This window comes from Arthrobacter sp. NPDC058130 (assembly GCF_042884475.1).
Taxonomy (GTDB): Bacteria; Actinomycetota; Actinomycetes; order Actinomycetales; family Micrococcaceae; genus Arthrobacter.
The window spans coordinates 404,954-519,102 of sequence record NZ_JBHVTV010000001.1; the positions used below are offsets into that span (position 1 = coordinate 404,954).

The 114,149-nt window shown below is 68.0% G+C and carries 105 protein-coding genes and 1 tRNA gene (1 of these 106 cut by a window edge); 65 read left to right on the forward strand and 41 right to left on the reverse strand.

From position 1 onward, the window contains the following. Nucleotides 1–119: 119 nt before the first annotated feature. Both ACFVTM_RS01920 and ACFVTM_RS01925 read left to right on the forward strand, forming a co-directional pair. Nucleotides 120–1,055: an SDR family oxidoreductase gene (locus ACFVTM_RS01920; RefSeq protein ID WP_390201646.1), complete on the forward strand. Its 936-nt coding sequence runs from the start codon at nt 120–122 to the stop codon at nt 1,053–1,055. Nucleotides 1,056–1,114: 59 nt separating this feature from the next. Then, nucleotides 1,115–1,675: a hypothetical protein gene (locus tag ACFVTM_RS01925; RefSeq protein WP_390201647.1), complete on the forward strand. Its 561-nt coding sequence runs from the start codon at nt 1,115–1,117 to the stop codon at nt 1,673–1,675. A 154-nt stretch (nt 1,676–1,829) separates the two neighbouring features. Here ACFVTM_RS01925 and ACFVTM_RS01930 read toward each other — a convergent pair whose 3' ends face one another. Further along, a complete protein-coding gene (locus ACFVTM_RS01930; RefSeq protein ID WP_390201648.1) occupies nt 1,830–3,185 on the reverse strand; it encodes a uracil-xanthine permease family protein in 1,356 nt (451 codons plus the stop codon). Nucleotides 3,186–3,467: 282 nt separating this feature from the next. Between ACFVTM_RS01930 and ACFVTM_RS01935 the strand changes: the two genes are divergently transcribed. From ACFVTM_RS01935 to ACFVTM_RS01945, 3 genes are all read left to right on the forward strand, one after another. Beyond that, on the forward strand, nt 3,468–4,073 hold the full coding sequence (locus tag ACFVTM_RS01935) for a malonic semialdehyde reductase (protein ID WP_390201649.1): 606 nt from the start codon (nt 3,468–3,470) through the stop codon (nt 4,071–4,073). Nucleotides 4,074–4,305: 232 nt separating this feature from the next. Beyond that, a complete protein-coding gene (locus tag ACFVTM_RS01940) occupies nt 4,306–4,902 on the forward strand; it encodes a hypothetical protein (RefSeq protein WP_390201650.1) in 597 nt (198 codons plus the stop codon). 145 nt (nt 4,903–5,047) lie between these two features. Further along, nucleotides 5,048–6,208, forward strand: coding sequence for a GGDEF domain-containing protein (locus tag ACFVTM_RS01945; protein WP_390201651.1), 1,161 nt, complete (start codon nt 5,048–5,050; stop codon nt 6,206–6,208). Here the strand turns inward: ACFVTM_RS01945 and pgm are convergent. Continuing rightward, nucleotides 6,198–7,859 carry a phosphoglucomutase (alpha-D-glucose-1,6-bisphosphate-dependent) gene (gene pgm, locus ACFVTM_RS01950; protein WP_390201652.1) on the reverse strand — a complete coding sequence of 554 codons (1,662 nt, stop codon included), beginning with the start codon at nt 7,857–7,859 and terminating at the stop codon, nt 6,198–6,200. The genes ACFVTM_RS01945 and pgm overlap by 11 nt on opposite strands. A 148-nt stretch (nt 7,860–8,007) precedes the next feature. Between pgm and ACFVTM_RS01955 the strand changes: the two genes are divergently transcribed. Then, nucleotides 8,008–8,796, forward strand: a complete 789-nt coding sequence (locus tag ACFVTM_RS01955) for a DUF4190 domain-containing protein (protein WP_390201653.1) — start codon at nt 8,008–8,010, stop codon at nt 8,794–8,796. Nucleotides 8,797–8,893: 97 nt separating this feature from the next. Here ACFVTM_RS01955 and ACFVTM_RS01960 read toward each other — a convergent pair whose 3' ends face one another. The 3 genes from ACFVTM_RS01960 to ACFVTM_RS01970 all read right to left on the reverse strand — a co-directional run bounded on the left by ACFVTM_RS01960 (nt 8,894) and on the right by ACFVTM_RS01970 (nt 12,544). Continuing rightward, on the reverse strand, nt 8,894–9,748 hold the full coding sequence (locus ACFVTM_RS01960) for a phosphotransferase (protein WP_390201654.1): 855 nt from the start codon (nt 9,746–9,748) through the stop codon (nt 8,894–8,896). A 4-nt stretch (nt 9,749–9,752) separates the two neighbouring features. Continuing rightward, entirely contained in the window at nt 9,753–11,150 is a 1,398-nt protein-coding gene (locus ACFVTM_RS01965; RefSeq protein WP_390201656.1) for a peptide MFS transporter, read from the reverse strand. A gap of 272 nt (nt 11,151–11,422) precedes the next feature. After that, nucleotides 11,423–12,544 (reverse strand): alcohol dehydrogenase catalytic domain-containing protein, encoded by a 1,122-nt coding sequence (locus ACFVTM_RS01970; RefSeq protein ID WP_390201657.1) that lies wholly within the window; start codon nt 12,542–12,544, stop codon nt 11,423–11,425. Between the two features lie 263 nt (nt 12,545–12,807). Between ACFVTM_RS01970 and ACFVTM_RS01975 the strand changes: the two genes are divergently transcribed. Further along, nucleotides 12,808–14,886, forward strand: coding sequence for a sialate O-acetylesterase (locus ACFVTM_RS01975; RefSeq protein WP_390201658.1), 2,079 nt, complete (start codon nt 12,808–12,810; stop codon nt 14,884–14,886). 410 nt (nt 14,887–15,296) lie between these two features. Here ACFVTM_RS01975 and ACFVTM_RS01980 read toward each other — a convergent pair whose 3' ends face one another. Then, nucleotides 15,297–16,745 (reverse strand): amidase, encoded by a 1,449-nt coding sequence (locus ACFVTM_RS01980; protein ID WP_390201659.1) that lies wholly within the window; start codon nt 16,743–16,745, stop codon nt 15,297–15,299. 287 nt (nt 16,746–17,032) lie between these two features. On the opposite strand from ACFVTM_RS01980, the gene ACFVTM_RS01985 reads away from it, so the two are divergent. From ACFVTM_RS01985 to ACFVTM_RS01995, 3 genes are all read left to right on the forward strand, one after another. Further along, nucleotides 17,033–17,359 (forward strand): rhodanese-like domain-containing protein, encoded by a 327-nt coding sequence (locus ACFVTM_RS01985; protein WP_390201660.1) that lies wholly within the window; start codon nt 17,033–17,035, stop codon nt 17,357–17,359. 18 nt (nt 17,360–17,377) lie between these two features. Continuing rightward, nucleotides 17,378–18,361: a prephenate dehydratase gene (gene pheA, locus ACFVTM_RS01990; RefSeq protein WP_390201661.1), complete on the forward strand. Its 984-nt coding sequence runs from the start codon at nt 17,378–17,380 to the stop codon at nt 18,359–18,361. 94 nt (nt 18,362–18,455) lie between these two features. Continuing rightward, nucleotides 18,456–18,677 (forward strand): hypothetical protein, encoded by a 222-nt coding sequence (locus tag ACFVTM_RS01995; RefSeq protein WP_390201662.1) that lies wholly within the window; start codon nt 18,456–18,458, stop codon nt 18,675–18,677. Between the two features lie 23 nt (nt 18,678–18,700). On the opposite strand, the gene ACFVTM_RS02000 is transcribed toward ACFVTM_RS01995, so the two are convergent. Further along, nucleotides 18,701–19,765 (reverse strand): diacylglycerol/lipid kinase family protein, encoded by a 1,065-nt coding sequence (locus ACFVTM_RS02000; RefSeq protein WP_390201663.1) that lies wholly within the window; start codon nt 19,763–19,765, stop codon nt 18,701–18,703. A 78-nt stretch (nt 19,766–19,843) separates the two neighbouring features. On the opposite strand from ACFVTM_RS02000, the gene serS reads away from it, so the two are divergent. Continuing rightward, nucleotides 19,844–21,124: a serine--tRNA ligase gene (serS, locus tag ACFVTM_RS02005; protein ID WP_390201664.1), complete on the forward strand. Its 1,281-nt coding sequence runs from the start codon at nt 19,844–19,846 to the stop codon at nt 21,122–21,124. A 146-nt stretch (nt 21,125–21,270) separates the two neighbouring features. Then, nucleotides 21,271–22,191: an HAD family hydrolase gene (locus ACFVTM_RS02010; RefSeq protein ID WP_390201665.1), complete on the forward strand. Its 921-nt coding sequence runs from the start codon at nt 21,271–21,273 to the stop codon at nt 22,189–22,191. Between the two features lie 42 nt (nt 22,192–22,233). Here the strand turns inward: ACFVTM_RS02010 and ACFVTM_RS02015 are convergent, their stop codons facing one another. Continuing rightward, nucleotides 22,234–22,833 (reverse strand): hypothetical protein, encoded by a 600-nt coding sequence (locus ACFVTM_RS02015; RefSeq protein ID WP_390201666.1) that lies wholly within the window; start codon nt 22,831–22,833, stop codon nt 22,234–22,236. Between the two features lie 176 nt (nt 22,834–23,009). Between ACFVTM_RS02015 and ACFVTM_RS02020 the strand changes: the two genes are divergently transcribed. Continuing rightward, nucleotides 23,010–25,466, forward strand: a complete 2,457-nt coding sequence (locus ACFVTM_RS02020) for a phosphoketolase (RefSeq protein WP_390202091.1) — start codon at nt 23,010–23,012, stop codon at nt 25,464–25,466. 12 nt (nt 25,467–25,478) lie between these two features. On the opposite strand, the gene ACFVTM_RS02025 is transcribed toward ACFVTM_RS02020, so the two are convergent. Both ACFVTM_RS02025 and ACFVTM_RS02030 read right to left on the reverse strand, forming a co-directional pair. Beyond that, nucleotides 25,479–26,231 (reverse strand): DUF429 domain-containing protein, encoded by a 753-nt coding sequence (locus ACFVTM_RS02025; protein ID WP_390202092.1) that lies wholly within the window; start codon nt 26,229–26,231, stop codon nt 25,479–25,481. 155 nt (nt 26,232–26,386) lie between these two features. Continuing rightward, nucleotides 26,387–26,878 (reverse strand): inorganic diphosphatase, encoded by a 492-nt coding sequence (locus ACFVTM_RS02030; RefSeq protein WP_390201667.1) that lies wholly within the window; start codon nt 26,876–26,878, stop codon nt 26,387–26,389. 141 nt (nt 26,879–27,019) lie between these two features. On the opposite strand from ACFVTM_RS02030, the gene dacB reads away from it, so the two are divergent. From dacB to ACFVTM_RS02105, 15 genes are all read left to right on the forward strand, one after another. Further along, nucleotides 27,020–28,549 (forward strand): D-alanyl-D-alanine carboxypeptidase/D-alanyl-D-alanine-endopeptidase, encoded by a 1,530-nt coding sequence (gene dacB, locus ACFVTM_RS02035; RefSeq protein WP_390201668.1) that lies wholly within the window; start codon nt 27,020–27,022, stop codon nt 28,547–28,549. Nucleotides 28,550–28,691: 142 nt separating this feature from the next. After that, nucleotides 28,692–29,831 carry a zinc-dependent metalloprotease gene (locus tag ACFVTM_RS02040; RefSeq protein WP_390201669.1) on the forward strand — a complete coding sequence of 380 codons (1,140 nt, stop codon included), beginning with the start codon at nt 28,692–28,694 and terminating at the stop codon, nt 29,829–29,831. 98 nt (nt 29,832–29,929) lie between these two features. After that, complete coding sequence (gene tilS / locus ACFVTM_RS02045) at nt 29,930–30,967, forward strand: tRNA lysidine(34) synthetase TilS (protein ID WP_390202093.1); 1,038 nt, start codon at nt 29,930–29,932, stop codon at nt 30,965–30,967. A gap of 30 nt (nt 30,968–30,997) precedes the next feature. Further along, nucleotides 30,998–31,549, forward strand: a complete 552-nt coding sequence (gene hpt / locus ACFVTM_RS02050) for a hypoxanthine phosphoribosyltransferase (protein WP_390201670.1) — start codon at nt 30,998–31,000, stop codon at nt 31,547–31,549. A gap of 198 nt (nt 31,550–31,747) precedes the next feature. Next, the gene (gene ftsH / locus ACFVTM_RS02055; protein WP_390201671.1) at nt 31,748–33,814 is read left to right on the forward strand and encodes an ATP-dependent zinc metalloprotease FtsH; all 2,067 of its coding nucleotides are present in this window, start codon (nt 31,748–31,750) and stop codon (nt 33,812–33,814) included. Between the two features lie 9 nt (nt 33,815–33,823). Next, nucleotides 33,824–34,468: a GTP cyclohydrolase I FolE gene (folE, locus tag ACFVTM_RS02060; RefSeq protein ID WP_390201672.1), complete on the forward strand. Its 645-nt coding sequence runs from the start codon at nt 33,824–33,826 to the stop codon at nt 34,466–34,468. Between the two features lie 11 nt (nt 34,469–34,479). Beyond that, nucleotides 34,480–35,430, forward strand: coding sequence for a dihydropteroate synthase (folP, locus tag ACFVTM_RS02065; RefSeq protein ID WP_390201673.1), 951 nt, complete (start codon nt 34,480–34,482; stop codon nt 35,428–35,430). Nucleotides 35,431–35,443: 13 nt separating this feature from the next. Next, nucleotides 35,444–35,803, forward strand: a complete 360-nt coding sequence (gene folB, locus ACFVTM_RS02070; RefSeq protein ID WP_390201674.1) for a dihydroneopterin aldolase — start codon at nt 35,444–35,446, stop codon at nt 35,801–35,803. Further along, the gene (gene folK / locus ACFVTM_RS02075; RefSeq protein ID WP_390201675.1) at nt 35,800–36,369 is read left to right on the forward strand and encodes a 2-amino-4-hydroxy-6-hydroxymethyldihydropteridine diphosphokinase; all 570 of its coding nucleotides are present in this window, start codon (nt 35,800–35,802) and stop codon (nt 36,367–36,369) included. Before folB ends, folK begins: the two co-directional genes overlap by 4 nt. Then, nucleotides 36,366–36,890, forward strand: a complete 525-nt coding sequence (locus tag ACFVTM_RS02080) for a DUF3180 domain-containing protein (RefSeq protein ID WP_390201676.1) — start codon at nt 36,366–36,368, stop codon at nt 36,888–36,890. Before folK ends, ACFVTM_RS02080 begins: the two co-directional genes overlap by 4 nt. Next, complete coding sequence (locus ACFVTM_RS02085; RefSeq protein WP_390201677.1) at nt 36,871–37,383, forward strand: PH domain-containing protein; 513 nt, start codon at nt 36,871–36,873, stop codon at nt 37,381–37,383. Before ACFVTM_RS02080 ends, ACFVTM_RS02085 begins: the two co-directional genes overlap by 20 nt. Before the next feature lie 18 nt (nt 37,384–37,401). Further along, nucleotides 37,402–39,015 (forward strand): PH domain-containing protein, encoded by a 1,614-nt coding sequence (locus ACFVTM_RS02090; protein WP_390201678.1) that lies wholly within the window; start codon nt 37,402–37,404, stop codon nt 39,013–39,015. Continuing rightward, complete coding sequence (locus ACFVTM_RS02095) at nt 39,008–39,928, forward strand: Rossmann-like and DUF2520 domain-containing protein (RefSeq protein ID WP_390201679.1); 921 nt, start codon at nt 39,008–39,010, stop codon at nt 39,926–39,928. Before ACFVTM_RS02090 ends, ACFVTM_RS02095 begins: the two co-directional genes overlap by 8 nt. Before the next feature lies 1 nt (nt 39,929). Next, nucleotides 39,930–40,832 carry a pantoate--beta-alanine ligase gene (gene panC, locus ACFVTM_RS02100; RefSeq protein WP_390201680.1) on the forward strand — a complete coding sequence of 301 codons (903 nt, stop codon included), beginning with the start codon at nt 39,930–39,932 and terminating at the stop codon, nt 40,830–40,832. 180 nt (nt 40,833–41,012) lie between these two features. Beyond that, on the forward strand, nt 41,013–42,500 hold the full coding sequence (locus ACFVTM_RS02105) for a DHA2 family efflux MFS transporter permease subunit (protein WP_390201681.1): 1,488 nt from the start codon (nt 41,013–41,015) through the stop codon (nt 42,498–42,500). A 125-nt stretch (nt 42,501–42,625) separates the two neighbouring features. Here the strand turns inward: ACFVTM_RS02105 and ACFVTM_RS02110 are convergent, their stop codons facing one another. From ACFVTM_RS02110 to ACFVTM_RS02120, 3 genes are all read right to left on the reverse strand, one after another. Continuing rightward, nucleotides 42,626–43,459, reverse strand: coding sequence for an alpha/beta fold hydrolase (locus ACFVTM_RS02110; protein WP_390201682.1), 834 nt, complete (start codon nt 43,457–43,459; stop codon nt 42,626–42,628). Nucleotides 43,460–43,612: 153 nt separating this feature from the next. Further along, nucleotides 43,613–44,239 (reverse strand): thymidine kinase, encoded by a 627-nt coding sequence (locus tag ACFVTM_RS02115; protein WP_390201683.1) that lies wholly within the window; start codon nt 44,237–44,239, stop codon nt 43,613–43,615. 31 nt (nt 44,240–44,270) lie between these two features. After that, a complete protein-coding gene (locus ACFVTM_RS02120; protein ID WP_390201684.1) occupies nt 44,271–45,170 on the reverse strand; it encodes an alpha/beta fold hydrolase in 900 nt (299 codons plus the stop codon). A gap of 110 nt (nt 45,171–45,280) precedes the next feature. Here ACFVTM_RS02120 and lysS point away from each other — a divergent pair, with 110 nt between their 5' ends. From lysS to dhaM, 10 genes are all read left to right on the forward strand, one after another. After that, the gene (lysS, locus tag ACFVTM_RS02125; protein WP_390201685.1) at nt 45,281–46,813 is read left to right on the forward strand and encodes a lysine--tRNA ligase; all 1,533 of its coding nucleotides are present in this window, start codon (nt 45,281–45,283) and stop codon (nt 46,811–46,813) included. 2 nt (nt 46,814–46,815) lie between these two features. Continuing rightward, nucleotides 46,816–46,998 (forward strand): hypothetical protein, encoded by a 183-nt coding sequence (locus tag ACFVTM_RS02130; RefSeq protein WP_390201686.1) that lies wholly within the window; start codon nt 46,816–46,818, stop codon nt 46,996–46,998. A gap of 154 nt (nt 46,999–47,152) precedes the next feature. Further along, nucleotides 47,153–47,479 (forward strand): Lsr2 family protein, encoded by a 327-nt coding sequence (locus ACFVTM_RS02135; protein WP_390201687.1) that lies wholly within the window; start codon nt 47,153–47,155, stop codon nt 47,477–47,479. 414 nt (nt 47,480–47,893) lie between these two features. Continuing rightward, nucleotides 47,894–50,386, forward strand: coding sequence for an ATP-dependent Clp protease ATP-binding subunit (locus tag ACFVTM_RS02140; RefSeq protein ID WP_390201688.1), 2,493 nt, complete (start codon nt 47,894–47,896; stop codon nt 50,384–50,386). 191 nt (nt 50,387–50,577) lie between these two features. Next, nucleotides 50,578–52,701, forward strand: coding sequence for a prolyl oligopeptidase family serine peptidase (locus ACFVTM_RS02145; protein ID WP_390201689.1), 2,124 nt, complete (start codon nt 50,578–50,580; stop codon nt 52,699–52,701). A gap of 116 nt (nt 52,702–52,817) precedes the next feature. Further along, the gene (locus ACFVTM_RS02150; protein ID WP_390201690.1) at nt 52,818–53,351 is read left to right on the forward strand and encodes an amino-acid N-acetyltransferase; all 534 of its coding nucleotides are present in this window, start codon (nt 52,818–52,820) and stop codon (nt 53,349–53,351) included. Between the two features lie 115 nt (nt 53,352–53,466). Continuing rightward, complete coding sequence (locus ACFVTM_RS02155; RefSeq protein ID WP_390201691.1) at nt 53,467–53,754, forward strand: hypothetical protein; 288 nt, start codon at nt 53,467–53,469, stop codon at nt 53,752–53,754. A gap of 160 nt (nt 53,755–53,914) precedes the next feature. Beyond that, nucleotides 53,915–54,916, forward strand: coding sequence for a dihydroxyacetone kinase subunit DhaK (gene dhaK, locus ACFVTM_RS02160; protein ID WP_390201692.1), 1,002 nt, complete (start codon nt 53,915–53,917; stop codon nt 54,914–54,916). Between the two features lie 2 nt (nt 54,917–54,918). Further along, on the forward strand, nt 54,919–55,545 hold the full coding sequence (gene dhaL / locus ACFVTM_RS02165) for a dihydroxyacetone kinase subunit DhaL (protein WP_390201693.1): 627 nt from the start codon (nt 54,919–54,921) through the stop codon (nt 55,543–55,545). Continuing rightward, nucleotides 55,542–56,213 (forward strand): dihydroxyacetone kinase phosphoryl donor subunit DhaM, encoded by a 672-nt coding sequence (gene dhaM / locus ACFVTM_RS02170; RefSeq protein WP_390201694.1) that lies wholly within the window; start codon nt 55,542–55,544, stop codon nt 56,211–56,213. The genes dhaL and dhaM overlap by 4 nt, the downstream gene beginning before the upstream one ends. Before the next feature lie 63 nt (nt 56,214–56,276). On the opposite strand, the gene ACFVTM_RS02175 is transcribed toward dhaM, so the two are convergent. Both ACFVTM_RS02175 and ACFVTM_RS02180 read right to left on the reverse strand, forming a co-directional pair. Further along, on the reverse strand, nt 56,277–56,774 hold the full coding sequence (locus ACFVTM_RS02175; protein WP_390201695.1) for a hypothetical protein: 498 nt from the start codon (nt 56,772–56,774) through the stop codon (nt 56,277–56,279). A gap of 16 nt (nt 56,775–56,790) precedes the next feature. After that, complete coding sequence (locus tag ACFVTM_RS02180; protein ID WP_390201696.1) at nt 56,791–57,627, reverse strand: A/G-specific adenine glycosylase; 837 nt, start codon at nt 57,625–57,627, stop codon at nt 56,791–56,793. Between the two features lie 275 nt (nt 57,628–57,902). On the opposite strand from ACFVTM_RS02180, the gene ACFVTM_RS02185 reads away from it, so the two are divergent. Further along, nucleotides 57,903–58,652, forward strand: a complete 750-nt coding sequence (locus tag ACFVTM_RS02185) for a hypothetical protein (RefSeq protein ID WP_390201697.1) — start codon at nt 57,903–57,905, stop codon at nt 58,650–58,652. Between the two features lie 169 nt (nt 58,653–58,821). Here the strand turns inward: ACFVTM_RS02185 and disA are convergent, their stop codons facing one another. Then, entirely contained in the window at nt 58,822–59,898 is a 1,077-nt protein-coding gene (gene disA, locus ACFVTM_RS02190) for a DNA integrity scanning diadenylate cyclase DisA (protein WP_390201698.1), read from the reverse strand. A gap of 363 nt (nt 59,899–60,261) precedes the next feature. Here disA and ACFVTM_RS02195 point away from each other — a divergent pair, with 363 nt between their 5' ends. Then, the gene (locus tag ACFVTM_RS02195; RefSeq protein WP_390201700.1) at nt 60,262–61,875 is read left to right on the forward strand and encodes a peptide chain release factor 3; all 1,614 of its coding nucleotides are present in this window, start codon (nt 60,262–60,264) and stop codon (nt 61,873–61,875) included. A 39-nt stretch (nt 61,876–61,914) separates the two neighbouring features. Here the strand turns inward: ACFVTM_RS02195 and ACFVTM_RS02200 are convergent, their stop codons facing one another. Continuing rightward, a complete protein-coding gene (locus tag ACFVTM_RS02200) occupies nt 61,915–63,123 on the reverse strand; it encodes a helix-turn-helix domain-containing protein (RefSeq protein WP_390201701.1) in 1,209 nt (402 codons plus the stop codon). 97 nt (nt 63,124–63,220) lie between these two features. Here ACFVTM_RS02200 and ACFVTM_RS02205 point away from each other — a divergent pair, with 97 nt between their 5' ends. Continuing rightward, nucleotides 63,221–64,303 (forward strand): ferredoxin reductase, encoded by a 1,083-nt coding sequence (locus ACFVTM_RS02205; RefSeq protein ID WP_390201702.1) that lies wholly within the window; start codon nt 63,221–63,223, stop codon nt 64,301–64,303. A 13-nt stretch (nt 64,304–64,316) separates the two neighbouring features. Next, nucleotides 64,317–65,513 carry a fatty acid desaturase family protein gene (locus tag ACFVTM_RS02210; RefSeq protein WP_390201703.1) on the forward strand — a complete coding sequence of 399 codons (1,197 nt, stop codon included), beginning with the start codon at nt 64,317–64,319 and terminating at the stop codon, nt 65,511–65,513. A 129-nt stretch (nt 65,514–65,642) separates the two neighbouring features. Here ACFVTM_RS02210 and ACFVTM_RS02215 read toward each other — a convergent pair whose 3' ends face one another. From ACFVTM_RS02215 to ACFVTM_RS02230, 4 genes are all read right to left on the reverse strand, one after another. Then, entirely contained in the window at nt 65,643–66,278 is a 636-nt protein-coding gene (locus tag ACFVTM_RS02215) for a class I SAM-dependent methyltransferase (protein WP_390201704.1), read from the reverse strand. A 15-nt stretch (nt 66,279–66,293) separates the two neighbouring features. Then, on the reverse strand, nt 66,294–68,507 hold the full coding sequence (locus tag ACFVTM_RS02220) for a heavy metal translocating P-type ATPase (protein WP_390201705.1): 2,214 nt from the start codon (nt 68,505–68,507) through the stop codon (nt 66,294–66,296). Between the two features lie 116 nt (nt 68,508–68,623). Continuing rightward, a complete protein-coding gene (gene radA / locus ACFVTM_RS02225) occupies nt 68,624–69,997 on the reverse strand; it encodes a DNA repair protein RadA (RefSeq protein ID WP_390201706.1) in 1,374 nt (457 codons plus the stop codon). 79 nt (nt 69,998–70,076) lie between these two features. Next, nucleotides 70,077–71,204 (reverse strand): aromatic acid exporter family protein, encoded by a 1,128-nt coding sequence (locus ACFVTM_RS02230; protein ID WP_390201707.1) that lies wholly within the window; start codon nt 71,202–71,204, stop codon nt 70,077–70,079. 253 nt (nt 71,205–71,457) lie between these two features. Here ACFVTM_RS02230 and pstS point away from each other — a divergent pair, with 253 nt between their 5' ends. The 4 genes from pstS (at nt 71,458) to pstB (ending at nt 75,647) form a co-directional block, all read left to right on the forward strand. After that, nucleotides 71,458–72,579 (forward strand): phosphate ABC transporter substrate-binding protein PstS, encoded by a 1,122-nt coding sequence (gene pstS, locus ACFVTM_RS02235; RefSeq protein WP_390201708.1) that lies wholly within the window; start codon nt 71,458–71,460, stop codon nt 72,577–72,579. Nucleotides 72,580–72,776: 197 nt separating this feature from the next. After that, nucleotides 72,777–73,709 carry a phosphate ABC transporter permease subunit PstC gene (gene pstC / locus ACFVTM_RS02240; protein ID WP_390201709.1) on the forward strand — a complete coding sequence of 311 codons (933 nt, stop codon included), beginning with the start codon at nt 72,777–72,779 and terminating at the stop codon, nt 73,707–73,709. Next, nucleotides 73,710–74,819, forward strand: a complete 1,110-nt coding sequence (pstA, locus tag ACFVTM_RS02245; RefSeq protein ID WP_390201710.1) for a phosphate ABC transporter permease PstA — start codon at nt 73,710–73,712, stop codon at nt 74,817–74,819. A 48-nt stretch (nt 74,820–74,867) separates the two neighbouring features. Next, complete coding sequence (pstB, locus tag ACFVTM_RS02250; RefSeq protein WP_390201711.1) at nt 74,868–75,647, forward strand: phosphate ABC transporter ATP-binding protein PstB; 780 nt, start codon at nt 74,868–74,870, stop codon at nt 75,645–75,647. An 11-nt stretch (nt 75,648–75,658) separates the two neighbouring features. Here the strand turns inward: pstB and ACFVTM_RS02255 are convergent, their stop codons facing one another. From ACFVTM_RS02255 to ACFVTM_RS02265, 3 genes are all read right to left on the reverse strand, one after another. Continuing rightward, nucleotides 75,659–76,675, reverse strand: coding sequence for an anion permease (locus ACFVTM_RS02255; protein ID WP_390201712.1), 1,017 nt, complete (start codon nt 76,673–76,675; stop codon nt 75,659–75,661). A gap of 1 nt (nt 76,676) precedes the next feature. Continuing rightward, nucleotides 76,677–77,294, reverse strand: a complete 618-nt coding sequence (locus ACFVTM_RS02260; protein ID WP_390201713.1) for a DUF47 domain-containing protein — start codon at nt 77,292–77,294, stop codon at nt 76,677–76,679. Nucleotides 77,295–77,632: 338 nt separating this feature from the next. Further along, nucleotides 77,633–78,286 carry a hypothetical protein gene (locus ACFVTM_RS02265; protein WP_390201715.1) on the reverse strand — a complete coding sequence of 218 codons (654 nt, stop codon included), beginning with the start codon at nt 78,284–78,286 and terminating at the stop codon, nt 77,633–77,635. A 203-nt stretch (nt 78,287–78,489) separates the two neighbouring features. Here ACFVTM_RS02265 and ACFVTM_RS02270 point away from each other — a divergent pair. The 3 genes from ACFVTM_RS02270 to ACFVTM_RS02280 all read left to right on the forward strand — a co-directional run bounded on the left by ACFVTM_RS02270 (nt 78,490) and on the right by ACFVTM_RS02280 (nt 79,624). Beyond that, a tRNA-Lys gene (locus tag ACFVTM_RS02270) sits at nt 78,490–78,562 on the forward strand. 134 nt (nt 78,563–78,696) lie between these two features. After that, nucleotides 78,697–79,230 (forward strand): MarR family winged helix-turn-helix transcriptional regulator, encoded by a 534-nt coding sequence (locus ACFVTM_RS02275; protein ID WP_390201716.1) that lies wholly within the window; start codon nt 78,697–78,699, stop codon nt 79,228–79,230. A gap of 61 nt (nt 79,231–79,291) precedes the next feature. Beyond that, the gene (locus tag ACFVTM_RS02280) at nt 79,292–79,624 is read left to right on the forward strand and encodes a hypothetical protein (RefSeq protein WP_390201717.1); all 333 of its coding nucleotides are present in this window, start codon (nt 79,292–79,294) and stop codon (nt 79,622–79,624) included. 17 nt (nt 79,625–79,641) lie between these two features. Here ACFVTM_RS02280 and ACFVTM_RS02285 read toward each other — a convergent pair whose 3' ends face one another. Next, complete coding sequence (locus ACFVTM_RS02285; RefSeq protein ID WP_390201718.1) at nt 79,642–80,739, reverse strand: lactonase family protein; 1,098 nt, start codon at nt 80,737–80,739, stop codon at nt 79,642–79,644. Nucleotides 80,740–80,969: 230 nt separating this feature from the next. Here ACFVTM_RS02285 and ACFVTM_RS02290 point away from each other — a divergent pair, with 230 nt between their 5' ends. After that, on the forward strand, nt 80,970–81,812 hold the full coding sequence (locus ACFVTM_RS02290) for a putative protein N(5)-glutamine methyltransferase (protein ID WP_390201720.1): 843 nt from the start codon (nt 80,970–80,972) through the stop codon (nt 81,810–81,812). A gap of 61 nt (nt 81,813–81,873) precedes the next feature. Here the strand turns inward: ACFVTM_RS02290 and ACFVTM_RS02295 are convergent, their stop codons facing one another. From ACFVTM_RS02295 to ACFVTM_RS02315, 5 genes are all read right to left on the reverse strand, one after another. Continuing rightward, complete coding sequence (locus tag ACFVTM_RS02295; RefSeq protein ID WP_390201722.1) at nt 81,874–82,332, reverse strand: hypothetical protein; 459 nt, start codon at nt 82,330–82,332, stop codon at nt 81,874–81,876. A gap of 92 nt (nt 82,333–82,424) precedes the next feature. After that, complete coding sequence (locus ACFVTM_RS02300) at nt 82,425–82,688, reverse strand: GlsB/YeaQ/YmgE family stress response membrane protein (RefSeq protein ID WP_390201723.1); 264 nt, start codon at nt 82,686–82,688, stop codon at nt 82,425–82,427. 154 nt (nt 82,689–82,842) lie between these two features. Beyond that, complete coding sequence (locus tag ACFVTM_RS02305) at nt 82,843–83,814, reverse strand: aldo/keto reductase (RefSeq protein WP_390201725.1); 972 nt, start codon at nt 83,812–83,814, stop codon at nt 82,843–82,845. Nucleotides 83,815–83,914: 100 nt separating this feature from the next. Beyond that, the gene (locus tag ACFVTM_RS02310) at nt 83,915–84,124 is read right to left on the reverse strand and encodes a dodecin (protein ID WP_011690139.1); all 210 of its coding nucleotides are present in this window, start codon (nt 84,122–84,124) and stop codon (nt 83,915–83,917) included. A gap of 52 nt (nt 84,125–84,176) precedes the next feature. Beyond that, a complete protein-coding gene (locus ACFVTM_RS02315; protein ID WP_390201726.1) occupies nt 84,177–85,112 on the reverse strand; it encodes an SGNH/GDSL hydrolase family protein in 936 nt (311 codons plus the stop codon). 163 nt (nt 85,113–85,275) lie between these two features. Here ACFVTM_RS02315 and ACFVTM_RS02320 point away from each other — a divergent pair, with 163 nt between their 5' ends. Further along, on the forward strand, nt 85,276–85,533 hold the full coding sequence (locus ACFVTM_RS02320) for a metal-sensitive transcriptional regulator (RefSeq protein ID WP_390202094.1): 258 nt from the start codon (nt 85,276–85,278) through the stop codon (nt 85,531–85,533). Between the two features lie 51 nt (nt 85,534–85,584). On the opposite strand, the gene ACFVTM_RS02325 is transcribed toward ACFVTM_RS02320, so the two are convergent. After that, nucleotides 85,585–86,295 carry a FadR/GntR family transcriptional regulator gene (locus tag ACFVTM_RS02325; RefSeq protein ID WP_390201728.1) on the reverse strand — a complete coding sequence of 237 codons (711 nt, stop codon included), beginning with the start codon at nt 86,293–86,295 and terminating at the stop codon, nt 85,585–85,587. 188 nt (nt 86,296–86,483) lie between these two features. Between ACFVTM_RS02325 and ACFVTM_RS02330 the strand changes: the two genes are divergently transcribed. The 8 genes from ACFVTM_RS02330 to ACFVTM_RS02365 all read left to right on the forward strand — a co-directional run bounded on the left by ACFVTM_RS02330 (nt 86,484) and on the right by ACFVTM_RS02365 (nt 94,855). Further along, a complete protein-coding gene (locus ACFVTM_RS02330) occupies nt 86,484–87,971 on the forward strand; it encodes a four-carbon acid sugar kinase family protein (protein WP_390201731.1) in 1,488 nt (495 codons plus the stop codon). A 32-nt stretch (nt 87,972–88,003) separates the two neighbouring features. Further along, nucleotides 88,004–88,903 (forward strand): NAD(P)-dependent oxidoreductase, encoded by a 900-nt coding sequence (locus tag ACFVTM_RS02335; RefSeq protein WP_390201733.1) that lies wholly within the window; start codon nt 88,004–88,006, stop codon nt 88,901–88,903. 134 nt (nt 88,904–89,037) lie between these two features. Continuing rightward, nucleotides 89,038–90,504 (forward strand): GntP family transporter, encoded by a 1,467-nt coding sequence (locus ACFVTM_RS02340; protein WP_390201735.1) that lies wholly within the window; start codon nt 89,038–89,040, stop codon nt 90,502–90,504. Then, entirely contained in the window at nt 90,504–91,364 is an 861-nt protein-coding gene (locus ACFVTM_RS02345; protein WP_390201736.1) for a class II fructose-bisphosphate aldolase, read from the forward strand. Before ACFVTM_RS02340 ends, ACFVTM_RS02345 begins: the two co-directional genes overlap by 1 nt. 187 nt (nt 91,365–91,551) lie before the next feature. Beyond that, the gene (locus ACFVTM_RS02350; protein ID WP_390201737.1) at nt 91,552–92,892 is read left to right on the forward strand and encodes an acyltransferase; all 1,341 of its coding nucleotides are present in this window, start codon (nt 91,552–91,554) and stop codon (nt 92,890–92,892) included. Then, entirely contained in the window at nt 92,889–93,233 is a 345-nt protein-coding gene (locus tag ACFVTM_RS02355; protein WP_277525386.1) for a GNAT family N-acetyltransferase, read from the forward strand. Before ACFVTM_RS02350 ends, ACFVTM_RS02355 begins: the two co-directional genes overlap by 4 nt. Before the next feature lie 127 nt (nt 93,234–93,360). Then, nucleotides 93,361–94,047 (forward strand): hypothetical protein, encoded by a 687-nt coding sequence (locus ACFVTM_RS02360; protein WP_390201740.1) that lies wholly within the window; start codon nt 93,361–93,363, stop codon nt 94,045–94,047. A 25-nt stretch (nt 94,048–94,072) separates the two neighbouring features. Next, nucleotides 94,073–94,855, forward strand: coding sequence for an SDR family NAD(P)-dependent oxidoreductase (locus tag ACFVTM_RS02365; RefSeq protein WP_390201741.1), 783 nt, complete (start codon nt 94,073–94,075; stop codon nt 94,853–94,855). Between the two features lie 21 nt (nt 94,856–94,876). On the opposite strand, the gene ACFVTM_RS02370 is transcribed toward ACFVTM_RS02365, so the two are convergent. Both ACFVTM_RS02370 and ACFVTM_RS02375 read right to left on the reverse strand, forming a co-directional pair. Further along, a complete protein-coding gene (locus ACFVTM_RS02370; protein WP_390201742.1) occupies nt 94,877–95,983 on the reverse strand; it encodes an FUSC family protein in 1,107 nt (368 codons plus the stop codon). 200 nt (nt 95,984–96,183) lie between these two features. Then, a complete protein-coding gene (locus ACFVTM_RS02375) occupies nt 96,184–97,785 on the reverse strand; it encodes an MFS transporter (protein WP_390201743.1) in 1,602 nt (533 codons plus the stop codon). Between the two features lie 371 nt (nt 97,786–98,156). Here ACFVTM_RS02375 and ACFVTM_RS02380 point away from each other — a divergent pair, with 371 nt between their 5' ends. After that, a complete protein-coding gene (locus tag ACFVTM_RS02380) occupies nt 98,157–98,414 on the forward strand; it encodes a hypothetical protein (protein WP_390201745.1) in 258 nt (85 codons plus the stop codon). Nucleotides 98,415–98,452: 38 nt separating this feature from the next. Here ACFVTM_RS02380 and ACFVTM_RS02385 read toward each other — a convergent pair whose 3' ends face one another. Further along, nucleotides 98,453–101,035, reverse strand: coding sequence for an ATP-dependent DNA ligase (locus tag ACFVTM_RS02385; RefSeq protein WP_390201747.1), 2,583 nt, complete (start codon nt 101,033–101,035; stop codon nt 98,453–98,455). A 67-nt stretch (nt 101,036–101,102) separates the two neighbouring features. Here ACFVTM_RS02385 and ACFVTM_RS02390 point away from each other — a divergent pair, with 67 nt between their 5' ends. After that, nucleotides 101,103–102,098: a Ku protein gene (locus ACFVTM_RS02390; protein ID WP_390201748.1), complete on the forward strand. Its 996-nt coding sequence runs from the start codon at nt 101,103–101,105 to the stop codon at nt 102,096–102,098. Between the two features lie 32 nt (nt 102,099–102,130). Here ACFVTM_RS02390 and ACFVTM_RS02395 read toward each other — a convergent pair whose 3' ends face one another. The 6 genes from ACFVTM_RS02395 to ACFVTM_RS02420 form a co-directional block, all read right to left on the reverse strand. Then, nucleotides 102,131–102,418, reverse strand: coding sequence for a Rho termination factor N-terminal domain-containing protein (locus ACFVTM_RS02395; protein ID WP_390201750.1), 288 nt, complete (start codon nt 102,416–102,418; stop codon nt 102,131–102,133). Between the two features lie 238 nt (nt 102,419–102,656). Then, nucleotides 102,657–102,938 (reverse strand): HPr family phosphocarrier protein, encoded by a 282-nt coding sequence (locus tag ACFVTM_RS02400; protein ID WP_090578960.1) that lies wholly within the window; start codon nt 102,936–102,938, stop codon nt 102,657–102,659. A 73-nt stretch (nt 102,939–103,011) separates the two neighbouring features. Then, entirely contained in the window at nt 103,012–105,096 is a 2,085-nt protein-coding gene (locus ACFVTM_RS02405; protein WP_390201752.1) for a fructose-specific PTS transporter subunit EIIC, read from the reverse strand. A 2-nt stretch (nt 105,097–105,098) separates the two neighbouring features. Then, the gene (locus ACFVTM_RS02410; protein WP_390201754.1) at nt 105,099–106,085 is read right to left on the reverse strand and encodes a 1-phosphofructokinase family hexose kinase; all 987 of its coding nucleotides are present in this window, start codon (nt 106,083–106,085) and stop codon (nt 105,099–105,101) included. Beyond that, nucleotides 106,082–106,900, reverse strand: a complete 819-nt coding sequence (locus ACFVTM_RS02415) for a DeoR/GlpR family DNA-binding transcription regulator (protein WP_390201756.1) — start codon at nt 106,898–106,900, stop codon at nt 106,082–106,084. Before ACFVTM_RS02415 ends, ACFVTM_RS02410 begins: the two co-directional genes overlap by 4 nt. A gap of 500 nt (nt 106,901–107,400) precedes the next feature. Next, the gene (locus ACFVTM_RS02420; protein ID WP_390201757.1) at nt 107,401–107,664 is read right to left on the reverse strand and encodes a DUF6458 family protein; all 264 of its coding nucleotides are present in this window, start codon (nt 107,662–107,664) and stop codon (nt 107,401–107,403) included. 284 nt (nt 107,665–107,948) lie between these two features. Between ACFVTM_RS02420 and ACFVTM_RS02425 the strand changes: the two genes are divergently transcribed. From ACFVTM_RS02425 to ACFVTM_RS02440, 4 genes are all read left to right on the forward strand, one after another. Beyond that, on the forward strand, nt 107,949–108,566 hold the full coding sequence (locus ACFVTM_RS02425; protein WP_390201758.1) for an alpha/beta hydrolase: 618 nt from the start codon (nt 107,949–107,951) through the stop codon (nt 108,564–108,566). Nucleotides 108,567–108,737: 171 nt separating this feature from the next. Next, entirely contained in the window at nt 108,738–109,784 is a 1,047-nt protein-coding gene (locus ACFVTM_RS02430) for a LacI family DNA-binding transcriptional regulator (protein ID WP_390201759.1), read from the forward strand. Nucleotides 109,785–109,941: 157 nt separating this feature from the next. Next, complete coding sequence (locus tag ACFVTM_RS02435) at nt 109,942–110,685, forward strand: HAD family hydrolase (protein WP_390201761.1); 744 nt, start codon at nt 109,942–109,944, stop codon at nt 110,683–110,685. 89 nt (nt 110,686–110,774) lie between these two features. Further along, a complete protein-coding gene (locus tag ACFVTM_RS02440) occupies nt 110,775–113,105 on the forward strand; it encodes a glycoside hydrolase family 65 protein (RefSeq protein ID WP_390201763.1) in 2,331 nt (776 codons plus the stop codon). Between the two features lie 62 nt (nt 113,106–113,167). On the opposite strand, the gene ACFVTM_RS02445 is transcribed toward ACFVTM_RS02440, so the two are convergent. Next, nucleotides 113,168–114,149, reverse strand: partial view of an MFS transporter gene (locus ACFVTM_RS02445; RefSeq protein ID WP_390201764.1) — the 3' portion only. It continues 449 nt past the right edge of the window; the window shows 982 of its 1,431 coding nt (coding positions 450–1,431); the start codon falls outside the window, past its right edge; its stop codon occupies nt 113,168–113,170.

Sequence of the window (114,149 nt, forward strand, 5' to 3'; positions counted from 1 at the left end):
TTTTGCGGCTAGGGTAGAAACTGTTTACTTCGCTGGGATGTTTCGGAGGGATGGTTTCGGGGCACGCCCACTCCGGCCCGATGAGCATCCCTGGAAACCGACACGTGGTGAGGCGGACTATGAGCGACTCAAGCGAGCAGCAAGACCAGCCCAGGCAGAAAGACCAGCCTAAAGAAACAGACCAGCCGCGCGATCCCCGCGCCGGTTATCACTCCGGTCCATTCCCCGAACAGATCCAAAAACAGCCCGGCCTCACCTCACCCATGGAGCCCAAGCCGGACCACGGCGAGGAAAGCTACCGCGGCAGCGGCGCACTGAGCGGCAAAGCCGCCCTCATCACGGGCGGCGATTCCGGAATCGGCAAAGCGGTGGCAATCGCCTTCGCCAGGGAAGGGGCCGACGTCGCGATCTCCTACCTGCCGGAGGAGGACGAAGACGCGCAGGACACCGCCGAATGGATCCGGAAGGCCGGCCGCAAGGCCCTGCTGCTCCCCGGCGACGGGCGCAGTGAGGACTTCGCCGCCAACATTGTGGAGGCGACGCTGGCCGAATTCGGAGGCCTCGATGTCCTGGTGCTGAATGCGGCCTACCAGAAGAACCGTGACAGCCTGGAATCGCTGCCCACCGAAGAATTCGACCGCGTCTTCAAGACGAATCTGTACTCCCTGCTCTGGACTGCCCGTGCCGCCGTCCCGCACCTGAAGGCGGGCGCCTCCATCATCACCACCGCATCGATCCAGGCCTTCAACCCGTCCCCGCAACTCATCGACTACGCCATGACCAAGGCGGCCCAGGTGGCGTTCACCAAGGCGCTGGCCCAGGAACTCGGACCTCAGGGGATCAGGGTCAACGCCGTGGCCCCCGGCCCCATCTGGACGCCGCTGATTCCGGCCACCGAGTGGCCGGACAAGCTCCCGACCTTCGGCCAGGACACGCCACTGCAACGGGCGGGCCAGCCGGCGGAGCTCGCGGCCGCCTACGTGCTTCTCGCCTCGGACCACGGCTCCTACATTTCCGGGGCCGTCCTTCCGGTCACCGGAGGCAAAGGCCTCTAAGTCCGCGGCGACCCCCCAAATTCCAGCTAGTCCCACTTCCAACAACCGGAGGAAATGACATGACTGACCACCAGCAGGATCCCCAGGCCGTTACCGAAGAAGCGGGCGGCTACGGCACACCGACCGCCGAGCAGGAGATGCCCGGCGGGCAGGCGAAAAACGGCCAGGCGTCAAACGGCGATGCGTCAAACGGCGATGACAAGAACTTTGCCCAGCCCCGCGAGGAGGAAGCCTTCGACGCCGCGGCGCTGAGCCAGGACAGCCCCGACGGCGAGACGTATCCGGCCGGCGCGCCGGACCTGAGCCAGTTCGGCGGCGAAGACCAAGACAGCGCAGGAGAACCCGGGGCAGGACGCTTCGGAGGAACGGAGGAACAAATGAGTTCAGAAAACGCCAGCGCAGCCCCCGGCTTCGATGCCGACAGCCAGGACGCCCAGGTGCCCTCGACCGACGCCGAGTTGGATGCATCCAACACTGAAGAGTCCGACGCCGGACGGCCCTTCTCCTCCGAGTCCGGGCAGGACGCCGCGGGGCTGCCGGACGGTTCCGGGACGGACCTGCCGGATAGCAAATCGCCGAAGGACCGCGAGGACGACAAGGACACCTTCGACGCCGGCTGATCCCGCCGCCGTCGGCTCCCTCCGCCGGTCATCACCGCCGCTGCGGATTCAACGGTCCTGCCAGCGAAGGAGGCCGGTCTCCTTCCCTGCGGGCGGGAGGCCGGCCTCCTTCGTGCGGGTCATGCCCGCTGACGGCTTTTCCTGACGGCTTTACCTAGCGGCGCTTCTTGGGGGTGCGCTTGGCGGCTGCCTTGACCGCGGCCGTCGAGGCCGCAGCCGGGGCCAAATCTTCGGTTTCCGGCTCCGCCACCGTGCCGCGAGCCTTCGCGATCGCCTTCATGCCGTGGTAGATCACCAGGGCCGCTGCCGAGCCCAGCGCGATCCCGGTGAACTTCAGGTCGCCGATGGTCCAGGTGTAGTCGGCGATCCCGACGATCAGGGCGACGGCGGCCGTGGTCAGGTTGATCGAGTTGGAGAAGTTCACCTTGTTCTGGACCCAGATCTTCACGCCCAGCACGCCGATCATGCCGTAGAGCATCGTGGCCGCGCCGCCCAGGACACCGGCCGGGACGGTGGCGATCAGCTCGCCAAACTTCGGCGAGAAGCTCAGGATCACTGCAAAGATGCCGGCCACCCAGTACGCCGCCGTCGAATACACCTTGGTGGCAGCCATGACGCCGATGTTCTCGGCGTACGTGGTGGTCCCGGACCCGCCGCCAAGCCCGGCAAGGACAGTGGCGGCGCCGTCGGCCAGCAGCGCCCGGCCGGACACGCCGTCGAGATTCTGCCCTGTCATGGCGGACACGGACTTCACGTGGCCGATGTTCTCTGCCACCAGCACCAGCACCACCGGCACGAAAAGGCCCACGACGCCGATGTGGAACTCGGGGGTTTGGAAGTGCGGCAGGCCCACCCACGCGGCACTCTCCATCTTGGAGAAGTCCACCTCGCCCCGGAGCATCGCAACAAGGTAGCCCACCAGAACGCCCACCAGGATGCTCAGGCGGCCCAGCATGCCGCGGAACAGCACACTGACCACGATGATGACGGCCAAGGTGATGAAGGCGGTGACGGGGGCCAAATCGAAGTTGGCCTTCGCCGCGGGCGCCAGGTTCAATCCGATCAGCGCCACGATCGCGCCGGTCACGATCGGCGGCATGACCCGGTTGATCCAGTCTGCGCCGAACTTCTGCACGACGGCGCCCACGACGGCGAGCGTCGCCCCCGCCAGCACCACCCCGCCAAGTGCCCCGGGGATGCCGAACTGCTGCTGCGAAGCCATGATCGGCGCGATGAACGCGAAGCTGGAGCCGAGGTAGCTCGGCACGCGACCCTGGGTGATGACCAGGAACAGCAGGGTGCCGATGCCGGAGAAGAACAACGTGGTGGCCGGCGGCATGCCCGTGATGATCGGGACCAGGAAGGTGGCGCCGAACATGGCCACAACGTGCTGCATTCCGACCCCCACCGTCAGGGGCCACGTGAGCCGCTCATCCGGCCGGACGACCTCACCGGGGCGGACGGATTTGCCGTTGCCGTGGAGCTTCCATTTGGTGCCGAGCATGCTCATTGCCGGGAGCCTTTCAGAGAATGTGGGGCGGGCGCGGAAGGAATCTTCCCGAGCAACTTTACCGCGCAGGGGTTTGCCGGCGGTCCGCTTCGGGACGGGCCGGACCGGCCGTTCCTGGATCGGGCGGGCGGTGTGTGTGTGCTTGCACGGTGTGTGCCGGACTTCACAGGGCTCCGCGGGAAGCAGACGCCGGAAGTTGAAGTTGCAACTAGGGACCACAACTATGGACAGCAGGAGAAGCCGGCCACCTAAGGGCGCGCCGGCACAGCGAAAGGGATGCCAATGACAATCGCCCACGATGAAGCAGTAATCGAGGCAGCCGCCGTCGACGCCATCTTTGCCGAAGCCCGCACCGCGAACGCCTTCACCGGCGACGTCACGGAGCAGCAGGCCCGCGCCATCTATGAACTGACGAAGTTCGGACCCACCGCTTTCAACTCACAGCCGCTGCGCGTCACCTACGTGCGCTCCGACGACGCCCGGGCCACACTCGTGGACGCTCTCTCCGCCGGAAACCGTGCCAAGACGGCCTCCGCGCCGCTCGTCGCCGTCCTGAGCTACGACACTGCCTGGCAGGAGCAGTGGGACGCCTTCCTTCCCGGCTACAACGCACCCAAGGCCATGTACGACGCCGCTCCGGACCTCGCTGCGTCCACCGGCAACAACAACGCCCACCTGCAGGCCGGCTACTTCATCCTCGCGGTCCGCTCCCTGGGCCTTGCCGCAGGTCCCATGACAGGTGCCGACTTCGCCAAGATCGACGCCGCGTTCTTCCCCGACGGGAGCCAGAAGAGCTTCCTGGTGGTCAACATCGGCCAGCCCGGGGCCGACGCCTGGGGCGCCGCCAAGCCGAAGTTCGCCTACGAGGACGTCGTCCGCACCGTCTAAAGGCCTCCGGAGCACCCGTCTCGCGGTGGTGCCTCCGGCGCTGTTCTCTCGCGGAGGTGCCTCCGGCACCATGGGGGACAGGCCGGAGGCACACGGGATGCGATTCTGCGGTTCAGCGCAAGGCCCACATCCAAGGCCACTTTTAATCTTAGTCCGCGCTTTTGTCTCCGGCACTGTGTGTTTTCGCAAAGCTCCGCGGTCTCTGGCGGCCGTGGCATGGCACACTTTTCCCATGCGGAACCTGATTGCGGTGGCCTTCGTGGAACCGGTGTCTGAGGGGCTCGAGTTTCCCCGTGACGACTGGCCGCTGCACATCACCCTGGTCAAGTTTGATGTGGCTAAATTTGATGTGGCGAAGTTTGACGTGAATGGGTTCGACGTCGTCGACCCCCGCCCTGAACAGCACCAGGAGGCCGGCGCGGAAGCTGAACCAGGCACATTGCCGGACCAGGACGATCCGCTCGCCGAACAGATCGCTGCCCTCATGGCGGATCCGGTGGCCGCGGTCCTGGGCTGCACAGTGGGTGTGGCCGGCGAGGCCGGGTTTGGCCGCGCAGGCTCAATCCCGGTCAGCCTGATAGAGCCCAGCGACGAGCTGCAGTTCCTCCATAGCGAGCTGGTCCGGATCGTGGAGCAGCTGCACGGCAGGATCTCCACGCCTGCGTACACCCTGGAAGGGTACAGGCCGCACGTCTCCCACCACGGCGACAAACGGCTCCAGCAGGGCGACACCGTAGCGCTTGACCGGATAGCCCTGGTGGACATGGCCCCCGACGGCAGGCACGCAACCCGCCGGGTGCTGAAGCTGTGGACCGAAGCCCCGGCGTGAGCGCCGGCGCGGCCCGGCCGGGGAGGGACCGGCGTCATGTCCGGGACGCCGGCGGTGGTTTCCGGCATGCCGGGTGCCATACTTGGGGGCGACTTCGACGATGGATCGATAGCGCTGACTGACATGCGGACTCGGGGGCAACTTCATGATGCTTGATACCGCAACACTGCGCGTGGTGCTTGCCCTTGTGACTCTGACGCTGCTCGTTCTTTTCTACTTCATCACCTACCGCCGGACCAGGGCCGCGTACAGCGGCTGGTGGTGCATGGCCTTGTTGCTCTTCCTGGTCGGAACGTCGGCCTATCTGCTGAACGGGACAGTCCACCAGGTCTGGGCCAACCCCAGCGGCAACGTCCTGCTCGTGGCCGGTGCGGCCAGCATCTGGGCAGGCTCCCGGTCGCTGCGGGACGTCAGCACGTCCCGCTGGCTGCTCGCTGCCGGTCCCGCCATTGTGGCCGTTTTCTCCGCCCTCGACCGGCCCTCAACCAACATCTGGGCGGGCGGGGCCATCTACCTCGCATTCATGTGCGCGCTGGTCGGTTTGGCGTGCCGGGAACTGTTCCTGCTCGACCGCGACTACTCCCGTGTGCACCGCCCGCTGGCCCTCGGCGCCGGCATCCTTGCCCTGTTTTACCTGGGCCGCCTGGTTGCCTTCATGGCGGTCGGCCCCAGCGGGCAAGTCTTTACCTCCGTCTTCGGCTCCGCGCCGACGACGGCGTTTTCGACCGTCACGCTTGTGGTCGCGTCCTTCACGATGGCAGAGCTGAGCTATGAGCAGTTGACCCAGGATCTGAGGGCCCGGGCCACCGTGGACGGGCTGACCGGCCTGCTCAACCGCGCGGCCTTCATAGACCTGGCGGAGGACGAGCTGCGCCGCCTGCGCCGGAGCAGGACCACGGCAACACTGATCCTCGCGGACCTCGACCATTTCAAGGCGATCAACGACCAGTTCGGCCACTCTGCCGGGGACACCGCCCTGCAGGCCTTTGCCAGGGCCTGCGCCGGAACCGTCCGGTCCACCGATCTCGTGGGCCGCTACGGCGGCGAGGAATTCATCGTCCTGCTGCCAGGCGTCACCCCGGAGCGGGCGCAGGAGATCGCCGGCGACATCAGCCGCCGGCTCCAGCGGTCCGGAACGGAAGCCATTCCCCGGTTGCCTACCGTGAGTTACGGCATCGCGTCCACGGATGCCGTACTGGGAGGCCTCGACGCCGTTGTGGCCTCGGCGGACGCGGCCCTCTACCAGGCAAAGACGCTTGGCAGGGACCGCGCCGTATTGGCCAGCGACGGCGTAGCTAGGAAATAACGCCGTCCACCAGCGCCTTCGCCTCGGCCTGGACCTGCTTGAGGTGCTCGGCGCCCTTGAAGGATTCGGCGTAGATCTTGTAGACGTCCTCCGTGCCGGAGGGCCGGGCCGCGAACCAGGCGTTTTCGGTGACCACCTTGAGGCCACCGATCGCCGCGCCGTTGCCCGGCGCCTCGGTCAGTTTGGCGGAAATCGTTTCGCCGGCCAGTTCGGTGGCGGTGACGTCCGACGGCGAGAGCTTGCCTAGCGCGGCCTTCTGCTCGCGCGTGGCGGCGGCGTCGATCCGGGCGTAGACGGGGTCGCCGAACTGGTCCGTGAGCCCCTTGTAGAGCTGCGACGGCGACTTGCCGGTCACGGCCGTGATCTCCGAGGCCAGCAGGGCCAGCAGGATGCCGTCCTTGTCGGTGGTCCAGACGCTGCCGTCCATCTTGTTGAAGGATGCGCCCGCGGATTCCTCGCCGCCAAACGCCCCTTCGCCGGACAACAGGCCCGGAACGAACCACTTGAAGCCGACCGGAACCTCTACGAGCTTCCGGCCCAGGCTCTGCGCCACGCGGTCGATGATCGAGGAGGACACGAGCGTCTTGCCGATCACGGACTGCGGGTTCCAGCCGGTACGGTGCCGGTACAGGTAATCGATGGCGACGGCGAGGTAGTGGTTCGGGTTCATCAGCCCGCCCTGTCCATCAACAAAAGGCGTCACGATGCCGTGCCGGTCGGCATCGGCGTCGTTGCCGGTGGCGATGTCGAACTTCGCGCCTTCGGACATCCTTGTGATCAGGGAGGCCATCGCCGACGGTGAGGAGCAGTCCATCCGGATCTTCTCGTCCCAGTCCAGGGTCATGAAGGCCCACTGCGGGTCAACGGTCGGGTTCACGACCGTGAGGTTCAGGTGGTGGCGCTCGCCGATCTCGCCCCAGTAGTCCACGGACGCGCCGCCCATGGGGTCCGCGCCGATCCGGACACCCGCCTCGCGGATGGCGTTCAGGTCCAGCACCGAGGGGAGGTCGTCGACGTAGCTGCTAAGGAAATCGAACTTGCCGGTGGTTTCTGCCGCGAGGGCGTCGGCCACGGGGATCCGCTTGACCCCGCGCAGGCCGTTTTCGAGGAGCTCGTTGGCGCGGTTGGCGATCCAGCCGGTGGCGTCGGTGTCCGCGGGGCCGCCGTGCGGCGGGTTGTACTTGAACCCGCCGTCGCCCGGGGGGTTGTGGCTGGGGGTCACCACGATGCCGTCGGCCTGCGGCGCGCCGGGGGCGGCGTTCCGGTTGTGGGTGAGGATGGCGTGGCTCAGGGCAGGGGTGGGCGTGTAGCCGTGGCGGGCGTCGATGAGGACATTCACACCGTTGGCCGCCAGCACTTCAAGGGCGGAGTTTTGCGCCGGCTCGCTCAGGCCATGGGTGTCCTTCGCCATGTAGAGCGGGCCGGTGATGCCCTGGCCCGCGCGGTATTCCACGATCGCCTGCGTGATGGCGAGGATGTGGGGTTCGTTGAAGGAGGCCTTCAGGCTCGATCCCCGGTGCCCGGAGGTGCCGAAGGCCACCCGCTGGCCCGGGTCCGAGAGGTCCGGCGAAACGTCGTAGTACGCATCCAAAAGCGCAGTGAGGTCAACAAGGTCCTGGGGTTGGGCAACTGTGCCCGCGCGGCTAGCCATGGCACCAGCATGCCAGACGACACCGGCGCGCAACACGGTTTCGCGTCAATGCCGTTCCTATGACGAAAGAAAACCCGCCGAACGGCCTGGTCCCAAGCCAACCCCGCGGCGGTACGCTGGACGCAGGGACTTCTTGAGGGGACATGCCATGACTGACCAGCCAAAACAAGGCAAAGACGAGACCCCGGAGGGCTATCAGCCAACGCTGCGCCTCCCGGACCAGCAGCCGGACGGTGCGCCGCAGCAGGCCGGGCCGGGTGGCCAGGACCAAGGCCAATCGGCGACGCAGCAGTTCTCGCAGCCCGAGCCCCTGCTGCAACCTGAGTCCCAGCAGCAGCCTGAGTCCGCGCAGCAGCACTGGCAGGAGCAGCCCTACGGGGGCCAGCCGCAACCCGGCCAGCCGCAGCCGGGCCAGCAATCCGGGCAGCCGGGCCAGCCGCAACCCGGCCAGCAAGCCGGCCAGCCGCAGCCGGGCCAAGCGGCGCCGGACCAGGGCCCGTACTCCAGCCCGTACCCGCCGATCTACGGGGAGTCCGGCCGGACGCCATATGCCGCGGGATCGGCAGGCTACGGACAGCCGGCCTCGCCGTATGGCCAGCCGTCGCCGTACGCCCAGCCATCGCCGTACGCCCAGCCGGGCAGCCCCAACGCCTACGGCCAGCCCGCGTACTACGGCGTGCCGGCGGCGCCCAAGAGCTTGAGCATCGCCAGCATGTGCTGCGGCATCGCCGCCCTGGTGGGCTTCGGATTCTTCCTGCTGCCGCAACTGGCCGCCGTCATCCTGGGACACCTGGCCCTGCGGCGCGAGCCGGCCGGCCGGGGCATGGCGATCGCCGGCCTTGTAATGGGATACGTGGGCATCGCCGTCACTGTTCTGGTGCTGGTCATCTTTGGACTGGTCGTCGGCACGGCGCGCAACAGCGGATACGGCGCCTAAGGCGCCCCCGCGGCCGAAACCTGCCCTTTGGTTGGCGCCGCCGGCCTGAAGCAGGCCCGCGGCGGCAGCCTGCGGCGGCAGTCGTGGATGCGAGGGCTCAGCGCAGCAGTGCGGCCACCAGCGGTTCGGCATTGGCCTTAAGCCACGCGCGCCGGCGGTTGATGAGGCCGCCCACGCCGTCCTGCCACATCCGCGCCCAGCCGCCGCCCAAGGAGGCCGCGTTGTGCCGCATCCGCTCGTAGCTCAGCGCGGCGGCGTCGATCCCGGCGCCGGGCACCCGGCGTCGTTCATTCTCCGTCCAGCCGTAGGCGTCGGCGAAGATGCGCAGCCGGCGGAACGGGTCCTGGCCTTCCCAACCCGGCCACGCGTCTGACGGGTCGCGGAGCGGAACCCAGTGCATGGCGGTGTTGAGCGAATCGTGGAGTGCCGTGGCGGGCCCTGCGAGGTCGAAATCCACCAGTCCCGCGGCCTGGCCGCCCCGGACCACCACGTTCTGGGGTGTGATGTCCAGATGGCAGATGAGCGCGGCGGCGTCGGAGGGGTTCGGCCGGACCGGCCGCGGCGGGAACGTGTGGGCCCGCGGCGCAAAGCCCTCCGACGCCGTGTGCAGGCGCCGCACCAGGCGGCCCACGGAGGCCAACAGGTGCTCGGACTGCACCCACGTTTCCGGCTGCGCCCCGGCGCACTTTCCCGGCACGAACGTCAGGACGTCCCGGCTCTGTGTGTCGCGGCCAAGGAAGCGCGGGGAGCCCTCAAAGCCGGCGTCCTCCAGCCAGTCGAGGTACTCGGCCACGGCGAGGGATTGCGGTTGGTGCGGGCGGCGGATGGTTCCGCCAACCCGCACCACACCGTCGGTCACGTCGCCCGCCGGCATGATTTCGACGTCGGACGCCTCGCCGGGGGCGGGAGTGTAGACGCGCGAAGCAACCGGGACGCGATGTGCGGGGTTCATCGGGTCAGCGTACGCCGCCCATGAGCTTCTTGATCGCCGGCGAGGCGATCGCCAGGCCCACGGCGAGCAGCATCGCGGTTCCACCGATGCCGATGAAGTACGGCAGTTCGTCCTGCGGGTTGTACAGGCCCGACAGGATGCCGGCCAGTGTGGTGCCCAGGGAAACGGAGAGGAAGAACAGGGCCACCATCTGGGTGTGGAAGGCCTTCGGCGCCAGCTTGGTGGTGACGGACAGGCCGATGGGGGAGAGGAACAGCTCTGCGAGAGTGAACAGAAGCAGGATTCCAACCAGAGCCAAAAGAGGCGTCTTGCCGCCGCCGGCCAGCGGGATGAAGGCCAGGAAAGCAAGGCCCATGACGAAGAGGCCAATCGAGAACTTCAGCGCCGAACCGGGCTGCTTCCGGCCGAGCCTGGTCCACAGGGCGGCCATGATGCCGGCAAAGATGATGATGAACACCGGGTTGATGGACTGGACCCAGGCGGCAGGCATTTCCCAGCCGAAGAGGTTCCGGTCCAGCTTCTCTTCCGAGTAGACGGCAATGAAGGTGAACTGCTGCTGGAAAAGCGCCCAGAACGCGGCGGAAGCGATGTACAGCGGAATAAACGCCGTCACCCGGCCGCGCTCGATGGCGGTGACCTTCTTGCTGCTGAAGATCAGGGCGAAGTACAGCACCGACGCGCCGATTGCGGCGTAGGCCATGGTCATGGCAAGGTTCCCGGCGTTCACGGTGCCGGTCACGAGCAGCGCAGCAACGATCACGGCGATGCCGGCGAAGACCAGGCCGTAGCGGGTGCGCTGGGTAGCGGGAAGGGGATTCGGGACCCGCTGTGCTGCTTCGGGCAGCTTCTTGCGGCCCAGCGAGTAGATGACAAGGCCAATGGCCATGCCGACCGCGGCGGCACCGAAGCCCCAGTGGAAGCCCTGGCTTTCCTGCAGCCAGCCGGTGACCAGCGGGCCGATCAGCGCGCCGGCGTTGATGCCCATGTAGAAGATGGAGAATCCTGCGTCGCGGCGTTCGTCCTTCTCGCCGTACAGGCTGCCGACGAGGGCGGTGGCGTTGGCCTTCAGCCCGCCGGAGCCCACGCCCACCAGCACCAGTCCGGCGAGCAGGCCGGGTATGCCGGGAACGAGTGCCAGCCCGATGTGGCCGGCCATGATCAGGATGGCCGCACCGAACAGCACCTTCTCAGAGCCGAAGATCCGGTCTGCAAGCCACGCGCCGAGGATCGTGGAGAGGTAGACGCCGCCACCGTAGGCGCCGACGAGGCCGGCGGCCAGTGCCTGAGGGATCTCAAGGCCACCCTGGGCGGCGGTGAAGTACATGTAGTAGAGGAGGATCCCCTGCATTCCGTAGAAGGAGAAGCGCTCCCACATCTCTACGGAGAAAAGGCTGGCCAGCATCTTTGGGTGGCCGAAAAACGACGTGTCGCCCGGCGTCTTAACGGGGGGACTGAACGAGGGATCGCCCGGCGTTGTAGCGGGGGGATTGGATAAATGAGTTGTGCTCATTTACTTAATGGTGACATTGTGACGCGCGATTGTCACATTCGAGCAGGCCGGAGGCAAGCAACCCGGATAGTGTTTTGCCTCTCTTTCGACGGATTTCCCGGGGCCGGCCGGGCCGTGGGGGCCGCCCCGGCGGCCGTGTCCTAGGCGGCGTCCTACACCGGCTCCTAGGCGGGCTCGCCGCCGTCGAACATGATGACCTGCCGGATGGCACGGCCGTCGGCCAACTGGTCCATGGCCTGGTTGATGTCCGCCAGGGCGATGCGGTCCGAAATCAGCTCCTCGACCGGCAGTTTCCCCTCCCGCCACAGCTGGGCGTATTGGGGGATGTCCCGTGACGGGACGGCGGAGCCCAGGTAGCTGCCCACGATTGTCCTGGCTTCGGCGGTGACGGTCAGCGGTGCCAGCTGGGCCCGGGCTTCGGGGGAGGGCAGCCCGGCCGTGACGGTGGTACCGCCGGGGGAGGTGGCGGCGAACGCGGTTTCAAAGGCGCGGGGGTTTCCGGCGCACTCGATCACGTACCTGGCTTTGACGGCCTCCTCGAGGACCTGCTGCGGCGTGTACGTTTCGTGGGCGCCCAGGCGGCGGGCGTGATCGAGTTTCTCCTCCAGCGTGTCCACTGCGATGATCCGCGAGATGCCCTGGGAGATGGCCGTGATGAGCGCCGCCATGCCCACCCCTCCGAGGCCGACGATCATGATGCTGTCCTGCGGGCGGGGCCGGGCCGCGTTCAGCACGGCGCCGCCGCCGGTCAGCACGGCGCAGCCCAGGACCGCGGCTATGTCCGCCGGGATGTCGTCGTCCACCGGCACGGCGGACGCGCGGTCCACCACGGCATGGGTGGCGAAACCCGAGACGCCCAGGTGGTGGTGGACGGGCAGGCTGTTGCGGCTCAGGTGCCGGGATCCGTGCAGCAGGGTTCCGTCGTTGTTGCTTTGCGACCCGGCTGTGCAGGGCAGCCGGCCGTCCTCGGCGCAGTTCGCGCAGCTCTCGCATCGAGGCAGGAAGGACATGACCACGCGCTGCCCGGGCCGCAGGTCAGCGACGGCGGATCCGACCGTCACGATGCGGCCCGCGGCCTCGTGGCCCAGGAGCATGGGGACCGGCCGGACCCGGTTGCCGTCGACAACGCTCAGGTCCGAGTGGCAGATCCCGGCCGCCTCCATCCGGACGAGGATCTCGGTTGGCCCGGGAGCCGCCAGCTCCAGCTCGGAGATGCTGATGGGCCTGGATTCCGCGAAGGGGCGCGGGCGTCCGATTTCCTCAAGTACTGCACCGGTGATCTTCATCGATCCTCTTTCGCGGCCTGGGTCGGGTTTGTGTGAACGATAGCCGCAGGCCGCAGCCAGCGTCCATTTGGGCGTCCATTTGGGCATCCCGACGGCGGCCTGACGGCTGCCGAGTGGGGGAGGGCGGCAGTCGCCTTGGCAGCCCCTTTGGCCGCATGCCGCAGGCAAGAAAACCTCAAGGTGGCTCGGCGACAGTGTGAACTATGGCTGGTTGGGGAATGCGTTATCGTCCCCCGAACCCGGCACTGCCGGCTGTGGGGGTAATGCCTTCCTCAACAACGGCCTGCGTGCGGCGGCCGTCCCGCCGGCGTTGGGCCCCGGACCCTGCCAGACGGTCCCCGACTTCGGCCCGGGGCCTGTGGCTTCACGGCTTCCTGATCGGCCTGACGGTTTTTGCCCTGATGGTTCCGGGCATTGTGCCGGCGCAGGCCGCCAAGGCCATCACAACCCTTCACGTCTTTGTCGCGGCCGGGCAGTCCAACATGTCCGGGCGGGGCCTGCCCCTCAAGGGAACGGACGACGTGGCGGACCCGCGCATCTTCCAGTACGGAGCGAAAACCCCCACGTTCCGGCCTGCTTCGGTACCCCTGGACATGCACGACACTCCCAACGGCCTTTCGCCCGCCACGACGATGGCCCGGGAGTATCTGAAGACCCAGCCCGCCGACGTCGGAGTCCTCATCATCCCGGCGGCGCACGGCGACACCGCCTTCGGCGGCGGGACGGCGGCTTTGACGTGGTCCGTGGGCGCGGCCTCCGCCCCGGAGTACGACCTGGCGGCGCTCGCCGTCAAGCAGACGTTGAGCGGTATCGCGGCGGCCAAAGCGGCCGGTTACGCCGTGGTTCTCAAGGGGATCCTCTGGCACCAGGGCGAGAGCAGCTCCGGCACAAGCACAGCGAGCTACAGCGCGAAGCTGGACCAGCTCATTGCCTACTTCCGCGACCAGCTGTCCGCGCCCAAGCTGCCCTTCGTGGTGGGACGCATGTCGCCGGAAGGCATCGCGGCCACTCCGGGCCGGCCCAATGTGGACAAGAGCCACTACGAAACCCCAGGCCGCGTCGCCTATACCGGTTTCGCGCCCTCCCTCGCCTGCGCCCTGAACCCGGGCGACTCAACCCACTTCTCCCGGGCCGGCGTCGAATACCTGGGCAAGTCATACCTTGCCGCGTACCGGCGGGCGATCGCGAACACCCAAGCTTCCGGCGCTGCCACGCCTGAATCCGCCGCGCCGAACTGCGCGGGCCGGGCCATTGCCATGGACCCGACGCGGTTCCTGGACACCAGGATTTGGCCGGGCCGGGTGGCCGCGGGCAAGTCAGTGTCGTTCCGGGTAGCCGGCGTCAGGGGCGTGCCGGCCGACGCGTCCGCCGTCGTGGTGAACCTGACGGTGATCTCGCCGACGTCGTACGGCGTCATCACCGCCCACGCCTCCGGGACCAACAAGCCGGGGACTTCGAATCTGAACTATGTAGCCGGGCAGACCGTTTCCAACCTCGCCATGGTGCCCCTTGGCACGGACGGCCGGCTGACCCTCACCAACACGTCGTCCGGGTCCGCGCAGCTGACCGCCGAAGTGTCCGCGTATTTCCATGAAGGCACACCGTCCGAACCCGGGACGTTCAGTTCCGTGGCACCCGCCAGGCTGCTGGACACGCGGCTGTCCTCCGGACCGGTCTCCGGCGGAAAATCGGTGACCTTCACGGCCGGCGGCAAGCTGGGGATCCCGACGAACGCCTCGGCGGTGGTCCTGAACCTCACGGCGACCCAGACGAAGAGCTTTGGTTTCCTGACCGCTTACCCCGCGGGGTCCGTGAAGCCGGCGGCTTCCAGCCTGAACTACACGGCGGGACAGACGGTGCCCAACCTCGTGGTGGTGCCCGTCGGGACTGACGGGAAGGTGACGGTGGCGAACACTTCGGCCGGCACGGCGGAGGTCATCGCAGACGTCGCGGGGTATTTCCTGCCGGGCAAACCGGCCCAGGCCGGCGCCCTCCGCGCCCTGAGCCCCACACGGTTCCTGGACACACGGTTGTCCAGAGGCCCGGTGGCGGCGGGAGGATCGCTGACGTTCCACGTGCGCGGCGTCAAGGGAATCCCGACCACCGTGGCCGCCGTGGTGGTCAACCTGACCACCACCGAGTCCAAGTCCAGCGGGTTCCTCACGGCGTTCGGGTCGGGGCCGTCCACCCCGAACGCGTCCAACCTGTTCTACGTGCGCGGACAGACGGTCGCCAACCTCGCTGTGGTCCCGGTGGGGCCGGACGGCAACGTCAAGATTACGAATACCTCGAGCGGATCGGTCCAGATCATCGCCGACGTCGCGGGCTACTTCCGCGGGTAGGCCCCGGTCACCGCGGGACGGGGAGCGGTGGGCGGCCTCAGAGGGCGGCGCTACTCCCTTGGCCCGCTCCCACGGGACATGCCCATTCTTGGAGCCCGTGCGTGGACATGATGGCATTATGTCCAGTCCTCGCGGCCAGGCGTGGGCATGTCCGCGGTGAGCGCTGGACATGTCCCCTGCGCTGCGTGGGGAGTGAGCATGTCCGCAACGGTGGGTGCCGGACATGCCCCGTGCTCGGTCCGGGGCGTGGAAACGTGCCATGTTCGGTGTGAGTGGAGGGCATGTCCCCTGAAGAGCGCCGCAGAGCCCGGCCTGTGCAGGGCTACGCGTTCCAGGTCCGGGCGTCCCGACGCGCGCAGTCTGTCCTGCCTGCGGCCGAAATGGACCCACGGCCGGGGCAGGATCGAAGGCTAGAACCCCAGCTGGGCGGCCACCTGCACCAGCAGCCCCTCGGAGCCCATCGGCCCGATCAGCTGGATGCCCATCGGCAGGCCTGAACCCGGGGCGCCCCCGGTCCAGTGCACCGGAATACTGATGGCAGGCAGCCCGCAGACGTTCACCATGGAGGACCACGGCGCGTATTCGCATTGCTTCCGGTAGTCGCCGTCGGCGTCGCCAGCCCATTCCGCAGCCGGCCAGTAGTCCCCGCCGTGCGTCGCGGCGGTGAACCAGCCCACCGGGCGGGGCGTCTGTGCCAGGGCCGGGGTGAGGATGAGGTCCCACTGGGTGTACTGGGCGATCGTGTCGCGCTGGAACTGCCGGAGGAACCCGACGGATTCGTTGAGTTTCGCCGGACTCCGCTGCTGCGCCCGGCGCCGGAACGTCCTGGTGAGCGGGGTCAGGAGCGCCTCGCGGTGGGGCGGGATTCGCGCGCTGCCGATCCCGGCAGTCCAGGCCGTGGTGAAAGCGGCCGCGTAGCGGTTGTCATAGCGAATCGCGGCCTCCGAGGTCTCGTGGCCCGCCGCCTCCAGCCGCGCGACGCCGTCGGACAGGGCGTTGAGCGCCTCAGGATCCGAAGTGAAGGGGAAAGCCGTCTGCCACGGGCTGTCCAGGCTGATTCCGATCCGCAGCCGGCGCGGCTCCCTGGCGGTCAGGTCGAGGTAACTGGCGCCTTGCGGGCCTGCCGGGGCCGGAACCGGCGCCGCGCCAGGCACCATGGCATCCAAGAGCAGCGCGGCATCGGCGGCCGACCGCGCGAGCGGCCCGGCAACCACGAGCTGGGCCGGATCGCCGGAGCTTTCCCCGGCCGGCACGAGCCCTCGCCCGGGTTTCAGCCCGACCAGTCCGCACGCCGCAGCAGGAATCCGCACGGAGCCGCCGCCGTCGGACCCGGGGGCGAACGGCAGCAGCCCCGCCGCCACGGCGGCAGCGCTGCCGCCTGAGGATCCGCCCGAACTGCGGCTGAGCGCATGCGGATTGCGCGACGGCGGGGCGATCCGGTTCTCGCTGTACGCAGTCAGGCCGAACTCCGGAACCTGCGTCTTGCCCAGCGATACCACCCCCGCGGCCTTGAGCGCGGCGGCAAGGGCTCCGTCGGCCAGCGCCGGCTTGCGCTCCAGCGCGGCGCTTCCATGCGTGGTGGCAACCCCCGCCACATCCGTCAGGTCCTTGAAGGCGACCGGCATCCCATGCAGCGGTGCCAGGGCTTCGCCGGTCCGGCCCCGAAGGGCACGGACATGGTCCGCTGCCGCGGCATCCTTCTGCGCCTGGTCCGCCGTGACGGTGATGAAGGCCCCCAGGTGCGGGTTCCGGGCTTCGATGCGGGCCAGGAAATGATCGGTGGCCTCCCTGGCCGAGAGCTCCCCGGCACGAAGCGCATCGCGGAGCTGGACGGCGGAGAGCTCGTGGATTTCAGCCAAGGAAGCGGGACTCCAGCCGTTCGCGGGGCCGTGCGGGTTCCTTGCCCGGGGGACATGCCCATTTTTGGGACCTGCGGGAGGACACCTTGGCATCATGTCCAGCGCCCGCAGCGAGGCGAGGGCATGTCCCGGGGCGGGGGCCGCGGACGGGCCGCTCCGCGGGGTGTTCGGCAGCCATGAGTCTCCTTTGCGGTCCCCAGAAGCGTAACGTGCCGCCAGCGGGGGCGCGCGGCCAGCGGCGGGGGATACGCTGGGATCGGAGCTTGAATTCTGCGGAAAGGCTGAACATGAGCGATTTCCAGAGCGTAAGCGTGTCTGGCATCCCCGATGGTGCCAAGATCGTGGACGTCCGCGAGGACTATGAATGGGCCGCGGGACACGCCGAGGGCGCCCTGCACATTCCCATGGACCAGCTGCCGGCCCGGATCGAGGAGCTTGATCCGGACGAGGACGTCTATGTCATTTGCCGCACCGGCGGCCGCTCCTACCGGGCCACCCAGTGGCTGGTCGGAATGGGGTATTCCGCCGTGAATGTGGCCGGCGGCATGGACCAGTGGGTCGAGACCGGCATGCCGCTGGTCTCCGACAACGGCCTCAAACCGGTCGTCCTGTAACTGAAGAAGGAAGAACTGATGCCCGCACGTGCCCTCACCTACACATTCCTCGGACCCGAGGGCACCTTCACCGAGGCGGCCCTGATGCAAGTCCCGGACGCGGCGGACGCCATCCGCATCCCGTCATCGAATGTGAACACGGCGCTGGACAAGGTGCGGGACGGCTCGGCCGATGCGGCCATGGTGCCGATTGAAAACTCCGTCGAAGGCGGCGTGACGGCCACCTTGGACGCCATCGCCACCGGCCAGGAACTCAGGATCCTCCGGGAGGCCCTGGTGCCCATCAGCTTCGTCCTTGTGGCCAGGCCGGGCGTGGCGATCGGGGACATCCGGCGCGTCTCCACCCACGGCCACGCCTGGGCCCAGTGCAGGCTCTGGGTCGAGGCTAATATTCCCCACGCGGAATACATTCCGGGGTCGTCCACCGCCGCGGCCGCCATGGGCCTGCTGGACGGCGACGGCGCGCACTACGACGCCGCGATCTGCGCCCCGATCGTGGCCGACGAGCAGCCGGGGCTGGCCGTGCTGGCTGAAAATATCGGCGATAACCCCGGCGCGGTGACCCGGTTCGTGCTTGTGGGCCGCCCGGGGCAACTGCCGGACCGCACCGGCGCGGACAAGACCACCGTGGTGGTGCCGCTGCCCGAGGACCGGCCGGGTGCCTTGATGGAGATCCTGGACCAGTTCGCCACCCGCGGCGTGAACCTGAGCCGGATCGAATCCCGGCCGACCGGGCAGTATCTGGGCCACTACTTCTTCAGCATCGATGCCGACGGCCATGTGGCTGACGCCCGGGTGGCCGACGCGCTTGCCGGCCTCCACCGGATCAGCCCGGCCACGCGCTTCCTCGGGTCCTACCAGCGTGCCGACGGCACCCGGACCAGCGTTGCGCCGCATACCTCGGACCAGGCATTCCGCTCCGCGCATGCGTGGGTGAAAGACATACTGGGTGGAGCATCTGCCGAGGCGGAATATACACCGGGGGCTTCGCCCAGAGCGTAGGCAAATGCCATCCGGCGCCCTTCCACCCCCTCCCAACTGTGCGTATGCTTGCCTGATCCATATTGGGGAAGTCCCCTAACGGAGGGAGCGGGTCATGTCAGGCACCAGCACAGACAACGACGGCCAGGGAATGATCGTCAATCCCAAGCCGACAGCTGACAACCAGGACTGGGACGGCGACGACGCCGACCGCGCGGACCGCCTGCGCTTCGAAGAAGAACAGGCGATGATCCGGGAGCAGTCCGAAGCCCGGGCCGCCAAGGCTGCCGCGGAAGCGAAGAAGGCCGAAGAGGCAAAGAAGGCCGCCAGCGCCTAGTTGCCGCTCCGGCCTGCGTCGGCCTAGTCGACTTCGGTGCCGTCCTTGACCCGGACCAGTAGGGATCCCGGGGCCACCTGGACGGTGACCTTCGTGGCCTCACCGGAAGGATCGCCGTCGACCTGGGTGGGCATAGGTTCGGGGCACCGGATGGTGATCTTGCCAGACCGGTAGTACGTCATGACCGGCAGTTCCTTCTTGTGCTTCAGAACAATCTTTGTGTACATGGCCAGCCAGCCGATTGCACTGCGCGGGCTCATCACCACGATGTCGAGCATCCCGTCATCGATCATCGCCTGCGGGATGAAGTCGATTCCCCCCGGGATCAGGCCGCAATTCGCGAACAGGACGCTGCGGATATTCCGGGACTGCTCAGGCTGGTCATCCAGGGCTATGGACACCTTCTTGCGCCGCCCCAGCAGATGCCGGGCGCCGGCTTCGGTGTACGCGAGCCAGCCCACCGCCTTCTTCAGGTCGTCGTTCGTATCATTGACCACTTCGGCGTCCATGCCGATGCCCGCGATCACCAGGAACGTGTGTTGCGCCGATTCTCCGGTGCGTGAATTCTCCAGGGTGAGCCGTGCCGTGTCGATGAACCGCTGGTGCCCGAACAAGGCGGCCTGCACGTTGCCGGGGAGGTCGCCCACCTCCAGATGCACATTGCGGGCCAGGAGGTTGCCCGTGCCCAGCGGGATCAGGCCCATGGCGGTGTCCGTCCCGGCGAGGACCTCGGCCACCACGCGCACGGTACCGTCGCCGCCGCAGGCCAGGACGACGTCGGCTCCGTAGTCCACCGCCGCCCGCGCCTGCGAGAAGCCGGGGTCCTCAGCGGTGGTTTCAAAGATGCGGGGCGGCTGCCAGCCTGCCTTGGCGCACGCGGCTTCAATCAGGCCCCGGGCCTCGGCCGACCTGGCCTTGATGGGATTCAGGACCACGGCAACCCTCTGATGGCCCAGGCCCGGGCTGTGGGTTTCCTCCCACACGGCCCGGCGGGTGTGCTTGGCCTTCAACCGGCGCACTCCCCACCAGCTGGAGACGGCAATCGCCAGGACCCCAGCGATGACGAGGTATAGCAGCCAGTCGCGCATTGTGATCCAACAGTATCCCGCCAGCGCCCCCGCTTCAGGTTGCCCGGGAACGGTGACCGGATTGGATACTCTTGTCTGGTGATCGACGTAAAAGACCTCAGCGAAAATCCGGACAAGTTCCGTGCCAGCCAGCGCGCCCGCGGCGCCGACGAATCCGCGGTGGACGCGATCATCACTGCGGACTCGGCCAGGCGCGCGGCGCTGATCCGGTTCGAGAACCTCCGGGCCGAACAGAACCTCTTCGGAAAGAAGGTAGCGCAGGCCAAGGGCGAGGAAAAGCAGGCCCTCCTCGCAGAGGTGAAGGTACTCGCTGCCTCCGTCAAGGCCGCATCTGCCGAGGCGGATCTTGCCCAGAGCGCCCACGAAGAACTGCTCCGGAGCATCCCCAACCTGATCGAGGACGGCGTCCCGGCCGGCGGCGAGGACGACTACATCGTCGTCAAGACGGTGGGCGCACCGCGCGAATTTCCCGACTTCGAGCCCAAGGACCACCTGGAAATCGGTGAGCTGATCGGGGCTATCGATATGGAACGCGGGGCCAAGGTTTCCGGCTCCCGCTTCTACTTCCTGCGCGGCGTCGGCGCCCGCCTGGAAATGGCGCTCCTCCAGATGGCGATGGAACAGGCGATCGACGCCGGGTTCGTCCCCATGATCACGCCCACCCTGGTCCGCCCGGAAACCATGCAGGGCACCGGCTTTGACGTCAAGCACGACGCCGAGATCTACCGTCTCGCCGAAGACGACCTCTACCTTGTGGGCACCTCCGAGGTGCCCCTTGCCGGCTACCACGCCGACGAGATCCTGGACCTTTCGGGCGGTCCGGTCCGCTACGCCGGCCAGAGCTCCTGTTACCGCCGCGAGGCCGGATCGCACGGCAAGGACACCCGCGGCATCATCCGGGTCCACCAGTTCAACAAGGTGGAGATGTTCATCTACACCACGGTTGAGGAGGCGGCCGCCGAGCACGCCCGCCTCTTGGCGTGGGAAGAGGAGATGCTGGCCAAGTGCGAGCTGCCGTACCGGGTCATAGACACCGCGGCCGGGGACCTGGGCAATTCAGCGGCCCGGAAGTTCGACTGCGAGGCCTGGGTCCCCACCCAGGGCGCCTACCGGGAGCTGACCTCCACGTCCAACTGCACCACGTTCCAGGCGCGGCGCCTGAACATCCGCGAACGGGTTTTCAACGAGGACGGTGCGCCCAAGGGCACCCGGGCCGTGGCCACGCTCAACGGCACACTGGCCACCACCCGCTGGATCGTTGCCATCCTGGAGCACCACCAGAACCCCGATGGGTCCGTCAACGTCCCCGCCGCGCTGCAGAAGTACCTCGGCGGCATGACGGTCCTCCCCGTCCTGTAACCGCCCACCAGAACCACCAGCCAGGCCCCCGGTGGCCGCCGGTAAATACTCACACTGTGGACAGGCTGTGGGTGTTTACCGCAAGTTCACACGCTGCTGTGGCGTGTGTCCTAGCGGCCGTCGGGGGTGTCTGCTCTACTTGTGAGATGACAACCATGACTGAATCCTCAGTCGCCGGCAACGATGACCGGCGCACCACACACCAGAACATGACAACCCAGAACACGGCAGCCGAGACCAGGACCGTCCGGGACAAAAGCACCCGGAACGGCGCCGGTGGCAAGCTGCTGATCGCCCTGGACGTCGATGGCACCCTTGTGGACCACGACGGGCACATGTCGGTTCCTGTCCGCGAGGCCGCCCAGGCCGTAGTGGCCGCAGGCCACCACGTAATGATCGCCACCGGCCGCTCCCTCAATGCCACGTTGCCCGTCATCGAGCACATCGGGATCGACACCGGTTACGCCGTGTGCTCCAACGGCGGCGTGATCCTCCGCATCGACTCAGGGCTGCCGGACGGTTACGAAGTCCTCCACAAGACAACGTTTGACCCGGGACCCGTGCTTCGGGCCCTGCGCAAACGGCTGCCCACTGCCAAGTACGCCCTCGAGGACGCAGACGGCAATTTCCTGTCCACGGAGCGCTTCCAGGACGCCAGCTTCGGCGTCGAAGCGGTGGGTGTCGACTTCCACACCATGCTGGAGGCAACCGCCGTTCGCGTGGTGGTCTTCAGCTCGGAGAACACGCCCGAAGAGTTCAACGCCGCGATCCGCCACATCGGTCTGGCCGGCGTGACGTATTCGGTGGGCTGGACGGCGTGGCTGGACATTGCCGCGGCCGGCGTCACGAAGGCCAGCGCGCTGGAGCACCTCCGCGACCGGCTCAGCATCGACACCCAGCGCACTATCGCCGTCGGCGACGGCCGCAACGACATCGAGATGCTGACCTGGGCACGCCGCGGCGTGGCCATGGGCCAGGCCCCCGTGGAAGTGATTGCCGCCGCGGACGAAGTGACGAAGTCGGTCTACGACGACGGCGCCGCGCACGTGCTCCGCAGCCTGCTCTAGCCGCCGGGGACGGACGGGCGGTTCCCGTGAGGGACCGTCCGGCTAGCGGACGTCGAGGATGAGGCTCAGGAGCCGCGCCGCAGCGGGGCGGGCCGCGTGCTCTTCGTTCCACTGGGACCGGGCCACGGCTTTGCTCACGGCCTGCGTGGTGATCCCGAGCTCTTCGGCCACCGCTTTCTGCTGACCGCGCACGCCCGGGGTGAGCAGGTCCAGCACCCGCCATTCCGCCTGGCTCCGGTCGTGCACAATGTGGCCCAGGAGGCGCAGGACGGCCTCGGCCTCTGCCGCGAGATCGGCCAGCGGGCCCTCCACGGCCACGCGGACCCGGTCCTTGCCGTTGCGGAGGCGATCCACGGCGCGCCGGGCGTAGATCAGCCCGTGCCCGGAGGCGTCCTTGATCTGGTTCGGCAGGGGTTCGTTGACCGGTCCCACGCCAATGCCCACGTACCAGGCGCCGCTGCGCAGGGCGATCATGGCCGCCTCCACCGCCTGGTGCGGACAGTCAAGGATGCCTTGGACTTCGTCCTCCACGGAACGGTCGAAGTCGAGGCGCGCCGGAATGTGCCGCAGGTCCTTGAGGAGCTGCGGCACGCGGTCGCCGTCGCGCCGGCTGTCGGTTTGATTGATGGTCAGCGTGAACATTCTGGATGACACACTACCCGGTGGCCCTTGGGGGGCAAGTTGCCGGCGGGCGTCCGCGGGCCGAGGTTGTGCCCCGCCCGCCGGACGTGTTGCGATGGACCAGATGTGCCGAGGCAGCACCAAGCGAAGCGAGGACTACCGTGAGCCGTGACGTGAAGCGAACCACCCGGACCGATATGCGGCCCGGCAGCCGGGACCTGGGCAGCCGGGACCTGGACAGCCCGGTCCTGGACAGAGAGGCACTGGACCACGTGGACCGCTGGTGGCGTGCGGCGAACTACGTCTCAGTGGGGCAAATCTATCTCCGCTCCAACCCGTTGCTGCGCGAGCCCCTCCGCGCTGAACACACCAAATCCCGGCTCCTGGGCCACTGGGGAACCACGCCCGGACTGAATTTTGTCTATGCCCACCTGAACCGGGCGATCCGCCGGGACGGCCAGCAGATGCTATTCATCGCCGGACCCGGCCATGGCGGCCCCGCAGTCGTGGCCAACGCCTGGCTCGAAGGCACCTATTCCGAGATTTACCGCCACGTCGGAGATGATGAGGCCGGCCTGGCAGAGCTGTTCCGGCAGTTCTCCTACCCTGGCGGCATTCCGAGCCACGCCGCCCCGGAGACACCCGGCTCCATCAGCGAGGGCGGTGAGCTCGGCTATTCCCTCGCGCACGCCTACGGGTCCGTCTTTGATAACCCGGAGCTGATCACCGCCGTCGTCATCGGTGACGGCGAGGCCGAGACCGGCCCATTGGCCGCGAGTTGGCATTCGCACAACTTCGTGGACCCGGCGGCCGACGGCGCGGTGCTGCCCATCCTGCACCTGAACGGCTACAAGATCGCGAACCCCACGATTCTGGCCCGGATGCCCGAGGCCCAGCTGGAACAGCTGCTGCGTGGCTACGGCCATGTGCCGCATTTCGTCACGGTGGCCGATCCGGCGGACACAGCCGCGGCCCACCGGGATTTCGCGGCCGCGCTGGACGCCTGCCTGGCCGAAATCCGGACCATCCAGCAGCAGCACCGCGGCGGCGATACCGCACAGGACGGCACCGCACAGGACGGCACCGCTCAGGAAGGCGGCACGCAGGGCGCCCCGCGGTGGCCGATGATCGTGCTGCGTTCACCCAAGGGCTGGACCGGCCCGAAGAAGGTGGACGGGGAGCAGGTGGAGGGCACCTGGCGCAGCCACCAGGTCCCGCTCGGCGAGGTCCGCACCAACCCGGACCACCTGAACCAGCTGCAGCAGTGGCTCGAGTCCTACCGGCCGGAGGAACTCTTCGACCGCCAAGGCCGCCTGTTGCCGGAGACGGCGGGAAACGCCCCAGCCGGTCACCTGCGGATGAGTGCCACTCCCCATGCCAACGGCGGGCTCCTACTGCGTCCGCTGACGCTGCCGGACTACCGCCGGCACGCCGTCGACGTCGGCGAACCCGGCGTCGAACGGATCAGCCCCATGATCACGCTGGGCGCCTGGATGCGGGACGTTATTGCCGCCAACCCGGACACGTTCAGGCTCTTCGGCCCGGATGAGACGGCATCGAACCGGCTGCAGGACGTCTACGAGGCAACCGACAAGGTCTGGCAGTACCGGATTGATCCGCTGGATGAGCACATTGCCCGCGCCGGCCGGGTGATGGAGGTCCTCAGCGAACACCTCTGCCAGGGCTGGCTGGAGGGGTACCTGCTGACCGGCCGGCACGGGGTGTTCAACTGCTATGAGGCGTTCATCCACATTGTCGATTCGATGTTCAACCAGCACGCCAAATGGCTCAAGGTGCACCGGCAACTGGCCTGGCGCCAGCCCGTGGCCTCCCTGAACTACCTGTTGTCCTCCCACGTGTGGCAGCAGGACCACAACGGCTTTTCGCACCAGGACCCGGGCTTCATCGACCACGCCGTGAACAAGAAGGCCGAGATCATCCGGGTCTACCTGCCGCCGGACGCCAACACCCTGCTGGCCGTGATGGAGCATTGCCTGGAGTCCCGCGACTACGTCAACATCGTGGTCAGCGGCAAACAGCCTTCGCCAACCTGGCTGGCTCCGGCGGAGGCATCGCACCACTGCCGCCGGGGCCTGGGCATCTGGGAGTTCGCGGGCTCCGAGGTCAACGGCGAGGAGCCCGACGTCGTCCTTGCCTGCGCCGGAGATGTCCCCACGGTGGAAACCGTTGCCGCCGCGGAACTCCTGAAGCAGGGCGCACCCGGCCTGCGGGTGCGGGTGGTCAACGTGGTGGACCTCATGCGGCTCCAGGACGCCAGCGAGCATCCGCACGGGCTCACGTCCCGGGACTTTGATGGAATCTTCACGGCAGACAAGCCGGTGATCTTCGCCTACCACGGCTATCCCGCGCTGATCCACCGGCTGACGCACCGCCGCACCAACCAGGAGGGCCTGCATGTGCGCGGCTACAAGGAGGAAGGCACCACCACCACGCCGTTCGACATGGCCATGCTCAACGGGATCGACCGCTTCCAGCTGGCAATCGACGCGATCGACCGCGTCCCCGGGCTGGCTGAGAAGCACTCGTTGCTGCGCCAGTCCCTGCAGGACAGCCGCATGCGCGCCCGGGACCATACCCGGGAGTACGGCGAGGACCCGGCGGAGATCAGGGACTGGCCGCTGCGGGGCAAGTAACCGCGGCCATGGCTAGCCGGCGAGCTCCTCCAGCCCGCACCGGGGCAGGTGGATCCAACCCTCGCTCAGCGCAGCCCGGGCGTGCCGGCCATCGGGGCGCAACGTCCAGCCCAGGGCGACCGCCCGCGCGGTCAGCGAAGCGATGAGGGCGTCGAACATGTCGTCGGAGGCGGCCAGCTGGCCCTGGTGTCCGGCCAAATCCAGCCACGGTGCGGCGGCGGACAGCGTGCCCAGGGCCGCTCCCAGCCGCTCCGATTCAGCTGCGCCGCGCCCCTTGTAGCCGCGGGTACTAAGACCCCACAGTTTCAGCGACGCCGCCGGGTAGACCTCGGCGAGCCGGCCGCTGCCGTCCCTGGCCTGCGGCCCGTACTCCCGGGCGATCTTCGCTTGGATGACGGCGCACCGCATGGCCGGGTGGGCCAGCCGGTCAGCGGAGACGCTGAGGGGGATCAGGCCGGTCTGGCCGGTGACGAAACGGTCCGTGTCCCGGTAGGCCAGCAGCCGGCGGCCCTCGATCCCGTCATGGTCCAGCACGGGATGGGCCTCGAAGTTCAAGTGCCCGGCGATGAAAGGAAGAAACGCGTCCGGCCAGCCCACGGGGCAGTCGACGCCGGTCATGCCGCTGGAGCCGAACAGGTCCACGATTTCCTGGTCTTCCACGCCGAGCGCCAGGTGCTCCAGCCGGGCCGACCCGCCGGCCCACTCCAGGACCGCCACTGCCGTCTTGGCGGCCGCGGCGGCAAGATCGACGCCGAGCGTCCTCATCGGAATCCGCGGATCAACGGCAGTTTCGGCGTTCATGAGCCCACGATTACACAGATCCCGGACGCTTCACCGGTTAAACGACGACGACGGGTGCGGGTTCTTCCGAAACCCGCACCCGCCGTCGAAGCACCTTCCCGCCGGTGACGGTGGGTGGGTTAGTGTCCTGCCGAGGGCACGTAGCGCTTGATGGACGCTTCCAGCTCGGCCTCGGCGGCGGCGCGGTCGCCCCAGCCCTCGGCCTTGACCCACTTGCCCGGCTCCAGGTCCTTGTAGCGGGTAAAGAAGTGCTCGATTTCCTTGATCAGGAATTCGCTGACATCGCTGATCTCTTTGATGTGGTCGAACCGGGCGTCGGTCGGGACGCAGAGGACCTTGGCGTCGCCGCCGCCGTCGTCGGTCATGTTGAAGACGCCGATCGGGCGGGACTCGACGATCACGCCGGGGTAGAGGTCGAAGTCCTGCAGGAGCACCAGCGCGTCCAGCGGGTCTCCGTCTTCACCCAGGGTGTTCTCGAAGAAACCGTAGTGGGTGGGGTACTGCATCGACGTGAACAGGACGCGGTCCAGGCGGACGCGGCCGGTCTCGTGGTCGACTTCGTACTTGACGCGCGATCCCTTGGGGATCTCGATGGTCACGTCATGCTTCATGGAATGCTCCTCGACGAATTCAGGGGTGCGCGGCACGCGCTAAAGGGCTGTCGGTGCCGCCGACTACTATTGAGGATATAGCGAGAGGCGCTGGTTTCAGGAACTAGTGGGGACATTTCAGGACTAAGGACCAGCAGCAGCATGACACCGACAACCAGCCGCCCGGGCACCGACACGGCGCCGGGCAGGCTTCGCGGGATCCTCGTGCCGCTGCTCCAGACCGTCCTGGTGGTGGCGGTGGCCCTGCCTGCCGGGATCGCCATCGCCCCGGCATTCCTCGGCCCGGACAAGCCTCCGGGCGCCTCTGCATCAACGCCGGCCTGGCAGCAGATCCCCGCCACGCTGAGCGAACCCGGAAGCGATGCGGACGGAATCCGGCCCCTCAGCGACGCCGCGCCCGTCCCTGCCGGCGCCGCCCTCGCGGCGCGGCTCAACGAGACCCTTAAGCCCGACGGCGCCGGCACCTTCACGGGGATCGTCCAGGACGCCGCCACGGGACAAGTACTCTTTGAGCGCTCCGCCGACGAGGCCCGCATTCCGGCGTCGAACATGAAGCTCCTCACAGCCGGCGCGGCCCTGCGCGTCCTGGGCCCGGACCGCCGCTTCAGCACCCGGGTGGTGGCAGGGCCCACGCCAGGCTCGGTGGTCCTGACCGGCGGGGGCGACGTCCTCCTGGGCGCCGGCGAATCCGCCCCCGGGGCCGTTCTGGGCCGCGCGGGGCTCGCCACGCTCGCCGAGGCCACGGTCGATGCCCTCCAGGCCGACGGCGCTACCGGCACCGTGAGCGTCCTGCTGGATGACTCCCTGTTCAGTGGCCCGTCGCTCAACCAGGCGTGGAGCCCCGAGGACGTCGCCGCCGGGGAGATGGCCCCGCTGTTCCCGCTGGCACTGAACTCGGCCAGGTTTGATCCCGCCAAGACCACCGGACCCCGCCCCCAGGACGCCGCCATGACTGCCGCCGAGGCCTTCGCCGCCCGGCTCACGACGGCTGCGGCAGCCGCGGGGCTGTCCGTGGCCCCCGGGGTCGCCCGGATCCAGCCCGGCGACGCTGCGGACAGTGACCCCGGAAAAGGCAGTGACCCCGGGAAAGGCAGCGCGCCTGCCAAGGTCCTGGCCGAGGTCCAGTCCGCCACGGTGGGCCAGCAGGTGGACCTCATGCTGCAGACCTCGGACAACTACCTCGCCGAAGTCCTGGGGCGAATGACAGCCCTCGGCGACGGCCGGGCCGGCAGCGGCGAAGACGCCATTGCCGCCGTGCTGCAGCAGGTCCAGGGCATGGGCATTCCCACGGATGCCCTCCGGGCCGCGGACGTCTCCGGACTGGCCCTGGCCAACCGGGTCTCGGCCCGGCAGCTCACGGATGTTGTCCGGGCCATGACCTCGGGGACTGACACCCGGCTGCGCGCCGCCCTCTCCGGATTCCCGGTCGCCGGGCTCACCGGCACCCTGGGGGGCCGGTACACGGATGAGGCCTCGGCCGCGGGCGCCGGGCTGGTCCGCGCCAAGACGGGCACACTGAATACGGTCATTGCGCTCAGCGGTTCCGTCGTCGACGCCGACGGCCGCCTGCTGGTCTTCTCCTTCGTCGGGAACGGATTGACCCCCGGCGCCGCGAATAAGGCCGCGCTGGACCGCTCAGCCGCCGTCCTCGCCGGCTGCGGCTGCCGCTGACGGGCCGCGGGCCCGCTTGGGGCCGGGCCCGCGCCTGGCCACACCCGGCCCGCGCACGCCCGCGAACGAGCGGGGTCCCGCCGGTTCGCCGCTCAGCGAAAATTAAGGCGGATTGTCCGGCCCCTGTGATCTGATGGATCCCATGGAGTCCTCTGCACGCGAGACATCACACGATCCGTCAACAGAAAAAACGGTCCAGGCCCAGGGGCTCATCAACTGGGAGCTTGCCGCGGCAACGGCGGCCCGCCTGACGCCCGCCGGCCCCGTCCTGGGCGCCGCCGAGATCGGCGCCGCGGTCGAAAACCTGCGGCTCATGGCGGACCTTTCGGTGCCGCACGTGCATGACATCACCGGCCTTGACGCCGCCCGGGACCTGCGCGACTCCGAGGTCCTCGTGGTGGACAGGGCCTCATGGGCCAAGGCCAATACCCAGAGCTTCGCCGTAATGCTCAAGCCAGCCATGGAAAAGCTGCTGGAGGGCCGCGGGGCCCTGAGCCCCGGCGCCACCAGCGTCAGCGCTGCCATCACCGGCAGCCAGCTCGGCGCCATCCTGGCCTTCCTTTCCAGCAAAGTCCTGGGCCAATACGATCCCTTCTCCGCGCTGGCCGAAAACTCCACCGCACCCGCCTCCGGCCGCCTGCTGCTCGTCGCGCCGAACATCATCGCCGTGGAACGGGAACTGAAGGTCGATCCCGAGGACTTCCGGCTCTGGGTCTGCCTCCACGAACAGACCCACCGGGTGCAGTTCGCCGCCGCCCCCTGGCTGCGGCACCACATGCTGCAGGAGATCGAAAACCTCAGCGGGCTGCTGCTGGGCAACGTCGATTCCCTGATGGAACGGGCCTCCGCGGCGGCGAAGTCGCTGAAGGACCGGGCGGCGCCAGGCGCCGCGCCGGGACGGGGCGCAATCCTGGACCTGCTCCAGAACCCGGAGGAAAAGGCGGCCCTGTCCCGCCTCACCGCCCTCATGAGCCTGCTCGAGGGCCACGCCAATGTGGTCATGGACGCCGTGGACGCCAGCATCGTCCCCTCCGTGAAGACCATCCGGCAGCGGTTCAACGCCCGCGGCCAGGACCGCGGCATGATCGAGAAATTCATCCGCAACCTGCTCGGCCTCGACGCCAAGATGCGCCAGTACAGTGACGGCGCCAAGTTCGTCCGCGAAGCGGTGGACGCCGCCGGCATGTCAGGCTTCAACAAAGTCTGGGAGTCCGCCGGCCACCTCCCCAGCGAAGCCGAGATCCACGACTCGAAGCTCTGGCTCGACCGGATGGGCCTCTAGCCGCCATGACCACCCGCAACGGTGTTGGTTCGACGTCGCTTTCCAGCGGACGACGCCGGCCCGGCCGCCTCGCACCGGTGGTCGGCACGGCCCGGAAAATGCTGCAGGACATCCTTGCCGCGGCCGGCTACCCGGAACGCGTCCTGGTCGCCTGCAGCGGCGGCCCGGACTCGCTGGCCCTCGCCGCCGTCGCCGCCTATTTCGCCCGCCGCGGCCATGTGGACGGCCACCCCGTATCCGTTGGTGCCGTCGTCGTGGACCATCAGCTGCAGCCTGGCTCGGCCGGGGTCGCCGCACTCACCGCCCGGGCCCTCGAAGACCTCGGACTCTCGCCCGTGCAGATCAGGACTGTCGATGTCGCCTCCACCGGCATCGGCCCCGAGGCTGCCGCCCGGGACGCCCGCCACGCGGCCCTGGAGGCCGCCGCCGACGAGGCCGGTGCGGAAGCGATCCTGCTCGGCCACACGCTCGATGACCAGGCAGAGCAGGTGCTCCTTGGCCTTGCGCGCGGCTCGGGCACCCGGTCCCTGGCCGGGATGCGGCCCTCCCGGGGGCGGCTGCTGCGCCCGTTCCTGGGCCTGCGGCGGGCGGACACCCTGGAGATCTGCCGCGTCGAGGGGCTGGAACCCTGGCACGACCCGTCCAACACGGATCCCGCGTTCGCGCGCTCCCGGACGAGGGTTGAAGTGCTGCCCCTGCTGGAGGACAAACTCGGCCCCGGCGTCGCCGAATCCCTGGCCCGCACGGCCGCGATCCTGCAGCTCGACGCCGACTATCTGGAGGACGTGGCGAACGGCACCTTCGAGACGCTGCGGGAGCAGACCGGTGAGGAGCTCAGTCTTCCGGAGGCCGCGCTGCGGGACCTGGCCCCGGCCGTGAGGTTCCGGGTGATCGCCAAGGCAGCCGCCGCCGTCGGAGGTCAACAGCCCAGCTACCAGCGCCTGCTCGCCGCCGAAGCGCTGCTGCGCCGGCAGGGATCGGCCGGCCCGGTGGAGCTCCCCGGCGGGGTCAGCGTCTACCGGCTCTCGCTCGCGCAGCTCCTTGCTGCGGGGCCGTCCGCCGCCGCCGGTGTTCCCCGCGAAGCCGCCCGCTGTGGGAAGCTTGTATTCCGGCCTCAACGGCCGCCCCGAAATTAGTCGCACCCCGCATCTACACAGGAGCCATTGGTGGATTCAACCGACGTCCAGGCAGACCTCAAACACGTTCTCTACACCAAGGAACAGATCCAGCAACGGATCACCGAACTCGCGGCGCAGATCGACAAGGACTACGAGGGCCGCGACCTCCTGATCGTCGGCGTCCTCAAGGGCGCCGTCATGGTCATGGCAGACCTGGCCCGTGCACTGCACAGCCACGTTTCCATGGACTGGATGGCCGTCTCCTCGTACGGCTCCGGCACCCAGTCCTCCGGCGTGGTCCGCATCCTGAAGGACCTCGACACCGACCTCATGGGCAAGGACGTCCTGATCGTCGAGGACATCATCGACTCCGGCCTCACGCTCTCCTGGCTCAAGACGAACCTGGAATCCCGCGGCACCGCTTCAGTGGAAATCTGCACCGCTTTCCGCAAGCCGACGGCCGCCAAGGTCAAGATCGACGTCAAGTATGTCGGCTACGACATCCCCAACGAGTTCGTCGTGGGCTACGGTCTGGACTATGCCGAGAAGTACCGCAACCTGGACTTCGTCGGCACCCTTGCCCCGCACGTCTACGAGTAGATCGTTCACGCAGAGGCACCCGCGCCCGGGACCCGGGCGGCGGAAGGCCTGGCTCCGCTACGCCCACAGGGAACTTTTGCCCTGCACCGTGCGTGAGTTAGTGCGACGGTGTATAGCTAGAACCTGACGCAGCACCACACGCGCGCAGAACGGTCGCCGTGCAGCACTACCAGGAGGGACGGGGCCAGCCCCGAACAGATGAAAGCTAAGAGTTTCTTCAAGGGCCCCGGCATCTGGATTGTCGTCGTGGTGGCCATGCTCCTGCTGGCGTTCGCCACACTGGCGCCGGGCGGCGCGAGCCGGATCGACACCGACAAGGGCCTTGAACTGCTGAACGCCGGCGGCAAAGTTGAACAGGCCAAGATTTTCGACGCCGAGAACCGTGTGGACCTGGTCCTGAAGGACAACCTGCAGGTCGACGGGCAGGACAAGGGCAAGAACGTCCAGTTCTACTTCGTCAACGCCCGCGCCCAGGATGTGGTCAAGGCAGTCACGGACGCCAAACCGTCCGGCGGCTTCACCGACCAGCCCCTGGAAAACAACTGGTTCTCCGGGCTGTTCTCCCTGCTGGTGCCGGTGCTGCTGCTCGGCGTCCTGTTCTGGTTCCTGCTCTCACGGATGCAGGGCGGCGGCTCCAAGGTCATGCAGTTCGGCAAGTCCAAGGCGAAACTCGTCAACAAGGACATGCCCCAGGTGACCTTCAGCGACGTCGCCGGCGCCGATGAGGCCGTCGAGGAACTCGAGGAGATCAAGGAATTCCTGCAGGAGCCGGCCAAGTTCCAGGCCGTCGGCGCCAAGATCCCCAAGGGCGTGCTGCTCTATGGCCCTCCGGGCACCGGCAAGACCCTGCTGGCCCGCGCTGTTGCCGGCGAGGCCGGCGTCCCCTTCTTCTCGATCTCGGGTTCCGACTTCGTCGAAATGTTCGTCGGCGTCGGCGCCTCCCGCGTCCGCGACCTCTTCGAACAGGCAAAGTCCAACGCCCCGGCCATCATCTTCGTCGATGAGATCGACGCCGTCGGCCGGCACCGCGGCGCCGGAATCGGCGGCGGCAACGACGAACGCGAACAGACCCTGAACCAGCTGCTGGTCGAAATGGACGGCTTCGACGTCAAGACCAACGTCATCCTGATCGCCGCCACCAACCGCCCCGACGTCCTGGACCCCGCACTGCTGCGTCCGGGCCGCTTCGACCGGCAGATCTCGGTCGAGGCCCCCGACCTGATCGGCCGCGACCAGATCCTGCAGGTGCACGCCAAGGGCAAGCCGATGGCCAACGGCGTCGACCTCAAGGCTGTTGCCAAGAAGACCCCCGGCTACACCGGCGCGGACCTGGCCAACGTCCTGAACGAGGCGGCACTGCTGACCGCCCGCTCCAACGCGAACCTGATCGATGACCGTGCCCTGGACGAGGCGATCGACCGCGTCATGGCCGGCCCCCAGAAGCGCAGCCGGGTCATGAAGGAACACGAACGCAAGGTCACCGCCTACCACGAGGGCGGCCACGCGCTCGTCGCCGCGGCCCTGCGGAACTCCGCCCCGGTCACCAAGATCACCATCCTGCCCCGCGGCCGTGCCCTGGGCTACACCATGGTGGTCCCGGAAAACGACAAATACTCCGTCACCCGCAACGAGCTGCTCGACCAGATGGCCTACGCCATGGGCGGGCGCGTCGCCGAGGAACTCGTCTTCCACGATCCGTCCACGGGCGCGTCCAATGACATCGAGAAGGCCACCGGGATCGCCCGGAAAATGGTCACCGAGTTCGGCATGAGCGAACGGGTCGGGTCCGTGCGGCTCGGCCAGGGCGGCGGCGAGCCGTTCCTTGGCCGCGACGCCGGCCACGAGCGCAACTACTCGGACCAGATCGCCTACATCGTCGACGAGGAAGTGCGCCGCCTGATCGACGGTGCGCATGACGAGGCCTACGCCATCCTGACCGAGAACCGGGACGTCCTGGACGAACTGGCGCTGGAACTGCTGGAGCGCGAGACGCTGAACCAGGCCGAAATCGCCCACGTCTTCGCGAACATCCGCAAGCGCGACTTCCGCGACGTCTGGCTGTCCAAGGAGACCCGCCCGGTCCAGGACGCCGGCCCGGTGGAGTCGCGCCGCGAGAAGGCGGAACGTGAAGCGCAGGAGGAAGCCACCCATGCCCGGCTCGAAGAGCCCCTGGACGCCCAGCCGCCGCATGCCCAGGGCGTCGGCGGACAGGAGTCCTTCCAGGGCGGTGCAACAGATATCGGGACTGACGGTCATCCCCGCTAGGCTTCTTCTGTGACTTCTAACTTCGACGACGACGTTCCCGCCCCCGCTGCTGCCTCGGCGGGGGACGGGGAATCCCACCATTCACGGAGCAAGGTGGACCGCCCCAGGATCGAGGCCGCCGTGCGGGAAATCCTGCTGGCAATCGGCGAGGACCCGGACCGCGGCGGGCTTGTGGACACCCCGAAGCGGGTGGCCAAGGCCTATGCCGAAATGTTTGCCGGCCTGCACCACGACCCCGCCGAGATCCTGGCCACCACGTTCGACCTCGACCACGAGGAACTCGTGCTGGTCAAGGACATCCCGTTCTACTCCACCTGCGAGCACCACCTGGTGCCGTTCCACGGGGTGGCGCATGTGGGCTACATCCCGTCGCACGACGGCAAGGTCACCGGCTTGAGCAAACTGGCCCGGCTGGTGGATATGTTCGCCAAACGCCCGCAGGTGCAGGAACGCCTGACCACCCAGATCGTCGAGGCCCTCGTCAGCCACCTCAAACCCCGCGGCGCGATCGTCGTCGTCGAATGCGAACACCTGTGCATGTCCATGCGGGGCATCCGCAAGCCCGGCGCCATGACCGTCACCAGCGCAGTGCGCGGGCAACTGCACGACCCGGCCACCCGCGCCGAAGCCATGAGCCTCATACTCGGAAGGTAAGAACACAGACTATGGACTCCCTAGCCGCAGCCCCGGGGACCGGCCCCGCAACCTCGCCCCTGCCCATCCTGCGCAAACCGCGCCCGGCGGCGAAGTTCCAGGACCTGCCCACGGACCGGACACTTGTGATGGGAATCCTCAACGTCACCCCTGATTCCTTCAGCGACGGCGGGGACCACCCGACGCCGGACACGGCGATCGCGGCCGGGCTTCGGATGTTCTACGCCGGAGCGGACATCATCGACGTCGGCGGTGAATCCACGCGACCCGGCGCTACGGCAGTCGGCGTCGAGGAGGAACAGCGCCGGGTCCTGCCGGTGATCGAAGCCCTGGTCAAGGCCGGCGCCCTGGTCAGCATCGACACCACCCACGCCGCCACCGCCGCCGCGGCCCTGAAGGCCGGCGCCGCGATCATCAACGACGTGTCGGGCCTGACCATGGAGCCGGAAATGGCCGAACTGGCGGCCCGCACCAAGGCCCCCTACATCCTGACGCACCGCCGCGGCGACGCCAGCACCATGAACTCGCTGACCGACTACCGTGACGTCGCGCGAGAGGTCGTCACGGAGCTCACCGGTGTCCGCGACAAGCTTTACGCCGCCGGCGTCACGCCGGAGCAGATCATTGTGGACCCGGGCCTGGGCTTCGCGAAGAACGAAGCCCAGAACTGGGAGCTCCTGCAGCATCTGGATGTCCTGCAGGCCATGGGCCACAAGGTCCTGGTCGCCGGCTCCCGCAAGCGGTTCCTCGGCAGCCTCCTGACCGTGGCCGGCAAGGCCGCGCAGCCGGTTGAGCGCGACGCCGCCACCGCCGCCGTGACCGCCATCAGCGCCTTCCGCGGTGCCTGGGCCGTGCGCGTGCACGACGTCGGCCCGAGCCTGGACGCCGTCAAGGTCGCTGCCCGCATGGTGCCCCCGGCGCCGGCGGCAGCAGTCGGCTCCGCCGACGCCGGCACCAACTGATCCGGCCGGCAACATGGACCAGATCACGCTGAGCGGTGTCACCGCCGTCGGCCATCACGGGGTGTTCGACTTCGAGCGCCGCGACGGCCAGCCGTTTGTGGTTGACGCGGTGCTGCACCTGGACTTCAGCAAGGCCGCGGCTTCCGACGACGTCCTGGACACCGCGCATTACGGCGAAGTGGCCGGCTGCATCAAGGAGTGGATCACAGGCGAGCCGCTGAACCTGATCGAGGCCCTCGCGGTGCGGATTGCCGAGGACGTGCTGCAGAAGTTCCCGGTGGCCGCCGTGGACATCACCGTGCACAAGCCCAAGGCCCCGATCGAGGTGGACTTCGGCGACGTTTCCGTCAGCGTGCACCGGAGGCGGCCGTGATCCCGCCCTACACCCGCGCCGTGATCGCGCTCGGCAGCAACCTGGGGGAGCGCAACGACACGCTGTCCGCCGCCGTCGCGGACCTCGTCGACCCGCCGGAAGTGCGCCTGCTGGCCATCTCGCCCGTCGTCCAGACGAAGGCCGTAGGCGGCCCGGCGGGCCAGCCTGACTTCCTGAACATGGTGATCTCCGTCGAGACCACCCTGCCGCCGCGCGAACTGCTGCAGCACTGCCACGCCGTGGAACAGAAGCATTTGCGCGTGCGCGAAGTCCGGTGGGGGCCGCGGACCCTGGACGTGGACATCATCACCTACGGCGACGTGGTCAGTTCCGACCCTGAACTCACGCTGCCCCACCCCCGGGCCGCCGAACGGGCGTTCGTGCTCTATCCGTGGTCGCTGATCGATCCCGCGGCGGAGCTCAACGGCGAACGCGTGGGCGACCTCGCGGCGAAAGCCGCCGATTTCGGCGACATCGCGACGTTCGACGGCTTCCAGAACCGCGCCGCAGCGGATGCCACAGCCACCCACAGCACCGGCGTCTCCGGCGCGGTGGAGCGGCCGTGAAACTGACCAACCCCCTGCTCCTGCTGGCCATTGGTGTGGTCGTGGCCGTAGCCGGCTGGCTCGCCACAGTGCTGACCGGCCGCTATTCGCTGGCCACCCCGGTGCTGCCCCTGACCGGGCTCGTGACCATGGGCGTGATCGTGGTGCTGACCCTGGTGCTGGGGATCCGCGTGCTCCGGTGGCGCAACGGCAAGAAGAAGAAAATCCTCAACCCAATCCTGGCCGCGTGGACCCTGGTCCTCGCCCAGGCCTGCGCCTACACGGGCACGGTCCTGCTGGGCTGGCACGCGGGAATCGTCGTGGAGCAGCTGAGGCTGTGGAACCTGCGCAGCAACCAGGACCTCACCTGGCAGGCCCTCGCCATGGCTGGCGGCGGGCTGATCATGGTGATCGTGGGGCTCGTCGTCGAGCGGTTCTGCCGGATTCCACCCGAGGACGGCGACGCCGATTCCGGGCACGGCGCGCAGGGAAAGCGCAACAAGCCCTCGGCGGAAGGCGAATATGCCTACCGAAGCGATTGATCCTCCGGGCATCGACTGGCTCAGGGTGTCACCGAAGTACGTCACCGTGCGCCTCGCGGGCTGGGCGCTGGGAACCCTGGTCGCCGTGGCCCTGCTCTCGATTCCCCTGATCCTGGTGCTGGCTGGAGCCTGGACCTGGCCGCCGCTTTGGCTGGCCGCCGCCATTCCCGCCGTCTGGCTGATCCTGGCGCTGTGGCGGCTGGCGCTGATTCCCCGGCAGGTCCGCTCGATCGGCTACGCCGAGCGGGAGGACGACCTCCTGATCCGCCGGGGGATATTCTTCCAGCGCACCCTTGTGGTCCCCTACGGGCGGATGCAGTACGTGGACATCGCGGTGGGACCGGTCGAGCGTCCGCTGGGCCTGTGCACCCTGAAGCTTCACACGGCCTCCGCCGGAACCAACGCCGAGATTCCGGGACTGCCCGCCAGCGAAGGAGCCCGGCTCCGCGAACAGCTGTCCGCCCGCGGCGAAGCCCGGCTGGCCGGGCTGTGACGGGAAGGCCATGAGGGGATGGCGCTGACACCGCAGGGTCCCGTAGGCGCCGCTGCCGCCGGTGCCGGCGGCGCGGGAAACGAAGGAACTGGCGACGCCGGCTGGTTGCGGGTCCACCCGGCATCGCCCTTTGTCCGCGGCTGGGTGGCGCTGGCGGCGCTGTTGTTCTTTTTTGGCCGGGATACCTTCGAACGTCTCCTGCAGGGCGGCCCGGTCTTTGACGAGCGGTTCACCGGACGGGCGCCCTGGCTGCTGCTCGGCGGCGGCGCCCTGCTCCTGCTGACCGTTCTCGGCTACGTCCTGAGCTGGTACTTCACCCGCTACCAGGTGGCGGGCGGCTACGTGCGAGTCAACACCGGTTTCCTGTTCAAGCAGCAGCGGCAGGCCAGGCTGGACCGGGTGCAGGCAATCGACGTCGTGCAACCCTTCCTGGCGCGCATCTTCGGACTGGCGGAGCTGAGGTTCGAAGTCGCCGACGCCGGTGAGTCCGCCGTGCGCCTCTCCTACCTGCGCGCGGACGAGGCCCGGCAGCTCCGTGCGACAATCCTGGCCCGCGCCGCCGGCTTTGCGCCGGAGCCGGGGCAGCCGGAGACCGCGGCCGCCGAGGCCCCGGAACAGACAGTGCTGACCGTTCCGCCGCCGCGCCTGGTGGGCTCGCTGCTGCTGAGCGAACAAAGCGTCGCGATCGTGGCCGGCGGCATAGCCTCCGTGCTGCTCTCGACCCTCACCGAACACCGGAACTTCACGGTCTTCCTGATTCCCGCCGTGATCGGACTCATCGCCTCCTACTGGTCCTCGTTCAACAAGGGCTACAACTTCACGGCCGCAGTATCGCCGGACGGCATCCGGCTGCGCTACGGCCTGCTGGACACGCAGGCGCAGACCGTGCCCCCGGGCAGGATTCAGGCGCTTAGGGTCAGCCAGCCGCCGCTGTGGCGGATGCTCGGCTGGTACCGGGTCCAGGTCAACGTGGCCGGCTACGGACTTGCCGTGAGCAACGGCGAAGGATCGGCCCGGACCACCCTGCTTCCGGTGGGATCCCTCACCGACGTCATGAACATCCTCGCCCTGGTGCTCCCGGATCCCGGAACCCGTGATCCGGCGGGGGTTTTCACGGCGGGAATCACCGGCCTTGCGGACGCCGCCGGAGCCGCGGGTACTGGTACCGCGGGTACCGGTACCCCGGAAACGGGTACCGCGGGAACCGGTACCCCGGAGGAGGCCGACGGCGGCTTCGTCACCACGCCGCGCCGAGCCCGGTTCCTGGCGCCGCTGGGCTGGCGGCGCAACGGCTTCGCGGCAACGGACACCGCCCTCCTCCTGAGGTCGGGCCGGTGGTGGCGGAACTTCGTGGTGGTGCCGCACCAGCGCACCCAGTCCATGGCGCTCCAGCAGGGGCCGCTCGCCCGGAGATTCCGGGTGGCGGACCTTGTCCTGCACACCACGGCAGGTCCGGTGGCCCCGCGGCTCATCCAGGCCGGCCTCGACGAAGCCCGGGCCCTCCTGGATGCCCAGTCCGCCCGGGCCCGCGCCGCGCGCAGGCTCCAAAGGAGCGAACACTGGATGGAGCCGGCGGCCCAACCGGCCCCGCCGCCCACAGACCACCCTCAGGAAGGCGCGCATCATGGCTAAACCAGGACGCCTAGGCATCGGAATCATTGGCGCAGGAAAGGTCGGTGCCGTCCTGGGGGCGGCGCTCCGCGGAGCCGAACACGCCGTCATCGGGGTATCCGCCGTGTCGGACGCCAGCCGCGAACGCGCCGAAACACTCTTGCCGGGAGTTCCCATCCTGGATGTGCAGGACATCGTGGAGCGCGCCGAGCTGGTCCTGCTGGCCGTCCCGGACGATGCCCTCGGCCCCCTCGTGGACGGCCTGGCCAAGCTCGGCGCCTGGCAGCCCGGCCAGCTGGTGGCGCACACCTCCGGGCGCTTCGGCGTGGGCATCCTGCACCCGGTACGTGCCGCCGGCGCCGTGCCGCTCGCGCTGCACCCGGCCATGACGTTCACGGGCATGAGCCTTGACCTCACGAGGCTCCTGGACTGCACCTTTGGCGTGACGGCCGACGCCGCGATGCTGCCCATCGCCCAGGCCCTCGTCGTCGAAATGGGCGCGGAACCGGTCGCGATCGCCGAGGCCGACCGCGTCCTCTACCACGCAGCCCTCGCCCATGGCTCAAACCATACGGTCACGCTGGTGGCGCAGGCCTCGCAAATGCTCCGCGATGTCGGCGTCGAGGCCCCGGACCGGATGCTGGGCCCGCTGCTGCGCGCCACGCTCGAGAACGCCCTCGCGTCCGGTGAGTCGGCCCTGACCGGGCCCGTTGCCCGCGGCGACGCCGGCACCGTTGCCGCGCATGCCGGCGCCCTGCGAGAATACGACGGCGGCGCCGCCGGCGATATTCTTGAGGCATACTTGGCCATGGCCCGGGCGACAGCCCGCCGGGCAGGAAGCCGCGGGCTCCTGAAGCCGGACCAACTCGACGGCATTGAACAAGCGCTCGGCGGCCCCGACCAGAACGGGACGCCTGCCCCGGAAGGACCCTGACATGGCAATCCAACTCGTCACCACCGCTGCCCAGCTCCGCGCCGCCAGCGCCCGGCTGCTGGCGCAGAAAGATGGCACCTCCCAGGCCCTCGTGCCCACCATGGGCGCGCTGCACGAGGGGCATGCCCAGCTGGCCCGGACCGCCGTCGCCCAAAACGACGTCGTGGTGGCTAGCATCTTCGTCAACCCCCTGCAGTTTGGCGAGGCCGCAGATCTGGACCGTTACCCCCGGACACTGGATGCCGACCTCGCGCTGCTCGACGCCGAGGGCGTGGACCTGGCGTTCGCACCGAGTGTCGAAGAGGTCTACCCCGGCGGGGCGCCGCTCGTGCGGATCACGGCTGGACCCCTGGGTGAAAAGTGGGAGGGCGCGTCCAGGCCCGGACACTTCGATGGCGCCCTGACCGTCGTCGCGAAACTGCTCCACTACGGAATCCCGGGGGCCGGGCTGCCGGGTGGGGGCCAGCCGGCGTACCGCGCCTACTTCGGCCAGAAAGACGCGCAGCAGCTGGCGCTGGTCCGGCGCATGGTGGCGGACCTGAATTTCCCCGTGGAGATCGTTCCCGTGCCCATCGTCCGCTCGGCCGACGGCCTGGCGCTGTCCAGCCGCAACCGCTTCCTCTCCGAGGACCAGCGCGTGGCGGCCCTGGTGCTCTCCCGCGCGCTGCGGCTCATCGAGGAGCGCGCCAACGCCCACGAGCCCCTGGACGTCGAATCCGCGCAGGCCCTGGTCCGCTCCCAGCCGCTCGTGGAACTGGACTATTTCGACGTGGTGGACCCGGGCACCCTCGAGCCCCTCGCGGAGAACTGCAGGGACACCCCATTCCGCGGCGAGGGCCTGGCGATCATCGCCGCCAAGGTAGGTCCCGTCCGGCTCATCGACAACGCGCCCCTGAACTCCTGACCCCGCCACAACTAAAAGCAACGCGGGGTCATTTACAGCCCATTTTGGGCCCGGCCATGGGCCGTGTCCGGCCCCGCGTTATTTTCCTGTAACGGGAATGCCCCCTGGGCTTAGACTGTTGGAACCTGCAGCAGCGCTGACGCTCGCCGGACCCGCACCCAGCTCCCTGAGGGAATACCCATGTCAACAGACGTCTCTTCCAACGCCTCTGGCGACCCCACAACGGGCGCTGTCCCCGTCATTCCCGCGCCAAACGCGCCGGCCGCATCAACCGCGCCGGCCAAGATGTCCCGGGAGTCCGTGACCATCATCGTCACCCTGCTGGTGGCCACGTTCGTCGTGATCCTCAACGAGACCATCATGAACGTTGCCCTGCAGCGGCTGATGGTGGACCTGAACATCGATGCACCCACCGTGCAGTGGCTGTCCACGGGCTTCATGCTCACCATGGCAGTGGTGATTCCGACCACCGGGTTCATCCTGCAGCGGCTTTCCACCCGTGCGGTGTTCATGCTGGCCATGGGGCTCTTCTCCGGCGGCACGCTGCTGGCCGCCGTCGCGCCGGGCTTCGGAATCCTTCTGCTGGCCCGCATCGTCCAGGCCGGCGGTACGGCCATCATGCTGCCGCTCCTGATGACCACCATCCTCACGCTCGTGCCGCTGGAGCGCCGCGGCGCCGTCATGGGCAACGTCAGCATCGCCATTTCGGTTGCCCCGGCACTGGGCCCCACGGTTTCCGGCCTGATCCTCCAGCACTTTTCCTGGCGGTTCATGTTCGTCTTCGTTCTCCCGATCGCCCTCGCCGCGCTGGCCATCGGGGCCAAGTACCTGACCAACATCGGCGAATCTGAGAAAACCCGGCTCGATGCCCTCTCCGTGGTGCTCACGGTCCCTGCCTTTGGCGGCCTGGTGTACGGACTGAGCCAGATCGGCGGGGGCCAGGCCGGCTCCCGCACCCCTGCCGTGCTGGCACTTGCCGTCGGCGTGGTTGCCCTGGCGGCGTTCGTCCTGCGCCAGCTGAAGCTGCAGAAGACCGACGCCCCCTTGCTGGACCTGCGCGCCTTTAAGTTCCGGATGTTCACGGTGTCCGTGCTGCTGCTGGTCGTGGCGATGATCGCCTTGTTCGGCGCGGTAATCTTGCTGCCGCTGTACCTGCAGGAGATCCGCGGCCTGAAATCACTCGAGACCGGCCTGGTGCTGCTCCCGGGCGGCCTCGCCATGGGCCTGCTGGGGCCCTTCATCGGCCGCGTTTTCGACAGGGTGGGGCCCCTGCCGTTGACGGTGACAGGCTCGGTCATGATGGTGCTGTCCCTCTGGCAGTTCTCCATGCTGGACGCAGCCTCACCGGTGGGCTGGATCATTGCCCTGCACGTGGCACTTAGCCTGGGCCTGGCACTGCTGTTCACCCCGGCCTTCACCACGGGCCTGAACCCGCTGCCGCCGCACCTTTATTCGCACGGCTCGGCCATCATGAGCACCCTGCAGCAGGTGGCCGGCGCAGCCGGCACGGCCCTCCTGGTCTCGATCTACGCATTCGTGGCTGAGTCCTCCGGAATGGTTGCCGGCATGCACGCCGCCTTCCTGACGGCGGCCGTCATAGCCCTCGCCGCCGTCGCGCTGTCCGCCATGATGCGCCAGACCGCGGGCGCGGCCCAGCCCACACACTAAAACAGCAGCAGACCAACGCGGGGCCACGTAGCGCCCATACCGCACGCGCGGATGGGCGCTACGTGACCCGCGTTGTTTGTTTGGGGAGCTGTTAGGCGCTGATTGAAGGGCCCTGCTTTTGAGTCTCAGCCCGCGTAAAACGCGCTGAGCTCTGCGATGAGCTTGTCCGGCGCCTTGTTGACGCCGTCGTGGCCCATGCCCGGCAGGATCGTGTAGCTGGAGCCGGAGAGGACATCGTGGATCTGGGCGCAGGCCACGCCGAAGTATGCCGGGCTCTTCTCGCCCACGATGATCAGGGTCTCGAGCGGCAGTTCCAGGAACGGCTCGGCCGGCATGTCGGCGGCGATGATCGCCTTGATCTCGCGGACGCCGGTCTGCATGAGCTCGCGCAGTTGTTTGCCCATCGGGGTGCCCGCCGAGAGCTTGTTCGCCAGGGTCAGCATGGACAGCGGCATCCGGGACAGGGCGCTGCCGGTTTCCAGGCCCCTGAGCAGGACGGCGAGGGCGCGGTCGTCGTCCCCGGCCGCCGTCGCCCGTTCGTATTCGGGTGTCCAGTCCGCCGTGACGCTGTGGTTGACGGACACGGCGGGGTCGTACACGGCGAGGCGTTCCACCGGCAGGGTGCGGGCGGCGTGCAGGGCGACGGCGCCGCCGAAGCTGTGGCCAAAGACGTCCGTGCTGGAGGTGTGTTTCATGACGGCGTCGAGGTCGTGGATGTCCACGTCCAAGGTGTAATCCTCCGGCTGCGGGGAGGAAGAGCCGCGGCCGCGCCGGTTGAAGGTATGCACCGGCCGGCCCAGCGAGGCGCTGAGTTTCTGCGCGAAACGCGTGTAATCGGCAGCCGTCACCATCGAGGCCGGCACGACGACGATGCCCGAACCCGCCGAGGCGAGCTCGGCGCCGGTACTGAAAAGCTCGATCGTTCCGCCGTCGGGGGTTCTGATGTTCTCGCGGGTCATGCTCCGAGCCTAGCCGAGCCCACGCCGCAGTGCAGTAAGCCGCAGCCCAGAAGACGGTTCATAAGGCGGTTCAGAAGCCAGTTCAGAAGGCAGCTCAGTTGGAGGCAGGAAGCCTGCAGCCCGATAGCCGCGGCAATGCCGGGGGAAGCGGCGCTAGTTGCCCAGCCGGCCGCCCGAGACGTCAAGGTAGCAGGCGCCGCAGAGTGACTCGTACCAGACATCCTGGCCGTCGATCGCGACCTGGTTTCCGTCGAAGACCACCTGGTCCCCGATCCGGCGGGTGTTGAAGATGGCCTTCCGTCCGCAACGACAGATGGTCTTGAGCTCTTCGAGGGTGTGCGCAATTTCCAGGAGCCGCAGGGAACCGGGGAAGGCGCGGGTCCGGAAGTCGGTGCGGATGCCGTAAGCGAGCACGGGGACATTGTCCAGGACCGCGATACGGAAGAGATCGTCCACCTGCCCCGGTTCCAGGAACTGGGCTTCGTCCACCAGCAGGCAGGCGACCGGCGGGGTGTCTACGTGCTGGAGCAGGGCGTCGGGATCGTCCCCGTGGGCCTGGGCGGTGAACAGCTCGCGGGCCGAGGCGCCCGCAGGGATCAGGAAGTCCACCGAACGAGTCATGCCCAGGCGGGACACGACGTCGGCGTCGCCCTTGGTGTCCACGTCCGGTTTGGCCAGCAGAACCCGCTGTCCGCGTTCCTCATAGTTGAACGCCGCCTGCAGCAGCCCCGTAGATTTGCCGGAGTTCATAGCGCCGTAGCGGAAATAGAGCTTGGCCAAGGGGGTCCTTTCGAAAGGGTCGCCCCCGATTCTAGCGGTCGGTGGCTTCGCCGCCGTCAGCGGCCGGGAACGCGGCGCCGGTCCCGCCGAGGAGGAACCGTGCAACGCGGAGGGCCAGCCGGCTTCCCGGCCGGATGGGTCCTTCGTGGAGCTGCCCGGGAACCACAGCGAAGCTGAGCGCCGGGACGGCGTCGGCGAGCTGGCGGCCCGTCTCGGCGAAGTAGGCCGGGCTCCAGCCGCCGCTGAGCATGAGCGTAGGGGTGGTGATGGCGGAAAAATCGGTGGTCTCGGCGTCGGCGGCCAGCACGGCCCGCATCTCGGCAACAGCCGTGGGCAGCAGTTCCCGCATTTCTGCCCCCAGATTGGTCCGGGCAGAGAGGATGCTCAGCATTCGCAGCGCGCCCAGGGGCAGCCGGGACACCGGTCCCGCCGTCTCCAGGCCCTGCACCAAGTGGGCCCAGGCCTCGTCAAGCTGGCCGGCCGCCACGGACCGTTCAAGCTCGGGTCGCCAGCGCCGGTTGAGGTTCCCGGAGAGGCTGACGGCCGCGTCGTAAGTCACCATCCGGCGGAGCGGCACGCTCCGGGCGGCCTGCAGAGCCACAAACCCGCCATAGCTGTGGGCCACCACGTCGCTGGCACCGGTCTGGCGGAGCACGGTGGCCAGGTCAGCCACTTCGGTGGCGGCGGAATAGTTAGCCGGCTGGGGCGAGGAACCGGCCCGGCCGCGCCGGTTGTAACAGTGCACCGGCTGGTGCAGCAGGCGGCCGAGTTTGCGGGCAAAGGACCGGTAGAGCGCGTCGGTGATCAGCGTCCCGTGCACGATGACGACGCCGGATCCTTCGCCGCGGGCCGCCGCATGGGCCGCCGGTCGAATTGTGTGCAACTCAAGGTGCCCCCGGCCGTCGTCGGTACTTATAGTCCGCTTCTCCACAGCCTTGAGTCTATTCCCGCGGCCCCTCTGCCCGCCGCCGCCCGGGCAGAACCGGCCCGCCACCTGACAGGGACCTGACTGGGCGCAAATCGACGGTAAACTTGGGGATTGTGACTTCCCAAAACACCCCCGCCCCGACCAACGCCGCCGAGCCGCACGATGCCAGCGAGCAGACCCGCATCCGCATGGAGAAGCGCGCCAAGCTGATCGAACGCGGCGTCGAGGCATACCCGGTGGGTGTCGAGCGGACTCACTCGCTCACGGAAATCCGCGAGAAATACGCCCACCTGCAGGCCGACGAAACCACCGGCGACGTCGTCGGCGTGACCGGCCGCATTGTCTTCATCCGCAACACCGGCAAGCTGTGTTTCGCCACCCTCCAGGAGGGCGGTCTGGACGGCAAGGCCGTTCGGCTGCAGGTCATGCTGAGCCTGGCCAACATCGGCGAGGAGGCGCTCGCGGAGTGGAAGTCGCTCGTGGACCTCGGCGATCACGTCTTCATCAAGGGCGAGGTCATCTCCTCACGCCGCGGCGAGCTGTCCGTCATGGCGGACTCCTGGACCATGGCGTCCAAGGCGCTGCGCCCGCTGCCCGTGCTGCACGCCGGGCTGAACGAGGAAACCCGGGTCCGCCAGCGCTACGTGGACCTCATTGTCCGCGACGAAGCCCGCGAGATGGTCTACACCCGCGCAGCGATCACCCGTTCCATCCGCGAAACCCTGCACCGCCAGGGCTACGTCGAGGTCGAGACCCCGATGCTGCAGCTGGTCCACGGCGGCGCCACGGCCCGCCCGTTCGAGACGCACATGAACGCTTTCGACCAGAAAATGACGCTGCGGATCGCGACCGAGCTTTACCTCAAGCGAACGGTGGTCGGCGGGATCGACCGGGTCTACGACATGGGCCGGGTCTTCCGCAACGAAGGCGTGGACTCCACGCACAGCCCCGAATTCACCACCCTGGAGTCATACGAGGCGTGGGCGGACCAGTTCGTCATGGCGGACCGGATCAAGGAGATCATCCTCGACGCCGCCGACGCCGCCGGGGTGGGCCGGGTGCTGCAGACCGAGGCCGGGGAGATCAACCTCGACGGCGACTGGGCCTGGCTGGCGGTCTACCCGGGACTGTCCGACTTCGTGGGCCAGGAAGTGACCCCCGATACCCCGGTTGCCGAGCTGCTGGAACTCGCTGCCAAGCACGAGGTCAAGGTCGACGCCGGCTGGGACGCCGAGAAGCTCGCCGTCGAGCTCTTCGGCGAACTGGTGGAGCCCACCTTGCTCAACCCCACGTTCGTCTACGACTATCCGCCATCCGCCCAGCCGCTGGCCCGCCCGCACCGCGAGGACGGCCGCCTGATCGAAGCCTGGGACCTCATCATCGGCGGCATGGAGCGCGGCACCGCATTCTCCGAACTCATCGACCCGGTGATCCAGCGCGAACGCCTCACCGAGCAGTCCCGCCGCTCCGCCGCCGGCGACGTGGAGGCAATGCAGCTGGACGAAGACTTCCTCCGTGCGCTCGAGTACGGTGCACCGCCCATGGGCGGAATCGGCCTGGGCATCGACCGCCTCGTCATGCTCTTCACAGGCGCCGGTATCCGCGAAACTATCCTCTTCCCCCTGTTGAAGCCCGAAGGACACTGAGCATGGACTATATCGCCGTATTGCTGCCTCCCATCGTGGTCGGCTTGCTTTTCTGGTTTGCCATGAAATCCATATTCAATGCGGACAAATCAGAGCGGCAGGCAGAAGCACGCGCGCATGCTGAAGCGGAAGCCCGAGCGGAAGCCCAAACCCGGGAACAGGATTCCGGGGCCGTCGGGAGCTAATTGCCCGGGAAAGAAGTAATAGTTCCCTATTGCGGCCTGTGGTTTTCCTTTGATCAGAGTTTTACGCTTTGACTCCCTGCTGTAACGCGGAGGATACTTATTCCAGATACATCCTGCTTTTCTTAACGCTCGATCTTTGGAAAGAGAGTCCTTTATGGCACAGAAAGTAAAAATCATCCTCGTTGATGATCTGGATGGGGGATCCGCGGACGAAACTGTCCGGTTCGGCCTTGACGGCGTGAGCTATGAAATAGATCTGTCGTCAGGCAATGCTTCAGAACTGCGCTCTGCGGTTGAACGATTTGTGGCGCATGCACGCAAGACGTCAAGCGGACGCGCCACGCGCACCAAAATTTCCAGCGGACGGAATCAGGACTCTGCCCAGATCCGCCAGTGGGCCCGGGACAACGGCTATGCAGTAAACAGCCGAGGACGTATCCAGGCCGAAATTCAGGAAGCCTATCAAAAGGCCAATTCCTAGCCAGGAACCCGCTTCGGGGCGCACTATCAAAGCCCCGCGTCCAGCCGGATTCACGTCTCTGAGTCGAGCGTCATGGTCAAATGCCAATGCCCCCGTTATCTGACGGGGGCATTGGCATTTGACGGCGGTATGCCCGCTGGGCCGGTCCCGCAAGGCGCCCCCAGATGGCCGGCAGGCCACCGAGAAGAGGCCCTCCGTCCACCAAAAAAGTGACCCGCCGGCCACCCTCGAAGGTGCCCGCGCGGACCGGGGTCCGGCGCCGGCCGGCAGGCTTCCGGACGGCCCGCGCCGCCGTCGGGGATAGTGCCCGGGCGGGGGCGCGCAACCCTCCGGTTTCCCCTGTGGCGAACAAGCCCCAAATCTGGAACCCGGCCACGTAGCATCAAAGTACGTCGTAGCTAGGAGTGTGGCGAAATGTTTGAGCGATTTACGGACCGTGCCCGTCGCGTAGTTGTGCTTGCCCAAGAAGAGGCACGCATGCTGAACCACAATTACATTGGTACCGAACACATCCTCTTGGGTCTGATCCATGAGGGTGAAGGTGTTGCCGCCAAAGCCCTTGAATCCTTGAGCATTTCGCTCGACGGTGTCCGCGAGCAGGTGCAGGAGATCATCGGCCAGGGCCAGCAGGCGCCGTCCGGCCACATCCCCTTCACGCCCCGTGCCAAGAAGGTCCTGGAGCTCTCGCTGCGCGAGGCCCTGCAGCTGGGCCACAACTACATCGGCACCGAGCACATCCTCCTCGGCCTCATCCGGGAGGGCGAAGGCGTGGCCGCCCAAGTGCTGGTCAAGCTCGGCGCCGACCTGAACCGGGTCCGCCAGCAGGTCATCCAGCTGCTCTCCGGCTACCAGGGCAAGGAAGCCACGGGTGCCGGCGTCGGCCCAGGACAGGCCGAAGGCACCCCTGCCGGTTCTGTCGTCCTGGACCAGTTCGGCCGCAACCTGACCCAGGCTGCGCGCGAGAACAAGCTGGACCCTGTGATCGGCCGCGAGCAGGAAATGGAACGCGTCATGCAGGTCCTGTCCCGCCGCACCAAGAACAACCCGGTGCTGATCGGCGAGCCCGGCGTCGGCAAGACGGCCGTCGTCGAAGGCCTGGCCCAGGCGATCGTCCGTGGGGATGTCCCGGAGACCATCAAGGACAAGCAGCTCTATACGCTGGACCTCGGGTCCCTCGTGGCAGGCTCCCGGTACCGCGGTGACTTCGAAGAGCGCCTGAAGAAGGTCCTCAAGGAGATCCGCACCCGCGGCGACATCATCCTGTTCATCGATGAGATCCACACCCTTGTGGGTGCCGGTGCCGCCGAGGGCGCCATCGATGCGGCCTCGATCCTGAAGCCCATGCTGGCCCGCGGCGAGCTCCAGACCATCGGTGCCACCACACTGGACGAATACCGCAAGCACATTGAGAAGGATGCCGCGCTGGAGCGACGCTTCCAGCCGATCCAGGTCAAGGAACCCTCCGTCGCGCACGCGATCGAGATCCTCAAAGGCCTCCGCGACCGGTACGAGGCACACCACCGCGTCACCATCACCGACGGCGCCCTCGCCTCGGCCGCGAGCCTGTCCGAGCGCTACATCTCGGACCGGTTCCTGCCGGACAAGGCGATCGACCTGATCGATGAGGCCGGCGCGCGGCTGCGCATCCGCCGCATGACCGCCCCGCCGGAGCTCAAGGTCATGGACGAGAAAATCGCCGCCATGAAGCTGGAGAAGGAATCCGCGATCGACGCGCAGGACTTCGAAGGCGCCGCGTCGCTGCGCGACAAGGAGCAGAAGCTCATCGCCGAGCGCGCCGAGAAGGAGCGCCAGTGGAAGACCGGCGGCATGGACGACATCTCCGAGGTTGATGAGGATCTCATCGCCGAGGTGCTGGCGAACTCCACCGGCATCCCGGTCTTCAAGCTGACCGAGGAAGAGTCCTCGCGACTGCTGAAGATGGAAGACGAGCTGCACAAGCGCGTGGTCGGCCAGGATGAGGCCATCAAGGCCCTCTCCCAGGCGATCCGGCGCACCCGTGCCGGGCTGAAGGACCCCAAGCGTCCGGGCGGCTCGTTCATCTTCGCCGGCCCCACCGGCGTCGGCAAGACCGAACTCGCCAAGGCCCTCGCGGAATTCCTGTTCGGCGAGGAAGACGCACTGATCACCCTGGACATGTCCGAGTACTCGGAGAAGCACACGGTCTCCCGGCTCTTCGGTGCCCCTCCGGGCTACGTGGGCTACGAGGAAGGCGGCCAGCTGACCGAGAAGGTCCGCCGTCGTCCGTTCTCCGTGGTCCTGTTCGATGAAGTGGAGAAGGCGCACGCCGATCTCTTCAACTCGCTGCTGCAGATCCTGGAAGACGGCCGCCTGACCGACTCCCAGGGCCGCGTGGTGGACTTCAAGAACACCGTGATCATCATGACCACGAACCTCGGCACCCGGGACATCTCCAAGAGTGTGGCCACCGGCTTCCAGTCCGGCACGGACACGCAGACCGGCTACAACCGGATGCGCGCCCGGGTCACGGAGGAGCTCAAGCAGCACTTCCGCCCCGAGTTCCTGAACCGTGTTGACGATGTTGTGGTCTTCCCGCAGCTGACCCAGGACGAGATCATCGAGATCGTGGACATGTTCGTCAGCCGGCTCGAGAAGCGCCTCAAGGACAAGGACATGGGCATCGAGCTCACGACCGCGGCCAAGGTGCTCCTGGCAACCCGCGGCTACGACCCCGCCATGGGTGCCCGGCCGCTGCGCCGCACCATCCAGCGCGAGATCGAGGACCAGCTCTCCGAGAAGATCCTCTTCGGCGAACTGCACTCCGGCGACATCGTGGTGGTGGATGTGGAAGGCGAGGGCGACACCGCGAAGTTCACCTTCGCCGGCAACGCCAAGCCGCGCATCCCGGAGATCGCTCCCAGCGTCTAAGCAGTAATTTCCGAAGGCCCCGTCCGCTCCGAAAGGAGCGGGCGGGGCCTTTGCGTTGTTCGTCGCCTCCAGCTCAGTCTTCGCCCAGCTCAGGGCCATATGGCCCCTCCGGGCAGGGTCGTTCTGAAAGCAGTGTTTCACTCTTAGTGAACTTTTAGTGATCAACGCCACAGAAGGTGTTGAATCGGTGCATGGCTGCCAAGGACTCAGAGACCCTGAGCGAACAACCCGAGACCCCTTTCCATGATCTGGACCATTACCTCGCAATCCCCAAGGTGAGCGGTTTGGCGCTGAGCCCAGATGGCGCCCGGCTGGTCACCACTGTGGCCACGCTCGGCGCGAAGGGCACGGAGTTCTGCACCGCATTGTGGGAGGTGGACCCGGGCGGGGTCAAACAGGCCCGCCGGATCACGCGCAGCGCCAAGGGGGAGGCGGGCGCGGTGTTTGCCGCCAATGGCGACCTCTACTTCACCTCTGCCCGGCCTGACCCGGAGAGCCCCGACGCCGACCCCGTCGGCGCCCTCTGGATACTCCCGTCCGACGGCGGCGAAGCCCGGGTTGCGCTGTCCCGCGCCGGCGGAATCGGCGCGGTCCACGCCGCCAGGAATGCCGACACCGTGCTGGTCACGGCCTCGGTCCTGGCCGGGTCCACCGACGAGGACAATGACGAGGAGCGCCGCAAGACGCGCAAGGACAACAAGGTCGCAGCAATCCTGCACAGCGGCTATCCCGTCCGCTACTGGGACGCGGACCTCGGTCCGGCGCAGCCGCGGCTGTTCGCCGTCGAATCCGGGGGACAGCTGGAAGCCGGGAAGCCGGCGACGGTCGACGCCGCGCCGCCGCTGCAGCTCCGCAACCTGACGCCCGACGCCGGCAGCCGGCTCCGGGACGCCGTCTCGGTGGTCAGCCCGGACGGCCGGACAATCTACAGCAGCCTCGCGAAACCCCTCGCGAACGCAGATTCGCGTTCCGTGCTGGTCGCCATCGACGTCGCCACCGGCACCCGGACCATCCTGCTGGACACCGAAGGCCTGAGCTACTTCCCGGGACCGGTCAGCCCGGACAACCGGAGCCTGGTGGTGGTCAGCGAAAGCGACACCACGCCCTTTGAGGCCCCGCAGGTCAAACTGCACCTCCTCGACGTCGCCGGCCCGGCGGCAGGCGAGAGCACGCTCACGCCGCTGGCCCATGACTGGGACCGGTGGGCCCACCCTGCCGCCTGGCTGCCCGACGGATCGGCCCTGCTGGTCACCGCCGATGAGGACGGCGCGTCGCCGGTGTTCCGGATCCCTGTGGCCGGGAAGCCGGGCGAGGCCGGCCAGGTGCTCCGCCTGACGGCCGACGCCGCCGCGTACACCGACGTCGTCGTCGCACCGGACGGGCGCAGCGCCTACGCCCTGCGCAGTTCCTACGAATTCCCCGCCGAGCCGGTGCGGATCGACCTCGACGGCGGCGGCGTCGTCCGCCTGCCCGCGCCGGCGGAGCGCCCGCAGTACAAGGGGACGCTGGAGCGCGTGGAGACCACCGCTGCAGACGGCGCCCGGGTGCCCGCGTACCTGGCCCTGCCGGAGGGCGCGTCCGCGGCAAACCCGGCCCCGCTGCTGCTCTGGATCCACGGCGGTCCGCTGGGATCCTGGAACGCCTGGACCTGGCGCTGGAACCCGTGGCTGCTGGTGGCCCGCGGCTACGCCGTGCTGCTCCCGGACCCTGCCCTCTCCACCGGCTACGGCCAGGATCACATCCAGCGCGGCTGGGGGGAATGGGGCAAGGCTCCCTTCACGGACCTGATGGCCATCACCGACGCCGTCGTGCAGCGCCCGGACATCGACGAGACGCGCACGGCCGCCATGGGCGGTTCTTTCGGCGGTTACATGGCCAACTGGGTGGCCGGCCACACGGACCGCTTCAAGGCAATCGTCACGCACGCCAGCCTCTGGGCCCTGGACCAGTTTGGTCCCACCACGGACGCCGCGCAGTACTGGCTCAAGGAGATGACGGCCGAGATGGCACTGGAGAACTCCCCGCATCTGCACGTGGAGAACATCCGGACCCCCATGCTGGTCATTCATGGCGACAAGGACTACCGGGTGCCGATCGGCGAGGGGCTGCGGCTCTGGTACGAACTGCTCGCCAAGTCACAGCTGGCGGCCGACGGAAACGGCGAAACGGACCACCGTTTCCTGTACTTCCCGGACGAGAACCACTGGATCCTGCAGCCGCAGCATGCCAAGGTCTGGTACGGCGTCGTGGAGCACTTCCTGGCCAGGAACCTGCTGGACAAGGACATTCCCGTCCCCGACGAACTGGGTCTCTGAGCTTCCCCCTCCCTGCCCAGCTGGCTCCAAGCAGGGGCCGTCATGAGCGCTCAAGACGGCCCCATGTGCGAGCCAGTTGGGTGGGGGAGCGGCAGGCTCCCCCGTAGGATTGGGCTGTGACTGAGACCGTGACTGAGACCGCCACCGCGACGATCCGCATCCGCCCTGCCCGCACCAGCGACGTTGGCGCCATCAAGACGCTCGTGGCGCCGCTGGCTGACCAGCGGATCCTCATGGCCAAAGAAACCGTGGCCTACTACGAAAGCCTGCAGGAATTCCGGATCGCCGAATCCGAAGACGGAGAGGTGATCGGCTGCGGAGCGCTCCACGTCATGTGGGAGGACCTCGCCGAGGTGCGCACCCTGGCCGCCTCGGATGCCTGGCGCGGCAAGGGAGTTGGCCACGCACTGGTGGAGCGGCTGCTGGAGGATGCCCGCGCGCTGGGCGTCTCGCGCGTCTTCTGCCTGACGTTCGAAGTGGATTTCTTCAAGAAGCACGGCTTTGAGGTCATGGCCGACCAGACCGCCGTCGACCCTGTGGTGTATTCGGAGCTCCTGCGCTCGCATGACGAGGGTGTGGCCGAATTCCTGGACCTGGCGCGGGTCAAGCCGAACACGCTGGGCAACACGCGGATGATCAAGGAACTGTAGCGCCCGCAGCATCCGTTGGACCGGGGCTTCCCATCAATAAATTTGGTGGATAAACTGATCCCGGCCCAGGGGGTGGGCCGCAATACTTTTCGGAGGCAAAAAATTGCATAAAGACGTGATTTTTCCTGATTTCTCCGCTTTCCACAGACCAGCCGCAGGCGCCGCGGGCGTGCCGCCGGTTCAGTCACCAGTGCAGCTGCCCGTCGCGTTGCCGGAGGCCGCAGCGCCGGAACCCGCCAACCGCTCGTCGCCCGGAACGGGTGCGGCTGCGACGGGACCAGCCGCATCGGGGCCACAGGCCACGTCCCGCACCCGCAAGGGCCGGCCCGCCGCGCCGCCGTTCTCCTGGCTGGGCGTCGACGCCTGGCCGCACTTCCCGGCGTGGGCCGACAAGCAGGCCTGACGCCTCCACGGGACGACGAACGCACCGCATCAACCCCGCCGGCCGGAATTCGGCAGCCCCGCTGCGGAGTCACCGGGCCGGGAAATCGGGAGCCTACCGCCGGCCGTGCCCCGGTAGTAGGGTCTAAGCACAGCCAGGACACCATCCAGGGAGCACCGCCATGAAGAAACTCATCAATGACCCCAAGGCCGTGGTCGACGAGTCAGTGGAAGGGTTCGGGCTTGCACACGCCGACCTCGTGACCGTCTTTGCGGACCCGAAGTACATCGTGCGCAAGGACGCGCCGGTGGCGGGTAAAGTCGGACTCGTTTCCGGCGGCGGCAGCGGACATGAGCCGCTGCACGGCGGATATGTCGGGGTGGGCATGCTCGACGCCGCCGTTCCCGGCGCCGTGTTCACCTCGCCCACACCGGACCAGATCCTGCCGGCAACGCTGGCCGTGAACTCCGGCGCCGGCGTCGTGCATATCGTGAAAAACTACACCGGCGACGTCCTCAACTTCGAAACGGCCGCCGAACTCGCGCAGGCCGAAGGCGTCGAGATCCGCACGGTCCTGGTCAACGACGACGTCGCCGTGCAGGATTCGCTGTACACGGCCGGCCGCAGGGGCGTCGGCGGCACCGTCCTGGTCGAGAAGATCGCCGGCGCGGCTGCCGAGCGCGGAGACAACCTGGACGCCGTCGCCGCGATCGGGGACCGGGTCAATGCGAACGTGCGCAGCATGGGCGTGGCGTTGACGGCCTGCACCGTTCCACATGCGGGGGTCCCCAGTTTCGAGCTCGAGGAAAACGAGATCGAAATCGGGATCGGCATCCACGGCGAGCCGGGACGGCACAAGATTCCCATGGAAAACGCCGACGGCATCACCGACCGCCTTCTGGACCCGGTGGTCAGCGACCTCGGGCTTAGCTCCGGGGACAAGGTGCTCCTGTTCGTCAACGGCATGGGCGGCACCCCGGCGAGCGAGCTCTACATCGTGTACCGCCGCGCCGCGCAGAAACTCGCCGAGCAGGGCGTCACTGTGGCGCGCTCCCTCGTGGGCAACTACATCACCTCCCTCGAGATGCAGGGCTGCTCCATCACCGTCCTGCGCCTCGATGACGAAATGACGACGCTCTGGGACGCGCCCGTGCACACTCCGGCCCTTCGCTGGGGCGTCTGACCGTGGGGCTGGATGTCGGCTGGGCCGTGCGCTGGCTGACGCTCTCGGCGCAGGCCATGGCCGAGCACCGGGTGGAGCTGATCGAGCTGGACCGGCCCATCGGGGACTCGGACCACGGCGAGAACATGGACCGCGGTTTCAAGGCCGTGATGGACAAACTGGCCGAGGCACCGCCGGAAACTCCGGGCGCGGCCCTGAAACTGACGGCCATGACGCTGATGTCCAAGGTTGGCGGGGCCGCCGGCCCGCTCTATGGCACCGCTTTCCTGCGGGCCGCCACCGCGCTGGGTGACACGTCCGACGTCGACGCCGCCACCCTGGCCGCCGCGCTGCAGGCTGCCCGCGACGGGATCGTGGTCCGCGGAAAGGCCGAGTCCGGGGACAAGACCATGGTGGACGCGTGGACGCCCGCGATCGAGGCGGCCGCAGCCGCGGCCGGCGACGGCGACGTCCGCAAGGTGCTGCTGGCCGCGGCAGAAGCCGCCGAGGCCGGCGCCGTGTCCACGGATCCAATGCTCGCCCGCAAGGGCCGCGCCAGCTACCTGGGGGAACGCAGCATCGGCCACCGCGACCCGGGAGCGGTCTCCAGTGCACTGATCCTGCGCGCCGCGGCGGGAGCCACCGAATGACAGTCCGGCTGGTGGTCGTCTCGCACAGCGCCAAAATCGCGGACGGCGCCGCCGAGCTCGCCGCACAGATGGCGCCGGACGTCCTCATCCTCCCTGCCGGCGGCACCGACGACGGCAGGATCGGCACGAGCCTGGAGAAGGTCATGGCTGCCCTGGAGGACGCCTCCGGTGAGGGAGTCGTGGTGCTCACCGACCTCGGATCCGCGGTGATGACGGCCGAGTCCGCAGTAGAGTTCGCGGCGGACCCGGGATCTGTGCTGCTCGCAGACGCGCCCCTGGTGGAAGGACTCGTGGCGGCCGCGGTGGCCGCCCAGGCGGGAGCCGAAGCGGCGGCGGTGAAGGACGCGGCGGAGGCCGTCTACCGGCCCCCGGCCCATCCCGCGGCGGCTGAGCACGGGCACCAGCAGCCGCCGGACGCCACGGGGGACTTCGAACTCGTCAACCAGGCCGGCATGCATGCCCGGCCAGCGGCGAAGATCGCCGGCGGCCTGTCCGCTATGGACGCCGACGTGACCGTCAACGGCGCCGACGGCGCCTCCATGACGGAGCTCATGATGCTGGCAGCCGGCAAGGGAACGGTCCTGCACGTGGAAGCCAGCGGCCCGGATGCCGCCAAGGCGGTCGGCTACCTCGAGCGCCTGGTCAGTTCGGGGTTCGGCGAACCGTAGGCGGGCCACGGCTACCGGATGGGGCCCAGCGGATCATGCGGGCAGGTGGCTTCGGGGCCCGGGCTATGGGGCCTGCCGCAGGCCGGCCGCATCCAGCACCACACTGGCCGTGATGAAGGTTCCGCACTGCTCTCCATATGGATGCGCCGTGCGGGGCGTGAAGGCTGTTGTGCGTGCCGGCAACGGGGTCCCGGCGGTATCCGTGCCCGTGGCCTGCACCTCGATGCGGCTGGCCGTCAGTGTGTCCATCATCAGCATTCCGGTGAGGGTGCCGTCGGGAGAGGAGGTGGCCGAGCAGACGCCGTCGCCGCCGTAGGGGCCGGGTTCACAGCCCTGGTCCACGGCAGTGCTCCCCGGAACGAGTTCCAGGTCCGCTTCCTTGCAGCGGCCGTCCTGGCAGGCCGACAGGTGGATGGCATGCACTGAAGGGGCGTACTCCCGGGCCACAGTGAGGGACACGACTGGCGCCTGGCCGATGGCCGGACAGGCGACCTCGGCCCGGCACGAAGTTGCCAGGACGGCAGTGAGGGCCAGAGCGGCCGCAGCCGCCAGCATTCGCATGCTCCAGCGTAGATCCTCAGGCAGGGAGCCGGAAGCCGCCCCGGTGCAGTTCCGCGAGGCCATCGCCCAGCAGGCCGGCCAGCGCGCGTTCGAGTTGCTCGGGAGCGGCGTTGAGCCGGTGCAGGGCCGCGAGCGGGATCCCGATCCCCTGCGGTTCAAAGCCCAGATCCGCCGGGGCCTCCTGGAACAGGACCGGAGCCACGGGGTCCTCGGCCACGCGCAGGACGGCCATCACCGCGCCGCGCACCTGCCGGTCAGTGCCATGCCAGGACTGCCCCTTGGGCGTGTACGTTGGCGGCGGCTCGCCGGCCGCACGCCAGGCGCAGGACTCGCGGACGGGGCATTGGCCGCACTTGGGGGCCCGAGCCGTGCAGACCAGCGCGCCGAGTTCCATGACGGAGGCGTTCCAGCGCACCGAGGCGACGGGGTCGTCGGGGAGCAGTGAGGCCGCCAGCCGCATTTCGGCAGCGGTCAGGGCCTGCGACGGCAGCGCCGAACCTGCGACCAGCCGCGCATGGACCCGGCGGATGTTGGTGTCCACCACCGTTTCGCGGCGCCCGTAGGCGAATGCCGCAACGGCAGCGGCGGTGTAACTGCCCACGCCGGGGAGATCCAGGAGCTCGGCGTATGAGCCGGGGACGGTACCGCCGTGGCTGTCCCTGATGGCGACGGCGGCAGCATGCAGGCGCAGGGCGCGCCGCGGATACCCCAGCCGGCCCCAGGACCTGACGGCTTCCCCCGCCGGTTCCCCGGCCAGGTCTGACGGCTCCGGCCAGCGGCGCAGCCATTCCTCCCAGACGGGAAGGACCCGTACCACCGGCGTCTGCTGCAGCATGACCTCGCTGACCAGCACGCCCCACGCCGTGCACTCCGCGGCGCGCCAGGGCAGTTCCCTGGCGTTGGACGCGAACCAGTCATCCAGGGCGGCGTGGAGCGCGGGGAGATCCGCGGCGCCGTCGCACGGCCCGGCGGGCAGGGGTTCGCGCTGTGTAGCGGCGGATACTGGGGGCGTGGGGGTTAGAGTGTCGATCCATTCAGCGTAATAGATCGGGGTAACGGATCGGGACGGGGGAGGGTCCAGCGGCGTGGTCGGGCGCCATAGCCCGCGCGGTTCTCTAGGCTAGAAGAATGGTCAGGCAAGGCAGTGCAGGAACGGGCGGTTCGCGGCCGAAAGGTTCCGGCGGCGGACAATCCGGGCGCAAGCCCGGGCGGAAATCCGGACGGCCCCCGCTTGCCCGGGTCTACCGCCGTCGCCGTCTGGTTGCCGGCGTGGTCCTGCTGCTCGTCATCGCCGTGGCCTTCGGCGGCTTCATCGCCGTCTCGAACGCCCTAAGCGGCGGCCAGCCAACCGGCCAGCCAACCGGCCAGCCGACCGGCGGGCAGCCGTCCGGGGCAGGATCGGCGTCGGGCCAGCCGACGGCCTCCGCGTCGGATAGTCCCTCATCAGCGGACCCTTCGGCCTCACCCACGGCCTCCTCGGGGGACGGCTGCGAGCAGAACCTGATAATTGTCACGGCTGACACCGACAAGCAGGGGTATGACGCGGGTGAAAAGCCGCTGCTGAGCCTGAAGGTGACCAACAACAACAAGGTGCCGTGCGAGGTCAACATCGGGACATCCCAGATGGAGTACCTGATCACCAGCGGCTCGGACCGGATCTTCTCCTCCAAGGACTGCCAGGCCGAGAGCACGGACCTGATGAAGACCATTGCGCCGGGCAAGAGTGAGACCGCGAACTTTCCCTGGCAGCGCAACCGTACAGTGCAGGGCTGCGAACCCGTCAGCGCCAAACCCGGTGCCGGGGGCGCCTACTATGTCTTCACCGTCCGGCTGGCGAACAAGACAAGCGCCAAGGGTGCCGTCTTCCAGCTCAACTAGCCCCCGTTAACCCCATCTTTTGCTCCCCACCGGCCCCCTCTCCTCGCAAGCTCGGCCAGGGAACCCTGCCGGCGTGGGCCCAGGTGCCGTTTTGGGCGCCCAAAAGGGCACCTGGGGAGCAACGGGTGAGGGTTTGCGGGGTGCGAGGCGTGTGCGGGGCTCTGACGGGTTAGAGGAACCGGTCCAGCAGGCTGGCCTCGGCCATCCGGCTCAGGCCCTCCCGGACGGTCCTGGCGCGCTGGTCGCCGATGCCGTCCACGGTCATGAGGTCATCAATCGTTGCCGCCATCAGGAACTGCAGGCCGCCAAAGTGGTCCACGAGCCGGTCCGCGACGGCCTTCGGCACGGCCTTGAGGCCGGAGAGCAGACGGTAGCCGCGCGGCTGCACGACGGCGTCAAGGTTGGCTTCACCGCCGGCGAAGCCGACGATCCCGGCGATCTTGCCCAAGTCGATCAGCTCGGTGGGGCCCAGACTGACGAGGGCCTTTACCGCATTGTCGATAACCTCCGCGGACGCGTGCGGGCCGGAGTAGTCGCGGATGATGACGTCGCTGCCCGGGCCGCGGCCCACGGTGAGCTCGTCCAGCTGCAGTGAGAGCAGGCGGCCGTCCTCGCCCAGTTCCAGGACGTACTGGGAGATTTCCTCGGAGATCCTGCGCACCATTTCCTGGCGCTGAAGGGTGACCGCGACGTCGCGGACCGTCACCATGGCCTCGATTTCCAGTGCGGAGAGCGAGCTGGTCACCTGGTCCAGCCGCGAGCGGTAGCGCTCCAGGGTTGCCAGAGCCTGGTTGGCGCGGGCCAGGACCTTCTCCGAGCCCTCCAGGACGTGGCGCAGCCCGTTCACGTATAGCGCGATGATCTGCATGGACTGGCTGACCGAAATGACCGGGACACCCGTCTGGATGGCCACGCGTTCCGCGGTCCGGTGCCGGGTGCCCGATTCCTGCGTTTCGATGCTCGAGTCCGGGACGAGCTGGACGGCGGCGCGCAGGATGTTGCTGGCGTCCTTGTCGCAGACAATGGCACCGTCCATCTTCGCCAGTTCCCGCAGCCTGGTGGGGGAGAAATCGATGCCGATCTCGAAGCCGCCGGAACAGATGGACTCAATGGTCCTGTCGATGCCCAGCACGATCAACGCGCCGGTCCGTCCGCGGAGAATGCGTTCCAGGCCGTCGCGGAGGGCCGTACCGGGTGCCACTCTGGCCAGGGTCGCCTTGAGCGCATCTTCAGGGCTCCGAGCCATAGATTTCCCTTCAAAGGTGCAGGCTCAAGCCCGCAAGTGCGCCGGTTTCCAGGGTCTCCCGGCAGGATCAAAAGTACTCAGTTCCCCGCTCTCCCCATGATAGGGGTAAAGCAGGGCCGCTTCCGCACAAGCAAGCCTTAAAGTGGTCCATTGCGACGTGCCGCCGGAGCTCCCGGAAGTGCTCCCCCGGGGACTGTCCGCGACGGCACTTTGGCGGTGCCGGGCCGCCACTTCGATCCTCTTACAGGCCCCCTCCGAACCCGCTTCGTGCGCTGTCCGCGGCCTGGGATAAACTTGAAGCCTTGGGTGTACCGCGGGTTCTCCGCGCCGTGACCCGTCCACAGCCGCAGCGAAAGTAGCATCGTGTCTCAAGAAGTCCTCAGCCCCGCCCGAGTCCAGGAGATTCACAAGCAGGCGGCCCGGCGCCGGACTTTCGCAGTCATTTCGCACCCCGACGCGGGCAAGTCCACCCTGACGGAGGCCCTCGCGCTGCACGCAAAGGTGATCGGCACAGCCGGCGCCTCCAGCGGCAAGGCCAACCGCAAGGAGACGGTCTCGGACTGGATGCAGATGGAAAAGGACCGCGGCATCTCCATCAGTTCCGCCGCGCTGCAGTTCGCCTACCGGGACACCGTCATCAACCTCCTGGATACCCCGGGACACGCGGACTTCTCCGAGGACACGTACCGCGTGCTGGCGGCTGTCGACTGCGCCGTGATGCTGGTCGACGCTGCGAAGGGCCTGGAAACCCAGACCATGAAGCTCTTCGAGGTCTGCAAGCAGCGCAACCTGCCCATCATCACGGTCATCAACAAGTGGGACCGGCCCGGCCTGGACGCCCTGGCCCTCATGGACGAGATCACCGAGCGCACCGGCCTGCAGCCGATGCCACTGACCTGGGCCGTGGGGATCTCCGGCGACTTCCGCGGTGTCTGGGACCTGCGCAATGACCGATTCGCGCAGTTCAAGCGCAACAACGCCGGCGCCAACATCGCCCTCACCGAGTACTTCACCCCCGACGAGGCCGCCGCCAGCCAGGGCGCCGACTGGGCCAACGCCGTGGACGAGGCCGGGCTGGTCATCGAATCGAACCTGGCATTCGACGTCGATGCCTTCCACGCCGGCCAGGCAACGCCGATCCTCTTCAGCTCGGCAGCCCTGAACTTCGGCGTGAAGGAAATCCTGGACGCCCTCGTCGACTTCGCACCGCCCGCTGCCCCGCGGCCCGACGTCGACGGCGACCCGCGCCCGGTCGATGCCCCGTTCGCCGGATTCGTGTTCAAGGTCCAGGCCGGCATGAACAAGGCCCACCGGGACCACGTTGCCTTCATCCGGGTCTGCTCCGGCATGTTCGAACGCGGCATGGTGGTCACCCAGGGGCGGACCGGGAAATCCTTTGCCACCAAGTACGCCCAGCAGGTCTTCGGCCGCGAACGCGAAGTGATCGACGAGGCCTTCCCCGGCGACGTCGTGGGCCTCGTGAATGCCTCCTCGCTCCGGGTGGGGGACAGCCTGTTCCTGGACCAGCCGGTGGAGTTCCCCGCGATCCCGCTGTTCGCCCCGGAACACTTCCAAGTGGCCCGCTCCAAGGACCCCAGCCGGTTCAAGCAGTTCCGCCGCGGCATCGAACAGCTCGAGCATGAGGGCGTCATCCAAGTGCTGCGCTCCGACATCCGCGGCGACCAGGCGCCCGTACTTGCCGCCGTCGGACCCATGCAGTTCGAGGTGGTCGAAGACCGGATGGCGCATGACTTCAGCGCCCCGATGCGGCTGGAACGGCTCCCGTATTCCATGGCCCGGATCTCCACCGTCGACGCCATGCCGGCGCTGGCCAACGTCCCCGGCGCCGAGGTCCTCTTGCGGTCCGACGGCGAATACCTGGCCCTGTTCAACGACGTCTGGGCCCTTCGCCGGATCGAAAAGAACCACCCCGACCTCACCCTGGTGCCGATCGGCACCCACAACCCCGCAAAATAGCGGCAAGGCGCCGTCCGGGGCCGTATGCCGCCGGCGGTCCTAGCGCCGGCCGGCGTGCAGGGCCAGTTCGAGTTCGAAGCGCGCGATTGGATCCTCAAGGGCGTCGCCGAATAGCTCTCGCAGCTGCGCCGCCCGGTAGCCCACGGTCTGCGGATGGATCCCGAGTTCGGCGGCAACCGGCGCCCGCTGGCCCCAGTGGCGCAGCCACGAGAGCAGGGTCTCGGCGAGCCGCTCGCGTTGCGCGGGCCGGAGTCCTTCCAGGGGAGCCAGCCGCCGGTTGGCCAGTTCGGTGATGGCCGAGGGCTCCGCTCCGAGAATCACCTGGGCCAGGTGCTCGTCGGCCCAGATGGGAGGATCCTCAGGGTCCTCGCGCGGAGGCAGCGCCGCGGCCGCCAGCACGGCCAGGCGCAGTGAATCCGGAACCTTCTCCCAGCCGCCGGACGGACCCACGGAAGCGCCCCGGCCCTTAAGGGCGCGGTCCAGCTCTTCCCGGGCGGACCGGGACTTCCGCGCCGGCACCAAGGCCACCACGTCGGTTTCACGCTCAATCACCAGGGCTCCGGGGCCGAGGCGCAGCCGCAGGCCGGCGGCCCGGTCCAGCGGCAGCGTCACCACCGCCATGCGCGGCGGCAGGGACCAGTCCGCCATTGCCGCCGTCTGGCGCAGCGCCGCCTCGTCGGCCTGGCCGAGCAGGAGCAGGTCCAGCAGTTCCGTGCGCCGCCGGTCCACCGCCCCGGCGCGCTCGGACTGTTCAAAGGCATAGGCCTCGGCGCTGACCGCCGAGAGCTCATCGATGTAAGCCAGGATCGACTCGCCCAAGTCCACCACGACCCCCTGGCCCAAATGGTGTTCCACCGAGACCTTGGACATTTCCCGGAAGGTCACGCGGGCACCCATCCGGTAGGCACTCAGGAGCGCGTCCATGCTCCGCCCCTGCCGGAACTCGCCGCTGCCCAGCCCGGCCACCAGCTCACGGCTTTCCTCGGACAACGCCGGCAGCCGGGTCCCTGGCAGCTGGAGGAACCGGTCCAGCGCCGCGGCCACGCCTCTTCTCAGGCCCCGGCCGAAACGCCCCTCAATCGGCCTGGCATAGGCGGGAACGAGCTGGGGGACCGCCTCGATGATGGCCTCGACGATGCCGGGCATCCTGGGACGGAGCATGTCGCTGACCTCCCGGGGCAGGGCCAGCCACGGAGGATCGTAGGCGGGGGCGGGGCCAGCGCCCTCCCGGGCGGGGGATGCGTTCATAGGCAGTCCGTTGAGTTGTTGCGGTGGGATAGTTTTGTTAAGTCGATCGTATGCCTTGCGTGAAGAAGTATGGCGCAAACTGACATAAGGTTGTTAGATGATCCGGCTCCGTAAGCTGGCGCGCGCCGCATCTCTACTGACCACCCCATTAGCTCCAGAAGACATTCTGTCGCTGTTCAATCCTGTGTTTTCCGCCCGCCAATTGCGCGGCGTGGTCACCAGGGTGGTTCCAGAAACGGCCGACTCCGCCACCATTTTCTTCCGTCCCGGCCGCGGCTGGCAAGCGCACCTTGCCGGCCAGTGGGCCCGTATCGGCGTCGAACTCGACGGCGTCCGCCACTGGCGGTCCTATTCGCTCAGCGCCCCCGCGGGGCAGGACCCGGCCATCACGGTTTCCGACATGGGCGCCGTCTCCGCGGCCCTCGTGCGCGGCACCAAACCCGGTGATGTCCTGTTCCTTGCTCCTCCGCAGGGCGACTTTGTCTTGCCGGAACACCCGCGCCCGCTGCTCATGCTCACGGCGGGCAGCGGAATCACCCCGGTGATGTCGATGATCCGCACCCTCGTACCGCACCGTCCCGACGCCGACGTCGTGCTCATCCACACCGCCCGCTCCGCCGCGGACGCCATCTTCCGTGAAGAACTCGCCGAGCTCGCCGATCAATTCCCCAACTTCCGGGTAACGCACTGGTTCACCGGCGACCGGGGACGGCTGGACTTCACCTCCGTCGATGACCTGGACCGGCTGTGCCCGGACTGGCGCCAGCGCGCCGCCTACGCGTGCGGCCCTGAAGACTTCCTCAACGACACTGAGGCGCTCTGGGAGGCGGTAGGCGAGGTGGAACTGCCGGAGGCGGCCACCCCGGCAGGCTCCCTGACCATCGAGCGCTTCAGCACCAGCCTCGCCGGCGGTGCCGGACACGACGGCGGACTGGTCACGTTCGAGGCCTCCGACCGCGAAGTCGAGGCCGACGGCGACACCCCGCTGCTCGATGTCGGCGAGGACGCCGGCGTCCTGATGCCCAGCGGCTGCCGCATGGGCATCTGCCACAGCTGCCTCATTCCGCTGCGGGCCGGCCATGTCCGCGACCTGCGCACCGGCGAAGTCCACGGCGAACCGGGCCAACTAATCCAGACGTGCGTGTCGGCAGCCGCCGGCCCCGTTAACCTCGACCTCTGAGGAGTATCACCGCATGACGATTGTTTCCAGCAAACCGGATCTGTCCGACGCCGACACCGCCGTCGCCCCAGCAAAAGTGGGCACGGCCGCGAAGACGCGTCCCGGCGCCCTCGCCGAAACCGGCAGCCCGCTGATGCGCCCGCCCGCCGCCGCCCACCTCTCCGACGAGCAGGTGGCAGAGCTGGGGCGCGAACTCGACGCCATCAAGGACGACATCCTCGCCAAGCGCGGCGCGTCGGACGCCGCCTACATCCGCCGGATGATCAAGATCCAGCGCGGCCTGGAGCTTTCCGGCCGTGCCCTGCTCCTGATGGGGCGCAAGAAGCCCGCCTGGATCGCCGGCACCACTCTTCTGAGCTTCGCCAAGATCCTGGAAAACATGGAACTCGGGCACAACATCCTGCATGGGCAGTGGGACTGGATGCGGGACCCGGACATCCACTCCACCACGTGGGAATGGGACTTCGTGACCCCCGCACGGTCCTGGCAGCACACCCACAATGATCTTCACCACCGCTGGACGAATGTGGTGGGCAAGGACAACGACATCGGATACAACCTGCTGCGGATGGATCCGGAGCAGGAATGGACGCCGTTCAACATCGGCAACCCGCTCTACAACGCTCTGCTGGCGCCGGTCTTCGAGTGGGGCATCGCGATCTATGACCTCGAACTCGTGGACTACAAGGAAGGCCGGAAGTCCAAGGAAGCCCTGACCAAGGACTTGAAGGCCCTCGGCCGGAAGGCCCTGAAGCAGTTCACCAAGGACTATGCCGCCACGCCCGCCGTCGCCATGCTGACCGGGTCCGGCAAGCAGGCCCTCTATGGCACCCTGACCGCCAACGCCGTTCGCAACGTGTGGGCGCACGCGGTGATCTTCTGCGGCCACTTCCCCGAAGGCACTGACACCTTCACCGAGGAAATGGTGGAAGGCGAGACCCGCGGCGACTGGTACGTGCGCCAGATGATCGGCTCGGCCAACATCTCCGGCTCCAAGTTCATGCACCTCATGTCCGGCAACCTCTCGCACCAGATCGAGCACCACCTGTTCCCGGACCTGCCCTCGAACCGCTACGCGGAGGTGGCGCCGAAGGTGCAGGAAATCTGCAAGCGCTATGGGCTGCCGTACACCACGGGCCCGCTGCTGAAGCAGGTCGGCTCCACGTGGGGCAAGATCTTCAAGCTGGCCCTGCCGCCGAAGACGGCCTAGCTAACAGCCCGACGACCGGGCCAAACTTCATGGCCTCGACGCCTGGCGTTTGAATGATTGACAAAGGGGCGCCTGCCATTGCGGCAGGCGCCCCTTTGCGTCGTCCAGGACGCGCCGTCCCGGACGGGTTCAGGGCTTGGCCGCCACACCAAGAACGTGGGCCAGCCGCGGGTTGCCGGGCAGTGCCGAAAAGCCGAAGCGTTCGAGGCCGTGCACATTGAGGCCGGCCCCGGCGATCATGGCGGCGGTGTCGCGGTTCGGATGGCACCCGCCCGCCACCCGGGTCCACAGCGGCGTGAGGAGATCCTCGGCGGCCGCCAGCACGCGGTGCCGGGAGCGGACGTGTTCATAGAACAGCAGCGAGCCGCCGGGGCGCAGGACCCGGACTATCTCCGCCAGGGCGACGGACTGGTCCGCCACGCTGCACAGCACCAAACTGGACACGACGACGTCCACAGAGGCGTCCGAGGCCGGCAGTGCTTCGGCCGCGCCGTCTTTCACGGTGACAGGCACCGGTGCCTTGGCGGCGGCGGCGCCGGCCAGCCCCCGGAGAGTGGGGTCCGGTTCAAGGGCCAGCACAGAAGCCACCGCGGCAGGGTAGAACGGGAAGGTGGCCCCGTATCCAGCCCCGATTTCGACGACGACGCCGTAGGCCGGTTCCACGAGCCGCCGGCGGTGCTCCGTTGCCCCGCGGGCATCCATCCGCGGACCCACCCGCGCATAGGCTCTCCCGAATGTTGGCGTGTGGGGGCTGGTCTCCGGCATGGGGGCTCCTTCCGTTCAGCTGGCCGCGGCCGGATCAAGGTTGAGCCTGCGCAGCAGCTGCGCGTTCAGGGCAACCACTATGGTCGAGGCCGACATCATCAGCGCGCCCGCGGCGGGGGAGAGGACCACCCCGGCGAAGGCGAGGACGCCGGCCGCCAGCGGCACCGAAATGATGTTGTATCCGGTGGCCCAGACAAGGTTCTGCCACATCTTCCGGTAGCTCGCCCTGGACAGCTCGAGCAGCGACAGCACGGCCCGGGGATCGTCGCCGGCCAGGACCACGCCAGCCGATTCCACCGCCACATCCGTGCCCCCGCCAATCGCGATCCCCACCTCCGCGCGGGCCAGGGCCGGGGAGTCGTTGACGCCGTCGCCTACCATGGCCACCTTCAGTCCGCGGCCCTGCAGCTCCGCGACTTTCTTGTCTTTGTCGGCCGGGAGGACCTCGGCGAACACTTCATCGATGTTGAGCTCGGCGGCGACGGCGCCCGCCACCTGCCGGGCGTCGCCGGTGACCATGGCAACCGTGATGCCGCGTGCCTGGAGGGCACGGACGGCCTGGCGCGACTCGGGCCGCACGGAATCCTCCAGGCTGACCGCGCCCACTACAGCTCCGCCGTCCACCACATGAAGCACGGCCGCGCCGCGCGCCAGCCAGTCGCCGGTGGCGGCAGCCAGCTTCTCCGGTTCCGGCAGGCCGAGTTCCCTGAGCAGGGCCGGGCCGCCCACGTGAACTACCCGGCCATCGACCGTGGCCCGGGCTCCGCGGCCTGTCAGCGCGGTGAACCCCTCCGCCGTCGGGATCCCCAGACCCCGCTCCCGGGCCGCGGCAACGATCGAGCGGGCCGCCGGATGTTCGCTGTCCGCCTCTACGGCGGCGGCGAGGGCCAGCACTGCGTCCCGGCCGGAGGCTCTGTCCGTCCCTATGCCTGCGGACGCGGCGATTTCCTTTAGTTCGGGCTTGCCCCTGGTCAGGGTTCCGGTCTTGTCGAACAGCACGACGTCGACCGTGCGCATGCGCTCCAGCGCCATCCGGTTCTTGATCAGGACACCGGCCCGGGCGGCCCGCTCCGTGGAGATGGCGATGACGAGCGGGATGGCGAGCCCCAGGGCGTGGGGGCAAGCGATCACGAGGACCGTCACGGTGCGGGTGACGGCCTCGGTGACGCTGCCCATCAGGGTCCAGGCGATGAAGGTCAGGGCGCCGGTGCCTGCGGCGAAGTAGAAGAGGAACGCAGCAGCCCTGTCGGCCAGGGCCTGGGCCCGGGAGGAGGATGCCTGCGCCTCTGCCACGAGGCGCTGGATCCCGGCCAGGGCGGTGTCCTCGCCGATGGCTGAGACCCGGACCCGCACGGAGTTGTCCGTGGCGATGGTACCGGCCACCACAGGATCACCCGGTGACCGCAGGACCGTTCTCGACTCGCCGGTGATCATCGATTCGTCGAACTCCGCCCGGCCGTCGCTGACCGTGCCGTCCGCCGGCATCCGTCCGCCGGGGCGGACCAGGATGGTGTCTCCGGCGCGGAGCAGGGAGACGCTGACGGTCTCCGTGCCCGTGCCAGTGCCAGTGCCGGTGACGCGTTCCGCCTCATCGGGCAGCAGCGCCGCCAGTGCGTCCAGTGCGCCCTGCGCCGAACCGAGGGCCCGCATCTCGAGCCAGTGGCCCAGCAGCATGATCGGAACGAGCAGCGCCAGCTCCCACCAGAAGTCGAGGTCGAAGCCGCCAAGGCCCAGGCTGGTCACCCATGAGGCAATGAACGCCACGCTAATGGCCATGGCGATCAGCAGCATCATCCCGGGCTTGCGTGTCCTCAGTTCGTTGAGGCCGCCCCTGATGAACGGCTGGCCGCCGTAGATGAAGATCGCCGTGCCGAACACGGGCGGAATCCAGGCAGAGCCCGGAAACACCGGCGGCTGGTAGCCCAGGAGCTCCGCGAACATGGGGCTGAAGAAGACCACGGGAACGGCCAGGACCACTGTCAGCCAGAACCTGTCCCTGAACATCGCGACGCTGTGCCCGGCATGCTGGCCGTGGCTGTGGACCACGTGATCATCCCTGGCGGGGCCGGCAGTGGAGGCTGCCGCGGGACCGGCAGGATGCCCTGCCTGGCCGCCGTGCAGCGTCCCGTGAGTGCCCTGATGGCCGGGGCCCTGAGTCCCGATGCTGTGATTCCCGGTGCCGGGGTCCATGCCCGGACCGAGGTCTCGACTGCTGTGCCGGTGGTCCATGGTGTGCGCTCCTGAAGGATGGCCAGTCATGTACAGGATCACCAAGATACCCCCTGGGGGTATTGTGCACAAGAGGGTGCGGCTTCAGCGAACCTCCGCGCCCGTCAGGCGGGCCGTCAGCTGATCAGCAGTCCCAGGGCCTCGGCAAGGTGGCCCACCTCGCGGACCGAGAACCCGGCGGGAACCGGGCCGTGCCCGTTGGGGCTGGCCGGCACCACGGCGTGGGTGAAGCCAAGCCGGTGCGCCTCCTGGATGCGCTGGTTGATGCCGGGCACCGGACGGACTTCGCCGGCCAGGCCCACCTCGCCGAAGGCAATGAGCCGCTGGGGGAGCGGCTTCTTGGCCTTGGCGGACGCCACCGCCAGGGCCACAGCGAGGTCGGTGGCGGGTTCGCTGAGCTTCACCCCGCCAACCGTGGCCACGTACGAGTCGTCCTTATTCAGCAGGCAGCCGGCGCGCTGCTGCAGCACGGCCAGCAGCATCGCCACACGCGAGCTGTCCAGCCCGCTGGTGGCACGGCGGGGCTGGGAACTGGCGCTCTCGGCGAGCAGCGACTGGACCTCGGCCAGCAGCGGCCTGCGGCCCTCCAGCGTGACCGTGATGCACGTTCCGGAAACGGGCTCCTTGGTGCGCGAGACGAACAGTCCACTGGGGTCCGCGAGGCCGGCGATGCCGTCCTCGTTCAAATCGAAGCAGCCGACGTCGTCGGTAGGCCCGTAGCGGTTCTTGACGGCGCGCAGCAGCCGCAGCCGCGAATGCCGTTCGCCCTCGAACTGGCAGACGACGTCCACGAGGTGCTCCAGGAGCCGGGGCCCGGCGATCGAACCGTCCTTGGTCACGTGCCCGACCAGCAGCGTTGTCATGTTGCGGCGCTTGGCCGCGGCGATCAGGGAGGCCGCGACCTCCCGCACCTGGGACACCCCTCCGGCGCTGCCCTCGACGTCGGCGCTGCTGAGGGTCTGGACGGAGTCCACCACCAGCAGCCGCGGCTCCAGCTTCTCCACCTGCCCCAGGGCCTGCCCGAGGTCCGTTTCGGCGGAGAGGTACAGGGACTCTGCCACGGCGTCGATCCGGTCCGCGCGCAGCTTGACCTGGGCGGCGGATTCCTCGCCGGTGATGTAGAGGACGTCCTGCGCGGTGCGGGCGAACTTGGCCGCGACATCCAGCAGGAGTGTGGACTTGCCCACCCCGGGTTCGCCGGCGAGCAGGATGACGGCGCCGGGCACCAGCCCGCCGCCGAGCACGCGGTCCAGTTCATCCACGCCGGTGGGCAGGAAAGCCGCGGTGGTGGCATCGACGTCGGCGATCCGGCGGGCCGGTTCAAGGACTGTTGTGGCCGCCGTCGTCCGGGCAACCGCGGCGCCGGTCTCCTCAACACTGCCCCAGGCCTGGCACTCGCCGCAGCGGCCCACCCACTTGACCGTGGTCCAGCCGCATTCGGCGCATTTGTAGCCGGGCGCCTTGGGCCCCCGGGAAGTCTTCGTAGCCATTGGTCCACACTATCGGGGGCCGGCGACAACGAAGCGCGCCGGCGGGCTCTGTGGGCCGGGCCGCCGGCCGCTGCGGCGGCTACAGCGGGGGAAGGATGTCCCGGGCTTCCTTGGAATCCACGCCGGCGGCCTCGAGCAGGTCCACCATGAGCGGGCGGAACAGCATGACCACCGTTTCGCCCTCGAGCAGCTGGACCCCCAGCATTCTCGGATGCAGGCGGACGGCAATCTCCCGCAATTCGGCCCGGGCGGTCCGCAGGTGGGCGCGGCGGGCGCCGTCGTGCACTTCCGCCAGGCCCAGCGACAGCTCGTCGACGGCGGCGGCCGTCTCCTGCAGGACCTCGGCGATGTTCTGGGTGGCCTCGTCCGAGAGCGCCGCATGGTTGATGGCGCTGGTCAGGCGCCGCGCAAAGACCCGGCTGTTGCGCAGCGCGAGGTCGATGTAGTCCAGTGACTGCTCCATCTGGTCCAGCTCTTCCCGGTGCCGCCGGTAGGCCGGGGCCAGGGTGGCCACCTCGCCGGAGGCCCGCAGCGTCTGGCGCATGGCATCGACGAGGGGCTGGCAGTTCCGCCCCCGGATGAGGGCATGCCAGGCCTGGGTGGAATCGCTGTAGCTTAGCGCCGAGGCGCATTCCCGCAGCACCTCGGCGAGCTCGTGGAGCAGCTTTTTGACGTCATTGCGGGGTTCACGCCGGGGATCCTTGGGAACCAGGATGGTCATCAGCAGCGCAAACACCCCGCCCACCACGGCGTCGATGCTGCGGGTGAATGGGCCGCCGATCGGCGCGGGCAGGAGCACCACGAGCACGGACTGCAGGCCCAGCTGGGTGGTGAAGATGGTGCCGCTGTCCAGGAACCTGGCCAGCAGGATGGAGAAAAGGAGAACGACGGCGGCCTGCCAGATTCCGGAGCCCAGCCAGTGCAGCAGCAAGTCGCCGACCACGATGCCGAGCGTGCAGCCCAGGCCCACCTCGATGACGCGGCGCAGCCTGGGGTCGCGGGAAAAGCCGAGGGCAATCAGGGATGACGTGGCCGCAAACAACGGCCCGTTGTGGCCCAGGACGTATTCGGCGAACGCGTAGGCGCCCACGGCGCAAGTGGTCATCTGGATGGCCGGACCCAGGGAGTTGCGGCTCCGGACAAAGCCGGTGCGGACCCGTCCGCGCAGGAATCGTGCGCTTGCGGAGAATCCAGTCGCGGAGGCCATGTCCTCCAGTCTATTTGCTGCCCCCGGGGCGGCCGGCACCACCCGGCTCCACCGATACGACTGTGACCCACAGAACACAATGGCTCCCCGGCAGATGTAAGCCAATGGCCCGGCGTCGTTAACCGGCCGTTCACTTTGGTCCGCAATTCTCTTCACCTGGGCCACCTACCGTCGGTAAAGGTACAAATCCGTACGCATCCTTAGCTGGCCTTCTCCGGCCCAGCACGCAAAGCCCTGAAAGGGGTACATCTAAGTGAAGGCTCTCCGCTTCGGCCGCAACGCGGCTATCGCTGTTATCGCCGCCGGCGCACTCGCGCTGACCGCTTGCGGTTCGGACAACGCAACCAACACGGCCCAGACCGCGGCGCCGTCCGCGTCCGGCCCCAAGGTCACCGGCACTCTGACCGGTATCGGCTCTTCCGCCCAGGGCGCAGCCATGGATGTCTGGAAGACCAACTTCGCTACTGCGAACCAGGGCGCCACTGTGCAGTACTCACCGGACGGTTCCGGCGCCGGGCGCAAGGCGATCCTCGACGGCTCGGCTCAGTTCGCCGGCTCCGACGCCTACCTCAAGGATGACGAGCTCGCCAGCTCCAAGGACAAGTGCGGCGCCGACGGCGCCCTCGACATCCCGGTCTACATTTCCCCGATCGCCGTGGCCTTCAACCTGCCGGGCATCACGGACCTGAAGCTTGACGCTGCCACCGTCGCCAAGATCTTCCGCGGCGAGATCGCCAACTGGAACGACCCCGCCATCGCGGCCCTGAACCCGGACGCCAAGCTTCCGGACCTCAAGGTCACCCCGGTGAACCGCTCGGATGACTCCGGCACCACCTCCAACTTCACCGACTACCTGTCCGCCGTCGCCCCCGAGGTTTGGACCGACAAGGCCGCTGGCATCTGGCCTGCAAGCCTGAAGGGCGAGAACGCCAAGGGCACATCCGGCGTCGTCAAGACCGTCACCGACACCCCCGGCGCGGTCACCTACGCCGACGACTCGGCTGTGAGCGGCAAGCTCGGCACGGCACAGATCAAGGTCGGAGACTCCTTCACCAAGATCTCCGCCGACGCTGCCGCCAAGGCTGTCGACGCCGGCAAGCCGGTTGAGGGCCGCAACGCCAACGACCTCGCCATCAAGCTGGACCGCACCACCACCATCGCGGGCGCCTACCCGATCGTCCTGGTGTCCTACCACATCGTCTGCAGCACCTACGACACGCAGGCCACCGCTGACCTGGTCAAGGCCTTCGTCAAGTACGCAGCCTCCGACGCCGGCCAGCAGGCCGCCGCCGACGCCGCCAAGTCGGCGCCGCTGTCCAAGACCCTCCAGGACAAGGCAATCGCTGCCGTCGACACCGTCAAGGCCAAGGCCTAGGGATAACGCTGCATCGCGAGGCATAGTGGAAACACGAGCCTGATCAAGGTTCCCTGCATCATGGCGGCCGTCACCGGCGGCCGCCATGGAGCAGGGAACCGACGCGTTTGTTCCAAACACCAAGATTTGCCGGACACCGGCCGCGGAGGCCTCCGCAGCCGGCACCCGGATCCCTATCCAAACCGAAGGACCGTGAAGTGACCACCACCTCCCTGACCAAGTCCCGGGGCGCAGGCCACACCGGCGACAAAGTCTTTTCCGCAGCCGCCTTGGCGGCAGGGTGTCTGATCCTCGTCGTGCTCTTCGGCGTGGCACTGTTCCTGGTCATCCAGGCGTTCCCGGCCCTCGTGGCTTCGCCGGACAAGATCCAGGGCGGCGAAGGATTCTTCACCTACATCTGGCCGCTCGTCATCGGCACCCTCATCGCCTCGGTGATCGCACTGATGATCGCGACGCCCATCGCGATCGGCGTCGCGCTGTTCATTTCGCACTTCGCCCCGCGTAAGCTCGCCTCCGGACTGGGCTACGTGATTGACCTGCTCGCCGCGATCCCTTCCGTGGTCTACGGTGCCTGGGGTGTTGCGTTCCTCGCCAAGGAAATCTCCCCGGCCTACAACTGGCTGGCCAACAACATGGGCTGGCTGCCGATCTTCCAAGGTCCCGCCTCGGCCACGGGAAAGACCATCCTCACGGCCGGAATTGTCCTCGCCGTCATGGTCCTGCCGATCATCACCTCCCTAAGCCGCGAAATCTTCCTGCAGACCCCCAAGCTGCACGAAGAGGCCGCGCTGGCCCTCGGCGCCACCCGCTGGGAGATGATCCGGATGACCGTCCTGCCGTTCGGCCGGCCCGGAGTCATCAGCGCCGTGATGCTCGGACTCGGCCGGGCCCTCGGCGAGACCATGGCCGTGGCGCTGGTCTTGTCCTCCGGAGCCCTGACTGCCAGCCTGATCCAGAGCGGGAACCAGACCATTGCTGCCGAAATCGCCCTGAACTTCCCCGAGGCCAGCGGACTGAAGGTCAGCACGCTGATCGCCGCCGGCCTGGTGCTGTTCGTCATCACCCTCGGCGTGAACATGATCGCCCGCGGGATCATCACCCGGCACAAAGAATTCTCGGGAGCCAACTAAATGACCTCCACCCTGACCCCGGTACGCAAACGCTCGGCACTGACCAAAGGGCAGTTGCCCAAGGCCGCGCCGTACATTGTCCTCGCCGTTGCCCTGGTCCTTGGCGCGGCGATCCTGGCCCTGATTGGTTTCAACGCCTTCGGCTGGGGGATCGTCTCCGGCATCCTCTTTGCCGCCGGACTGGTGGGCTGGAGCCTTGTTGTCGAAGGCGCCCGCAAGGCCAAGGACAAGCTGGCCACCTGCCTGGTGGTGGGAGCCTTCCTGGTTGCCCTGCTGCCCCTGTTTTCGGTGATCTGGACGGTGCTGGTCAACGGGCTCCCCGGACTCCTGGACCCCGGGTTCCTCACCACCTCCATGAACGGCGTCACCGGCGCCTTCGACAACAAGACCGTCGAGGAAGGTGCCCCCTTGCTGGGCGGCATCTACCACGCGCTCATGGGCACCCTGCTGATCACGGTGCTCGCCACCCTCATCTCGGTCCCGGTGGGCCTGCTGACCGCGATCTACCTCGTGGAATACGGCGAGGACCGTGCGCTGGCCCGGGCCATCACCTTCTTCGTGGACGTGATGACCGGCATCCCCTCTATTGTCGCGGGCCTGTTTGCCGCCGCCGCCTTCTTTGCGCTGGTCGGCCCGGGCACCAAGACGGGCGCCGTCGCCGCCGTCGCGCTCTCTGTACTCATGATCCCGGTGGTGGTCCGCTCCAGCGAGGAAATGCTCAAGATCGTGCCCAACGAGCTCCGCGAGGCCGCCTACGCCCTCGGCGTCCGCAAGTGGCGGACCATCCTCAAAGTGGTCCTGCCGACGGCGATCTCCGGCATCGCGTCCGGCATCACCCTGGCGATCGCCCGCGTGATCGGTGAAACCGCGCCGATCCTGGTCACCGCCGGGTTCGCGACCACCATCAACACCAACGTGTTCAGCGGCTGGATGGCCTCGCTGCCGACGTTCATCTACACCCAGATCCTGAACCCCACCTCGCCGTCCAACCCGGATCCGTCTTCCGAACGGGCCTGGGGCGCGGCCCTGGTGCTCATCATCCTGGTGATGCTGCTCAACCTCGGCGCCCGCCTGATCGCCCGCGTCTTCGCCCCCAAGAACGGCCGCTAGGCTACCGCCGCGCCCGCCGCTCAAACCTCCAGCAAGTGAAGGAACACCATGTCTAAGCGCATCGACGTCAAAGACCTGAACGTCTATTACAGCAAATTCCTGGCCGTCGAAGGCGTCAACATCAACATCGACGCCAAGTCCGTCACGGCCTTCATCGGCCCGTCGGGCTGCGGCAAATCCACCTTCTTGCGCACCCTGAACCGGATGCACGAGGTCATTCCCGGGGCAACGGTTGAGGGCGAGGTGCTGCTGGACGGGGACAACCTGTACGGCCCCGGCGTCGATCCTGTCACCGTGCGTTCGCAGATCGGCATGGTGTTCCAGCGCCCCAACCCGTTCCCCACCATGTCCATCCGGGACAACGTGCTGGCCGGCGTGAAGCTGAACAACAAGAAGATCTCCAAGGGCGAGGCCGACGTGCTGGTCGAGCGGTCCCTGCAGGGGGCGAACCTGTGGAACGAGGTCAAGGACCGCCTGTCCAAGCCCGGCTCCGGCCTCTCCGGTGGCCAGCAGCAGCGCCTGTGCATCGCCCGGGCGATAGCCGTGGAGCCCCAGGTGATCCTCATGGACGAGCCCTGCTCCGCCCTGGACCCGATCTCGACGCTGGCCATTGAGGACCTCATCAACGAGCTCAAGGACCAGTACACGGTGGTGATCGTGACGCACAACATGCAGCAGGCGGCCCGCGTGTCGGACAAGACGGCCTTTTTCAACATCGCCGGTACCGGCAAGCCGGGCAAGCTGATCGAGTTCGGTGACACTCCGACGATCTTCAGCAACCCGACCGAGAAGGCCACCGAGGACTACGTCTCCGGCCGCTTCGGATAACCGCAAATCCCTTACAGGCCGGCCACCGGCGAGAGCGCCAGCTGAAGCACGAACGCTGCGGCGGCGGTGGCCAGCGGGGTCAGGGCCCAGAACGCCAGGATGCGGATCACCAGCCGGCGGTCGGTGCCCGAAAAGCACTGGTTGGCGCCGGCCCCCAGTGTTGCCGCCGTCACCGTGTTTGTCGTGGAGACGGGCCAGTGCAGCCCGATCGCACCCACGAGCAGCATCACCGAACTGTACATCTGCGCGACGAATCCGCGCAGGGGGTCGATCCGGGTCAGCCGGTAGCCGACGGTGTAGGAAATCCGCCAGCCGCCCGCCAGGGTCCCGGCCGCCAGCAGGACGGCCGTCATCACGGCCACCCACACCGGCACGGAGCCGCCGTCGGAGAGCCCCGCCGCCAGCAGTGCCAGGATCACCACCGCACTGGTGCGCTGGCCGTCCTGCAACCCGTGGCCGAAGGCGACGGCGCCGGCCGCAATGGCCTGGGCCCGCCGGGACCGGGTGTTGACGACATTCGGCGGCGTGTAGCGGGCGGCCCAGCTGGCAGGCCAGACCAGCAGGAACGACCCGACGTACGCGATCACCGGAGAGACCAGCAGCGGGAGCGCCACCTGGTACAGGAGCGAGGCGTCAACGCCGGTGACGGGGTTACCGCCGACGGCGACGCTCGCAACGCCTGCCCCCGCGAGCCCGCCGACCAGGGCGTGCGTGGAGGAGGCCGGGATGCCGCGCCACCACATATAGATGCCCCAGAGGATGGCGCTCACCAGCGCGGCGAGCAGAATCGTCAGGCCGTTCGTACCCGACGGCAGCGTCAACCACGCCTGGCTGACGGCCAGCGCCAGGGCGGCGCTCAGTCCGGCGCCGATGAAGTTGAACAGGCTGGCCAGCAGTACCGCCACCGTTGGGGTCAGCGCCCGCGTCCGCACGGCCAGCGCCACCGACGAGGACGCGTCCCTGAAGCCGTTGAGGAATGCGAAGGCCCCGGCGCAGAGCAGCACCAGGGCAAGGAAGAACAGCACCACGTCAGGATTCCTTGACGATGATGCTGCCCACCTGGGTGGCGATCCGGCGCATATCCTTCGTGACTTCCACCAGCTGGTTCGCGATGTCGCGGTTGCGCGCGTACTGCATCGCCTTCATCTCGTGGAGCATGTCCGCGACCCAGACCCGGTGGGTGCGTTCGGCGCGTTTGGCCAGCCGGAGGATCTCGATCCAGTAGTCCTCGAGGTCATCCAGGTTGTTCAGCTTACGCATGGCATCGACCGTGAGTTCGGCCTGGCGGCTGATGATTTCGAGCTGGTCCGCTGCGCGCCTGGGCAGCCGTTCGAGCTTGTAGAGGGACACGAGCTCGGCGGCGGCGTCGAGTTTCTCGATGGCCTCGTTCAGGAAGCGGGACAGTGTGTACATGTCCTCGCGGGGCAGGGGATTCACGAAGCTGGTGCGCATATGGGTCAGAAGGGCAAAGTGCAGTTCCGCCGACTTTGCCTCGTGGTTGTGCATGTCCTCCACCAGCCGGGCATGCTCACTGGCCGGGGCGCCGAGGATCTCCGAGAGCGTTCCGGTCGCCAGCACGATCTGGCGCGCCATCTGTGAGAGCAGGTCCAGTCCTGCAGACTCCTGCGGGAACAGGCGCAGCTTCACGTGGTGTCACCGGTCTTCCGAGGAGAGCGTCGCGGGTAGGGGCGGCCGGACGTGTGACTTGACGGAGACCAGCGCATGCGCATTACTTTACCGTCCGCGTCGGGCCCGGACCGGCCGGACGCGGCATATGACAGCGCAGGCACGCCCTCAATCAAAATGGGCATGAAAATGGTGCCGAACCGGATACGCCTCTCGGCGGTAGGCCGCTCTAGGCGGCTAAATGTTGAAGCCCGGGGGTTTCGCGGTTCGGCACCGCTTTCAGTTTTCTACGTAGGTTCTTTCAAGTCAACATTGACAGCCTGCCCCCGCCGTGCGTGGTAACCCCTAGTCCAGTTCGCTTAGTCCAGTTCGCCCAGCCGCCACGCGTTGGCGGCGTGTTCGAGGTCCTCGGCCGTCTTGACCAGCAGGTGGGAGTTGCGGGTGAGCTTGCTGGCGTGGTTCTCGTTGCTGTGCTCGGCGTTGTCCGCAATTGTTGCCTGGCCCAGGGCCACCACGCGGCAGAACGCTGCAGAACGTTCCAGCGCGACGTCGAAGTCGCCGTCGAACGCCCCGGAGAGGATGGCGTCCGCCATGGATTTCATTTCATCCGCGCCCGGCGGTTCGGCGGCGCCGGCCACCACATGCGAAACCTGGGCCGTGTCCTTGCCCGCCTTGAAGTAGACGGAGATCCGTTCGGGATCCTGGATGGTGGCGGCCCGCAGGGCGTACAGGCGCCACAGGGCGCCGGGGAGGGACCGGGCCGGGCTTTCGGCCCACATTTCGGCGATCGCTTCGAGGCCCTGCTCATCAGCGAGTTTCACGAGCCGCTTGGTGACTTTGGGGTCGTCGCTGTCACGGCCGCGGCGCACCAGCGCCTGCGCGGCCAGGTGGGCGGCCTCCGAGACGCGGGCGGGATCGGCCCCGCCGGCGAACGGCTCAAAGTCGATCGGCGCGAAGGGTTTCGGCTTGTGGTGCCGCGGGCCGGGGGAGCTTGATCCTGCTTGCTCGTTCATGCCCCCACGCTACTCCAGTGCCGCCGGGGAATCGAGGATCGGGCCGGTCACGCTGCCGGTGGCTCCAATGACGGACGACGCCGGTCCTGGCAGCGTGAAAAAAGTCGGCCCAGGTCTGGGGTACAGTATTAACGTCCAGAAATGGACTGGGCTGACACGCGCCGTGGCAACGGATTTATCCGCTGGTTCGGGGCTATCAGTTGGGGCCTTTAGCTCAGTTGGTAGAGCATCGGACTTTTAATCCGTGGGTCGTGGGTTCGATCCCCACAGGGCCCACTCTTTTAGCGAAGAGTGGAAATCCCCGGCTTCCTGGCAGCAGGAGGCCGGGGATTTTTTGTGTTGCGGGCGCTTGGAGTACAGCAGCTCGGATTGCACGGCAGGCTAGATACCAGTTCGGCTAGGCTTGCCGGATGGACTCCCACGGCGCCTCCGGATACTGGTACGGCCCCGATGACAGCCTGGACCCTCCCGCGGCCATCCTGCAGGCCCTCCGCGACTACAGGATCTCGGAGGTGGCGACCCGGCGGTCCACGCGCGATTCGATGGGGGTGGGCGAGACGGACCTGCTGGCCCTGCGCTACCTGCTGCGGGCCAAGGCCACCGGCGAACGCGTAGGACCCAAGGACATCAGCCGCACCCTGGGAATTACCACCGCCTCCACGACGTCGCTGATCGACCGGCTGGTGGCCAGCGGGCACGTCAGGCGCGAGCCGCACCCGACCGACCGGCGCTCGCTCGTGATCGTGCCGACGGCCGCCACGGACTCCGAAGTCCGCGCCACACTGGGCCAGATGCACCGCCGGATGATGGAGGTGGCTGAGTCCATGAGCGCCGAGGACGCCCGGGTGGTCATCACCTTTCTGCGCCGGATGGGCGAGGCGATTGGCGAAGGGCGGGCTAAGCGGGAGCCCGGGAGGGCGCATCCAGCCTGCCGGACTAATTAGCTCGGCCAACTATTCGTATGTATGCTTACTACCTGTTTTCGCTGTCAAAGGAGTAAGCGTCGTGACTGGATCCGCAACCCTGCCCGGGGGCTCCGGCGACGGAACCCTGCCCGCCGGACGCGCAGCGCTGGCCGACGCCGGCTGGACCCTCCCGGACGTTACGCTCCCCGATATGGTCCGGCCCTGGGCGCCCGACAGCCGGCCCCCGCAGCACTGCGGAACCCCCATGGCCTGGCGCTCCCAAGAGCCGGCCGCAACGTCTTCCTACTCGCTCGGACCCGTTGACCCTTCCGCGGCCCTGCCTGCCCTGTGGCGCTGCCGCTGCGGTTTCCAGCTCGACGGCGTCGAGCAGCGTACCGCCGGCCCTGTCGAGGCATACGGACCCAGCCTCTGACCGCCGGGCGCCCGCCTTCAGCCCGGTAGCGCGAGCCCGGCCCGCGCCGGTACGAGTGCAGTCGCGGACGCTACCGCCAGCCGGCCCGCCGGGGCCCTTGGCACCCCTGAACCCGCGTCCAGGGGAAACGTCACGACATCCCCCGAGCGTTCGTGGGCGACGTGGAGCAATCCATCGCGGACCACATGGTGCCGGGGCCAGTCGCCGCCGCTGGGAACATCGGCCACCGGGTGCAGTGCCGCGCCTCCGGCCTCCACGTCCAGTACGCTGACCCGGTTCGAGCCGCGCACGCCCACGTAGGCGTGCCTGCCGTCGGCCGCCAGCGCGATCTCGGCCGCCGAATCTCCCGGCAGCGCCCCGCCGGCGGTGGCGGGCCCGACGAAACCGAGACGGAAGTCCCCGAAGGCCGGCGACAGCTCGGCCACTGCCACCTCGATTGAATACTCGGTCACCACAAAGACGTGTCCGCCGGGGTGCTGGACCAGGTGCCGGGGGCCACTGCCCTGCGGCAGGACCACCTCGTGATCCAGGACCGGCCGCAGCGCCGGCCCGGGACCGGTACGGATGTTCCAGATCCGCAGGAGGTCATGGCCCAGATCCGTGGTCATCACCCGGCCATCGGCCAGCATCAGCGCGGCGTGGGCGCGGCTGGGCCGCTTCGGTTGTTTGGCGTCTGCGTCGAGAGTGCCCTCGTGCGGGTCGCGGGACTCGGCGGCGGCGGCACGGTCCAGGATTCCGCCGTCGGCGGCGAGCTCGTAGAACAGCACCTGGCCGTCGCCCCAGCAGCAGACCACCAGGAAGCGGCCGGAGGGCTCGACGGCGACATGGCAGGCCGCATCGCCGGCCGGCCAAGCCGGGCCCGCGGGCACCAGGCCAAACGCGCCGTCCCGGCGGTAGGCCCGGACGGTCCGTGCATGCTCGGCAACGGCGTAGACCACGGGAAGCGTGGGGTGGACCGCCAGGAAGGACGGAGAGTCGGCCCCCGCCGCAACACCGAGCCAGCGCAGGGTGCCGTCGGCCGCCGCGGCGATGGCACCGATCCCCGAGCCGCTGCCGCCAGCGTCCGCCGTGTACGAGCCGGTCCAGATGAGGTCTTGTGCGGCGAAAGAATCCATCCTGACATCCTGCCAGCCGGGCCTGCCCAGTAGAGGCAAACCGCCGGGCCTGCCGCGGCGGGCCCGATCCCGGCGGGAGCGGGGCCTTGGGTAGCATGGGGAGTCCGGGCAACTGCAGCCGAAGGAGGTGGGTCCCGTTCACGCAAGTCCAGAAAGGGCGCCCTCCCAGCGGTGCCGGCTGCGGCCAGCTCACGGTGAGGGCGTCTGACACCAGACCGAAAGGCACTCCCATGCCACTAATCCGCCATGATTCCCCGCACCAGAGACTCACGGCCAGGCTCCGAGCGGCCGGCTGTGTGTTCGCCGAAGACGAGGCCCGCCTGCTGATCGCCGCCGCCCCGACGCCAGCGGCACTCGATGAGATGGCCAGCCGGAGGGTCGCCGGGCTCCCGCTTGAACACATTCTCGGCTGGGCGGAATTCTGCGGACTCCGCATCGCCGTCGACGCCGGTGTCTTCGTGCCGCGGCGACGGACGGAATTCCTCGTTCGGCGGGCCGCCGCGCTCCTGGACACCTGGCGGCAGGAGCCAGCCGAGGCAGGCCGGCCCGCGCCGGTCGTTGTTGATCTCTGTTGCGGCTCCGGCGCAGTCGGAACGGCGCTGGCCGCGCTCGCCAGCCCCGCTGACGCGCCTATCGAACTCCATTGCGCCGATATCGACCCCGCCGCCGTGGCGTGTGCGCGCACGAACGTCCTGCTCGTGGGCGGGGAAGTCCACGAGGGGGACCTCTATGATCCGCTCCCGGAGGGGCTCCGTGGCCGCGTCCGGCTGCTGGCCGTCAATGCCCCCTATGTTCCCTCGGCGGACATCGAAACCATGCCGCAGGAGGCGCGCGTGCATGAACCGCGGGCCTGCCTCGACGGCGGAGAAGACGGGCTGGAGGTACAGCGCCGGGTAGCCGCCGGCGCACGGCAGTGGCTGGCGCCAGACGGCCACGTGCTGATCGAAACCAGCCGCAGGCAGGCTCCGCAGACAGCCGAAATCCTTCGCAGTCACGGACTTACGCCCCGGGTGCTGCGGTCGGCGGAGCTGGGGGCCACGGTGGTGGCCGGCGCGCAGCAGTTTTCCCGCTGAGCCGCCCGCCGGCCGAGGGCAGCTACCCGGGCACGGCCGCGGCGGATCTTGAGCAGAACACTTAGGGCATCTTGTCCGGGTCCACGCTGGTGGCGGGGCCGGCCGGGGTGGCGCCGCCCTCGTCTGACCAGTCCTGGCCCTCCTGGGCAGTGAGCGCGGGGTCGGAGCCGACATCGCGGACCACAGGTATGCGCCTTCCGGGCACAGCTGTTCCGGACCCTGTTCCCTGCGTGGCCGGTCCCTGCGTGGCCGCGGAGGTGCCCTCGTGTCCGGCGTCGCGGTGAACGGCGGAGCTGATGACAGTGCCCGCGCGGCGGGCAGCCTCGCCTAGATGTTCGGAGACCTCCGGGGCCTTGTCCTTGACCGTTTCGGCCGCCGCGGCCACCTTGTCCTGGACCGGTTTGCTCTGCCACAGTTCCGTGCCCCGGGCCTTGAGCTTGTCATAGGCGGCGCGACCCGACCGTGAACCGAGGACATACCCTGCGGCCAGTCCGGTGACGAAAAGAAGTTTGCCTTTCATTGTGTTCTCCTGCTCCTTGACGTAAGTGAAAATAGTGCAAAAAACCGGCCCCGGGGTAAAGTCCCAGGACCGGTTTTCGGTCAGTCTCTGTATTAGCGGACTGAGCGCCGGCTGATCATGCCGTAAACAAGCAGCACGATGATCGCACCGCCGATGGCCAGCAGCCAGGTCGACAGCGAGAAGAACTCGTTGATGCCGACGCCGAACAGTGCGCTGCCGATGAATCCGCCCAGGAGGGCGCCGACGACGCCGAGGATCAGGGTGATGATGATGCCACCGCCCTGACGTCCCGGGAGGATAGCCTTAGCGATTGCTCCGGCGATGAGGCCCAGAATCAGAAATGCGAAAAAGCCCATTTTTATCGTTCCTTCTTCTTCATAGAGGAGGCACCCGGATCGTCAGGTGCGCTTCATCCTTCTGCCTCAATAGTAATCATGCTTAGTATCAAAGGGCCACCCGGGGCCCTTTGGGTTTGACCGGCGGGGTGCCAAAAAATCAGCCCCATGCCGCCTACCAGGCGTAGTCTTCCGGTGCCGTGCGGTGCCCCGGGAAGATCTCGTCAAGGCGCTTGAGCGCGTCGCCGTCGAGCTTCAATTTGTGCGCCCTGACGGAGGATTCGAGCTGCTCCAGCGTGCGCGGGCCGATGATCGGAGCGGTGACTGCCGGCTGGTGGAGCAGCCACGCGAGCGCCACGTCTGCCGGGTCCTGGCCCAGCTCGGCGGCAAAGTCCTCGTAGCGCCGAATCTGCTTCTGGTGCGATTTGAGTGCCTCGAGGGCGCGGCCCGCGATGCGGCGGACGCCGTCGCCCTCCTTCTTCAGCACCCCGCCCAGCAGGCCGCCGTGCAGGGGCGACCACGGCAGGATTCCCAGGCCGTATTGCTGGGCAGCGGGGATGACTTCCAGTTCCACGTCCCGGGTCAGCAGGTTGTAGATCGACTGTTCGCTGACCGGCCCGTAGTAGTTGCGGCGGGCGGCGGTTTCCTGGGCGCGGGCAATGTGCCAGCCGGCGAAGTTGCTGCTGCCGGTGTACAGGATCTTGCCTTGCTGGACGGCGACCTCGATAGCCTGCCAGATCTCGTCCCAGGGAGTGTTCCGGTCCACGTGATGGAACTGGTACAGATCGATGTAGTCCGTCTGCAGCCGTTTCAGGCTTGCATCGAGGGCCCGGCGGATGTGCAGTGCGGAAAGCTTGGACTCGTTGGGCCGGTCCGTCATGGTGCCGAACAGCTTGGTGGCGAGTACCGTGCGCTCGCGGCGCTCCCCGCCCTGGGCGAACCAGCGGCCAAGTATTTCCTCGGTCCAGCCGCGGTGGCTCGAGCCGCCATACACATTGGCGGTATCGACGAAATTGATGCCGGCAGCCTGCGCGGTGTCCAGGATCGCGAAGGCCTGCGTTTCCTCGGTCTGCGGGCCAAAGTTCATGGTCCCCAGGCACAGGCGCGAGACTGTCAGGCCGGAGCGGCCCAGATGCGTGTAGCGCATGAAGCGTTCCTCTCCGTCCTGACCTCCTCCGCCCTGACGCGTTGCGGGTTTTCTCCGGAAGGCAGGCGGGTGTGTGCCGCCCGCGCTCCGGAGGCGGGCGTCAGCGCTCCAGGCGGAACCCGAGCTTGATGGTGACCTGCCAGTCCGCGACCTGGCCGTTTTCAAGGTGACCGCGGATTTCCTTGACTTCGAACCAGTCGAGGTTCCGGAGGGTCTTGGCGGCCTCTGCGATGCCGTTCCGGACCGCCGCATCGACGCCTTCGTTCGAGGTTCCGACAATTTCAGAAATGCTGTAGGTGTGATTAGACAACTTCGCTCCTCGTGATCGCCATCGATGACCGGCTGTGGGCCGTTCCTGCAGACTAGCCCACGGAACCGGGCCGGACTAGGGGGATGGGCCCGGAATCCGGGACCCCGGGGGGCGGTCCCGGCAGGGGGCGCTTTGCCTGCCGGGGAAAGGCGTCGGCCCGAGGCCTGATCCTGCTCACCATCCAGGGCAGCATGTAGTGCGCCACCCAGGCCAGGTCACTGGCCCGGGTTTCCCGCCAACTGCCCGGCGGCATGGGCTTGGGCTCGAGCGGGCGCAGGCGGTGTGGCACGCTGAGCGTGTCCAAGACCATGGCCGCAATGGTGTGGTGTCCCAATGGCGAGAAATGCAGGCGGTCCGGATCCCACATTCGGGGATCGCTCAATTGCCTCAGTGCCCACAAATCAGCAATAAGGACATGGTGCCGGGCGGCGATGACGCGGATATTTTCGTTGAAGACCGCAACTTTGCCCCGGATGTGCCCGAACACGGCGGTCTCGCCCCAGTCCGGCCCGGTGAACAGGACCACCGTGGCCCCGGTGGCTGAGAGCACTCCCACTGCCGCGTCGAGGGAAGCGGCCATCCGGTCCGGATCGCCGCGATGGAACACGAGATCGTTCCCGCCGCCCGAGAGGGTGACGAGGTCCGGTTTCAGGTTCAGGGCCGGTTCGAGCTGCTGGTCGAGGATTTCGCGCAGAACCAGGCCGCTGATGGCGAGATTTGCGTACCCGAACTCTCCGCGGCCCTCGCCGAGTTCCTCGGCAATGCGGTCCGCCCATCCCCGCATGCCTCCGGGGCTCAGCGGTTCCGGATCGCCCACGCCGGCCGTGAACGAATCGCCCAGGGCGACGTACCGGTTCCAGGGCTGTGAACGCCATGCGCCGGAGTGATCGAGTGCGAAGCCCTGAATCCCTGGCTTCCGCGGCCCCGCGGCGGGAATATTGTCGCCGGTATGGCCGGCGTCCGGCTCGAGGAACCTGGCGGCGTTCACATCACCACCAATACGCCGATAATCCATGCCGCGCTAGGTACTTATGCCCCTAGTGAGGCGTCGTGGCAGCGTTCACGCCGGCCCGGGAGGCCCCTGCCGCCGGGGCCGAAAATACTCAGGGGGGTATGATGTGGAACCTGACGCGTCGATCCCGGAGGAACCCATGGAACTCGATCCCACCGACATGAAGCCTGTCATCAACCGGCTTCGCCGCGCCCAGGGGCAGCTCGCGGCAGTCACCAGGATGATCGAGGAAGGCCGCGACTGCAAGAGTGTCGTGACCCAGCTGGCGGCCGTCTCGAGCGCCCTGGACAAGGCGGGATTCGCCATTATCGCCACAGGTTTGCAGCACTGCATGCAGCAGGAAGACCCCAGCCTGGACCGGGCAGAACTCGAAAAGCTCTTCCTCTCGCTGGCCTGAGCAGTTCCGCCAAGGCGCTCGCCTCAGTGCGCTCCGCCGGGCGATTGGGCTTCAGGCGGTGCCGTCGGCCAGGACGAACGTCTTCAGATCGTCAAGGGTCTGCTGCATGTGGGCGTCCATGGCGTCGCGGGCGCGGCGCGGGTCGCGTGATGCCAGCGCATCCGCGATTTTCTGGTGGTGCCCGATCGCATGCTCCTGGATGTCCGGCACTTTGGACGTTTCGGTCCGGCGCTTTTCCAGCACCCGGTGCAACGGTTCGAACAAGACGGCGACGAAGACGTTTTCCGAGGCCTGCAGGATGAGGTCGTGAAAGGCGAGGTCGGCCTCGACGAACGCCGGAAGATCGTTGTTCTCATGGGCCTGCCGCATTCGCTCGACCTGTGCGCGGAGGGCCTGGATGTCGGCATCTGCCATCCGTCCGGCGGCTAGTTCGCAGGCGCCCGTCTCCAGCATCCGCCGGAGCTCGATGAGCTGGATGGCGGCCGAGGCGTCGTTGGTGCCCTCCGAGGCCGCCCGCAGCACCGCGTCCAGGGAGCCCCAGCGGTTGATCGGGTTCACGAAGGTGCCGCGGCCCCGTTCCACACTGAGGATCCGCTGGGCTTCGAGGGTCTTCATGGCCTCGCGCACGGTCATCCGGCTGACTTCGTGCCGGGAGCTGAGCTCAAGTTCGCCGGGGACGCTCGTGCCGGGCGGGAACTCGCCGGCAATGATCCGGTCCAGCAGTTCGTCGGCAACTACGCCGACCAGCGATTTCCTAGCCAATTCTCCCCGTCCAGCGACTCTTTGCCTGATGGCGTGCTCCCGATGGCCAAGTCTACTTGCGCGTCCTTGTGCCATATGCCACACTAGCATTCAGATGCAAGATGTCTGACATCTTACATTTTGCTCCTGCTGCGGCTCCCGGAGAGCCGCAGGTTTCCACCGATCGATCCCACACAATGGAGTGCATAGTGCCCCTCGAAGCAGACGTGCTGGCCGCTTTCCCCGCGGAAGTACAGATCCCCGCCCGGCTAGTGGCAGACAGCGTGGCGGCCTCGTCCGAGGCATCCCCTCGTGTCCTGGTAGTCCTCGACGACGACCCCACCGGCACCCAGTCCGTGGCGAACCTGCCGGTCCTCACCCGCTGGGAAGTGGCGGACTTCGCCTGGGCGTTTAGCTACGAAGTCAACGGCCAGCGACAGCGCGCGGTCTACGTGCTGACCAACACCCGCAGCCTTGACCCGGCCGAGGCCGCGGCCCGCAACGAGGAAATCGTCCGGAACGCCCTCGCGGCCGCCGCATCCGCCGACCCCGCGCTGCGGCTCAGCTTTGTCAGCCGCAGCGACTCCACCCTCCGCGGCCACTACCCGCTCGAACCGGACGTCATCGCCGCGACCGTCACCGCCGTCAACGGCGGGAGCACCGACGGCGTCGTGATCGTTCCGGCATTCCCCGACGCCGGCCGCGTGACGATCGGCGGCGTGCACTTCACCCGCGGCACAGGCGAGGACGCCGGACAGCTCACCCCCGTGGCCGAGACCGAATTCGCCCGGGACGCCAGCTTCGGCTTCGCCAACTCGGAGATGGCCAAGTACGTGGAAGAGAAGTCGAACGGCCGGTTCCCCGCCGATTCGGTGATCGTGCTGGACCTGGACATCATCCGGGCCTCCACCGATCCGAGCATCTCCGCCAAGGCCATCGCCGACGCCATCGACGCCGCCACGAACTCCACCCCGATCGTGGCGGACATCGTCAGTGAAAACGATCTGCGCGCCCTGTCCCTGGGCCTGGAGGAAGCAGAGCGCCGCGGCAAGAAGTTGCTCTACCGTGTGGGCCCGCCGTTCGTCCGTGCCCGCATCGGCCAGGAAATCCGCACCGAACTCAGCGGCGAAGAGGCTTTTGCGGGCAACACCCCCTCGGAAGCCGGCGGCCTGATCGTCGTCGGCTCGCACGTCGGCGTCACCACGCGCCAGCTCAACGCCCTGACCGCGCAGCACAGCGCGGCCCGGATCGTGGAGATCGACGTCGAAAAACTGCTCGGCGAGAACGCGGGGGAGTACCTGGACGAAACCGTTGACACGGTGGTTGCCGCCCTCCGCGGCGGCGACGTGATCGTCCACACGAGCCGGCTCCTGATCAAGACATCCGACGCCGCCGAAAGCCTGCGGATCGCCCGGACCGTTTCGGCCGCCGTCGTCGCCGTCGTGAACCGCACCCTCAAGACCTTCCCGCCCCGCTTCGTGATCGCCAAGGGCGGCATCACGTCCTCCGACGTGGCAGCACACGGCCTGGAGATCCGGCACGCGATCGTCCGGGGGCCCATGCTGCCGGGCATCGTCAGCCTCTGGGAGCCGGTGGACGGCCCGGCAAAGGGCATCCCGTACATCGTCTTCGCCGGCAACGTGGGCGACGACCAGTCCCTCGCGGACGTCACGCGCAAGCTCAGCAACACCTTCTGATTTCTTCCCGCCTGAATTCGATGGAGAACACCATGACCAGCAACTACACCATCACCGTCCTGGGCCTTGGCGCCATGGGCCTGCCCATGGCCACGCGCCTGGCCAGCCAGCTCACCGTCCACGGCTTCGACATCGCTGAGCCGCGCCTGAAGCTGGCTGAAGAGGCCGGCATCCGCACATTCGACTCCGCCCAGGAAGCCTCGAAAGGCGCCGACGCCCTGCTGCTGGCAGTGCGCAACGGCGAGCAGCTCAACGATGTCCTCTTCGGCGAGACCGGCGTGGCCTCCGTGCTAAAGCCGGGCTCCGTCGTGATCCTGGGCAGCACCGTGGGCACCGAGGCCATCCCGGCCACGGTGGACCGCCTGGCCGAATACGGCGTCGAACTGGTTGATGCCCCGCTGTCCGGCGGACCCAAGCGGGCCGGCGAAGGCGACCTTCTGATCGTGGTGGGCGCTTCGCCCGAGGCCCGGGAAAAGGCCGGGCCGGCCCTCGAACTGCTGGCCTCCACCCTGACCGTTGTGGGCGACAAGCCCGGCGACGGCCAGGCCCTCAAGACCGTCAACCAGCTGCTCTGCGGCATCCACATCGCCGCCGCCGCCGAGGCCATGGCCCTGGCGGACGCCCTTGGCCTGGACCAGGCCAAGACCCTCGCCGCCCTCGAAGCCGGAGCGGCGGGCTCCTTCATGCTCTCCAACCGCGGCCCGCGCATCCTGGAGGCCTACACGGAAAACGGTGCGGAGGTCCTCAGTCGCCTGGACATCTTCGTCAAGGACATGGGCATCGTCGGCAAGGCCACCCGCGCGGCCGGCCTCGCCGCCCCGGTGGCCGCCGCCGCGGAGCAGCTCTACCTGCTCGGCCAGGCCCAGGGCCTCGCCGCCGCCGATGACTCCGCCGTCATCAAGGTCCTCGCGCCCGCCAAGCGCACCGCCTAACCCGCCACCCCACCCCACCCCCGTCGACGGCGGTCCCCCTCCGCCGTCGCCGGGCCCCATCCCGCCACTGTCCCGCCATTGTTCCCGACGGCTGACTCGTCGGAGAATGTTCCTGTCAAAGGAGACATCCCTTCATGACCCCCCTGCTCAATTCCCTGATGGTGCGCGCGGCCGACGCGCCCGTCATCAAGCCGGCCGTGGAGCTGGGAACTCCGCTGCTGCTGACCATCGCGGCAGCCGGCGTTGCCCTGCTGCTGGTGATGATCATTCGCTTCAAGATCCAGGCCTTCGTTTCCCTGCTGACCGTGAGCATCCTGGTGGCCGTGGCCGCGCAGATCCCGCTCAAGGATGTCTTCACCGTGGTGGCTACCGGGGTGGGCGGCACCATGGGCAAGGTCGCCCTCCTGATCGCGCTCGGTGCCATCCTGGGCCGGATGATCGAGGTCTCCGGTGGCGTGCAGTCCCTCGCCGACCACTTCACCGCCAAGCTCGGCGCCCGGCGGGTGGCCGTGGCCCTCACCGCGGTCGGTTTCCTGGTCGCGATTCCGGTGTTCTTCGAAGTCGGCATCATTGTCCTGGTGCCGATCGTCTACGCCTTCGCCAAGATCGCCAACGTCCACCCGGTGAAGTTCGGCCTGCCCATGGCCGGCATCATGCTGGCCATCCACGTGGCCGTGCCGCCGCACCCCGGGATTGTGGCCGGAGCCGGCGTGCTCGGCGCCGACATCGGGCTGATCGCCCTGATCTCGCTGACGATCTGCGTGCCGTTGGGCTTCCTGTCCTACTGGGTGGCAGCCATCATGAACCGCAAGAACTACGAGCTGCTGCCCTCCGTCAAGACCCAGGTGGACGAGTTCGGCTCCGCCACCGTGGTCCGTGTTGGCCACGAGGGCCCGGGCAGCAAGGCCATCGCCCCGCCGCGTCCCGGTCTGATCATCTTCCTGATCGCCACCCCGATCGCGCTGATCCTCCTTGGTACCGTCGGCACGCTCGTGATCAACAAGAACGACTTCTGGTACGGCGTCGCCGCGTTCGTCGGCAACCCCGTCTTCGCCCTCCTTGTGGCCGTTGCGCTCTCCTTCTTCCTCCTTGCCGTCCGCCGCCAGTGGTCCCTCGTGGAGACCGGCGAAATCTTCGAAGGCGCCCTGCCCCCGATCGCCTCCATCCTCATGGTTGTCGCGGCCGGCGGCGTCTTCGGCGGCGTCCTTCAGGTCAGCGGAATCGGCAAGGCGCTCTCCGAATCCCTGGACACCCTGGGCGTGCCGTTGCTGCTGCTTGGCTTCATCATCTCCCTCGCCCTCCGCGCCGCACAGGGCTCGGCCACGGTCGCGATTGTCACCACGGCCGGCCTGCTCTCCTCCGCCGTGGCCGGCGGCGGCTACACTCCCGCGCAGATTGCCGTGATCGTGATCGCCATCGGCTTCGGTGCCCTGGGCCTGTCACACGTCACCGACGCCGGGTTCTGGGTGGTTGTGCGCTACTACGGCCTGACCGTCGCCGACGGCCTCCGGACCTGGACCGTGCTCACCACCGTGCTGGGACTGGCCGGCTTCGCGCTGACGTTCGTCGCCTGGATGCTGGTGGGAGGCCTGAGCGCCTGATGCGTACCCAACTCGACACCCTGGTTGCCGGCGCCCTGCAGCAAGGCTCGGCAGTACCTGCATTCACCTGCTACGACTTCACCACCGCGCTCGCCGTGGTGGGCGCGGCCGAGGAATCCGGCCGGGGCGCCATCCTGCTCGTCGCGCCGAAGACCGCGGCCACGCCCAACGGGCTGCGGCTGATCTCCGCCCTCCGCGGACTCGCCGACGCCGCCGGCGTTCCGGTTGCCGTGCAGCTGGACCACGCCGCCGACCCGCAGGTGGTCGCCGACGCCGTCAGTGCCGGAGCCGACTCGGTGCTGGTGGACGGGTCCTCGCTGCCGTACGAGGACAACATTGCCCTGGTCCAGGGCGTTCGGGCGTCCCTTGCCGCGCAGGGGAGGGCCGACGTCGTGATTGAAGCCGAACTCGGCGGACTCGCCGGCGACGAGGACCGGGCCTTCGGGGCCGGCGTGGCGGACGAACCCGTCGGCCTCACCGACTCCGCCCAGGTGGAGGACTTTGTGGCACGCACCGGTGCGCAGCTGCTCGCCGTGGCCGTGGGCAACGTCCATGGAAAGTACAAGGGCGAGCCCCGGCTGCGCTGGGACGTGCTGCAAGACATCGCCGTGCGGACCCGGATTCCGCTGGTCCTGCACGGTGCCTCGGGCATCCCGGCGGAGGAACTGGTCAAAACCGCGGCCATGAACGTGGGCAAGGTCAACTTCAACACCGAGCTGCGCACCGGCGTCCTGGCGGTCCTTGAGGATCAGACCACCGCCCACCGGGCCGATGGCGAAAACCTCCAGGCACTGCTGGGCCACTGGGATGCAACAGCGCGGGCGTTCGCCGCGACCGCACTGGCCACACTCTCCCGCTGACGGCGCCGGCGGAACGGAAACTCCGGAAACCGCCGGAGAGGGAGGCCAGGATCGAACCATGATCCTGGCCTCCCTTGCGTTCGCCGCCTGAACGGCCGAAGCGGACCTGGGCCCAAGTGCTCTGGCCGTCCGGCCGCACCAAGGCCCACAATGGACGCTTACACAGCAGGCCTTCCCAGGGGGCGCCATGGTTCCACAGCAGCGGTCAGCCGGCAGCCCGGCCCCGATGCCGGACCGCGACCCGGTGATCGACCTTGCCCGGTTCTTCTGCCTGGTGCTGGTAGTGGTCGCACACACCATGATGGTGAGCCCCGTCCTGCACCCCGACGGCACCGTGACCACGGAAAACATCCTGGGCAACCAGCGCTGGTTTGAGCCCGTGGTGTGGGTCCTCCAGATCATGCCGCTGTTCTTTGTGGCCGGCGGGATCACCGGCCTGCAGTCGTGGCGGCGGCTCCGCGCCAGGGGCGGCACCGGCGTCGATTTCATGCAGGGCCGGCTGCTGCGCCTGATCCGTCCGGCTGCCGTCCTGTTGGCCGCCATGTTCCTGGGCCTGTCGGCGGCCCGCCTCGCAGGGGTTGCCCCGCAGGTCATCGAGCTGCTCGCCAGCGGGGCCGGAATGCCGCTGTGGTTCCTCGCCGCGTACCTCGCAGCACAACTGAACCTGCCCTGGCTGGCCGCCCTCCATGACCGTGCGCCGTGGCTGACCTTCGCGGGACTCGCCTCCCTGGTGGTGACGGTCGATTGCCTGCGCGGGGTGCTGCCGCCGCTGGCCTACCTGAACATGGTGTTCCTGTGGTGCGCCGTGCAGCAGCTCGGATTCATCGTGACGGACGGCCGGCGCCTGCAGCCGGGCCGGCCGGCACGCTTTGGCATCGTCGTCGCCAGCAACATGCTGCTGGGGCTGCTGGTCCTGCTGGGGCTGTACTCCGGGAACATGCTGGTGAACCTCAACCCGCCCAACGTGACCCTGCTGCTCCTGGGCATTTCGCAGGCCGCTGCCCTCCAGCTCTTCCGGCCGGGGCTGTCCCGGATCGCGTCCCTGGCCTTTGTGCGGCGGATGATCGGCCTGGCCGGCCGGAGGTCCATGACGGTCTACTTGTGGCACCTGCCGCTGCTGGCGGCGATGTCCGGACTGCTGCTGCTGACGGATTTCCCCCAGCCGGCCGGAGGAAGCACGGCCTGGTGGTGGGGGCGGCCCCTGGTGCTGCTCGGCGTCGTCGCGCTGTTGCTGCCGGTGCTGGCGCTCTTTGGCCGGTTGGAGGAGCGGCCGACGGCGTCCGGCACGCCGCGGAGCCGCCCGGCCGCCGCCGTGCTGCTGGCCGCCGTCGCTGTTTTTGTGCCGGCAATAGACGCTGCCCTCAATGGGCTCACGCTCGGGCTCCTCGGCGGGGGCGCCGCATGCTTCGCGCTCGCCGTCGCGCTCCTGGGCCGGATTCCGGCCCGGCTGACAACGCCACCTGAGCCGTCCGGCGGATCAGAACCGCCATTGCCACGCCCGCCATTAAGTGCCAATGTCGAACCATGACGGAGAACTCTGCAACCACGGAAGACACCTTCACCCCGGACGTCTCCACCATCCGGAACGACGAACTGCACCGCTACGAACTCCGCGTCGGCGGCAAGCTCGCCGTCCAGGTGCGCTTCATCGACAGGCCGGGCCATATCGACTTCATCCACACGGACACGGCCGAGCAGTTCCAGGGCCAGGGGCTCGCCAAAGTGCTGGCGCACTTCGCCCTCGATGACGTGGTTGCATCCGGCAAGCGGATCATCCCGAACTGCCCGTTCATGTACCGCTACCTGCGCAAACACGAGTCCTACCACCAGTACGTGGACTGGCCGGAACGGGTGCCCGAGGGAGCCTGACAGCCCCTGCCTGGCATACGTGAACGGCCACAGGCGCCCGGCGCGCTTGTGGGCCGGACAACAACCTCGTAAGGTTTGAGCAGAGTTATGCAGTTGGCTCTTGGACAGGTCACTTTGGAGAACCCCCATGAACCATAAACTGCGTGTGTTGGTCCGCGTGGACGTCGATCCCGTGAACGTCACCCTCGAAGTCACCGGCTGCGTTACCCCGTCGGATTCGGCTGCCCTCATGCATATCGTGCGTCGCGCCTGCCGCCTCGGCGCCGGTGCCGAGGTGGCCATCGACCTCCACGGCACCTCCCACCTGGACCCGGACGTGCTGCTGGACCTCCGCCGGCTCGCCGACACGGGACCCTTGCCGTCCGCGTCGCCGTCACCAGAAGCCGGAACGGCCGTGCCGTGCCACCTCACCCTCGACGAGCCGGCTGAGCTGCCCATCTGCCTCCTGCACGTTGGCGCCGAGGCCGAGGTCCTCGCCGGTCTCGACACCGGACTGGGATCGGGGGCCGGCGCAGCCAACAGCCCCCTGGCCGCGGAAGCCGGCGGGGCCAGTGACTTTGGCACCATCGACGGCCTGGCGCTGTCCGAATACTTCGAGGACACCCTGGATCCGGCGGCAACGGTCCGCGCTCTGTCCGACACCGCGCTGTGCCGGCTCGCCGACGCCCTGTACCGCCACCTCGACACCAGCGACCCCATGTTCGGGGCACACACCTGGTACGAGCTCGCGGCCGAAGAGATTCAGAACCGCCACCTGGCGGACAGCGACGGCCCGGCAGGGGAAGAATTGGCCCCGGACACGGCCTTGGCCTGAGCCGGTAGACGGCTAGGCTGTCGTCATGACCCCACAAACAGCGTCCACGCCGGGCACCACAGCTCTCATCACGGGCGCCACGGCAGGCCTCGGCGCCGAGTTCGCCCGCCAGCTGGCCGAACAGGGCCACCGCGTGATCCTCGTGGCCCGCGACGCCGGCCGCCTCGCGGCCACCGCGGCGGAGCTGGAGAACAGCTACGGGGCCGCGGCGGAGACGATCTCCGCGGACCTGACCGACGACGCCGGGATTGCCGCGGTCGTCGCGCGCCTCAGCGATCCCGTGCGGCCGGTGGAGATCCTGGTCAACAATGCGGGAATCGGCTTGCTGCGCTCTTTCGAGGACAACGACATTGCCGAGGAGAAGAAGCACCTGAAGCTCCATGTCGAAACGGCCATGGAGCTCACCCATGCCGCCCTGCAAGGCATGCTCGCGCGCCATTCCGGCAGGATCATCAACGTCGCCAGCGTGGCGGCCTTCCTGCCGCGTGGGACATACAGCGCAGCTAAAGCCTGGCTGCTGAGTTTTTCGCGCTCGGCCAACATGGCGTACGCGGCGCGCGGGGTGAAGGTCACCGCCGTGTGCCCAGGCTTCACCCACACCGAGTTCCACGACAGGATGGGGATGGACAAGACAGTGACGCCGCGGTGGATGTGGCTGGAGGCCCGGCAGGTGGTCAGCGAGGGCCTGGCGGACAACGCCAAGGGCAAGGCGGTCTCGATCCCCAGCAAGCGCTACAAGGTCCTGACCTCGGTTTCGCGGGTGCTGCCATCCCGGCTGGTCGCCGGGCCGCCGCGGCGCGCCAAGTAGGCGCACATCATTCTTCAGGGGCTAGCTGACCCTTCGGGGGACAGCCGGGCGCCTGCGCCGGATCAGCAGCACCGCGAGGATCCCGACGACGGCGCCGACTCCCGTCTCGACGGCCCGTTCGGTGATGAGGACGTACGGATCGGCCGGCGCCGCCAGCTGTCCGATCAGCAGGATCACGGGGGTGAAGGAGACCATGGCGAGGCCGTAATGTCGCGTCATGAACAGCTCCGTGCTGAACTGCAGCGCGATCACCAGGCACGCGAGAACGGCGGCCTCCTGGCCGGGGAAGGCCAGCAGCAGCGACCCCGGCCACGGGAACAGGATGGCCGCAACCACCACGAGCCCCAGGAGGGTTCCGACGATCCGGTGCAGGCCGCGGTACACGCTGCTGGGCAGGTCCGCCCCGGCAAGCGGTACAGCGGCAGCGGCCATGGCCCAATGCGGGTGGCCGCTGCCGCTGAGGACGCCGAGGGTCCCTGCGGTGCCGACCGCGGCCACGTAGCGGGCGGCGTGCAGCCGCGCCGCCCGGCGGCTTGTCCCATGCAGGGCCGTGACGTCCCGCCGCCAGCTCTTCAACCGGCTCCGCCAGCTCTTCAGCCGGTTCCGCCACCCGCTCCGCCAGCCTCGGTCCACAAACCACCCGCAAAAGCCGACAATGATCGCAAACGCTGCCGATCCAGCGGCGATCAGGACGCACGCATGCCACGGGACTGCGGCCGGAACAGATGCGCATGCGCCGAGGGCCAGGATCCCGAAGAAGGGGCCTGCGGGTTTCAGGGCCGTCCTGTCCGCGAACAGGGACCCCGCGCCGGCAAACGCGGCCTCCGTGATCACGAGGACCCAGGAATGGATGTGCTGGACCGAGAGAAACACACCAACTCCCACGCCGGCGAGCAAAAGGACGGCCGCCTGGCCTTGATGGATGAGCCGGAGCTGATGAGGCTCGGTGCGGCCGTACATGCCCGTCAACGCTCCGAAAACGGCGTAGCCAATCAGCTCCGGGCGGCCGGCGGCCAGGAGTACCAGGGACGGCACGGCCACGCTGATCGCCACCCGCCAAGCCGACACATGGTCCTTGTTGGCGGGGGCCAGGCTGTGCAGCGAACGGAGGTGGTGTAACAGGGACATCACAACTGCCTCTCTCCGTTTTCGGATTGCCATTTCCCGTTTCTCGGGGTTCCCGGTGTTCCAGGGCTGGTGGTGCGGACACGCCTAAGGCCTGCCCCGTACGCTTCCCCAACGGGTAAGCATACGGAACAGGCCTCAAAGGGCGGGGCTGTGAGCTACTGAGCCTGGGTTAGCGCTGCGGTCCGGTGGGACCGGGCGGCTCAGGCTGGGGCCGGAACCTTTTCGGCTTCCCCGCGCCCTGCGGTGGAATCTGCGGCCGGTGCGACCATGGGCATGTCCATGTGATCGAGGTCGATCAGCGGGTTCTCGTCCTGCGTCGCGACCAGCTCGCGGGCCTCGGCCTGGGTGTCCACGCTCGGCATGGAACCAGGCAGCGGCATCTGGGCGGATTCCTTGAGGAAGTAGATCGCCACAGCGCCGATGGCCGAAGTCGCCATCAGGTAGTAGGCCGGCATCATGTCGTTGCCGGTTGCGTTGATCAGGGCGGCAACGATGAACGGCGTGGTGCCGCCGAAGATGGCCACCGAGAAGTTGTACGCGATGCCCATGGCGCCGTAACGGCTGGCCGTCGGGAACTGGGCCGGCAGGGCCGACGCCAGGTTGGCCACGTAGAACGTCACCGGGAAAGCAATCAGGGAAAGGCCGGCCAACGTGGACCAGATTTCGCCGATGCCGATCAGCAGGAACGCGGGGGTGGCCAGGACGACGGTGCTGATGGCGCCGATCCACAGCACGGGGCGGCGGCCGATCCGGTCAGAGAGCTTGCCGGTCAGCGGGATGCAAAGGCTCATGATGACCAGCACAGGGATGGTCAGCAGGGTGCCGTGCAGCTCGTCGTAGCCCTTGGACTCTGTGAGGTATGTCGGCATGTAGGAGGTCAGGGCGTAGCCGGCAGTGTTTGCCGCCGCCACCAGGATCATCGCGACGATGATGGAGCGCCAGTAGGCCTTCACGATGCCCACCGGGCCCTTGGAGGCTGCGGCGTCCGAGGCGGATGCGTCCTTGGCGAGGCCCTCCTGGGCATCCAAGGTGGCCTGGAACTGCGGGGATTCCTCGATCTTGCTCCGGAAGTACACGGCGATCAGGCCAAGCGGGCCAGCCAGGAGGAACGGAATGCGCCAGCCCCACTGCTCCATGGTGTCCTGGCCGAGGGTCAGCTGAAGCACGGAAACAAGTGCGGCACCGGCAGCGAAGCCAAGGTAGCTGCCCATGTCCAGGAAGCTGGCGAAGAAACCACGGCGTTTGTCCGGGGCGTACTCGCTCACAAAGGTCGTGGCGCCGGCGTACTCGCCGCCGGTAGAGAAGCCCTGGATGACCTTGAACAGGACCAGCAGGACTGCGGCCCAGATGCCGATCTGCGCGTAGCCGGGCAGGAGTCCGACGGCGAAGGTGCTGGCGGCCATGATCATCAGGGTGGCGGCGAGAACCTTCTGGCGGCCGATCTTGTCGCCAAGCCAGCCGAAGATGACTCCGCCGAGGGGGCGGGCGATGAAGGTGGCGGCGAAAGTTCCCAGCAGGAACAGGGTCTGGACGGACTTGTCCGCCTCCGGCAGGAACACCGGTCCCATGGTGGTGATCAGGTAGCCGAACACGCCGACGTCGTACCACTCCATGGTGTTACCCACGATGGTGCCGCCCAGCGCTTTCTTGAGCATCGGCTGGTCGACAACGTTGACGTCGGACTCACGGAGCCGACGGCGACGCAGCTTCGGTTTCTTCGCACCCTTGGGTGCAGCTTGGTTGGTTCCGCTGGCGTTGATAGCGCCTGCTGAAGAGTCGGTCATGCTTCGGTCTGTGGGCATTTGGGAAGCTCCTATGGAGATCATTTGCTTGCGACTTGTAGCTGCCCCGCTCTGGGCAGGCTTTCAATTTTACGGGATTTCTCTGGAGTTTCCGAGTTCGGTGCCGTATGATCCCTCATTTCGGGTGGCATTTAGGGGCAATCCGCAACATTCTTTTGCCGGGTTTCGCCGCGTGGTTACTGGGAACCGGCGAGGGTTGTGGCGCCGGGGCCAAAATTTTCTGCACCAACCCCCGCAGAGGCGGGTTTTCGGGCCGGATTCGCGCTGCGGGAGAACCCGCCACGGCCACTGCAAGACAACGCATCCCGGCAGTCCTACGATTGATGGACACTTCATTTCAAAGCGGTTATTTACAGCGGAAAGGAAGATCAATGGCGGACCATCAATTCGGAGAAGAAATCGAGCCCGAGGTCGCGAGTCATCTCGCGCAGTCCATGGCTGAAGCCCCCGGACCGGAGACCCTGCATCACGTTCCCCCCGGGGCAGGCGAAGGACAGCAATGGCCGGACGGCAGCGGCAAACAGCGCCACCCCAAGGACCGCGATACCGCCCGCGGGCGGCAAGGCCAGCAGGTGGCCGCTGGAGCCATGCACCGGCAGAGCCGTCCGCAGTTGCCTCACCACGACTAGCCCCACCACAACCGGCACGATCACGATCGGCCCCGTCACTAACTGGGGCTGGCGGCAGGGTCGACCACGACGTCGGCTGGCGTCTTATCCAGGCGCCAGCCGCGCCATACCGGATGCCGGAGCTTCCCGGTGCCGGTCCATTCCCCGAAAGTGACCTCGCCGACGAGTTTTGCACTCACCCAGTTGGCGTCGGCGGCGTCGGCGCGGGGTACCTCCCGGAACGGCGAGGTCTTCCGTGGCAGCGCATCCAGTTGTTGCCTGAGTTCCTTGAGCTCACGGTCGCTGAAGCCGCTGCCCACCCGCCCCACGTAGCGGAGTTTCGAACCGTCCGGAATCCCCAACAGCAGCGAACCCACGGAGTCCCCGCGTTCGCCCCTTCCGGGCCGCCAGCCGCCCACCACCACCTCCTGCGTCCGCTCAATCTTGAGCTTGAGCCAGGACCGGCTGCGCTGGCCGACATAGCGCCCGTCGCTGCGCTTGGCCATGACACCCTCCAGCCCCAGCTCGGCGACGCTTTCCAGGATGTGCACCGCGTCGCCGTCGATCACGCCTGAGAGCTCCACCGGGGCGGCGGAGGGGCGGAAGAACAGCTCGAGCCGGCGCCGGCGCTCGCCGAGCGGCAGGCGCCGCAGGTCCTCGCCGGCCTCGGAGAGCAGATCGAACAGCATCAGCCGCACGGGCGTCGATGCCTGCGCCTTGCGGACGTCCGCGGCCTTGCTGAGTTTCATGCGGCCCTGCAGCAGGCCGAAGTCGGGCCGGCCGGAGCGTCCGACGGCGATGATCTCGCCGTCGGCGACGAAGTCCTGCTCCGGCCAGCGGGACCGGTCCGTCAGTTCGGGGTAGCTCACGGACATGTCGATGCCGTTGCGGCTGATGAGCCGGATTCCCGTGGCGTCGCCGAGGACCAGGGCCCGCACGCCGTCCCATTTGAGCTCGTACTGCCAGTCCAGACCCGGCAGATCCGCCAGGGTCCCGGCGCTGGCAAGCATGGGACTGAAACCGGCCGGGGACAAAGCCGCGGACGAAGCTGCAGGCAAAGCCACGGACAAACTTGTGCCGTCGGCGCCGCCGGCGCCTACCTCGTCGCCGCCGTCCTCGTCGTCGCCGTCGTCCGTGGTGCCGGACGGGCGCAGCGCGGCAGGGTGGGCTTTCGTCGAACCCGGCGGGTCCATCAGATGGATGAGCCACTGGTCGTTGGCTTGGCCGGTGTGGATCAGGGCGAACCTTCGGGGCTCGCCGAGGCCGCCGCCCTCCGCACCGGTCAGGGTCGCAATGACCTCCTTGCCGGCGACCCACTTTTCGCAGTCATAGGTTCCGTGGTCCCAGATGCTGACTGTCCCGGCGCCGTACTGGCCCTTGGGAATGTCACCCTCGAAGTCGGCGTAGTCCATCGGGTGGTCTTCGGTCTGGACCGCGAGGTGATTCTTGGCCTTGCTGGTCGGGACGCCCTTGGGCAGCGCCCAGGACACCAGCACGCCGTCGCGTTCCAGCCGGAAGTCGTAGTGCATCCGCCTGGCGTGGTGCTCCTGGATGACGAACTTCTCCTGCCGTGTCCCGTCGCCGTAGTCGGCGAGGTGCCGTTCCGCGGTGAAGGGTTCGGGCGTACCTGCCTTGTCCCGCTTGGTGCGGTACTCCTCCAGCCGGGGGTCGGTGTCGCCGCCGTCGCCGGCCTGCTCGGCAGGCGCTTCATCTCCTTCGCCGGGCCGGTGGTCCGCCTGGTGGCCCGGCGCGGCGGCCGCCCCGGTTCCGGCGTCGTGCCGCCCGCCGGAAACCGGAGCGAACGGGTCCTTGCCGGCCGCCACGCGCTTCATCACCTCGTGGAAGTCCAACTGGTGCAGGGAAGGGGAACTGAGTTCCCGCCACGTGCGCGGCGCGGCCACGGTAGGCCTGAGCCGGCCGCGCAACGAGTACGGCACGATCGTGGTCTTGGCCGCGTTGTTCTGGCTCCAGTCCACCAGCACCTTGCCGGCTCGCAGGGTCTTTTTCATGTCGCTGACGGCCAAGTCCGGGTGGTCCGCTTCGAGCGCGCGGGCCAGTTCATGGGCGAAATCGGAAATCTGGTCCGAACTCTGGGAACCGTCCAGCGCCGCGTAGAGGTGGATGCCCTTGCTGCCGCTCGTCACGGGCACGGGGTCGAGGCCCACGTCCTGCAGAATGGTGCGGGCCAACCTGGCCACCTCCACGCACTCCGCCAGTCCCGCGCCCTCGCCCGGGTCCAGGTCCAGCACCAGCCGGTCGGGCGGCAGCGCATTGCCGTGGGACTCCACGCGCCACTGGGGCACGTGGATCTCCAGGGCCGCGATCTGAGCCAGCCAGGTGAGGGTGGCGGGATCGTTGACCAGGGGATATTGGATGGCCCGGTCCTTGTGCGTGATGGCGGCCCGGGGCACCCAGCCGGGCGTTGAATGGTCCAGGTTCTTCTGGAAGAACATCTCGCCGGGGGCGTCGGCGGTCCCCACACCGTGGACCCAGCGCTTCCGGGTGGCCGGCCGGTTGAGGGCGGCCGGGATCAGCACGGGCGCGACGGCGGCATAGTAGGCAATGACGTCGGCCTTGGTGGTGCCCGTCTCCGGATACATGATTTTTGCCAGGTTGGTGAGCACCAGTTCGCGTCCGGCCACTCGGACGCGCTCTTTACCGTTGGGCAAAACCCTTCACCTCCGGGCCACTGTGATGTTCACTTGATCCATGAGAGCCATCTGGAAAGGCGCAATAGCGTTCGGGCTGGTCAACGTGCCGGTGAAGGTCTACAGCGCCACCGAGGACCACGACATCAGCCTCCACCAGGTCCACAACGCCGACGGCGGCAGGATCCGCTACCAGCGCCGGTGCGAGGTCTGCAGCAAGGTCATCGACTACGAGGACATCGACAAGGCGTATGAGGACGATGGCCGCACGGTGGTCCTGACCCGCGAGGAGCTCAAATCCATCCCGGCGGAAAACAGCCACGAAATCGAAGTGGTCCAGTTCGTTCCGGTCGACCAGCTCGACCCCATGATGTTTGAAAAAAGCTACTACCTTGAACCCGACTCCAAGTCGCCTAAGGCCTATGTGCTGCTCCGGCGCGCCTTGGAGGACACGGACAGGGTGGCAATTGTGCAGTTCGCGCTCCGGGACAAGACCCGGCTTGGCGCGCTGAGGATTCGCGACGACGTCCTGGTGCTGCAGTCGCTGCTGTGGTCCGACGAAGTCCGCGAAGCCAGCTTCCCCGCCCTCGAAACGTCCATCCGGATTTCGGCGCAGGAACGGGAGATGTCCGCCGCCCTTGTTGACTCGATGGCCTCCGACTTTGAGCCGGAGCAGTTCACGGACGAATACCAGGAACAGTTGCGCCAGCTGATCGAGGCGAAGCTCGACAAGGGGGAGTCGCTGGATACGGAGGAGACCTTCGGCGCTCCGGCAGAGGCGGGCGAGGGCGAAGTGATCGACCTGATGGAAGCCCTCAAGCGCAGCATCGAGAAAAAGCGCGGCGCAGGGGCTGCCGAGACCCCGGCCAAGGCCTCCGGTCCGCCGGCCAAGGCCGCCCCGAAGGCTGCCGCCAAGACGACGGCGGCCAAGTCCGCCCCAAAGGCTGCCGCCAGGACGACGGCGGCCACGAAGTCCGCTACTACGAGGACGGCGGCCGCGAAGGCCGCGGCGGATTCCAAAGCGCCGGCCGCGAAGACGGCCCGGAAGGGTGCCTGAGGCCAGAAGCGAGGTGGCCGCGGCCATCGGGGTCAGGAGTTCCGCAGGGCGGAGATGAGCTCGCTCTTCTTCTTGGCCGAGTAGCCAGTCAGGCCGATCTCCTTGGCGCGTGCCTTCAGTTGAGGCACGGTCCAGTCCTCATAGTCGCCGGCCTTGCCGCCCTTGCGGCCCACCGCGGAACGCCCGCGCTTGGCCGCGGCGTTGGAGACCCTGGCCGCCTTTTGCTTGGAGGCGCCGTCCTCGAGCAGCTTCTCGTAGAGCTCGGGGTCCTTGATGCTGGGGCTCTCGGAACCTCTCGGTTCGCCCTTCTTCGTCGGCATGGCTTCACGATCCTCTCCATTGGCGGGAACCCATCCGCTGCGGCCCGCGAACGCTGCCGCCGCGGATTCCAAACTATCCGCGCCGCTAGACGGTGACAAGCATTTACTAAGCCCACTGACAAAAACCCGGCCCACTGAAAAACGCGAAGGCCCGGCCGCCCCTGTCTGAACTGGTCAGTCGGGGTGGCCGGGCCTTCTGGTGCTGCCGGTGTTCCGGCGCGGGCGCCGGAACGTGAGGCTATTCGGCGTCGTGATCCGTCTCAAGGATCTGCACGAGGCGGTCCAGTGCCGCGTCGGCGCCTTCGCCCTCGGCACGCAACACCACAACCTCGCCGTGGGAGGCGCCCAGGCTCATCAGCGACAGGATGCTGGCGGCGTCCATGGCCTCGTCCTCCGGCTCGCCCAGGCGGGCAATCGTGATGTCGAGGTTGTCGAACTCGCCCGCAGCCTCGGCGAAGATGGCGGCCGGGCGGGCGTGGAGCCCAACGCGGCTGGCAATGGTGGCGTTACGTTCGGTCATTTCTGCTCCTAGAAGTCAGCGTGGGTGTTTATCGGCTGTGGTGATGTGCTTTTGAAGATACGTCCTGGCGGACTCAGGCGGCTACGGGAACGGTCTCCACGGTATCAACCGGCTTCTTGACCGCCCAGCGCTTGAGCCCGATAACGGCGAAGGCGCTCACGACTGTGCCCGCCGCGATGGCGACGACGAACATCAGGAAGTTATCGATCGCGAAGAAGACGAAGATTCCACCGTGCGGGGCCTTGGACCCCACGCCCGCCGCCATCGAGATTGCACCGGTCACGGCGCCGCCGAGCATGCTGGCGGGGATGACGCGGAACGGGTCGGCGGCCGCGAACGGGATGGCGCCTTCGGAGATGAACGAGGCTCCCAGCAGCCATGCGGCCTTGCCGTTTTCAATTTCCGCCAGGCTGAAGAGCCGCCGGTTCAGCACGGTCGCGGCCAGCGCCATGGCCAGCGGCGGGACCATGCCGGCGGCCATGACGGCCGCCATGATCTGGTACGGCGCCTGGTTGGTCAGGGAAGCGGCTCCCAGGCCGGCGACGGCGAAGGAGTAGGCAACCTTGTTGACCGGGCCGCCGAGGTCGAAGCACATCATCAGGCCCAGGATGATGCCCAGGGCGATTGCACTTGCACCGGTGAGGCTGGACAGCCAGTTGTTGAGCCCGACGGTCACAGCCGCGACATACCTGCCCAGGAAGACGAAGAGCAGGCCGGAAGCGGCGATGGACGCCACCAGCGGGATAATGACCACCGGCATCAGGCCGCGCAGCCAGCGGGCCACGTTGAGCCTGCCGATCGCATGTGCCACATAACCGGCGATCAGGCCGCCCACGATGCCGCCAAGGAAGCCTGCGCCCATGAAAACGGCGACGGCGCCGGAAACGAAGCCCGGGGCGATGCCCGGCCGGTCAGCGATGGCGTAGGCGATGTAGCCGGCCAGTGCAGGCACGAGGAAGCCCAGTGACAAAGCGCCGATCTTGAAGAACACGGCACCGAGGTAAGCGCCCAGCGGTCCCCATGCCAGTTCCGGATAAACGGTTGGCAGGTTCAAGAGGTTGTTGTCCGCCAGGATCTTGTCCGCAAAGGCTGTGATGTTGTAACCGCCCAAGAGGAAGCCGAGGGCGATCAGCAGACCGCCTCCTGCCACGAACGGAATCATGTAGCTGACGCCCGTGAGCAGCGCCTTCTTCAGTTTCGTGCCCAGGTGCTCGCTCTTTTCCTCGGCCGCCAGCTCGGCCTGCTCCTCGGCGCCGAAGTGGGGCACGCGGTGGGCGTGCGGGTTGTCCGCGGCGGCGATTGCCTCCGCGACCATCTTGCCCGGTTCGTCGATGCCGCGCTTGACAGGGGCATTGATCACCGGCTTGCCGGCGAAGCGCTCCTTGCCGCGCACGTCCACGTCCACGGCGAAGATCACGGCATCGGCGGCGGCGATGACGGCGGGGTCAAGGGCTTTGGCGCCGGAGGACCCCTGGGTTTCCACCTGCAGGTCCACGCCGGCTTCCTTAGCCGCGGCCACGAGTGAGTCGGCGGCCATGTAGGTGTGGGCGATGCCGGTGGGGCAGGCGGTGACGGCGACCAGTCGCTTGGGTCCCTTGGCTTTCGCGGCACCTTCTGCGGCACCTTCTGCGGGACCTGCTGCGGCGCCGGCCGCGGCGCCTGTTGCGGCAGCCGCGGCTGCTTCGGCAGGGGCGTGGGCGGCCGGCTTGTCCGCCAGGGCGGCGTCGACAAGCTCGACGATCTCCTCCGGGGAGGTCGCGGCGCGGAGGCTGGCCGTGAAGTCCTTTTTGATCAGCGACCGCGCCAGCTTCGAGAGCAGCTTCAGATGGTCCTGGTCTGCGCCTTCAGGCGCGGCGATGAAGAAGATGATGTCCGCGGGGCCGTCCTTGGCGCCGAAATCCACCGGCTGGGACAGCCGCGCCATCGCCAGCGTGGGTTCGGTGACCGCCGTCGAACGGCAGTGCGGGATTGCGATGCCGCCCGGGACGCCCGTGGCGGTCTTCGATTCCCGGGCGAAGGCGTCGGCGAAGAGGCCCTGGGCCTCGGTGGCGCGTCCGGTGTCCGCAACTCTGCCTGCCAGATGCCGGATCACTTCCTCGGGCGAGCTGCCCAGATTCTGGTCGAGCTCGACCAGTTCGGTAGTAATGAGCTGTGTCACTGTCAATCCTTCCGGAGGGCCGTGATGGTTACGGCATCAGGGGTGGTTTGGTTGACTGCCGGGACTGTGGAGCCAGGCAGGGAAGCGGCGGCGGCACCATGGGCCACCGCCTGACGGAGGCAATCGACCGGGGCGGCGCCCTGGCTGGATGCGAGCAGGTATCCGGCCAGCGAGGAATCGCCGGCGCCGACAGTGCTGACCGCGGTGACCGGCGGGTGCGTGGCCAGCCACGCGCCGTCGGCCGTCACAAGAACGGCACCCTTGGAGCCGAGGGTGGCCAGTACAGCACCCACTCCGGAGCGCACGACGGCGGAGGCGGCCGCTGCTGCAGCCTCCGGGTCCGCTTCGAGCTCCTCGGCGGATTTGTTCGTGGCGAACCCGGCTGCGGCAGCCAGTTCCACCAGTTCCTCGGCATTGGGCTTCAAGAGGTCCGGCTTGCCCGAGGTGTCGCCGGAGACCGCTGCGGCGAGGGGTTCGCCGGATGAGTCGACGGCGACCCGTGGTGCGGCCTCGCCGTCGAACAGGGAGCGCAGCCGCCGGGTGACGGTCGCGTAGAAGTCGGCGGGAACCCCGGGTGGGAGCGAGCCGGCCAGGACTACCCAGGCGGCGCCGCGGGCGTGGTCCAGCAGCAGCCTGATCAGGGCCTCCTGCTGGTCCTCGCTGAGGACCGGTCCGGGTTCATTGATCTTGGTGGTGACGCCGCCGGGCTCGGTGAGGGCCACGTTGCTGCGCAGCGGTTCGGCGATCGGGAGGGCCGCGAACGGGACGTCGGTCTCCCGCAGGCCGGTCAGGACCGGGTCGGCCTCGGCGCCGGGGAGGACGGCGATTGTCTTGAGTCCCGAGGCGACGAGGGCGCGGGAGACGTTGACTCCCTTGCCTCCGGATTCCTGGCGGACGGAGATGGCCCGCTGGACCTCGCCGCGGAGGAGGGGGCCGGGCAGCGCTACGGTGCGGTCCAGGCTGGGGTTGGCGGTGAGGGTGACAATCACGCGACCACCACCTCCACTCCGGCTTCCGCGAGGGCGTCGGCGAGTTCCCGGCTGGGTTGCGTGTCTGTGATCACGGTGTCCAGATCTTTCAACGAGGCGAACTGGACAAGCGTCTCCGCGTCCAGCTTGGAGGAATCAACCAGCACCACAATGCGGCGCGCTGATTGGACGAAGGCAGCCTTGACAGCGGCTTCTTCGGGATCGGGTGTGCTCAGCCCGAAGGCTGCATGAATGCCGTTGGTGCCGATGAAGGCGATGTCCGGCCGGATCCGGCGTGCGGCCTCCACGGTGGACTGGCCGACGGCGGCCTGGGTCAGGCCGCGGACCTTGCCGCCGAGCAGGTGCAGGGCGATGCCGGGCTCGCCGGACAGCCGGGACGCGATGGGCAGGGAATGGGTGATGACGACGAGTTCGGCGTCGGACCCTGAGGCCGCCAGGCTGCCTGACGCGGCGGCTCCGGCGGCCCGGGCGGACAGGAGTTCGGCGAGGGCCTCCGTGGTGGAACCGGCGTCGATCAGGATGCTGCCGGTGAGGCCCGGGGGCATGAGGGCCAGGGCGGCCTCGGCGATGCGGACCTTCTCGGGCTGACGCTGCACGGTCCGCTCGAGGATGCTTTCTTCCGTGGTGCTGAAACGGTCTGCGGAAACGGCGCCGCCGTGAACCCGGCGCACGCTGCCGGCGGCTTCGAGTGCGGCGAGGTCCCGGCGGACAGTTTCGGTGGTGATGCTGAAGCGTTCGGCAAGGTCCGTGACGCTGGCCCGGCCGCTGGCGGAGATGAGCCCCACGATCAGCTGCTGGCGTTCTTCGGCGAACACTTACCCTCCATTGCGTACTGCGTCTGTCCTGGTCATTGCCCTAGTGCCGGGGCGTCGGTTCTGCGGAACTTCTCGCTGCGGAATCCGCCCCTGCCGCTTCGGTGACTCCCGTCACATGAAGTGGAATTGTTTGACTTTATCTTCGTTCTTGTTGGTTTGTCAATGAAAAACCACATGAACACAGAAATCTGTCCCTGGAGCCGGGGGACATGTCCAGTGGTCGGGGTCGGGAGTGGGCTGGTGGGTGGGCTCCGGGGGACATGTGCAGTGGTGGGGCCGGCGAATGGGCTGGATGGGGTTATGTCCATGGCTGGCCGCGGAAGCTGGGCATGGCCGCGCGCGGGGGCTGGACATGTGCCCCGCTCAGGCGGCATGCGGAGCGGCGCGTGCTGTCCCCTGCGCGAGTGCGGCCCAAACGGCAGAAGCCGGGACCGGACTGAAGGTCCGGCCCGGCTTCCGGGTCGCTGGATTCCACGCTGCGAAGGGAGCGCGGGTGGGGCTCAGATGCCCGCGTCGCGGCTCTCATTGCGCGTTATGGTCTCGCCGGTGTTGGGGTCCACAACCGTGCGGCTTTCGCTGACCCGGCGGGTGCGGCCGCGTCCGGGGGAGGCGAGGACCAGCGACGCGATGAGTCCAATAACCCCGACCGCCATCAGGATGTAGCCGATCATGGCCTGGTTCACGTTCGGAATCAGCCCAGGGGCGACGGCCCAGGCGAGGATGGCGCCGATGGCAATGAGGAAGATTGCGGAACCGATTCTCATAAGGTGCTCCTTGGTGCCCGGGGGCCGATTGGTGATGCTAAGCATGCTGTCCAGCGTCACGCTACAACCCCGCCCCCGTTGATTCAATGAAGTGATTCAATGGAACGGCTTCCGACCGGCCGGGATTCCCGCACCGATTCCGGACATCTGCCCCGGTTTCGGAGGGCCGCGCCGCGGATCCGGGGGGCGGAAGTCCGTTTCCGCGGCGGAACCCGGGGTTGGCCAAGGATCCTGGGTCAGGCCTCCTGCGCGGAGGACGCGCCCGCGCTGGATAGGCTGAGCCCATGGAGACGGTCGTCTGGTCAAAACCCGAACACGAACGCGCGGGCACGCCGCTGCTGGTGATGCTGCACGGCTACGGCACGGACGAATCCCGGATGTCCAAGCTGTTCGGTTCCCTGCCCCCAGAGTTCAGCTGTGCCGCCCTGCGCGGGCCAAAGGACATCGGGGACCATCACGGCTGGTTCCTGCTGGATTATTTCCTCACCCACGACTTTGGCGACGTCATCGCCTCCACGAACGCGGTTTTCGCCTGGATCGAGTCGGTCAAGGACCGTCACAGCAGCGTCAGCCTGTTCGGATTTTCGCAGGGGATGGCCATGGCCAGCACGCTTCTGCGGCTCCGGCCGGAACAGTTCCGCGCGGTGGTCGGGCTCTCGGGCTTTGTCCTGGACAACGAACTGCTGGCCATGAGCGAATCCTTTACCTCGCGGCCGCCTTTCTTTTGGGGCCGGGACAGGGGCGACGTGGTCATCAACGACGCCGCCACCGAACACACCGAGGAGTGGCTGGACCGGAACACCCAGCTCACTGCCCGGACCTACCCCGGCATGGGGCATTCGATTTCGAAAGCCGAACTCGTGGACGTCAGCGCCTTCCTGCGGCACTACGTCCTGCGCTGACGAGACGTTGAGCGGCCGCCATCCGGCCGCCACCCGCCCCCTCCCCAACCCAGGCCAAGCGCTGGTCAGGTGCCGAATCATCCACTTGCATGCCAAATTTGTAAGCGTTTACAATCGACCTCGGCCATGAACACCGGGCCCACTACTTCGGGGGGAGAAAGGGCTGAGCCCGTGCCGCAGGCCAAGACCCCGCGCGTCACCATCCAGGACGTCGCCGCACTTTCCGGGCTCTCCATCTGCACCGTGTCCCGGGCGCTCCGCCAGCTTCCCAACGTCTCCGCGCAAGCCAAGGCCCGGGTCGGCGACGCGGCAGCCCAGCTGGGTTACAGGGCCTCGTCGGCAGCCTCCCGGCTGGCCGGCGGCAACACCGGCTCCGTGGCGATCATCGCGCCGTCTGCCACGGCATGGTTCTTTGCCCGTGCTGTGGAGGCTGCCGAGGAAGTCTTCGCCGACGGCGGCTATGACACAGTCCTGATCAGCCTTCGGAACCGGCCCAGCGTGCAGCAGAAGCTCTTCGGCGACCTCGCGTCCCTGGCGCAGCGCGTGGACGGCGTGCTGCTGCTCAACATCGCCCTCGATGAGGCCGACATGGCCGCGCTCGCCGCGTCGGGCCTCGCCGTGGCCAGCGTCGGGATGCACGGCGTGCCGTGGGACAACGTGGGCATCGACAACGCCGAAGCCGCCCGCGCCGCCACCAACCACCTGCTGGACCTGGGCCACAGAGAGCTCGCCATCCTCGCCGGCAGCGAGACCGGGACGCCGTCCCTGGTGACCGCCGGCGAGCGGCGGCGCGGCTTCGAGCTGGCCCTGGCCGGCCACGGACTCGCGGTTGATCCGGACCTCGTGCTCGACGCCGGTTCCAGCATCGAAGGCGGCCGGCAGGCCATGGTGGAGCTCGTGGAAAACCGCGGAATGCCGTCCGCGATCTTCGCCGGTTGCGACGAAACAGCCTTCGGCGCGCTCATGGCCCTGAGGGAGCTCGGTTTGTCAGCGCCGGAAAACGTGTCCATCATAGGAATAGACGATCATCAGATGAGTTGGTTCCTGGGCCTGACCACAATTGCCCAGCCAGTGGCCGACCAGGGCGCTTTCGCGGCCAACCTGCTGATCGAAAGACTTCATCGCTCGGGACTTCCCAATCCGCCGCTTGCCAGCCCGCCGTCGAACCATCTGCTGGACACCAAACTGGTGGAGCGCTCGAGCACCCGCCGCCGCTGAACCGGGCGGCGCAGCCACCGGAATGGCCCCAACACAGCAGCGAACGCCAGAGCCGCCGTCGCGCCGGAACACTGCCGACTGCCCTGGACCTCCAGCCTAAGACCACCGCTTCGAATAAAACCATCTTGCCTGCCCGTCGTCTGAAAGGACCATGACCATGACCGCAGTACCCGACACCTCCGGCCTCGCGGGTGCGCTCTCCGGCGCGTCCGCCATCCTTTTTGACCTCGACGGCGTCCTGACGCCCACCGCGGTGGTGCACGAGCAGGCCTGGAAGCAACTCTTCGACGGCTACCTGGCCTCGGTCCCCGGGGCAGCGCCGTACAGCGAAAGCGACTACTTCGACCACATCGACGGCAAGCCGCGGTTCGACGGCGTCCGGGACTTCCTGGCCTCCCGCGGGATCGTGCTGCCCGAGGGCCCGGCGGATGACGAGCCGGCGCATGACACCGTGCATGGACTGGGCAACCGCAAGAACAAGGTCTTCAACGACATCGTTGAAGCCGGCGGAGTCCAGCCCTACGAGGGCTCCGTCCGGCTGGTCGACGCCGCGCTGGCCCGCGGACTGAAGCTCGCCGTCGTCTCCTCCTCCCGCAATGCCCCGGCCGTGCTCAAAGCTGCCGGGCTGTCCGATTACTTCCCCGTGGTGGTTGACGGTGTTGTCGCCGTCGCCCAGGGGCTGCCCGGCAAGCCCAGCCCGGCCACCTACGAATATGCAGCCCGGCTCCTGGACCTGCCGAGCCAGGACTGCGTGGTGGTGGAGGACGCCGTCTCCGGCGTCCAGGCCGGCAGCGCGGGAGACTTCCGCTCGGTGATCGGCGTCGACCGCGGCGCCGGCCGCCAGACGCTGCTCGACGCCGGTGCCACGGTCGTGGTCGACGACCTCGCCGAACTGCTCTAGCCGGACACTTCTGGCCGGACGCCCGCCCAGGCTCCGCTTTCCGCACCTCTCAAGCCAAATCCTCACTCGCCCGAAGGAATCTTCAACCCATGGCTCTCATCACCTCGGACCGCGCCCGGTTCCCCAACGATCCCTGGCAGCTGGTCGAGACCGTCCATCTTCCCGGCAACGCCGGCACCCTGGAGACCCTGTTCAGCCTCGGCAACGGGCACCTGGGCATCCGCGGCGCGCACTGGGGAGCCGCCGACGCCGAACTTCCGGGCAGCTTCATCAATGGCTTCCACGAGACCTGGGACATCAAGCACGCAGAAAACGCCTACGGCTTCGCCCGCACCGGCCAGCGGATCCTCTACGTCCCGGACGCCAACAACTTCACCGTCATCATCGACGGCGAGCCGCTGAGCCTGGAGGAGTCCACCGTGCTGGACTACCGCCGCAGCGTGGACTTCGCCACTGGCATCTACGAGTGCCGGATCATCTGGCACTGCCGCTCCGGCGCCACCGTGACCACCACCGAACGCCGTGCAGTGGGCTACGAATCCCGCGGCGCGCTCGGCATCAGCCTCGAAGTGGCGGCCGACCGGGACATCTCCGCGGACGTCACGTCCTCGGTCATCAACCGCCAGGACCAGCCGGTGGAGGACCACTCCGCCCACGACCCGCGCCGCGCCGGCCGCCACGCCGGGCGCGTGCTGCTGCCCTTGCGGCTCGACGGCGGGGACGGCTCCCTGCGCCTGTCCTGGGAAGCCGCCGAATCCAAACAGCGGCTCGGGATGGCCGTGGACCACTGGACCTCGGCCGGCGTGCAGCCGTTCGACACCCAGGTGGACCAGGACGACAGCAGCGTCCGCTACGTCCTCGCCGTCAGCGCGGACCAGCCGTTCGTGCTGGAAAAGAGCGTCAGCTACGCCGTGGGCCAGGCCGTCGAGGACCTCGCGGACAGCGCCGAAGCCGGTCTCAAGCCGGTCAGCGAAATCTTCACCCAGAGCGAGGACCACTACCGCGCCTACTGGAGCACCAGCGACATCGTGGTTGCGGGCCAGCCCGAGCTCCAGCAGGGCGTCCGCTGGAACCTCTTCCAGCTCGCCCAGGCCACAGCCTGCGCCGATGTGGCCGGCATCCCGGCCAAGGGCGTGTCCGGCTCCGGCTACGACGGCCACTACTTCTGGGACCAGGAGGTGTACCTCCTGCCCTACCTGACCTACACGAACCCGGGCAACGCCCGGCAGGTCCTCGAATTCCGCCACAACCTCCTGCCCGAGGCGAAGATCCGCGCCAAGGAGCTCAGCGTGGACGGCGCCCTCTTCCCCTGGCGTACCATCAACGGGCTGGAGGCCAGCGCCTACTACGCGGCCGGCACCGCCCAGTTCCACATCGCCGCCGCGATCGCCTTCGCGACCAACCGGTACATCTGGGCCAGCGGGGACAGCGAATTCCACGAGACCCTCGGCTCCGAGCTGCTGATCGAAACCGCGCGCATGTGGGTCTCCCTGGGCTTCTTCGGCAAGGACGGGCTCTTCCACATCCACGGCGTCACGGGCCCGGACGAATACACCGCGGTGGTCAACGACAACCTCTATACCAACGTCATGGCACGCTTCAACCTTCGCGCCGCCGCCGCCCTGGACCACCCCGAGATCGGCGACGCCGAGCGCCAGCTCTGGGAACAGGCCGCCAACCGCATGCACATGCCCTACGACGAGGACCTCCAGGTCCACTCCCAGGACAACGATTTCATGACCCTGGAACCGTGGGACTGGGCCACGCCCCGGTCAGAGTACCCGCTCCTGCTGCACTTCCACCCGCTGGTGATCTACCGGCACCAGGTCCTGAAGCAGGCCGACACCGTGCTGGCCATGTTCCTGCAGTGGCAGGACTTCACGGCCGAGGAAAAGCGCCGTGCCTTTGATTTCTACGACCCCATCACCACCGGCGACTCCACCCTGTCAGCCTGTGTCCAGGGCATCATGGCCGCCGAGGTCGGCTACGGCAGGGCCGCGCTGGACCACTTCACCCACGCCCTGTTCATCGACCTCGACGACACCCACGGCAACACGATCGACGGCGTCCACATCGCCTCCACCGGCGGCGTGTGGAGCTCGCTGGTCAGCGGCTTTGCCGGGCTCCGGGACCAGGGCGCGGTGCCGTACTTCGATCCGCGCCTGCCTGCCGAATGGGACGGGCTGGAGTTCCACCTAAAGATCCAGGGCCGGCTCCTGCACATTGGGCTGGAACAGGGGTCGATCAGCCTGACCGTCCGCGAGGGCGCACCGCTGGAGGTCGACGTGCGCGGGGAACTGCTGACCGTCGACGCCGACCCGATCCGCGTCGCGCTGGCGCCCGTCACGGCACCCGAGCCCACCATCTTCCCCAGCGGCCTTCCGACGGCGTCGATCCCGGTGGTCCGCGCCGGAGTCTAAGCCGCCGCCAAAACAGCGCGGGGTCATTTACGGCCCCTAGAAACCGCCCCCTGACATGGGCGCTAGGTGACCCCGCGTTGCTTCGGACCGGGGTGCCCGGGTCCGGAGGCCTTGGCCGTGGCGTCCTCGCGGTCCCCGCCACCGGCATCCCCTGCGCCCGGCTCCTCGGCACCCGCCGCCTCGCCACCGGCATCCTCTGCGCCGCTGTCAGCCTCGTGGGCCAGCGGGTGGGCCAGTTCATCGGCCGGCATCCGGGCCACCGCCATCGCGACGACTGCCATCACCGGGCACACGGTGCCGGCCACGAGGAAGACCAGCCACAGCGGCAGCACCTCGGCGGCCGGCCCGGCCAGTGCCATGGAGACCGGCATGAGGGCGAGCGATACGAAGAAATCCAGGCTTGAGATGCGGCCCAGCAGATGCGGCGGAACCCGGCGCTGCAGCAGGGTTCCCCAAATCACCATGCCCACGCTGCCGGTGGCGCCGAAGACGAACAGGGCTGCTGCCACGGCCCAGAAATTGTCCATGAAGCCGATGCCGGCGACCGGCAGGCTCCCCGCGCCCCAGGAAACCATCATCACGGTGAGGTAGCGGCGAGGAAGCGGTAACGAGGCCGTGGCCAGTGAGGCCGCGGCGCCGCCGACGCCCACAATGGCGAGCAGGAAGCCGAACATTCGGGCGTCCCCGCCCAGCTGGTCCCGGACGACGAACGGCACCAGGACCTCGATGGGGCCGATCAGGAACAGCACTGAGATGCAGGCCCAGAGCAGGGTCCACAGCAGCCAGGGCGTGCGGACGGTGTAGCTGACGCCCTCGCGGAGGTCGTGCCGGAAGGACGATTTGGCCCGCCTGTGCCCGTGGGCGTCGGCATCGCCGCCGTCGGGGCCCGGCGCCCCGGGCGCGGGCTGCCGGTGGAGGAAGTTCAGGATTGAAAAGGCCAGCAGGTGGCAGGCCGCAACCCCGGTGACGGCGAGCGAGGGGGACAGCGCCGCCACCAGGATGCCAGCAACCGCAGGCCCGGCGGCCTGCTGCAGCAACGGCCGC

Coding starts and splice junctions, on each gene's coding strand:
- ACFVTM_RS01940 (WP_390201650.1), top strand. CDS start 4,306: ATGCGGAACCTGATTGCGGTGGCCTTCGTGGAACCGGTGTCTGAGGGG.
- ACFVTM_RS02105 (WP_390201681.1), top strand. CDS start 41,013: ATGTCAACAGACGTCTCTTCCAACGCCTCTGGCGACCCCACAACGGGC.
- ACFVTM_RS01995 (WP_390201662.1), top strand. CDS start 18,456: ATGTCAGGCACCAGCACAGACAACGACGGCCAGGGAATGATCGTCAAT.
- pstB (WP_390201711.1), top strand. CDS start 74,868: ATGTCTAAGCGCATCGACGTCAAAGACCTGAACGTCTATTACAGCAAA.
- dhaM (WP_390201694.1), top strand. CDS start 55,542: ATGACAGTCCGGCTGGTGGTCGTCTCGCACAGCGCCAAAATCGCGGAC.
- ACFVTM_RS01970 (WP_390201657.1), bottom strand. CDS start 12,544: ATGAAGATCACCGGTGCAGTACTTGAGGAAATCGGACGCCCGCGCCCC.
- ACFVTM_RS02140 (WP_390201688.1), top strand. CDS start 47,894: ATGTTTGAGCGATTTACGGACCGTGCCCGTCGCGTAGTTGTGCTTGCC.
- ACFVTM_RS02375 (WP_390201743.1), bottom strand. CDS start 97,785: ATGCCCACAGACCGAAGCATGACCGACTCTTCAGCAGGCGCTATCAAC.
- ACFVTM_RS02365 (WP_390201741.1), top strand. CDS start 94,073: ATGACCCCACAAACAGCGTCCACGCCGGGCACCACAGCTCTCATCACG.
- ACFVTM_RS02395 (WP_390201750.1), bottom strand. CDS start 102,418: ATGCCGACGAAGAAGGGCGAACCGAGAGGTTCCGAGAGCCCCAGCATC.
- ACFVTM_RS02360 (WP_390201740.1), top strand. CDS start 93,361: ATGAACCATAAACTGCGTGTGTTGGTCCGCGTGGACGTCGATCCCGTG.
- ACFVTM_RS02425 (WP_390201758.1), top strand. CDS start 107,949: ATGGAGACGGTCGTCTGGTCAAAACCCGAACACGAACGCGCGGGCACG.
- ACFVTM_RS02040 (WP_390201669.1), top strand. CDS start 28,692: ATGGAGTCCTCTGCACGCGAGACATCACACGATCCGTCAACAGAAAAA.
- disA (WP_390201698.1), bottom strand. CDS start 59,898: ATGGCTCGGAGCCCTGAAGATGCGCTCAAGGCGACCCTGGCCAGAGTG.
- ACFVTM_RS01930 (WP_390201648.1), bottom strand. CDS start 3,185: ATGAGCATGCTCGGCACCAAATGGAAGCTCCACGGCAACGGCAAATCC.
- ACFVTM_RS02210 (WP_390201703.1), top strand. CDS start 64,317: ATGACGATTGTTTCCAGCAAACCGGATCTGTCCGACGCCGACACCGCC.
- ACFVTM_RS02145 (WP_390201689.1), top strand. CDS start 50,578: ATGGCTGCCAAGGACTCAGAGACCCTGAGCGAACAACCCGAGACCCCT.
- ACFVTM_RS02185 (WP_390201697.1), top strand. CDS start 57,903: ATGGTCAGGCAAGGCAGTGCAGGAACGGGCGGTTCGCGGCCGAAAGGT.
- folP (WP_390201673.1), top strand. CDS start 34,480: ATGGACTCCCTAGCCGCAGCCCCGGGGACCGGCCCCGCAACCTCGCCC.
- ACFVTM_RS02130 (WP_390201686.1), top strand. CDS start 46,816: ATGGACTATATCGCCGTATTGCTGCCTCCCATCGTGGTCGGCTTGCTT.
- ACFVTM_RS02175 (WP_390201695.1), bottom strand. CDS start 56,774: ATGCGAATGCTGGCGGCTGCGGCCGCTCTGGCCCTCACTGCCGTCCTG.
- ACFVTM_RS02355 (WP_277525386.1), top strand. CDS start 92,889: ATGACGGAGAACTCTGCAACCACGGAAGACACCTTCACCCCGGACGTC.
- ACFVTM_RS02230 (WP_390201707.1), bottom strand. CDS start 71,204: ATGGCCTCCGCGACTGGATTCTCCGCAAGCGCACGATTCCTGCGCGGA.
- ACFVTM_RS02305 (WP_390201725.1), bottom strand. CDS start 83,814: ATGCGCTACACGCATCTGGGCCGCTCCGGCCTGACAGTCTCGCGCCTG.
- ACFVTM_RS02025 (WP_390202092.1), bottom strand. CDS start 26,231: ATGAGGACGCTCGGCGTCGATCTTGCCGCCGCGGCCGCCAAGACGGCA.
- ACFVTM_RS02095 (WP_390201679.1), top strand. CDS start 39,008: ATGGCTAAACCAGGACGCCTAGGCATCGGAATCATTGGCGCAGGAAAG.
- ACFVTM_RS02350 (WP_390201737.1), top strand. CDS start 91,552: ATGGTTCCACAGCAGCGGTCAGCCGGCAGCCCGGCCCCGATGCCGGAC.
- ACFVTM_RS02085 (WP_390201677.1), top strand. CDS start 36,871: ATGCCTACCGAAGCGATTGATCCTCCGGGCATCGACTGGCTCAGGGTG.
- ACFVTM_RS02215 (WP_390201704.1), bottom strand. CDS start 66,278: ATGCCGGAGACCAGCCCCCACACGCCAACATTCGGGAGAGCCTATGCG.
- ACFVTM_RS02370 (WP_390201742.1), bottom strand. CDS start 95,983: ATGTCCCTGTTACACCACCTCCGTTCGCTGCACAGCCTGGCCCCCGCC.
- ACFVTM_RS02390 (WP_390201748.1), top strand. CDS start 101,103: ATGAGAGCCATCTGGAAAGGCGCAATAGCGTTCGGGCTGGTCAACGTG.
- folB (WP_390201674.1), top strand. CDS start 35,444: ATGGACCAGATCACGCTGAGCGGTGTCACCGCCGTCGGCCATCACGGG.
- ACFVTM_RS01920 (WP_390201646.1), top strand. CDS start 120: ATGAGCGACTCAAGCGAGCAGCAAGACCAGCCCAGGCAGAAAGACCAG.
- ACFVTM_RS02290 (WP_390201720.1), top strand. CDS start 80,970: ATGCCACTAATCCGCCATGATTCCCCGCACCAGAGACTCACGGCCAGG.
- ACFVTM_RS02090 (WP_390201678.1), top strand. CDS start 37,402: ATGGCGCTGACACCGCAGGGTCCCGTAGGCGCCGCTGCCGCCGGTGCC.
- ACFVTM_RS01960 (WP_390201654.1), bottom strand. CDS start 9,748: ATGAACCCCGCACATCGCGTCCCGGTTGCTTCGCGCGTCTACACTCCC.
- ACFVTM_RS02300 (WP_390201723.1), bottom strand. CDS start 82,688: ATGGGCTTTTTCGCATTTCTGATTCTGGGCCTCATCGCCGGAGCAATC.
- ACFVTM_RS01965 (WP_390201656.1), bottom strand. CDS start 11,150: ATGCTGGCCAGCCTTTTCTCCGTAGAGATGTGGGAGCGCTTCTCCTTC.
- ACFVTM_RS01955 (WP_390201653.1), top strand. CDS start 8,008: ATGACTGACCAGCCAAAACAAGGCAAAGACGAGACCCCGGAGGGCTAT.
- ACFVTM_RS02340 (WP_390201735.1), top strand. CDS start 89,038: ATGACCCCCCTGCTCAATTCCCTGATGGTGCGCGCGGCCGACGCGCCC.
- ACFVTM_RS02220 (WP_390201705.1), bottom strand. CDS start 68,507: ATGGACCACCGGCACAGCAGTCGAGACCTCGGTCCGGGCATGGACCCC.
- pstA (WP_390201710.1), top strand. CDS start 73,710: ATGACCTCCACCCTGACCCCGGTACGCAAACGCTCGGCACTGACCAAA.
- ACFVTM_RS02335 (WP_390201733.1), top strand. CDS start 88,004: ATGACCAGCAACTACACCATCACCGTCCTGGGCCTTGGCGCCATGGGC.
- ACFVTM_RS02030 (WP_390201667.1), bottom strand. CDS start 26,878: ATGAAGCATGACGTGACCATCGAGATCCCCAAGGGATCGCGCGTCAAG.
- tilS (WP_390202093.1), top strand. CDS start 29,930: ATGCTGCAGGACATCCTTGCCGCGGCCGGCTACCCGGAACGCGTCCTG.
- pgm (WP_390201652.1), bottom strand. CDS start 7,859: ATGGCTAGCCGCGCGGGCACAGTTGCCCAACCCCAGGACCTTGTTGAC.
- ACFVTM_RS01985 (WP_390201660.1), top strand. CDS start 17,033: ATGAGCGATTTCCAGAGCGTAAGCGTGTCTGGCATCCCCGATGGTGCC.
- ACFVTM_RS02010 (WP_390201665.1), top strand. CDS start 21,271: ATGACAACCATGACTGAATCCTCAGTCGCCGGCAACGATGACCGGCGC.
- ACFVTM_RS02285 (WP_390201718.1), bottom strand. CDS start 80,739: ATGGATTCTTTCGCCGCACAAGACCTCATCTGGACCGGCTCGTACACG.
- ACFVTM_RS02200 (WP_390201701.1), bottom strand. CDS start 63,123: ATGAACGCATCCCCCGCCCGGGAGGGCGCTGGCCCCGCCCCCGCCTAC.
- ACFVTM_RS02000 (WP_390201663.1), bottom strand. CDS start 19,765: ATGCGCGACTGGCTGCTATACCTCGTCATCGCTGGGGTCCTGGCGATT.
- ACFVTM_RS02275 (WP_390201716.1), top strand. CDS start 78,697: ATGGACTCCCACGGCGCCTCCGGATACTGGTACGGCCCCGATGACAGC.
- ACFVTM_RS02380 (WP_390201745.1), top strand. CDS start 98,157: ATGGCGGACCATCAATTCGGAGAAGAAATCGAGCCCGAGGTCGCGAGT.
- ACFVTM_RS01925 (WP_390201647.1), top strand. CDS start 1,115: ATGACTGACCACCAGCAGGATCCCCAGGCCGTTACCGAAGAAGCGGGC.
- ACFVTM_RS02420 (WP_390201757.1), bottom strand. CDS start 107,664: ATGAGAATCGGTTCCGCAATCTTCCTCATTGCCATCGGCGCCATCCTC.
- dacB (WP_390201668.1), top strand. CDS start 27,020: ATGACACCGACAACCAGCCGCCCGGGCACCGACACGGCGCCGGGCAGG.
- ACFVTM_RS02295 (WP_390201722.1), bottom strand. CDS start 82,332: ATGAAAGGCAAACTTCTTTTCGTCACCGGACTGGCCGCAGGGTATGTC.
- dhaK (WP_390201692.1), top strand. CDS start 53,915: ATGAAGAAACTCATCAATGACCCCAAGGCCGTGGTCGACGAGTCAGTG.
- pheA (WP_390201661.1), top strand. CDS start 17,378: ATGCCCGCACGTGCCCTCACCTACACATTCCTCGGACCCGAGGGCACC.
- ACFVTM_RS02265 (WP_390201715.1), bottom strand. CDS start 78,286: ATGAACGAGCAAGCAGGATCAAGCTCCCCCGGCCCGCGGCACCACAAG.
- ACFVTM_RS01975 (WP_390201658.1), top strand. CDS start 12,808: ATGCCTTCCTCAACAACGGCCTGCGTGCGGCGGCCGTCCCGCCGGCGT.
- ACFVTM_RS02135 (WP_390201687.1), top strand. CDS start 47,153: ATGGCACAGAAAGTAAAAATCATCCTCGTTGATGATCTGGATGGGGGA.
- ACFVTM_RS02110 (WP_390201682.1), bottom strand. CDS start 43,459: ATGACCCGCGAGAACATCAGAACCCCCGACGGCGGAACGATCGAGCTT.
- radA (WP_390201706.1), bottom strand. CDS start 69,997: ATGGCTACGAAGACTTCCCGGGGGCCCAAGGCGCCCGGCTACAAATGC.
- ACFVTM_RS01945 (WP_390201651.1), top strand. CDS start 5,048: ATGATGCTTGATACCGCAACACTGCGCGTGGTGCTTGCCCTTGTGACT.
- ACFVTM_RS02020 (WP_390202091.1), top strand. CDS start 23,010: ATGCGGCCCGGCAGCCGGGACCTGGGCAGCCGGGACCTGGACAGCCCG.
- ACFVTM_RS02205 (WP_390201702.1), top strand. CDS start 63,221: ATGATCCGGCTCCGTAAGCTGGCGCGCGCCGCATCTCTACTGACCACC.
- ACFVTM_RS02345 (WP_390201736.1), top strand. CDS start 90,504: ATGCGTACCCAACTCGACACCCTGGTTGCCGGCGCCCTGCAGCAAGGC.
- ACFVTM_RS02435 (WP_390201761.1), top strand. CDS start 109,942: ATGACCGCAGTACCCGACACCTCCGGCCTCGCGGGTGCGCTCTCCGGC.
- panC (WP_390201680.1), top strand. CDS start 39,930: ATGGCAATCCAACTCGTCACCACCGCTGCCCAGCTCCGCGCCGCCAGC.
- ACFVTM_RS02015 (WP_390201666.1), bottom strand. CDS start 22,833: ATGTTCACGCTGACCATCAATCAAACCGACAGCCGGCGCGACGGCGAC.
- ACFVTM_RS02400 (WP_090578960.1), bottom strand. CDS start 102,938: ATGACCGAACGTAACGCCACCATTGCCAGCCGCGTTGGGCTCCACGCC.
- ACFVTM_RS02320 (WP_390202094.1), top strand. CDS start 85,276: ATGGAACTCGATCCCACCGACATGAAGCCTGTCATCAACCGGCTTCGC.
- ACFVTM_RS01935 (WP_390201649.1), top strand. CDS start 3,468: ATGACAATCGCCCACGATGAAGCAGTAATCGAGGCAGCCGCCGTCGAC.
- ftsH (WP_390201671.1), top strand. CDS start 31,748: ATGAAAGCTAAGAGTTTCTTCAAGGGCCCCGGCATCTGGATTGTCGTC.
- ACFVTM_RS02440 (WP_390201763.1), top strand. CDS start 110,775: ATGGCTCTCATCACCTCGGACCGCGCCCGGTTCCCCAACGATCCCTGG.